Origin of the sequence: Pseudomonas sp. 57B-090624 (genome assembly GCF_003234055.1) — a bacterium.
Taxonomy (GTDB): domain Bacteria; phylum Pseudomonadota; class Gammaproteobacteria; order Pseudomonadales; family Pseudomonadaceae; genus Metapseudomonas; species Metapseudomonas tohonis.
Genome location: NZ_QKRU01000022.1, coordinates 1 through 95784, shown reverse-complemented (window position 1 = coordinate 95784; position 95784 = coordinate 1). Strand labels below are relative to the sequence as shown.

Here is a 95784-nt window from a genome sequence, read left to right as displayed (position 1 = left end):
AGTGAAACGATGCATCGCCGATGGTAGTGTGGAGTTTCTCCATGTGAGAGTAGGTCATCGTCAAGCACCTATACCAAACCCCCGATCTTCGACAGAAGGTCGGGGGTTTGACTTTGTGCCGCAGAAAAGTCAGGCGCGCGGTGTGGAGCACCTATAGCGCCGGGCACTGCTCGGAATGCGGGCATTGCGATCCATCCGGCGCGTCATTGCATCGCGCGTAGCGCCACGGCGATGTGTTCGGGCAGCGGCGGACCGCAGGGCCGCCATGCCGGTGCCTGCCGCGATCGCTTCATTGACCCGCTCTCCGCCCTGAAAGAGTTCACGGACCGAAGTCCGGGCCACGTGCGGGCTATGCAGGCAGTGTGATCGACAGGAACTGCGCGCAACAAAAAGGCCACCCTAGGGTGGCCTTTTGCATGGGGGCAGCAGAAGAATCAGTCGCCGCGATACTCGCAGCCACTGGTGCAAGTCTCGTGGATGCGCACCCGGCTCAGCTCCCCAAGTGTCGCCAGATCCACATGGCTCCAACCAAGGGATGTCTTCGGGCAGATGAGCAGCCAGTCTCCCCCAGGTCGCTTTTCCCAATCGCCCTATCCGCAAATTGGAAGAGTTCACTGGCGTCCCTCGACGTACCGCAACGCTCCGCGCCCATCAGCCCAGAAAACCAGACCTGTACCCATCGAGCCGCCAAAGAAAAAGCCACCCGCAGGTGGCTTCACTTCAGCAATCAATCATTGTGGCGGCAGCGGTACGGACTTGATCTTCAACTCCTTCTCCGCGCTGTTGATGCGTTCCGGCAGCGTGGGCACGCCCTTGGCGATGTCCTGGTCGGCATAACGCAGCTGGCGCTCCCGGATGAAGTTGTACTTGCCTTCGGTCAGTTGGTCGGCATGGTCGAAGTCATTGATGATGGTCGGCTTGATGAACACCATCAGGTTCTTCTTGTTCACTTCCTTGCGGTCACTGCGGAACAGCTGCCCGATGATCGGGATCTTGCCGAGGAAGGGCACCTTGTCGCCCGAGTCCCTCACCTCGTCCGAGATGAGGCCACCCAGCACCAGCGTCATGTTGTCCTTGATGAGGACCCGCGTTTCCACCGAACGCTTGTTCGTCACGATGTCCGCGGCACTGGTGTCGTTGGTGACGCTGGAGATCTCCTGATAGACGTTCAGGGTCACCGAGTCCCCTTCGTTGATCTGCGGCTTGATCTTCAGGGTGATACCCACGTCCTGGCGCTCGATGGTCTGGAACGGGTTGGTGGACGGGTTCGAGGCGCTGGTCGAGCTGCCGGTCACGAAGGGCACGTTCTGGCCGACCACGATCTTGCCCTCCTCGTTGTCGAGGGTGACCAGGTTCGGCGTCGAGAGGATATTCATCGAGTCATCGGTGGACAGCGTACGGATCAGCGCCCTGAGCGAGCCGTTGCTGTAGAAGCCCATGCTCAGCCCGGCATCCAGCTTGGCCGGGCTGCCCCCCGGGAAGGAATCGATGGCATTGCCCTTGAGCGACGACTTGAAGCCGCCATAGAAGCCGTCACCGCCGATGGCCCCGTCCGAGGTCTTCCACTGCACGCCCAGCTCGTTGACCTTGTTGTCCGAGACTTCGACGATCACCGCCTCCACCAGCACCTGCGCCCGGCGGATGTCCAGCCGCTGCACCACCCCTTCGACGGTCTTCATGATCGCCGGCGGCGCACTGATCACCAGCGCGTTGGTGGTGTCGTTGGCCTGGATGGAGATTTCCGCCCCGCTGATGCCCACGTCCTTGTCCTGCTTCTGCAGGCTGGTGGCCACGTTCTGCAGGATCTGCGCGACCTCCGACGCCTTCAGGTAATGCAGGTAGATCACCTGGGTGTCGCGGATGATGTTCCCCGGGCGGTCCAGGTTGGCCAGCACATCGCGCAACTGCTGGCGCTTGCTTGGGTCCCCGGAGATCAGAATGCTGTTGGTGCGCTCATCCACCGACACGCTCATCTTGCTCGCGCCCTCGGCACCGCCGCCCTGGGGCACCAGGTTGCCAAGCATGGCGGAGAGCTCCTTGGCATTGGCGAACTTCAGCGGGATCACATCGATCTCGAACTGCCCGGCCCGGTCGATCTCCGACACCAGCTTCAGCAGCTGGTTGATGTTGGAAGCCCGGTCGGAAATGATCAGCGCGTTGCTGTCCGGGTACGCCGCCAGGTGCCCCACCTGCGGGACCATCGGCCGCAGGATGTTCACCAGCTGCGTCGCCGGCACGTGCTGCGTGCGGATCACCCGCACCACCTGCTGGTCATCGTTCAGCGTGTCGTCGTCCACCAGCGGCACGCCGCTCTGCTTGGCGTTGGCGTCCGGGATGACCTTCACCGCGCTGTCCGACTCGATGGCGGAGAACCCGTGCACCTGCAGCACCGACAGGAAGACCCGGTACGCCTCTTCCGGCTTCATCGACTCGTTGGAAATCACCGTCACCTTGCCGGTCACCCGCGGGTCGATGATGAAGTTCTTGCCGGTCGCCTTGGCGATCCACTCGATGAAGGAGCGAATGTTGGTGTCCTGCATGTTGATCTTCACATCGCTGGCCGCCACGGGCGCCTCGGCCGCCACCGGTTTGTCCTCGGCGTGGGCGCTGGCGAAGGGGACGAGCAGGCACAGACTGAGCAGCAGGCACGACGGGGCTCTGGTGGACACTTCTCTCACTCGACTACTTGTTCTGCGCGAGCTTGCGCTGAATGTATTGCTGGTAAGCGGTGGGTACGCCCTGGCTCGCCACCGCCGGCTCCGGGGCGGCAGGCAATGAACTGGCCAGGGTGTCGGTCACCGGTTCGATGTTCTGGGCGACGGGCATGGGGCTTTCCGGGGCCGGGCTGCTACCCGGCATCTCGCCGAAGCCGCGGAAACTGATCTGCTCCAGCTTGCCATTGCGCTTGAGCGTGATCCGGTGGCTTTCGATGCGCTGCACGGCGATACCGGGGCGCACCTCTTCACCCGGTTTGAGAATGAGGGTGCGATCACCGTCTTCCAGGATCACCGTGCTCTGCTCGGCGGGCGCCATGAAGAAGATCGCCGACACCTGCAGGTCCAGGTTGCTCTCGGGCAGCTTCTCGAGCGCTTTGGCCGCCACCGATTCGGCTTCGGCGCTGGACCCGAACAAACCGAGCAGCCCCTTGCCGAGCGGCGTCGGCCCGTCCTGCGGGCCGGGCTCGTTCATCGCGCCGGGGGCGAGCACCGGCGGTTGCAGTGCAGCGCGCAGCTGCAGGCCGTGCCAGGTCAGGGCGGCGAGCATGAGAAGGGAGCACAGGGACAGCGCCGACAGCTTTATCGCGCGTGTGCCTGCGAGCCGGGTCAGCGTGTGGAGGATGGTGGCCATGGACTCTTCCCTGTGATGGCGCGGCAATACTATCCATTGCTCAATCGGGTGCAAAGCCGGGTCAGGACGGGTGGTGGCGGATGATGGCGATATTTGACGCCGATCACGTTCCCCACCGTTTATGCCCGTTCGGCATTTGTACCTATCTTGAAATAAGATTTTTCCGTGTATAGCATTCTGCCATTGGAAAGGCTAAGGCTATCGAAGTCCTACGCCTGAATGCGCAAAATAAATGGAACTTTTCCCCCAAGATGCTGCAAGGATGCCGCCATACAGGGTTTCGCCGGGTGCTCGCTGCGCTGATCGCGCTAGCGGCCCCTGAAACCTTTGCATCCGAAATAGACATCCGCACCGCCTCCGCCCTCGGCTCCACCGGCAACGCCGCCGACTACGTCCTCTCCCTCGATGATTGCCGCGACCTGGCCGAAGTCAGCATTCCCGCCAGCGGCAAGCGATTCCTGCCGACCGACGCCACGCGTGACACCGACTCCAGCGTCGCCTGCTCCTTCAGCTTCCGCCTCGAAGGCGACGACGTCCTGCAGCCGGCGGTCAAGCTGGTCTATGCCGACGGCCGGATCCAGGACTACAGCGAAACCTTCCAGCAGGAAGCCGTGGCCCCGCAGCTGGAACTCACCCAGCTGGCGATCGAGAGCCAGGATGGCGAGCAGTACCTGGTGGCCAGCTTCGACGCCCAGGACGACATCGACCTCAGCTACCTCAGCCTGTCCCTCACCGGCCTGCGCGCCTCCGACCTGCGCGCCGCCGGCGGCGTGGTCAGCCAGGCCGAGCGCAAGGCCTTCCTGCGCATGGCCGAAGCGCGCCGGGTCTTCCCCAAGGTCGACGGCCAGCAGCGCTACAGCCTGCGCCAGCGCCTGGACGCCCCCCTGAGTGCCGAGGAAGTGGCGCGCAACGCCCTGGTCATGGTCCAGGCGGTCGCCGTCGATGCTTCCGGCAACCAGAGCAGCTTCTCCGACATCCGCTTCATCGGCGAGAGCGTCGAGGAAGCCGCCCGCTCCATTGCCGTACACCCTGATCGGCTGGTCTTCAGCGACGCCCTGCAGTCGGCCCGCCTGGTTCCCGAGGTCGACTTCGAATTCCGCGGGCCGACCCCCCTGGCCGGGCTGGGCAACGGCATCAGCTACCGCTCCTCCAACCCGGACCTGGTCTGGGTCAGCGCCGAAGGCGTTGTCTATCCATTGCAAGAGACCGCCTCCGAGGCGGTCTTTGTTTATGTGAGCTACCCCGGCCTGCCCGAAGTCAGCCTGCCGGTGAAGGTCGACTACAGCCGCCGCCTCACCGCCCTGCGTTTCGAAGGCCAGGCCGCCGGCCAGCCCCTGGTCCTGCCGCGCCTCAACGACTTCCAGGCGCTGCCGGCGATCCTCGCGGTGTTCGACGACGGCAGCGAGTCGCCCCTGGCCGACAGCCTTGCCGTCGAACTGCAACTGCCCAACGGCAGCGAGGGCATCCTCGAGCGCAACGACCAGTTGCAACTGCGCGCCCGTGCCCAGGTGCCCGAGCAGAGCCCGATGCTGCTGCACGCCCGCCTGCAGCGTTACCCGGACATCGGCGTCGACCTCCCGGTCGCCGCCCAGGACGCCGCTCCCGCCGTCGACCTGCAGCCCGAAGCCAGCATCGCCGTCGGCTCGGTGCTCGAACTCCAGGCCAGCGCCAGCGATGACGTCGGCGTGAAAAGCGTCGAGTTCTGGCTCGACGGCAGCATGGTCGGGCGCCGCCTGTCCCCGCCCTACGCCCTCAGCCTGCCCATCGAACAGGAGCTGGAAGGTCGCACCCTGCGCGTGCGCGCCGTGGCCTTCGACGAAACCGGCAAGAGCCAGAGCAGCCCCGAGCGCGCCGTACAGGTCGTCGCCAAGAGCAATCCCAAGGCCCCCGAGTTCATCTTCGAATCCCCGGTGGACGCCCAGCGCGTCGTCGAGAACAGCCCGCTGCGCGCCGCCATCAGCGTCAACCTGGGCGTACTGCCGGACGTCGAATACCAGAGCGGCATCAGCCAGGTCGAATACTTCGTGGACGGCCGCAAGGTCGGTGAAACCCGCTTCCCCATCTTCGAACAGCGCCCCCTGGAGAGCGACCCGAGCAAGAAGCAACTGTTCGAGGTCTGGCAGGTCACCGTCCAGGTGCCCGAAATCTCCCTGCGGGAAACCAGCATGGCGCTCTCCGCCCGCGTGCACGCCCAGAACGGCGCCGTGGTCGACGCCCCGGCCCGCCTGCTGCGCGTGCTGGAGAACCAGCGGCCCACCGCCCGCATCACCCAGCCCGCGGCCGGCAGCATCGCCACCGTGGGGCAGACCGTGAACGTCACGGTCGAGGCCACCGACGACACCCTCGAAGGCGGCACCGACATCTTCCTGCTGGTCAACGGCGAGGAAGTGCAGTCCTACCGCCACCAGGACCGCGACTACGACGGCACCAAGCTCGGCCTGCGCAGCACCAGCCACAGCTTCCAGCTGCCGATCAAGCAGGACTGGCTCGGCCGCACCCTGGAACTGCGCGCCCGCGTGGTCGACCTGCACCAGCAGTCCAACCTCTCCGAACCGCTGACCCTGCCGGTCAAGGGCGACCAGACGCCGACCGTCTCCTTCAGCCACCCGGTGGAAGGCGCACACCTGGTCTCCGGCCAGCCGGTCGAGCTGCGCGCCAACGCCACCGACGACCTGGGCCTGCGCCAGGTGGACTTCTACGTCAACGGCAAGCTGGCGGGCACCGACCTCAAGGCCCCCTTCGCGGTGATCTACCAGGCGCCGGCCGGCGTGGACAAGGAAACCCCCCTGACCCTCCACGCCGAGGCCATCGACAGCGCCGGCCAGCTGACCCGCAGCGCGCCGGTCAACGTCACCCTGGGCAAGGACGAGGAAGACCCGGTCATCAACCTGGCCTCACCCTCCATCACCGTCAGCGACGCCGGCGACGACCTGGCCCCGGTGGTCGAGGACAGCACCTTCGTGCTCAAGGTCACCGGCTACGACAACGTCGGCGTCGAGCGCCTGGACCTCTACGGTGTGGCCAAGCAGGAAGGCGTCGGCTTCTACCTCACCGGCAACCCCAACGACCACCTGAGCAGCGCCGATGGCAGCCTCTCGGTGCAGGCCATCCCCGGCGCCCTCAAGGCCTTCTCCACCCTCAAGGTGGTGGCGGCGCCCAAGTTCAAGCACCTCGATGGCGTGCGCTACGACCGCTATCCGATCCGCGCCGTGGCCACCGATGGCGCCGGCAACGACAGCGAAGTGAAGGTGCTGATCGGCATCGCCGACGACGCCAAGCCCGAAGTCCGCGGCCTCAACCCGGTGCAGAGCCGCATCTACAGCCAGGACAGCCTGCAGGTGGACGTGGTCGCCCACGACGACCGCGCCGTGCACGCCCTCGAAGCCAGCCTCTGGGCCGATGGCGGCAGCGCCCCGCTGTGGCACAAGCGCATCGACCAGCAGGGTGGCCTCGTCATCGGCCCGGACACCGTCAACCGCCTGGTGATCGACCTCAAGCCCCTCAACCTGGGCAACCAGGACCGCGCCCTGCGCCTGAAGGTCGCCGCCATCGACGACGGCGGCCAGCAGGGCGACGAGCGCGAACTGCCCGTGCAGGTCATGGCCGACACCCTCGGCCCGCGCCTGGCCGTGGTCGCCCCGATCCAGGGCGCGCCGCTCTACGCCGGCAACCGCATCCAGGTCCGCCTGCGCGGCGTCGACGACACCCGCCTGGTGGCCCTCAGCGCCCTCAGCGGCAGCCGCACCCTGTATTCCAGGGCCCTCACCGGTGACCAGCAGCTGGCCAGCTTCGAAGACAGCTTCCAGATGGAGGTCCCCTCCGACCAGCAGGAACTGGTGATCGAATTGCGTGGCCGCGACCAGTACGGCAACGACGCCGACCCCACCCTGTGGCGCTTCCCCATCGGCAAGGACCTGCCGCCGAAGATCAGCGTCCGCGCCCCGGCTCCCGGTTCGCGCCTCTACGAAGGTGAAGCCTTCACCGCCCAGGCCCTGGTCACCGACGACCGCGAAGTGAACCGCGTCGAATTCATCCTGCGCCAGGGCGGCCAGGTGCAAGTGCTCAAGACCGTCAGCGGCGCCGACATAGCCAAGTCCCAGGAAGGCTACGTCGGTGCCGCCCTGCGCGTGCCCAACAAGGCCGGGGCCGATACCGATATCGCCGTGCGCGCCTACGACAGCGCCAACCAGGTCAGCGAGGCCTCGCTGGAGCTGGAGATCATCGACGACACCGAGCCGCCGACCCTGCAGCTGAGCAAGCCGGAAGGCGACTTCAGCCTGCCGCCGGGCACCAACTTCCAGATCCAGGGCAGCGCCGGGGACAACCAGTACGTCGACGCCCTCGACCCCCTGCTGATCGACCCGGACACCCGCGAAGAACACGCCGTGGCCTGGGAACTGTTCAGCCGCAAGGACCGCGTCGAGACCGTCAAGGTGCCCAACCCCGGCACCCTCGGCGCCATCCTCGTCGGCCAGCGCTTCTACGCCGACTTCGACGGCCGCCTGCGCCTCACCCCCGAGCTCGCCCGCCGCTACGCCGGCAAGGTGCTGCAACTGGTGCTGCGCGCCCGTGACCGCGGCATCAACGAAACCCGATCCCCGGCCATCAACATCAAGGTCCTCGGCGACGAGACCGGCCCGCAGATCAACATCCAGTCGCCCACCGAGCGCCTCTTCGAGCGGCAGAAGACCAAGCTGCAGGTCAGCCTGCAGGACGACACCGCCGTCGCCTCCTACGAAGTGCGCCTGCTCGACGACCAGGGCCGTGACGACCTAGTGGCCAAGGCCGAAGGCCTCAGCACGCCGCAGGTCAGCGTCCCCGCCGCCGGCGCCGACGACCTGCTCGACATCGAACGCTACCGGCCCCAGGCCGAGCCCATCGGCCTGACCCTGGTGGTCAAGGCCAAGGACCTGCTCGGCAACGAAAGCCAGGTCACCCGCCGCCTGCTGGTCCAGCGTGACCAGGCGCCGCTGCTCAGCTGGAAGGACAGCACCCCCTCCGCCCAGCAGCAGCGCGGCATGCCCCTGCGTGGCAGCCTGGTCGTGCAGGACGACTTCAATGACGGCGCGCCCGCCAGCACCGGCCGCTACCTGCTGCTGGCCAGCTCCCTGCGCGACCTCGGCGGTGCCCGCGACATCCGCGGCCTGACCAGGGTCGACGCCACCAGCCAGCAGAACAGCCCGCTGATCAGCATCGCCTACCCCGAGGCCCAGGGCTGGCAGGGCGACCTGCTGCTCAACGAGAAACCCTTCCTGCAGGTCAAGGACGGCCGCCTGGTCCTCGCCGGCAACGAGCAGCTCGGCACCCCGCGCCTGCTCAAGCTGGGCACGCAGACCAGCAACTGGCAGGTCGAGACCTTCTCCCGCAGCCTCTGCCAGGTGCGCCCCGCACTGCGCGACGTGCAGGCCGTCGGCGGCCTGCTCGACCTCGCCACCCTCGGCGGCCCCGACGTCACCCGCCTGGTGCTGCGCCCCCGTGCCGGCGCGCCGGCCTTCATCCGCGAGCTGCAGATCACCCAGCTGGAAACCACCCAGGCCAACGTCAGCACCGATGGCGGCACCCGCGTACCGGGGCGCAACGTCATCAACCTGCTGCTCCAGGACGGCCTCGACGGCAATGCCCAGACCGCCTTCCTGCAAGTGGGCGACAGCGGTACCCAGAGCCGCGCGGAAGACCGCTACAACCTGCTCCTGCCGGTGCCCGCCGAAGTGCAGAGCAGCAGCCTGAGCCTGATCGGCCATGCCACCGACCGCCTCTCCCACGAGCGCGGCGACCTGGTGCTCGGCACCCTGCTGCAACAGCCCCTGCGGGTCGACGAGCAGGCGCCCCAGGCGCGCATCGTCAGCCCGGTGGCCGGCTCCGTCGCCGTGCCCATGCAGCAGCTGGACCTCAAGACCACCTTCGGCGACGACAGCCTCGGCCTGAAGAGCCTGCGCCTGCTGGAGAACCGTAGCCGTGTCGTCCACGACCTCGGCACCTACCTCGGCCAGGGTGCCCAGCAGCTGCCCTACCAGGTGCCCCGCGAGTTCTCCAGCGGCGAACTGGAGCTCACCCTGGTGGCCGAGGACTGGAGCGGTCGCACCACCGAACACAGCCTGCGCTACCCGCTGGCCGCCAACGAGAAGCCGCAGCTCAGCCTCACCGGCTTCAACACCTACTGGGTGGACGGCAGGTACGAGAAGGCCCTCACCGACCCGGCGCGCATCAACTACGGCGAATTCTGGGTGCGGATCAACGAACGCTTCCGCCTCGACACCGACCTGCGTGACGACGCCGGCCTCGCCGCCTACCGCATCCTGCGCCTCAGGCGCGACGGCAGCGTCGCCGCCGTGGTCTACGAGCGCGGCTTCCAGGTCAACTGCCCCGCCGCGCCGCCGCTGCAGGCCGCCGACCAGGCCGAGGTCCTCTTCGACCAGAGCGAGCCCACCGAATACCGCATCGAACTGACCGACACCTACGGTCATGTCAGCGACCGCACCATCCTGGTCCACCCGCTGACCAACATGGTCCCCGAGGTGCGCATCACCGCCCCGGGCGATGACCAGGAGATCGCCGCCGGCACCTTCCGCATCCGCGTCGGCCTGGTGGCCGCGGACGACCGCAAGCTCACCGCCGGCCGCCTCAAGGTCTTCGCCAATGGCGTGCCGCTGCCGGTGATCGGCTCCAGCGACGGCGTCACCGGTGGCGACAAGGTGGTCGATGCCGCCTTCGCCAGCATCCACGACAGCATCCATGCCCGCTACGACAAGTCCATGGCCGACGACTTCGGCCGCAAGGACAGCCCCTACGCGATGCAGCGCACCTTCGTGCTGGAAGTGCCCCAGGGCCTGATCCGCCATAACGAAGAACTGAAGCTTACCGCCCAGGTCGAGGACTCCGACGGCGCGGTCGGCCTGTTCGAGCGCAAGATCAAGGTGATGGCCGATACCATCAGCCCGAAACTGCTGTTCAAGCGGCCCACCCTCGGCTTCGGCGCCATCGAGGACAGCGACTTCACCCTGGTCTACCAGGCCTTCGACAACGTCAAGGTCAACCGCCTGGTGCTCTCGCGCGGCTACTCGGTGCGCGTGCGTGGCGAAGCCCAGGACCGCGAGCAGCCCTTCACCGTGGTGCGTACCATCGACGGCATCCCCTCCGAGGACTACGAGCCGGTCACCACCGTCGACATCGACACCCCCGAATACAGCCAGCTGATCCACGTCGACCGCCTGGCCGAGATCGTCCGCGCCTTCGGCCTGAGCAGCGACCAGATCGAGCGGGTCAGCGTGCGCGTGCGCCTGGAAGGCTTCGACGCGGCCAACAACGCGGTGCTCACCAACAGCTACCCGATCAACATCGATGCCCGCCCGGTGATCGACGTCGTCGAGCCCGTGCCCGGCGCCAAGGTCGTGGAAGGCAACCCGCTGTACGTCAACGCCAAGGCCTTCGACGACGTCGGCGTGGAGTACGTGCACCTGCGTGCCACCTACGGCAACGGCCAGCCGCCCTACGAGATGCGCCTGCGCCAGTCGCCCTACAACTTCTCCGTGCCGATGCCCGCCTTCGACCCGGACAACCCCCAGGCCAACCAGGTGCAGCTCAGCCTGGAAGCGGTGGACACCTACGGCGTCGCCCATGGCGACCTCGACGCCCACCGCGCCGAGGAACACCTGACGGTGGAAGTCACCCGCGACCAGCTGCCCAGCGTGGTGGTCGGCGCGCCGCAGAACAACAGCGAGACCACCGAAGGCCAGCTGCTGCTGGTGGAAATCAACGCCGTGGACGACGTCGGCATCGACCGCGTGGTGCTCAACATCGGCGGCCTCAAGGGCGGCGACCGCAGCCTCACCGACATGGTCTTCCCCTACGAATTCCTCGTCGAAGTGCCCTACGGCCAGGCCGGCACCGACCTCAGCCTCACCGCCAGCGCCCTGGAGCGTCGCGCCGACGGCAAGGGCCGCAGCGTCAGCACGCCCCAGGCCGTGCGCGTGCGCGTACTGAAGGACGACAAGGCGCCGCAACTGCTGGTCAAGCAGCCGCTGGCCAGCGGCGCCAGCATCGCCGAGAAGCGCAACCTGCCGTACCAGCTGGAAGTCAGCGACAACGTCCGCGTCGGCTCGGTGAGCCTGGGCCTGTACGTCGATCGCAACGGCGACGGCACCTTCGCCCCCGAGGAGCGCGTCTCCGACCGCCTGCTGCTCACCGGCCCCTACATCGGCAGCCTGCCGGTGGCCAGCATCGCCGACTACCTGGGCCGCACCGACAAGCTGCCCGAATCCCTGCCGATGCAGCTGCAGATCACCGCCCGCGACCCGGCCGGCAACGAGGCCAAGGAGATCATCCCGGTCAACCTGCTGCGCAACCAGCCGCCGGAGGTCAACGCCATCAAGCTGCTGGACGCCCGCGGCTTCGCCATGGGCGAGGTCACCGAGCTGACCGAGGGCCGTGGCGTGGTGGTCCAGGTCCAGGCCAGCGACCCCGAGGTCGGCGTCGACAGCGCCGCGCTCTACTACGCCATCGGCCCGGCCGGCTCCACGCCCACCTACCAGGCCCTGGGCGAGGATTCCGCCGCGCCCTACCAGTTCCACTTCAAGGTGCCCACCGGCCGCGTCGACCAGGTACTGCGCTTCCGCGCCAAGGCCCGCGACCTCGACGGCTATGAGTCCGCCATGGTGGACCTGCCCGGCAGCATCCTGATCAAGGCTGACAAGCCGCCGCAGGCGCGCATCGTCAAGCCCGACAACGACAACGCCGTGGTGATCGACGGCCAGGACCTCGAAGTCTTCGTCGAGGCCTTCGACGACCTCGGCCCCGAGGGCATCGACCACGTCACCTTCTACGTCAACGGCGTACCGGTCATCACCACCGAGCAGAGCTACGGGCAGCAGGTCGGCAGCCACGCCCAGGACCACGTCTACCGTGCGCGCCTCGCCGCGCCGGCGGGCGTCCAGGGCTTCACCATCCAGGCCATCGCCTACGACGCGCTGGGCCAGGCGGGCGAGTCCCAGGTGGTGCGCGTCGGCAAGCTCGAAGACACCGTGGTGCCGCGCCTCGCCGTGCTCTACCCGATCGACAAGGACGTGCTGACCATGGGCGAAAGCCTGCGGGCGGTGGTGTCCGTCGAAGACATGGGCGGCGCCATCCAGGACGTCAACATGCTCTGGCGCCGCGAATACCAGAACGACGCCGGCGAATGGAAGGTGGCGGACGAGTACCCGCTGACCCTGTTCCGCGACGACCAGCGCCAGCCGGGCGACACCACCCCGGTCAGCGACCCGGACAAGCACTACTACATCTACTGGGCCGACTTCAGCCAGGGCAACGTGCTGCGCCGTACCGGCCTGCGCAACGAGCGCCTGCACCTGCTGACCAAGGTGGTCACGCCGAACCACACCGTCACCCGCGACACCTACCACGAGATGGGCTGGCCGCTAAGCGAGCGCCGCTTCATCGCGCCCCAGGCCGGTGCCCAGGCCCCCGCCAAGGGCGTGCACTACACCGCCATCGACCAGTACCGCGCCCTCGACCGCAGCGGCGCCATGATCGCCGCCTGGGCCAGCGTCGACCCGCTGCGCATCGAGCAGGGCCTCGGCCTGCTGAGCAAGGAAGACGCCCTGCGCGGCCTGCCCGAAGCGCGCACCGGCATCTACATCATGGATGCGGTGGACGAGACCCAGGGCAACCAGAAGGGCGACTACTTCGCCTACTCGCCGCTGCTCAACGGCGCCGCCGAGATCTTCAGCGGCACCATCGGCGAACTGGTCACCGACGAGAACATCGTGCTGGCCGGCAAGTCCGGCGTCACCGACGCCGGCAGCTGCCAGTCGGGGGACGCGGCCTGCCAGTTCGTCAACCAGTTCAGCGAAGAGATCCGCAAGGACTGGCACGGCGGCGACACCCCGAGCGAAGGCACCGGCGCCCTCTACCTGGACAACAAGGCCGGCGAGCTGCTGCTGTTCGGCCAGCGCAACGGCGACGGCCAGTTCGGCCTGCCCTACCTGATGATGGGCCGCGTCGACATGCCCTACCCGGATGTCTACGGCCTCACCCGCAGCGGCAACCTGGCCCTGGTGGCCAACGGTGCCGGCGGCGTGCAGGTCATCGACATCACCAACATGACCGCGCCCTACCACGTCGGCTACATCAAGCCCAACGGCTTCGCCCGCGACGTCAAGGTACGCGGCCACTACGCCTACATCGCCGCCTCCGAAGAGGGCGTGGTGGTGGCCGACCTGAGCACCCCGGCGATGCCCCAGGTGGCACGCATCGACACCCTGGGCGTGGCCAACCGCCTGCACCTGGTGGGCAACCAGCTCTACGTCACCGACATGGCCGGCAGCGGCGACAGCGCCCGCCTGACCCGCATCGACATCAGCGAGCCCGACCAGCCGCGCCTGGTGCAGGTGGTGGAAATCAAGCCGCACCGCCCCGACCAGGCCGCCGATGGCCTCTACGACGTGCACGTCTCCGGCAACCTCGCCTACGTCACCGAGCTGCTCTCCGACCAGGAAGACAAGCCGACCCAGAGCCTGGTGCAGATCCTCGACCTCGCGCGCATCGGCGAGAGCGGCCTGGACGCCAGCGTCCCGGTCATGGTCCAGCGCAACGCCACCCCCGACAACTTCGCCGTCCGTGGCGTGACCCTGGCCCGTGGCGCCATCCAGGTCGCCGCCGGCAAGGGCGGCATCGGTCGCATCGACCTGCCGGCCCTCACCGTGTTGCAGCACAACCCGCAGGTGGGCGAGAACGACGTCAGCACCCAGCTGCCGGCCATGCTCATCGAACTGTCGGCGGTGCTGCCGGAACAGACCCGCCTGGCCGACTTCGTCCAGGTGCTCGAAGGCGATGCCCAGGTGGGCCGCGACGTCACCGGCCTGTTCGACCTGTCCTTCGCCGCCCGTGGCAGCGACACCACCAAGCGCCGCATCCAGCTCACCCGCAAGGACGGCCAGAGCCTGCAGCCGCGCCAGCGCTACTACGTGCGCATCAAGCAGGGCCTGGCACCGGTCACCGGCCAGCCGCTGGCGTCCGACTACGTCTTCAGCTTCAGCACCGCGCCGGCCGACGCCGCCTACCCGGACATCCAGAGCATCTGCACCCGCGAAAGCGCCGAGCGCAGCGCCTGCGTCAACGTCGGCGACGTGCGCGGCGGCACCGAACTGATCGTCCGTGGCCTCAACTTCGGCGACCAGCCGCGCCTGCTGGTGGGGGGCGAGCCGCTGGTGATCGAGCGCCGCGCGGTCGACGCCGCCAGCGGCGTGATCAGCCTCTACGCCCGCACCGTGCCCAACTACCCGGGCCCGGCGGCGGTCAGCCTGTACACCGAGGCCGGCCTCTCCGACACCGTGCTCGGCGGCTTCGTGTTCGTCGACGAACTGTCCATCTCGCACCTGGCCCCGGCCGTGGTGCGCGTCGCCCAGAGCGGCAAGAACGACCGCGTCGACCTGGTCGGCAAGGGTTTCCACGCAGGCCTGACGCTCACCGCCTACAAGAGCGGCGAGCCGAACCCGGAGAAGAAGGTCATCAAGGTCGGCTCGGGCGATCTGCGCCTCTACAGCGCCGAGCGCATGAGCCTGCTGGTGCCGGACTTCCGCGACGAGAACGGCAAGGGCTACCGCGGCTTCATCGACCTGGAGCTGGACGACGAACTGGGCCGCCACTACGTCCAGCGCAACGCCCTGTTCTACGGTCGCCTGCAGCTCGATCGCGGCCTGGAGACCGAGAAGCCGATGTCCGCCGAGGTCATCGACAAGCGCCTGGAGAAGGGCGGCATCACCGACTACGTGCCGGACCCGCTCAAGCTGCCGCCGGGCCAGATCGTCGACCTCGCCGTCGACAGCGACCTGCACATGTTCTACGTGCTCGGCCGGGGCGAACTGGGCGAAGGCTCGCCCCGACCCAACCAGGTGTTCAGCCGCGAGCAGCTCGAGCACTACTACGCCCCGGGCTGGATCAGCCTGGTGAAATACGACCCGGCCAAGGTCGGCGAAGCCGCGCCGCGCCACGGTCTGGGCTACTACAACCTGCCGCAGGACATGAAGCCCAGCGCCATGGCCCTGGCCGACAAGCAGCTCTACGTGGTGGGCCGCGGCTACGACTTCCCCTACATCGACACCGAATACGAAGGCCGCAGCGTGCTGCTGGTCTACGACCGCGAGATCCGCGACCCCGACGACCTCACCGAACAGCCCCCGGGCAAGGACCGTGGCATCCGCTACAGCCTGCCGCTGCCCTTCACCCAGGCCGTGCCGGAGAAGGTCGTCGCCCACCAGGGCCTGCTGCTGATCGCCACCACCGGCGAAGGCATCGCCGTGGTCAGCGTCGCCGACCCGCTGCGTCCCACCGTGGTCCGCCGCATCACCCAGGCCAGCATCGACGGTCGCGTGCAGACCCTGGGCAACGTCCAGGACATCGCCGTCATCGGCGACAGCCTGCACGTGGTCAACGGTGGCGCCCGCGTGGTCTTCGACCTGTCGCGTCCGTCCCTGCCGCAGCTGGGCGAATCCCGCGTGGGTGGCTACATCGGCCTCACCGCCGACGGCAGCCGCTTCGCCACCGGCAACGGCCTGAACCTCTACGACGCCAGCCGCCCGGCCTTCATCCGCGAGCAGGGCCGCTACCTCTCCGGCGGCTTCAGCGTGCCGGGCGACAGCCGTGGCATCGCCGCCCAGGCCACCACCGGCCTCAACCTGACCTACACCGGCAGCGACGACCTCGCCGCCTGCGAGAAGGGCCTGCAGGCCTACCTGGGCTTCTACGACTTCAGCCGCCCCGCCGACATCGGCCTGCTGGACGCCCTCAGCCTGCCTTATTGCGTACGCCCCGCCGATTATCAGTACGAATACGACGGCCTGCTGAAGAAGCCCTGGCGCACCCAGCCGCTGGTCATCACCGACCAGGGCATCGCCGGCTTCGCCCTGCGCGCCGACGCCACGGCTGGCAGAGTCTCCCACCTCGGCCTGGTGGACCTGCTGACCCTGGAACTGGTGGGCTCCACGCCCCGCGACCAGGCCGACGGCGTGCCCCTGGACAGCCCCCTGGAGCTGCGCTTCACCCGTTCCCTCGCCGCCATGAGCGACGAGCAGCTGCGCCAGTTCCTGGTGCTGCAGCGCGACGCCCAGGGCGACCAGCCGGCCACCAGCCTGCCCTTCGCCCTGCAGCGCAGCGCCGACCCGCGCACCCTCACCCTGGTCCCCGAGCAGGCGCTGCTGGCCAATGCCAGCCACCAGTTGATCCTCAAGGGCGATTTGGCCAGCCGCCGCAGCCGTGGCCTGATGGAACACGCCATCCACTTCCGCAGCGGCCTGGCCGGCGGTGCCCAGGTGGCCATCCTCGACAGCCGGCCGTCGATGCTCGATGTCGGCGGTGGCGAGATCACCGTGCACCTGTCCGGCGTCACCGGCCAGCCGCAGTTCACCGTCTCCGGCCAGACCGCCACCGGCACCCTGGCCGAATCCCTGCCCGACGGCAGCGCCCGCTACCGTGTCCAGGCACCGGCCAGCCTGCCCGGCCCGGCCAGCCTGCAAGTGGTCGCCGGCAACGGCAGCAAGGCCACCCGCGTCGGCGCCGTGCAATTCGTCGAGCCGCTGCTGCTGCGCTCGCTGTCCCCGGCACAGGGTTCGCTGAACGGCGGCACCCGCGTGCTGATCAAGGGCCAGGGCTTCCGCAGCGAACTGGGCGCCATGACCGTCAGTTTCGGCGACATCCTCGCCGAGCAGTTCAAGGTGCTCGACGGCGAAACCCTGGAAGTCATCACCCCGCCCGGCCCCATCGGCACGGTGGATGTGCGCGTGCGCCTGGCCAACGGTCAGCAGGGCACCCTGGCGCAGTCCTTCACCTTCCAGCAGCCGCCGCAGTCGCAGATCCGCGACAAGGGCCGCGTCTACGACCTGGCGCTGGACCCCAGCGGCAGCTACCTGTTCTCCGCCCAGGGCAGCAACGGCGTGCTGGTCTACGACCTCAACGCCGGCAACTACACCGCCGACCCGCAGAAGCCGCTGAACCCGGACGACCTGCTGCGCCTGATCGACCGCAACCGCGATGGCCGCGACGACCGCGTCATCTCCTCCATCAGCCTGCCGTCCGGCTACATCGCCGTGGGCGTCGAACCCTACTTCGAGCGCGGCTCCGACCGCGTCTACGTCACCGCCGTGCACCTGGCCGGCGGCAAGCCCGACGCCGCGCAACTGTTCACCGTGGCCTTCGACAGCCTCGACCCCTCGCGCACCACCCTGATCGGCTCCCTGGAGCTGCCCTCCAGCGCCGTGCGCGGCCTGCGGGTGCGCAACGCCCGCGTGCTGCTGGCCATGGGCGAGGAAGGCCTGGGCGTGGTCGACGCCTTCCTGCCCAACAAGACCTACCTGGTGGAAAGCCTGGCCAGCGACCCGCGCCTGCCGATGCTCGACGTCGCCACCCGTGACGCCGCCGCCGGCGAGAGCGGCCTGCTGGTCACCGTGGGCGGCGCCTTCGACTTCCCCAGCAACCGCCTGCTGAGCAAGGAAGAGAACGGCAGCGGCGGCTTCCAGGTCTACGGCCAGAGCAGCGGCCAGGGCCTGCAGCGCCTCGGCCACCTCGACCTGCCGGGCACCCGCGTGGTGCTGCAGGGCCGCTATGCCTACGTGGCCGCCGGCGCCAGCGGCGTCGCCGTGGTCGACCTGCAGGACCCGAACCGTCCCCAGGTGGTCGCCCGCGTCAACGACATCGGCTACGTCTACGACCTGGACTACAACGGCAACACCCTCTATGTGGCCCGTGGCGACAAGGGCGTGCTCAGCATCGACGTCACCGACCCGCTGCGCCCGCAACCCAGCCGCAGCATGCAGGCCCCCGAGGGCGGCAGCGTGGAAAGCGTGGTGGCCAGCGAATACGCCGCCCACGCCGGGGGTGTCGACGCCAAGGGCAGCGTGCTGCAGGTGGTGCCGGACGTGGTGCTCAAGCTGCACACCGTCGACCCGCGCAACGGCATCCTCGACCGCCAGGTCGACGGCAGCCTGCAGGTCATCGCCCGCTTCAACAAGGCCATCGACCTCTACCCGTCGAACGCCGCCCTGTTCAGCCTGCTCGGGCCCCAGGGCGAGACCCTGCCGGCCACCGTGCAGATCCTCAACAACGACGCCCGCCTGACCCTGGCCGCCAGCGTCGCCGACACCCTCAAGGCCGGCGACCGCCTCACCCTGCTGGCCAAGGCCGGCATCGCCTCGGTCAAGCCGTTGTCCGCCACCGACACCGTGGTGCTCCAGCGCCTGGCCCAGGACCAGCGCGTCGGCCTCACCTACCGCGGCGCCCGCGACGACACCCTGAGCCTGGAAGCCGTGGTGCCGCGCCGTATCGCCCAGAACACCACCAGCCTGATCACCGTCAGCGCCCGCGGCATCCCGGCCAACCTGGCCCAGGTGCGCCTCTTCGCCGGTGACCGCGCCCTGCAGATCGAAGGCGTCACCCGCGACAGCGACACCGCCCCGGCCGTGCTCAAGGTCAGCGTCCCGGCCATGCCGCGTCCCGGCCAGTACAACCTGACCCTGTCCGTGCTGCGCGACGGGCTCTGGCAGCAGGCCGTGCTCGAAGGCGCGCTGCTGGTGGATGCACCGATCCGCTTCGACGCCCTGGCGCCGCTCTGGGGCCCGATCACAGGCGACACCAGCGTCACCCTCAGCGGCGACGGCTTCGAACCGGGCAACAGCGTCATGGACGGCCTCAAGGTGCGCTTCGGCGGCCTGCCGGTGGGCCGCATCCAGGTGCTTTCCACCAACCGCATGCGCGTCACCACCCCGCGTGGCGCCCCGGGCAAGGTGGAAGTGCTGGGTGAAGACCGCTACGGCAACCAGGCCCGCCTGAACGGCGAGCGCAGCTTCGGCTACGGCCTGCGCAAGCTGGCCGAGCTGCACCCCTCGCTGATCTTCCCCAGCGACCTGTGGATCGACCGCGACACCGGCGTCGCCGTGAGCAACGGCGGCCTCATGGTGGAAGGCTACGGCCAGCAGAAGCTCGCCGCCGGCGGCTGGCTGCCGGAGAACTACCGCGCCGCCACCTTCTCCGTGCAGGACCCCTCCAAGCCGCTGCTGGTGGGCGGCTCGCCGGCCCTGCCGAGCGACGCCCAGCGCCTGTCGCTGAAGACCCAGGCCATGGCCATTTCCAAGCGCCTGTCGGATGGCTTCCTCGCCAGTGGCGTCATGGAGCCCACCGAAGAGGAGCAGGACGTCCTCGACCGCCAGGCCGCCCAGGACTTCACCCTCGGCCTCGATTCCCTGCAGATCGCCCCGACCCGCGAGTGGGAAGGCAACACCTGGCGCAAACGCCTCTACATCGCCAGCGGCAATGGCGGCGTCGCCCGCCTGAACCTGGACGAACAGAACGGCCTGCAGGTGATCCAGGAAGAGAAGCTCGAAGGCCTCGTCAGCCGGCTGGTCAAGCAGGGCGACGGCCTGTTCGCCGCCACCGCCTCGGTGGATGTCGACCCGCCGAACAGCGACACCTGTGCCTTCAAGGTCGGCGGCTCCAGCGGCCTGGGCCTGGCCGCGCTGAACTACCAGGATGGCGAAGACCCGGTACGGGTCGCGGCACCGGACGGCCTGAAAGGTGCCGGCCTGCTCAAGCTCGACAACGGCTGGCTGCTCAGCGGCGGCCTGGTGCAGGGTGCCAAATGGGTCAACTGCCCGGGCTGGGACCAGACCCTGGCCAAGGCCGTCGACCTGGAGAAAGGCGAGATCCGCAGCCTGAACCTGTTCGACCCGAGCCAGACCCGCCTCTACAGCTTCACCGCCAACCCGCAGGACGCACTGGTCTATGGCCGCTACCTGGTGGTGGCCGTGGGCGGCCGTGGCGTCGAGATCGTCAACCGCGACGAGCCCGAAGAGCGCGTGCTGGTCACCCTCGACAAGCAGCTGCAGGCCGTCGCCGGTCGTGGCATCGCCCTGCGCATGGCCGGCAACCTGCTGTTCGTCTCGGCGGAAAGCGGCGTGGTGGTGCTGGACCTGGCCCAGCCGCTGCAACCGCGCGTGGTCTCCGCCGGCAACCAGGAGCGCATCGAAGCCCTGGACCTCTACAACAACCGCCTGGTGGCCGGCTCCGGCAAACAGGGCCTGACCGTGCTCGAGCTGCCCGGCGCCCTGGTGCTCGATGCCAGTGTCGCCCAGGGCGCCTTGATCCCGGCCAGCGAGCAGGCCCTGAGCCTGAGCTTCAACGAACCGGTGACCCTCGAATCCCTGCGTGCCCCGGGCGCCCTGCGCCTGCTGGACATCAGCAACGGCGAGCAGGAGCTGGCGGCCCCGAGCATCGAGGCCGTGGGCGGCGACGGCCAGTCCGCGACCCGCGTGACCCTGCGCTTCACCCCCGCCGCCGGCGCCAGCCTGCGCCTGCAGCTGGCCTCCGCGCGCAACCTGCGTGGCGGCGGCCTGTGGGCGCCCTACCAGGTGGACTTCAAGGTGGCCGCCGCCGGCGCCACCCAACCGCGCATCCGCAACCTGGAGAACGCCCGCTTCCACCGTGGTGCCCAGGACCGCGTGGTGATCAACGGCAGCGGCTTCTCCAGCACCGTCAAGGGCTACGTCAACCAGTACCCGGTGGCCCTGCAGTGGGTCAGCACCGAGCGCCTGGAAATCGCCCCGAACGCCCTCGACATGCTGCCCCTCGGCCCGGGCCAGTGGCACCTGCGCCTGGAAGACGGCGGCCTGCGCGAGGACTACCTGGGCGCCCTGGTGATCGGCGCCGAGCAGGCGCTGGACCAGGTCAAGTACCGCATCAGCCCGGATTCCGCGAGCAAGAAGGGCGGCACCCTCGTCAGCATCAAGGCGTCCGCCGACGTGCTGCTGCCGGGCACCCGCGTGGTCCTGCGTGCCCGCCATGGCGCCACCGAGATCTACACCGGCCGCAGCCCCATCGTCGAAGAGCCGGGCCGCGCCGCCATCGACCTGCAGGACGACGTCGAGACCCAGCGTGACTTCGACTTCATCCTGCCGGGCGTGATCGACCCGGACATCTACGACGTCTTCCTGCGCATCCCCAGCGGCGCCAGCACCCGCGAGGTCAAGGTCGGCGCGCTGTCCTACACCCTGCCGCAGGGCCTGGGCATCGTGCTGCCGAACTACCCGCCGATGCAGATCGGCGCCGCCCAGGTGGTGGGCGACACCCTGTTCGTCGGCGTCAAGGCGGGCTCCGCGCCCACCAGCTCCAACCGCTTCCTGATGCCGGCCGGCCTGGAGATCTACGACATCGGGCTGTGGGAACGGCCGATCCGCCTGTCCCAGCTGCGCCTCGACCAGCCGGTGCTGGGCCTGGAGACCCTCGGCAGCCTGGTGTACCTGGCCAACGACCGCGACGGCGTGCGCGTGGTGGACGTCAACGACCTCGGCCGCCCGCTGCTGGTCTCCAGCCTGACCCTGCCCAACCACCGCGCCCTCGACCTGGCCGTGGAGAGCGAGCATGGCGCCCTGGCCGTGGCCGCCGCCAACGACCTGGGCACCGGCTACGTGCGCTTCCTGCCCCTGGGCCGCAACGAACTGGGCGCCCAGGCGCCGCTGCCGAGCATTCCCTTCGACGGCAGCCTGCGCGCCGACCTGCTGGGCGCGCCGGTGGACCTGCAATGGCTCAACGGCCAGCTGTACGTGCTGTTCCTGCGCGACAAGCAGCTGCACCTGGCCACCTTCAAGGACTTCGGCGACAAGCTCGACTACCGCGTCCAGGCCATCGAGCGCGGCACCGTCTCCGGCGACTCCATCAGCGCGTCCCTCGGTCGCCCGACCCTGCAGGTCCAGCAGGGCCTGATCAGCGTCGGCACCGGCGACACCTACCTGCTGCTGGAAGCCAATGCCCAGGGCCAGTACGAAACCATCTACTGGCAGAACCAGAAGACCGGCGGCGAGCTGCTCAGCGTCGGCGGGCAGGTCATGCAGGGCAACGGCAAGGGCGTGCAGATCAACACCTCGCCCTACCTCGCCGTCGCTTCGGCCACCCCCGGCAACGGCGCCGTGCTGGGCAGCGGCGAATCGGTGCAGATCGCCTTCAACAACCTGATCAACACCGACCCGGCGCACCTGGCCCAGGCCATCCGCGTCCTGGGCGAGGGCGGCCAGGCGCTGCCGGCCGGCGCCTTCGAGATGACCGGCACCAACACCCTGCGTGGCGGCCAGGTGCAGATCGCCTTCAAGGGCGACTACCAGGGCGCGCTGCGCATCGAAGTGGGCACCGCGCTCACCGACCTGGCCGGCCACTCCCTGCGCCAGGCCTTCGTGCTGCAGCTGGAGCGCCTCACCGGCATCCGTCCGCAGGTCACCCAGGTCCAGCGCGAAGCCGCCGGCGTCGCGGGCCTGCACTACTTCCACGCCACCGGTGGCGAAGTCGCCGTGATCAAGGGCAGCGGCTTCGGCGTCGCCGCCGACCAGCTGGCCGTGTGGCTGGGCGAAACCCGCCTGCAGCCGCAGCAGATACTGGAACTCAGCGACACCCAGCTGCGCGTCGAGGTGCCGGACCTGCAGATGGCCGGCATCAGCGCCAGCCTGGCGGTGAAGGTCGAGCGCATCGACCAGCGCCTGTCCTACCTCCGCCAGGGCGCCATGACCGTGCTGCCGCAGATCGAGATCGACGACCTGCAGCCGCAGACCGGCCCGCCCCAGGGCGGCAACCTGGTGACCCTGCACGGCCGTGGCTTCAACCACTACATGCAGGTGCGCTTCGCCGGCGCCCTGGCCGGCGACCTGAAGATCCTCAGCAGCAACCGCGCCGAAGTGCGCGCGCCCGCCGGCAGCTTCGGCAAGGCCAGGGTCGCCGCCACCAGCCAGCTGTTCCCGGGCGAACAGACCGACTCGCCGGTGGACTACTTCTACACCGGCATCCCCACCGGCTCGGTCAACCTGCCGGCCGAGATGGCCAGCCCGGTCTCCGCCATCGCCCGCCTCGACGGCGCCGAGAGCCAACTGCTGTACGCCGTCACCGGTGGCAGCTTCGACAAGCTCGACAGCCAGGGCCGCGTCGCCACCCTGACCAGCAACGCCGCGCGCCTGCTGGTGGCCGACATCAGCGACCCGGTGCACCCGGTGATCGTCACCCGCGAGTTCGCCGGCCAGGCCAAGGCCTACCACTACGAAGCGCCCAACGGCCTGTCGCCCCGTGGCTTCGTCGACCTGACCATCAACGACCGCCAGCTGTTCGTCGCCGGCGGCCGCAAGCTGCTGCAGTTCGACCTGACCCTGCCGGCCGCGCCGGAGAAGCTCGCCGAACTGGACATGGCCGGCGAGATCAACGCCCTGGCCAGCCGCGACGACCTGCTCTACGTCGGCTACAAGGACGGCGTGCGCCAGTACCGCATCGGCCAGGACCTCAAGCTCACCGACCTCGGCCTGATCAGCGTGCAGCAACTGGGTGGCGTACCCGGTCGCCTGCGCCTCGCCGGCTCCAGCCTCTGGGCCACCCTGCCGCAGCAGCGCCAGCTGGTGGAAGTGGAACTGGCCAGCGGCGAATTCCGCGTGGTGCGCCGCGTCGCCACCCGCGACCAGGCCGGCAACCCCTTCGTCCCCGAAGACCTGCTGGTGGCGCCCGAGCGCCTGCTGGTCTCCAGCGGCAAGAACGCCACCGTGCAGCTGTTCAACCTGGACCGCAGCGACGACGCCACCCCGGTGGCCGACCTCAAGCTCACCTACCTGGTCAGCCGTGGCGACCTGTTCGCCGGCCAGTTGCAGCTCGCCGGCCAGACCCTCTACGTGGCCGGCGGCCAGGGCGACGTGCAGCTGTTCGACATCTCCCCGTGGCTCAACGGCGACGCCCGCGCCAGCATTGGCCTGCGCGACTACTTCAGCGTGCTCGGCAACGTCAACAGCCTGTCCCTGGGCAGCCAGGCCCTGTACGCCGGCAGCGCCTTCGTCTACCTGGACGGCGCCCCTGCGGAGAACCCGCTGCCGAGCCTGGATTCCGCCAACTACCTGGGCGGCAGCCTCAACACCCTGGCCTACCAGAACCTCGCCATCCTGTCCCAGCAGCCGCTGCCGTCCGGCCGCCTGCCGCGCGACGGCGCCATCGAGGTGCAGTTCAACCGCCTGCTGGACAACGCCCAGCTGCGCGACCAGGGCGCCCAGCTGGTGCAACTGCTGCTCGACGGCGCCCCGGTCCCGGCCCAGGTGGCCCAGGTCGGTGTCGGCCGCCTGGTGCTGCGCCCGGCCTCGCTGCAGGCCGGCAAGCAGTACCAGGTGCAACTGGGCGCCGCCCTGCGCGACCAGCAGGGCCGCACCCTGGGCCACGACTACCGCTTCGGCTTCGTCGCCGACGACCAGCAACAGCCGGCGCTCGACAGCGTCTCGCCGCGCCAGGCCAGCTGGCGTGGCGGTGCCGAAATCACCCTGCGTGGCCGCAACTTCGCCGAGGTCCTGGCGATCGAGGTGGGCGGCCAGCGCGTGCCGGCGGGCGATGTGCTCTACCGTGACGACAACCAGCTGCGCTTCCGCGTGCCGGGCCTGGTGGCCTCGCCGGACCGCAACCTGCCGGTGGGCCTGCGCCTGAAGCAGGGCGGCCAGGAAGCCTTCCGTGGCGCCGCGCTGACCTATGTGGCCGATCCGCGCATCGACCAGTCCGGCCTCTACGACCGCCTGGCCGGCACCCTCAATGCCCAGGCCAAGCGCTTCACCTACAACGCCGGCGAGATCATCGGCCTGCAGGGCCGTGGCTTCGGCGAATCCACCGTGGTCCGGGTCAACGGCCGGCAGATCGCCGAGACCCGCCTGGAACGCGCCGATCTCATCAGCTTCGCCGTGCCGGAGAACAGCCTCGGCCAGCTGCTGGTGGACGTAAGCAACCAGGGCTTCGCGGGCGATCTTTCCAGCGACGCCAGCCTGCGCATCGAACTGCCGGCCCGCCGCCAGCTGCAAGGCGTCCAGCAGTTCCGCCGCCAGGGCGACCTGCTGCTCACCGGCAACAACCGCGACGTGCAGCTCTACAGCCTGCGCGACGGCAGCACGCCGCAACTGCTGGCCAAGTGGCAGGCCGCCGCCGAGGTGGTCGACCTGGCCCTGGGCGATCGCTACGCCGCGGTGCTGGGCGACAAGACCCGCCTGCAGGTCTATGACCTGGCCAACCTCTATTCGCCCCAGGCGCTGCCGGCCCTGGCCAACAGCCGCCAGGTCGCCTACGACAAGGTGCGCATCGCCGGTGACCTGGTGCTGGCCAGGTCCGGCAACCGCGTGTTCCACGGCCAGGTCCAGGGCCCCGAGCTGAAGGAGCTGACCCTCGCCGCCGGCACGCTGGTCGACCTGGCGCTGGACGGTCGCGCCCTCTACCTGCTCTACGGCGACCGCCTGGAGGTGCGCAACGTCCGCGACCCGGCCCAGCTGCTGGCCACCCAGGTGCATGGCCTGGCCGGCGCCAGGTCCCTGTGGCTCGACGGCTCGCGTCTCTACCTGCAAGGCACCTCCGGGCTGCAGGTGCTGCAACGCGCCGCCCTGCTGCGCGGCCGTGGCGAGCCGGTGCTCGGCGAGCTGGAACTCCCCGCCCGCATCGGCAAGCTCACCAGCCAGGGCGAACTGCTGGCCTGGCTGGACAACGGCCGCCTGCAGGTGCTCGACCTCGACCTGGACGCCCAGCGCCGCCTGGTCGCCCGTGAAGTGGCCGCGATCACCGTCGGCAGCGCCGAGGTGGGTTCGCTGGGGCAACTGGAGCTGCACGGCGACCTGCTGGAATGGAGCAACGGCGGCAACTACTTCAACGCCGCCGTACCGCTGAACAACGCCTGGGGCCTGGCCCCGGAAAGCCTGGCCGCCGCCGACGAGCCGGTGGGCCTGCGCCTGTCCGGTGCCGAATACGCCTGGCGCGAGGCGCGCCTGGCGCTGTCCTCGGCCAGCGGCGAGAGCATCGCCAGCGACTCCCAGGTACTGGGCCGCGAGCTGCGCGCGCTGGTGCAACAGCCGAGCTTCCAGCCGGCCGGTCTCTATCGCCTGCAACTGAGCCAGGCACCGCTGGACTGGCTGCAGGGCGCCGAGGTGAACATCGACCTGCCGTGGCTGGTGGATGCCGTGGACTTCTTCGGCGCCGCCCAGGTGCGCCTGGACAGCCTGCAACCCAACCGCAGCATCAGCGGCGTACCGCGCGACTACGTGCTGCGTGGCCGCCAGCTGCACCTGATCGACGAACTCCAGGTGGGCGACCGCGTGCTCGGCCGCAACCAGCTGCAGGCCAACGCGACCGGCGACCAGCTGAGCTTCCGCCTGCAGATGGAACAGGCCGGCCTCTACAGCCTGCAGGCCCGCTACGGCGACGAACGCGCCACCCTGCCCACCGCCCTGGCCGTGGTCACCCCGCTGGCCATCGACGCGGTGCAGTCCGCCCATGCCGCCGGTGCGGTGGTCAGCGACGCCGGCGGCACCCAGGTGCACATCGCCGCCCAGGGCCTGTCCGAGGGCCTCAGCCTGCACTGGTACCCGGCCGGCCAGGGCATCCAGCCCACCGCCAGCAACCGCGTGGCCTTCACCCTGGCCGACGACGGCCTGAACTTCGTCACCCCGCCCAGCCAGCCGGGCTGGCAGTACCAGGTCTCGGTGGTGCGTGAATCCAGCGGCGAGCGCGTCGACAGCGTCCCGGCCCAGTGGCTCACCGCCGTCGACGACACCGCCCCGAGCGTGCGCCTGATCAGCGCCCTGGGCGCGTCGCAGTCGCTGGTGCTGGAGGCCGACGAGCCGCTGCAGGCCCAGGGCGTCAGCGTCATCAAGGTGTTCAAGGACTACGAGACCCACGCCCAGCCGAGCGAAGACGTCAGCGCCCGCTTCCAGCCCCTCATCGCCCAGGGCAAGCGCCTGGAGCTGCGCCTGCGCGCCGATGCCCAGCTGGAGGCCAACGCCCTCTACCAGATCGCCCTGAGCGGCATCCGCGACGCCGCCGGCAACCCGGCCCGCGACAACGCGCTGATCAAGGCCGGCGCCTACAACGGCGTGTTCCAGGCCGAAGACCGCCTGGCGCCGCGCTACGACTCCCTGCAGATCGCGTTGCAGGATGGCCGCCCGCTGAGCCCGGCGGTGCGCCTGAAGACCGGCAACCGCTACGGCTTCAAGGTCAGCGCCCAGGACAACCTGCTGGCCGCCGACAAGCTCGCCTTCGCCTATCGCCTGTCCGCCGATGGCGGCCAGACCTGGAAGACCGACTGGGTGCCGGTGCAGAAGGGCGAGTTCAGCCTCGACCTCAACGGCGAGTACCAGGGCTTCAGCCTGCTGCTGCGCGCCAGCGACGGCCGCAACAGCGTCGACCGCCGCTTCGACGCCGAGATCAGCGCCCCGGACCTGGGCCTGGCCTCGTTCAGCACCCTGCCGACCCCGGTGGAGGAGAGCACCCCGGCCGAGCTGCGCTTCGCCATCAGCGGCGACCTGGACCTGGTGCGCAGCACCGAGGTGCGCCTGCTGGACGGCCGCTACCAGGCCGCCAGCTTCGACCGCGCCAGCGGCCTGGCCAGCCTGAGCCTGCCGCACCCGCGCCTGCGCGATTTGCCGGGCGCGCCGACCACGGCCACCCCGATCACCGCCGAGCTGCGCGTGGGCTTCGGCCTGGCCGGCCAGGAAAGCTACCGCTACTTCCAGGTGGGCTACGACCTGCAGCCGGACCGCACCCCGCCGCAGCTGTCGATCATCGCCCCGCTGGACGGCGAATTCGTGCCCCGTGGCGAGGTGACCGAGGTCATCCTGCGCAGCTACGACCGCTACGGCATCGACCGCGTCGAAGCCTGCGTCGACAGCCGCAGCGCCGACCCCTTCGCCGACGCCCAGGCCTGCCAGCGCCTCGCCGACCCGGGCCGCCTGCGCCTGCCGGTCGCCGCCGACGCCACCCAGCCGATCCACGTGGTGGCCCGCGCCATCGACCTCAACGGCCTGGCCAGCGCCCCGGCCAGCGTCACCCTGCAGCCCTACGACAGCCGTGCCGGCGCGCCGGAGCTGAGCTTCCTGGTTCCGGCCGACGGCCTCGACGTCCAGGCCGGCGAAACCATCCCGGTGCGGGTGCGCATGCGCAAGCTGGAACAGGCCACCCTGAACCTGGATATCGCCGGCAACCCGCAACATGCCGGCAACCCGGCAGCCCGTACCCTGACCCGCGCCGCCGACGGCGACGAGGTGGTGGAACTGGCCGTGCCCATGCCCCAGGTCGCCGCCGACGGCGTGCTGGTGCTGCGCCTCGAAGCCACCTGGCAGGGCCAGACCCTGCGCAGCCAGCGCATCCTCAACCTGCATGCCGACAACGGCATCGACCAGGACGTGGCCCTGCTGCTGCAACCGGCCAGCACCCTGCTGGCGGGCACCCAGCTGTGGATCGACGCGCCGCCACCGGCGGGCATGACCGACTTCAGCCGTGATTCGAGCCTTGACCTGTTCGACCCGGCCGATGCCGGCAGCGCCGCCGCGCGCCTGGCCTTCGGCGACCAGCGCCAGGTCTGGAACAGCCGCTTCGACGGTGCCGGCCTGCGCCTGGCCGCCACCCTGCGTGACCGCTCCGGCCACGAGAAACAACTGGACCGCAGCCTGGCCAAGCTGGCCTACCTGCAGGCCGAAAACCGTCGCGAGCCCATCGAGACCGGCTACCAGGCCAGCCACCTGACCCGCCTGCCGGGCCTGGCGGACGGCGCTGCCTGGGCCGAAAACGCCCAGCGCGACGGCTACCGCATCCGCACCCTCGACGGCCAGGTGGAAAGCCGTGACAGCGGCCGCATCCGCCAGCTGGCCTTCACCGGCACCGGCCTGGTGGCCCAGGTCCGCCGCGACGGCCAGGACTACCTGCGCTTCTGGCGCTGGCAGGACGGCGCCTGGCTGGCCGCCGTGGAACAACCCATCGCCGGCACCCTGCTGGGTGGCAGTGGCGACCTGCTGTTCGTCCGCCATGGCCAGCAGCTGGGCGGCTACGCCGTCGACGGCGGCGCCATGGCCGAACTGGTGGGCCTGAGCCTCGCCGACGAAATCCGCCAGGTGCAGCTGGATGGCCAGCGCCTGCTGGTGCTGACCGACAAGGGTCTGGAATGGCTGCAGCTGGACGACAGCCGCCTGCCGCAACTGGTGCGTCGCGCCAGCCTGGCCCTGCCGGGCCGCCTGGGCTTCGCCCTCGACGGCGAGCGCCTGCTGGCCTGGACCGCCACCGAGGCCGCCCGCTACACGCCGGTGCTGGATGCCGACGGCTGGCGCCTGGGCGATGCCACCGTGCTGGCCGTGGACGGCCAGGTGCAACGTGCCCGCTTCGACGGCGAGCTGGCCTGGCTGCGGGTGAGCAACGACCTGCACGGCGACAGCTGGCAGGCCTGGCGTGACGGCGAGCGCCTGGGCGCCCTGGCGGGCGAGCGCCAGGACCTGGCCTTCGGCGCGGGCCGCCTGGTGTCCCTGCAACTGCGCGACGGCGTGCAGCAGCTGGTGGTCGAGCCCCTGAACGTGGCCGCCGCACCGGCTGCCGCACTGGCCGCCAAGGCCGTGCGCCTGCCCTTCGGCGTGCTGGTGGGCGGCCTGCCCGCTGCCGCCGAGGCCGCGCTCGGCCAGGCCGACCTGAGCCTGCGTGATGGCGCCGACAAGCCCCTGGCCGCCCAGGCCTTCTGGTACCAGGGCGAACTGGACACCTACCTCGGCGAGGCCTTCCCCCAAGGCCGCGCCTGGCTGCTGGCCAACCCGCCGGCCAGCCTGCGCCTGGTGCTGCAGGACCACGCCGGTGAGCAGAGCCTGGACCTGGCCGTACCCGCCGCCACCGTGGCCGCCGCCGACCTCGTGCCCGACCAGGGTGCGGTGCTCGCCGCCGGCGCCCGCCTGCCCCTGGCCGCCGCGTTCGCTGCCGGCAGCGACGGCGCGGGCGCCAGCCTGGCCCGTGAAGGCCAGGCGCAACCCGCCGTCAACGGCCTGCGCCAGCGCTTCAGCTGGATCGGCCTGCCCGCCAGCGGCGAAGCCCGCTACGCCTGGCAGGACGCGGCCGGCGCCCGCGAGATCGGCCTGTTCACCAAGGCCAACCCGTCCACCAGCGCCGTCACCCTGAGCGGCGCCGGCAACAACCAGGTGTTCGCCGAAGGCTCCAGCCTGTCCCTGGCCTACCAGGTGGGCGATGTCCCGGCCTGGGTGGAACTCGAACTGCTGAGCTTCAACGGCCAGTCCGTGCAGCGCATCCTCGACGCCGGCCAGCAGGGCCGCTTCAGCCTGCGCCTGCCCCAGGTGGCCGTGCAGGAAAGCTATGTGCTGCGCGCCCGCGCCTACTTCCCGGGCGACTTCCACTACAGCGAGCAGCAACTGAACCTGCGCGTCGCGCCGGCCCAGCAACTGCCCCAGCCGCAACTCGCCGGCCTGCCGAGCCTGCTGTATGCCGGCAGCCGCGTGGACCTGAGCCTTTCCGGCGTGGACGCCAGCCGCTTCCGCATGAGCCTGGAAGCCCTGGACCAGGACGACCGCCTGCTGGCCAGTGGTGCCGGCACGCTCGGCCTGCGCCTGCCGGCGGGCATCCGCGAACTGCGCGTGCGCGCCCTGATCGACGACGAGCTGGGCAACCGCCAGGAGCAGCGCTGGAGCGCGCCGGTGGTGGACGCCTGGAACCTGCAGAGCGAAAGCGCGCGGCTGCCCTTCGACCTGATGCTGCCGCAAGTCGGTGGCTACTGGCTGGCACGCGGCGCCGAACTGCACGACGCCCAGGGCCTGCGCCAGCGCCTGGACGGCCCGATCGCCGCCATGGACAACCTGCAGCGCTACCTGCTGCTGAGCATCAAGGGCTTCGGCCTGACCCTGCTGGACCCGCAGGACGGCCTGCGCAGCGCCGGCAGCCTGGCCGTGGCCGCGCCCCTCAACCACCTGGCGGTGCAGGGCGAGCGCGTCCTCGGCGCCAGCGGTCGCGACCTCTATTGGTTCGACGCCCTGGGCAGCCAGCTCAAGGCCAGCGGCACCCAGACCCTGGGCGCCGAGGTCCGCCAGTTGCTGGCCCGCGACGACGGCTTCCTGGTGCTCACCGCCGGCCAGGTCCTGCGCCTGTCCAGCAGCGGCCAGGTCATCGCCAGCTTCAGCGGCGAGAACCTGCTGGCCATGGCTCGCAGCGGCGACCAGCTGCAGGTGTCGGACGCCGCCGGCCGCCTGTGGCGCCTGGACGCCGCCCTGAAGGGCACCGCCGTACAGCTGGGCACCGCCGCCAAGCGCCTGTTCGCCCTGCCGGGCCAACTGCTGGCGCTGGCCGACGGCCGCCTGCAACTGATCGACCTGGCCACCCGCCAGCGCGTCGCCGACTGGAGCCTGGGCAACGCGCCCGTCGCCGCGGCCCAGTGGACCGGCGGCCGCCTCTGGCTGGGCGGCAGCGAAGGCCTGGTGCTGCGTCCGCAGGCCGGCAGCGCGGGCTTCCACCTGTTGCACGACAGCCGCAGCCTGGCCACCCCGACCCGTGGCAGCGTGGAAGACCTGGGCCTGCGTGACGGCCAGGTGCTGGTCGCCGCCGACAACTTCGGCGCCCAGTTGCTGCGCCAGGACGACGCCGGCACCTGGCAGTCCACCCTCTACCCGAGCCAGGCCTTCACCCAGGCCGCCAGCCAGGTGGCCAGCGCCGGTGACCTGTGGTTCCTCGCCCAGGATCAACAACAGCAGGTGGTGGCGCTGTCGCGTTCCACCCTGGCGGCGCAGACCGTCTTCGCCCAGACCCCGGTGAACGACCTGGCCATCGCCCGTGGCCAACTGCTGGTGGCCAGCGGTGGCAGCCTGCAGATCGCCCCCCTGGACAACCTGACCAACCCGGCCAGCCGCCGCAGCCTGCTGGTCACCGCCCAGGAAAGCCTGCGCCAGCTGTCGGCCCACGGCAGCCGTGTCGTCGCCCTCAGCGAGAGCGGCCGCGTATTCCTGGTGGACCTGCGCAGCGACGCCCGCCAGCCGGTCAGCGAACTGAGCGCCCAGCTCGGTGGCGAGGTCCGTCAACTGGCCTTCGATGGCGATGCGCTGTTCTACATCTCCGCCGAGCGCGCCTGGCGCTACGACCTGCGCAGCGGCCAGCGCAGCGAACTGCTGGCCGGCGCCAGCGCCAGCCAGCTGTACCTGGGTGGCAACCTGCTGTGGGTCGAACAACCCCAGGCCCAGGGCGTGCGCCTGCTGGCCCTGGACCCGTCCAGCGGCCAGGCCATGGCCAACGGCGAGCTGCTGCTCGCCCAGCGCATCAGCGCCCTGGCGGTGGAGAACAACCGCCTGGCCGTCGGCCTCGGCAGCCAGGGCGTGCTGGTCTACGAGCTGCCCTATGGCCTGGGCGCCAGCACCACCTCGCTGCTCGAGCCCCTGGCCGGCAGCCACCTGCAAGCGGCGCAGGCGCTGGCCCTCGGCCTGGCCGAAGACGGCCTGCGCGGCGTCGAATTCAGCATCAACGGCCAACCGGCCGGCACCCTCGGCCAGGGCCTTGGCGCGACCCAGCTGCGCCTGCCCGCCAGCCTGCCGGGTGGCCAGTCCGTGGCACTGGGCCTGCGCGTCGAGGACGCCTTCGGCGTGATCCGCCAGGGCAGCGCCCGCGACCTGTTCATGGAGCCGGGCGACGGCGTGGCCAACCCCTTCAGCATCGCCCTGGTGGCCGACGAACATTCCTGGCTGCCCCTGCCGCTGACCGTCAGCGCCCAGGTCAGCGGCAGCCAGCAGCCCCTGGCCCAGGTGGAATTCCTGGTCGCCGCCGGCAGCAACGGACCCTGGCAGCGCGTCGCCCTGCGCAGCGCCCAGCCCTACCAGGCCAGCCTGGCCCTGGACGGCAGCTTCAGCGGCCAGTACCTCAAGGCCCGCGCGGTGGACGTGTTCGGCAACAGCGCCGAGTCGGCGGCCAAGCGCTTCTACCGTCACCAGGACACCAAGGCGCCCACCGTGAGCCTCGGCTACCAGGGCAGCGCGGTGTTCAAGGACAACAACCGAGCCGTGCGCGGCTACCCCTTCACCGTCACCGCCCAGATGGCGGACGAGGAGGGCGCCCTCGACAAGGCCACGCTGCTACGCAACGGCCAGGTGGTGGCGGTGGCCTTCGGCCAGAACCAGCTGAGCTACCAGGACGCCGCCACCAGCCTTGGTGAGCAGGTCTACAACGTCGAGGTGCGTGACCGCGCCGGCAACGTGACCAGCGCCGAGCTGCGCGTCACCGTCATCGACGACGCCTTCCCCGAGGTCACCACCCTGAGCCTGCCGGCCGAGGTGATCGAACGTGGCCGCTTCGACGTCCAGCTGGCCGCCCGCGACGACGTCGGTCTGAAGGGCGTCGACCTGCTGTGGAACGGCTTCACCGACCACTACGATGTCAGCGGCACCACCCTGAACCGCAGCTTCAGCGTCCAGGACCGCCGCACCGAGCGTGTCGCCAGCAGCGTCAACCAGCCGTTCAAGGTGCGCCTGACCGACAGCCGCGGCCAGGTCAGCGAATCCCCGGCGCAGAACCTGCGCGTGGTCCGCGACCGCGCGCCGGACGCCGCCGCCCTGCAGGTGAGCCTGCCGGCCCGTGGCGTCTACGGTGGCCTGGTCACCCTGCAACTGAACAACCTCAACGCCCTGGACGACACCGGCGGCCTGGGCCTGCGCGTGCTGCAACTGGTGGGCAGCGAGCGCAAGGAGCTATTCAACTGCCTGCGCGAGGACACCGGCAACTTCCGTTGCGGCAACGGCGCCTACTGGAACGGCCACAGCCGCGACCTGCGCATGCCCGAGGCCGCGCTGCCGGGCGACGCCTTCCGCGTGCAGGTGGAACTCACCGACCGTATCGGCCAGCAGACCCTCAGCCGCGAATACGCCGTGGCCCTGACCCAGTCGCCGAACCAGCTGCGCTTCAAGGCCGTGCAGGGCAGCGACAACCCCACCCAGGCGCGGGTGCAGGAGCGCCCGGTCTACCGCGTGCAGGTGCTCGACGCCGCTGCGCGCCCGGTGCCGGAGCAGCCGGTGCAGTGGCGCCTGCGTCGCCTGGCCGACGGCTATGTGGAAAACCTCGGCACCAGCGCCAGCGACAGCGGCGGCTACGCCAGCCTGACCTTCAACGCCGACCGCAGCCTGGGCGACTACCAGCTGTGGGCGGACCTGCCGCAGTTCACCCAGGTGGCCCGCGCCGAGACGGCCATCGGCCTGCTCGCCGGCCCGACCCGCAACCTGCTGCTCAGCTACCTGCCGCCGGTGGCCGCGGGCGAGACCGTGGCGCTGGACATCCAGTCCCAGGACCTGGTGCTCAACCCGGTCACCGACGACCAGAGCAGCCTGCTGGTGGTGACCCTGCCGGCCGCCGACTACCACGCCCAGCCCGGCGCCGGCATCCAGATCGGCAGCACCACCCTCAACGGCCAGACCGTGGAGCGGGTGCAGGTGACCGTGAAGGACGGCCGCGCACGGCTGAACCTGCAGGTCGGCCAGAAGGCCGGCCAGTTCAGCCTGCCGCTGTCGAGCAACGGCAACAGCATCCGCTACACCTACGACGCCCGTGGCAACGTCAACTGCTGCTACAGCAACCTCGAGCTCACCGTGCTGCCGGCCGTGGCCAGCCACCTGCGCCTGCTCAACGACCAGGGCCGGGTGCAGGACGACGGCGCGGTGCTCACCCGTGGCATCAAGCAGGACGTGCGCCTGCAACTGATGCTGCAGGACCGCTTCGGCAACCCCATCACCCAGGTCGACGGCAAGCCCGCCAACCTCGCGGTCAACGTCCAGGCCAGCGGCGCCGCCCTGGTCGACGGCAAGGCCGGTGGCGCCACCGTGCAGCTGAACGCCGGGCTGGGCTGGATGGCCATCAGCGACGAAACCTTCGAGGAAGTCACCGTCAGCCTGGCCGGCCCGGTGCAGGCCCTGCCGAACCTGGACCTCTCCAGCCGCTTCCGCATCAGCTTCACCGTGCAGCCGCCTGAAGTCGTCCGCGCCCTGATCGAGGCCCGCCAGGGCACCGCGCTGCGCGCCTACTTCGACTTCGACGAGCCGGTGCGCCTGGCCAGCGGCGACGCCCTGAAGTTCTTCGAGGGCAACGCGGCCCGTGGCGGCAGCGCCACCCTCAGCAGCGACGGCCGCACCCTGAGCTTCGACGCGCAACCCGCGCTGGCCCTGGGCCGCTGCTACCGCTACGACACCACCGGCTCCGGCCTGCGCGGCGTCGCCCGCGACGACCAGGTCCGCGAGCAGGGCGCCGAGCTGTGCGCGCCCCATGCGCTGTTCAGCCTCGCCGGCCCGCTCAAGGTGCTGGCCGGCCAGAGCGTGCAGATCCCGCTGACCCTGGCCGACAACATCAGCTGGTACAACGTCGCCAACGGCCGCGCCGAACTGGGCGGCACCAGCCAGGGCTTCAACTGGTACTACGGTCCGACCCGCACCCTCACCGTTCCGGCCCTCTTCGGTGCGGCCAATGATCCGATCGCCGACGGCGCCCTGCTGCCGCTGACCCTGAGCGGCACCCTGCCGGGCACGCCGGTCAAGCCGGTGGTGCTGGGCAACGCCCTGAAACTGCAGGTCTTCGACCCGGCCGGTGACTTCGACGGCGACGGCCTCAGCAACAAGCTGGAAATGGACACCCAGGGCCTCGACCCGGCGCTGCGCGACTCCGACGGCAACGGCATCGACGACGGCGCCGAGGACCTCGACGGCGACGGCCTGAGCAACCTGGAAGAAGCCGCCCTGGGCACCAAGCTGCGGGTGGCCGACACCGACGGCGACGGCCTCTCCGACGGCGCCGAAGTGCGCACCCACCACACCGACCCGCTGAAGGCCGACACCGACGAGGACGGCCTGTCCGACGGTGCCGAGGTCAGCAACATCCCGGCGTCCTCGCCGCTGAAGAAGGACACCGACGGCGACGGCATCCCCGACCCGCTCGAACTGCAGATGGGCCTGAACCCCAGCGACCCGGCCGACGGCCAGGCCGACAAGGACAACGACGGCCTGAGCAACGCCCGTGAGGCGCAGCTGGGTACCCTGATCAACAACCCGGACAGCGACGGCGACACCCTGCTGGACGGCGTCGAGGTCAACCAGAAGGGCACCGACCCGCTGAAGGCCGACAGCGACGGCGACGGCCTGCGCGACGACGAGGACGCCGAGCCCCTGGTCAAGGACACCCAGGCGCCCCGCGTGGGCCTGGACACGCCGAAGGTCGGCCAGACCCTGATCAAGGGCCTGCGCATGACCCTGGTGCCGACCCTGCAGGACAACGGCCGGGTCACCAAGGTGGCGTTCCGCCTCAACGGCGCCCAGATCGCGCAGGTCAACGCCGCGCCCTTCACCTACAGCCTGAACCTGCCGAGCGACGCCGACAGCCTGCGCCTGGAAATCATCGCCACCGACACCAACAACAACGTCGGCAGCAGTGGCGAACACAGCTTCGCCCTGGTGCAGGACCCGCTGACCACCGTGATCGGCCGCGTGCTCGACAGCAACGGCCAGCCGGTGGTGGGCGCCCAGCTCGACGTCGGCGGCCAGACCGCGGTCAGCGGCGGCGACGGCAGCTTCGTCATCACCCGCGTGCCGGTGGCGCCGGGCGTGGTCTCGGTCATCGCCAGCGGCCTGCTGGGCAACCAGGCGGTCACCGCCGTCTCCGCGCCCACCGACCCGGTCTGGGGCGGCACCACGGACGTCGGCACCATCACCCTGCAGCAGCCGAAGGTACGGGTGGGCTACTTCAACGCCCGCTTCAACGCCGGCCAGCCCTCGCAGCGGCTGATCATCGAGCGTGCCGGCTACGAGCCGGTGCAGGTGAGCAACCTGGCCAGCTTCGACCTGTCGCAAGTCGACATGCTGATGGTGGACAGCTCGCGGGACTACTACGGCAACGGCAACTACTCCAGCAACCGCGCCAAGGTCTTCGCCTTCGTCCAGAACGGCGGCACGCTGCTGTTCAGCGAGAACTACAACACCAGCTCCAATGCCGTGCTGGCGGACGTGCCCGGCCAGCCCGCGGAGTCGGTGTGGACGGGCAACTGGGTCCGCCTGACGCCGGTGCAGCGCTGGTCCGATGCCAGTGAAGGCCGCGTCGGCTCCTGGTGGCCCTACCGCAACGGCAACTATGCCGGCCATGCCTACATGCCGATGGACAAGCTGGCGCCCGGCACCGTGCCGCTGATGTTCACCGACGCCCGCGCGGACAAGCGCGTGGTGGCCATCCGCTACGCCTATGGCGCCGGCCAGGTGTACTTCGGCTTCACCCCGACCGAGTCGGGCCGCCCGGCCGACAACGACCCGCTGTTCACCGTCTACCACCCGGGCATCCTGGTGATGATGCACGAGCTGACCCTCAAGGACAGCGACAACGACGGCCTCAAGGACGTCTACGAATATGGCAACGGCACCAGCGCCTTCATCGCCGATCGCGATGGTGACGGCCTGCTGGACGGCTTCGAGGTCAAGTACGGCTTCAACCCGCTGGTGGCCGGCGAGCAGGACCTGGACAGCGACGGCGACGGCCTGAGCAACCTGCGCGAGCAGGAGCTGGGCACCCACCCGCGTCAGGCCGACAGCGACGAGGACGGGCTGACCGATGGCGCCGAGGTCAACCAGCACAACAGCGACCCGCTGAGCGAGGACGGCGACTACGACCGCGTGCTCGACGCCCAGGAAGTCCAGTACAAGGCCAACCCGCGCAAGGCCGACAGCGACGACGACGGCATTCCGGACTACGACGAGATCAACAGCTACGGCACCCGCCCGGAGCTGGCGGACACCGATGGTGACGGCCTCTCCGACTTCATCGAACTGAAGGGCCCCTATGCCGACATCCTCAACCCGCGCAACGCCCAGGACGCCGGCCAGGACTACGACGCCGACGGCCTGAGCAACAAGCAGGAGCTGCTGGAGACCCTCACCAATCCGAAGGTGGCGGACACCGACGGCGACGGCCTGTCCGATGGCGTGGAAGTGGCCCGTGGCCTGAACCCGCTGGACGCGGACATGGACAAGGACGGCCTGCTCGACGGCGAGGACAGCGCGCCCACCGAGAAGGACACCCAGGCACCGAGCGTCAGCCTGGTATCGCCTGCGGCCGGCGCCAGCCTGGCCCACGGCCAGCAACTGCGCCTGCGCGCCGATGCCAGCGACGATGGCCGCGTGGCCAGCGTGACCTTCTATGTCAACGGCGTGGCCGTGGCCACCTATGACCGCGCGCCCTACCAGCATGTGATCCGCGTGCCGGCCGTGGGCGCGCAGCTGGATATCGAAGCCAGCGCCCGCGACACCAACGGCAACGAAAGCCGCAGCGGCGTGCGCCGCCTGAGCCTGGTGGACGACGCCGGCACCCAGGTCACCGGCCGCGTGCTGGACGGCAACGGCCGCGCCGTGGAAGGCGCCCAGGTCACCCTGATCGACGGCTACGAAGCCGCGCGCATCAAGCCGGCCTCCTACACCCTGGACCAGGGCCTGGACTGCTGGCACTACTGCTACGGCGACGAATACAACCGCCAACTGATCGATGGCCAGCTCGGCGCAGCCGGCTACGCGGCCAACCTGGGCGCCGGCAACGCCTACGAGTGGCTGGGCTGGAACGATCGCACCCTGAACGTCGACTTCGACTTCGGCCGCGTGGTCAGCCTCACCAGCCTGCAGGTCGGCACCACCCAGAACACCCTGTCGGAGTACGTGCTGCCGTCCTTCGACGTGCTGCAGAAAGTCGGCAACGACTGGGTCCCGGTCGGCACACTGAACACAGCCCCGAGCAATGCCAACAATCGTGACAGGCTGTCCCTCGACGCCCATGCCCAACTGACCCTGTCCGGCCTGAACATCAACAGCCGCTACGTTCGCGTCAGCTTCCGCGCCAACGGTCCCTGGACCCTGGTGGACGAAGTGGCCTTCAGCAATGGCACTGGCCCGATGCCGTCCTCGGCCACCGTGACCAGCGACGGCCAGGGCCGCTTCACCCTCTCCGCGTCCACCCTGGCGCTGGAGCCGCGGGTCAAGGCCGAGGCACGCTTCGGCAACCAACTGGTCTCCGCTGCCAGCGAGGTGTTCGAGCTGGCCCGGGGCGGCAGCTCGGATATCGGCGACCTGGTGCTGGCCGCCCATGGCCGCACGGCATTCGAGCCGATCGAAGAACGTCATGTGGCCGCCGCCGAGGAAAGCACCTCGTATAACCGCCAGGTGAACAACAACGTCCGTTGGGACTTCAACACCTACGGCGCCATCGACAACGGCACCTACGCCTCCAACTGGACCTTCAGCGGTGCCCAGTATCTGGTGGTCAATGGCACCAACTACAGCAGCAGCACCTATCGCACCCGCCTGGATGGGCGCGAGCTGATCTACCCGGCCAAGCAGCTCGGCAATGTCATGGTCAGCCGCAAGGCCTATGTGCCGGCGGACCAGAACTACGCCCGCTTCATCAGCGTGCTGGAGAACCCCAGCGACCAGCCGGTGACCGTGCCCTTCTATGTGTACGGCAACTTCTACGCGACCCGCCCGGTGGTGCAGACCTCGTCCGGCGACGCGGGCTTCGACCCGGAAGACAGCTACCTGCTGACCGACGACGCGGCGCCGGAAGGCGGCCTGTACGCCGCCGGCGTGGTGCTGGGCAGCCCGGATGCGCCCCTGCGCCCGGTGTCCACCTGGCGCAACGGCAACGAGTACCGCGCCAACTACCAGGTCACCCTGGCGCCGCGCAGCCGCCAGGTGCTGGTGCAGTACCTGGTGCAGGATGCCAGCCGCGAGCGCGTGCGCAGCACCCTGGAGCAACTGGCCAGCCGCGATGTGCAGGAACAGAACCTGACGCTCGAAGAACAGCGCGGCATCGTCAACTGGACCACCCAGGTGGACAGCGACGGTGACGGCCTGGCCGATGCCCTCGAATACCTGCTGGGCCTCGACCCGCTCAAGGCCGACAGCGACGCGGATGGCCTGCGCGATGGTTTCGAGCAGCGCTACGGCTTCGATGCCAAGCAGGCCAATGGCGAGGCGAGCGAGGACAGCGACGGCGATGGCCTGACCAACCTGCAGGAGCAGGAAGCCGGCAGCCATCCGCGCCTGGTCGATACCGACGGCGACGGGCTCACCGACGGCGCCGAGGTGCTGGTGCATCACTCCAGCCCGCTGACCCGCGACACCGACCTGGACCGCATCCTCGATCCGGACGAGATCGCCCGTGGCACCCGTCCGGACCTGGCCGACACCGATGGCGACGGCCTGAGCGACTATGCCGAGATCAACAACCACGGCACCGATCCGCTCAAGGCGGACAGCGACGACGACGGCCTGCCCGACAAGTACGAGGTGGACAACAACCTGCTCAACGTCGGCGCCCAGGACGACACCGACGGCGACGGCCTGAGCAACCTGGCCGAATTCCAGGCCGGCACCTCGCCGCGCAACGTCGACACCGATGGCGACGAGCTGCTGGACGGCTGGGAAGTGCTGGGCACGCCGCCGAGCGACCCGCTCAAGGCCGACGGCGACAACGGTGGCCGCCGCGACATCAACGAACGCTTCGTCGATGGCACCGATCCCAAGGTGGCCGCCGACGACCGCGCGAACATCAATGGCTATCGCACCGCCAAGGACGAGAACAACCGCGACTGGAACTTCTATTACAGTGGCGATCTGCGCTCCACCACCGGCGGCGCGGTGGACCCGAACTACTGGGCCAACCAGCTGTTCGTCAACGGCAACCAGTACGGCTACTCCTACAACCATGCCACCAGCAGCGCCAACGGCCGCGAGTACCACTACGAAGGGCGCCGCCTGGGCAACCTGGTGGTCAGCCGCCGCGTACTGGTGCCCAGCGTCGGCGGTGCCTACGCCCGCTACCTGGAGATCCTCGACAACCCGGGCAGCACCGAGCAGGTGGTCACCCTGCGCCTGCAGTCCTACTACGGTGCCAACGACGCCCAGACCGCCGTCGTCACCAGCAGCGGCGACGACCAGCTGACCATCGCCGACGACTACCTGGCGCTGCGCGACACCGCCACGCCGACCCGCCCGGTGCTGCTGCAGGTGCTGGGCGGCAACGCCAACCGTCGCCAGGGCACCAGCCTGGTCAGCCGCAACGGTCGCCAGTGGCAGGCGGAGTACCAGGTGCGCATCCCGGCGGGCGAACGCCGCGTGGTCATGCACTTCTCCACCCTGGAAGGCTCGGCCGATGCCGCCATGCAGACCGGCGCACGCCTGCGCAGCCTCAAGGGCCTGGGCCTGGACAACCTCGACCCGACCCTGGCCGGCAAGGTGGTGAACTTCTTCGCCTTCTACGACCAGGACGAGGACGGCCTGAGCGACGCCGACGAGGCGCGCCTGGGCACCGACCCGGCCAACCCCGACAGCGACCACGACGGCATCCCCGATGGCAAGGACAGCGAGCCGCTGGTGCCCGACGCCACCGCGCCGAACGTCACCTTCCAGCCCCTGGAACCGGCGCGTCGCTATGGCGGCGACTCCCTGGACCTGACCGCGCTGATCAGCGACAACGGCCTGGTGGCCAAGGTCGAGCTGCTGCAGGACGGCCTGCTGCGCGAGACCCGCACCAGCGGCGGCAGCCAGACCTTCACCGTGATCCTGCCGAACCAGGACAGCACCCTGCTGCAGGTCCGCGCGACCGACAGCAACGGCAACGTGCGCACCGCGGACCTGACCGTGGCGATCGCCACCGTGCCCGAGCTGCAGGTCTCCGGCCAGGTGCAGGACGTGCTGGGCAAAGGCATCGCCGGCGCGCGGGTACAGGTCAAGGGTGTCCAGGCCACCACCGACGAGACCGGTCATTACCAGTTGCAGGTGCTGACCATCGATACGGTCCTGCAGGTCGAGGCCAGCGCCCTGTTCGGCAAGCAGCCGATGACCGCCCTGGTGACCGCGCCGGTGCCGGTCGACTCGGAAGACGTGCACGTCGAGCCGCTGGTGCTCAAGGCCCAGGGCCGCCTGGTGCGCGACCCCATCGCCGAGTCGCAGCTGAGCTACGAGGGCAGCACCGGCTTCGGCTACAACCTCTTCGGCAATGGCTACCGCTGGGATATCCAGTCCGACGGCGGGATCAGCGACGGCACCAGCGACGCCTACGACGGCGGCCAGTCCCTGACCGTCAATGGGCAGGGCTTCTCCGGCGTCAACCAGGGGCTGCTGCGCCTGGCCGGCCGCGAAGTGACGCTGGCGCCCACGCAACTGGTGAACGGCATCTTCAAGGTCAGCCGCACCGTCTACGTGCCGGACAACGGCAACTACGCGCGCTTCATCGAACGGATCGAGAACACCAGCGACCAGGAAATGACCATTCCGGTACGGATCAGCGGCAACCTGGGCTCCGATGGCGGCACCTACACCATCGCCACGTCCAGCGGCGACCAGGCCTTCACCACCGCCGACAACTGGCTGCTGACCGACGACGGCAGCAACGGCGGCGGCGACCCGGCCGTGGGCCTGATGTTCGGCAGCGCCAATTCGCGGGTACGCCCGAGCTCGGTGAGCCTCAGCGGTGACGTCTACTCCGTGGCGTACGACCTGACGCTCAAGCCCCATAGCCGCCAGGTGCTGATGCACTACGCCGTGCAGCACTACAACCGCAGCGAAGCCGAACGCGTGCTGCGCGAGCTCGCCTCGGAAAGCTTCGTGGACGTCGGCCTGACCCGTGAAGAGGTGCGCGATCTGGTCAACCTCAGTGGCCTGGTGGACTCCGATGGCGACGGCATGCCGGACGCCGACGAAGTGCCGCTGGGCCTCGATCCGGAGAACCCGGACGTCGATGGCGACGGCATCCCCGATGGCCGCGACCCCGAGCCGAGCGTGGCCGACACCCAGGCGCCCAGCGTGAGCATCGCCCACAGCGAAGGCCCGTTCTATCCGGGCGACCCGATCACCCTGACCTTCGACGTGCAGGACGCCGGCATCGTCGGTGACGTCGAGCTGCTCATGGACGGCGAGCAGCAGGCCGTGTTCAACGGCGCCGGCCAGCATCAGCAGCAGCTGACCCTGCCGGGCGAGGGCACCGTGCGCTTCGAGGTCCGCGCGACCGACAGCAACCGCAACGTCGGTCGCCAGACCCTGGACATCGAGGTGGTGGCGGTACCGCCGAGCAGCATCGCCGGTCGCGTGGTCAACGAGCTGGGCGTGCCGCTGGCGGATGTCCAGGTCAGCCTGGCGCGCCACCAGGACCAGGGCGGCGAAGTGCCGTCGTTCATGGCGCGCCTGCTGGACGATTCCAGCACCGTGACCACGGGCGCCGATGGCCGCTACCTCTTCGAGGGCATCGACCGCCGCGACAATGCCCAGTGGCTGGTCAAGGTCGACAAGGAGGTGCTGGGTTACCCGGTGCATGCCGAACAGGCCGTGCAACTGAACATCGACGGGCCTCACGACGCCGGTGACCTGATGCTGGGTGGCGAGGACAACTACGTCGAGCCGCTGAGCGGCGATCTCGGCGCGCGTAACGACGAGCCCTACGTCAACCTGCAACTGCCGGCGGACTTCGCCTTCGCCGACAAGTCGCTGCTGATCAACGTGCTCGAACAGCAGGTCGAGATCGGTGGCGGCAACGGCATCCAGAACATCCCGCTGCAGCGCCTGGTGGAGAACGCCCAGGGCACCCAGGCCTTCTACCTGGCCACGCTGCCGGATCGCCTGGTACTGACCTGGAGCGATTGGGGCCGCGAAGGCGTGACCAGCGACGACCGGGTGGACGTGCAGACCGTGATCCACCGTGACGGCCGCATCGAGAACCGCTACTACAAGGTGCCGTTCGACGGCTGGCATTGCGGCCTGCGGGTCCGTACGCGCTTCGCCCATGGCTACTGGTATGGCGCGGTGGACTCGCAGCACCTGCCGGACGTCGACGGTCGCCTGGTCTACCCGGACTACGCCATCGAGCAGGGCGGCTACTGCAACTTCGACCTGCACGGCTACACCGTCACCTACGTGCCCACGGCCGAAGGCAACTACCGGATGGAGCTCGACCGCCTGCCGGGCCACCTGGACAGCGATGGCGATGGCCTCTCGGACATCCGCGAGACGCTGCTGGGCACCCGGACCGATGCGGTGGACAGCGATGGCGACGGCCTGAACGATCGCTTCGAGCTGAACTACGGCCCGGCCCCGCTGGAAGCCAACCCGGAAGCGGCTGGCGAAGACTGGGACGACGACGGCCTGAGCAACCTGGAAGAACAGGAGCACGGCACCGATCCCTACGGCGGCGACACCGATGGCGACGGGCTTACCGATGCCGACGAGGTACGCCTGCACCATACCGACCCGACCCGCAGGGACACCGATGGTGACTGGCTGAACGACGGCGAAGAACTGGACAACCAGGCTGACCCGAGCAAGGCGGACACCGACGGCGACGGCCTCACCGACTACCAGGAAGTGCGCCAGTACGGCACCCGGCCGGACAAGCGCGACAGCGACGACGACGGCATGGACGACCCCTTCGAGATCGAATTCGGCATGGACGGCACCAGCCCGGACGGCGACGAGGACGGCGACGGCCTGAGCAACGTCGAGGAGTTCCGCCTGGGCACCCACCCGCGCCAGCTGGACGGCGATGGCGACGGCCTGCCCGACAAGCTGGAAATCGACCTGGGCCTGTCGCCGGTCAAGTACGACAGCGATGGCGGTGGCCGTGGCGACGGTGACGAGCTGTTCGCGGATGGCACCGATCCCGAGAGCCGCGGCGACGACCGTATGCTGCTGGGCAGCAACGAAGCCCCCTCCATGGAAATGGAGGCCGGGCTGATCGCGACCCTCGAACAGAATGGCCGCGTGCGCCTGACGCGCACCGATAACTTCAGCAACGTCGGCGTGGAGTATGCCCTGGAGTTCGGTGGTCTCGGCAGCCCGCCCGCAGCGGCGGCGATGCGTGCGCCGGGTGCTCCGATCCAGACCCAGCCCCATGCCTACAGCCGCCTGAGCGACGAGCCGATCTGGCGCTCCCCGCTGAAGGCACTGGACGGCGGCCTGCTGCTCAGCCGCGAGTACTACGCACCGGCCACGGGGCGTGGATTCCTGCGGGTGCTGGACAGGTACTACAACGTCAGCGGCCAGGCCAGGACCATCACCCCAGTCCTCAGCTCGAGCCCGCTCTACTGGGGGCCGGGCAACCGTCAGCAGACCTCCAGCGGCGACGACCAGCTCACTGCCGAGGACAGCTGGCTCAGCATGCGCAAGCGGAGCTACGGAGGAGAGGAGGGCGACATCCTCGGCCCGATCTCCATGGTCCATGTCTTCGCCGACCAGGCCGGGCGTGCGTCGCTCAACAGCGACGAGCTCTACAGCGATGCCTACTACAGCTGGCGCATCGGCTATCGCTTCGAGATCCCCGCCAACGAGCACCGCGTGGTGATGTCGTTCCTGGCGGTGGAGAACGCCGAGGCAGGTGCCCAGGACATGGCCAGTGTGCTCCAGGGCCTGGGCGAGAATGCGCTCCGTGGCGTACCCGCCGCTGACCGTGAACGCATGGTCAACTTCACGCCCTGCCGCGACGATGACCTGGACCTGCTGTGCAACGCCGCCGAACTCCAGCACGGCTCCAGCGACAGCAACCCGGACAGCGATGGCGACGGTTTCGCCGATGCCCTGGAAGTGCACCTGGATAGCGACCCCAGCGACCCGGCCTCGATCCCGGAGTTCGAGGTCTACGGCCTGGAAGACGTCGATGGCGTGGAGACCAGCCGGGTCCTGAAGCAGACCGGCTTCAGCGGGCCGATGACGACGGCCGGCGACCTGAACGGCTGGTATGTCAGCCTGGACGTGAACAACGCCGGCGAACTGTGGGCGGCAAGCCCCGCCTCTTCGGAAGGGTTCGGCTACGACGCCTACGAGCTGCCGTCCCTGGGGAGGCTCGAGGAGGGCGCCTGGGCGAGCCGCAGCGGACAACTGCTCGACGACGCCCAGGGCAACCTGACCCACCTGCTCATGGCCGAGAACATCGATGACCAGGAAATGCTCGCGCTGCTCCAGCTGCGCCGCACCCCCTGGGGCCAGCCGGAGTTGCAGGACCTCATCCACCTTCCGGCGGACCTCGGTTGCGGCGCCGGCCTGGCCCACTGGCAGGGTGAACCCCTGCTGCTCAACGGCTGCAAGCTGAGCCGCCTGAGCCTGAACAACGGTTTGGCGGAGCTGGTCGAGCTGAGCTTCGGCGACGGCTTCGGCAGCGCCCCCAAAGTGCTCTCCATGGACGACATGCCCCAGGCGGGCGGCGTCATGGTGCTGGTTGAAGATGAAGTGGACGGCACGCTGCGCCGCAGCCTCGGCTTCGTCGACCTGAAGACCGGGCGGGTGAAGCGCCTGGGCGAGGTGCCGATCGGCGTGAAGTCGATCTCGGTGAAGTTCCGGGGCTTCCAGAATCAGCCGAAATGGCCAATTGATATCGTTCCTAGCTGATTTGTGAGTCGAGTCACACCCCTGTTTGTGGCCGACCTGTATATCGCACCCGCGATAAAAGGAATTTGACCTGATTAAGGTGGTGATCCATGAAGCAGTTCCCACGCCTCGCCTTGGCGTCCTCGATCCTGGCCCTGCTGCTGGCGGGCTGTGATTCCTCCAGCGATTCCATCGCCGAGGTGAACGGCAAGCCGGTCACCCAGGCGCAATTCGATGCCTTCCTCGCGTTCAAGCGGGTACCGGCGCAGAACACCCAGTGGGTCAGCCGCGAGCTGGACGAGTACCTGGAGCGCGAGGGCCTGGCCGGGCAGATCGAGGCCCAGGGCCTGCTGCCCGCCGACCAGGTGGAGACCGAGGTGGCCGAGTTCCGCAAGCAGATGCTGATCAGCCGCTATTTCGAGGAGTTCCTCCGCGAGCGGGTGACCGACGAGGCGGTGCGCAACTTCTACGCCACCAACCCCGACCAGTTCCAGGCGCGCAAGGTGCACGTCGCCCACATCCTCCTGCGCACCAACCCCGGCATGAGCGAGAACGAGCGCCAGGCCCTGCTGAGCAAGGCCCAGGAAGTGCAATCGCGCATCAACGCCGGCGAGGACTTCACCGCGCTGGCCGCCACCTTCTCCGAGGACCAGCTGTCCGCCAAGCAGGGCGGCGACCTGGGCTGGCTGCAGGAAGGCGCCATCGACCCGGCCTTCAGCGGCAAGGTATTCGCCATGAAGCCGGGCGAGGTGTCCGAGCCGGTGGTGACGCCCTTCGGCTTCCACGTGATCAAGGTGATCGAGGGGCCGCAGGTGGTGAAGCAGCCGTTCGAAGCGGTCAGCGGCGACATCCGTTATCGCCTGCGCCAGGAAGCCAAGCAGGCCGAGCTGGAGCGCCTCAAGGCAGCGGCTAAGATCGACCGCAAGACGCCGCCGGCCGCGGCCGAGGGCACCGCCGCCAAGGAAGGCGAAGACCGTGCCGCGGGTTGAGTGGACGCTGGGCTGCCTGCTGGCGGCGGCGCTGCTGGCCGGCTGCCGTGACGACGACGGCGCCGACGCCCTGGCGCAGGTGCCGGTCGAGCCTTCGGCGACCCTGGTCACGGTGGACGACAGCCCCATCACCCGGGCCCAGCTGGAACTGACCGTCGAGCGCACGCTGGGCGAGTCGGCGCCGCTGTTCGCCAACGACGAGGTGGAACGCAAGATCCTCGACAGCCTGGTGGCCAGTCGCGCCATGGCCCTGCTGGCCGAGCGCGAGCTGGACGCCGGCGAGCGCGCCCAGCTGGACCTCAAGGCCCAGGCCTACCGCGAGGAACTGCTGGTGCGCCACTACCTGGAGCAGCATGCCACGCCGGAACCGGTGACCAGCGAGCAGGTGGCCGACTACTACCAGCGCCACCCCGAGGAATTCGGCGGCGGCGTGGAGAAGAGCTTCGAGATCATCGCCAGCGACCAGGCGCTGGAAGAGCCCCAGCGTGCCGAGCTCATCGCACTGCTCAGCGGCGCCGAGGCCAAGGGTCGCGACTGGCAGAAGCAGGTGGCCGCCTGGCGCGCCGCCGGCAAGCCCCTGGAGTACCGCAGCAACCGCATCAAGCCCGAACTGCTGGAGCAGCCGCTGCGCGGTCTGGTGGAGTCCACCGAGGCGGGCAGCATCGCGCCGCTCTATGCGGACGGCCAGTTGCTGCTGGTGCGGGTGACGGGCGAGGAGCGCCTGCCGGCCAGGCCGCTTTCCGAAGTCAGTGGCGAGATACGCGAGAAGCTGGCGCCGCAGGCCCTCAAGCAGGCGGTGAAGAGCCTGAGCGAAGAGGCGACGCGCCAGGTGAAGGTGCAATACAGCTCGCGCTAGACGAGCCGATTGCAAAGGGCCGGCCGATAGGTGCCGGCAAAGGGAAACGGCAGGGCAGCCTGTACAACAGTGGACGGACGAACTATGGGGATGCTGGGGGGGCAGGGCAAGCGGTGCCGGTTGCTGGCGGGGCTGGCATGGCTCCTTTTGACCAGTGGCGGCCTGGCGCAGGCGGCCGAGTCCTGTCGCGCCCTGTTCACCGGCGGCCTGCAGACCCATGGCGCCGGTGGCGTCGTCTTCCAGTGGGGCGGCACGCTGCAGAACAACCCCAGCCCACTGATCGATACCCCCCGCGTGCAGAACCCCTGGGGCGCGCCCAGCTGCGGCAGCCGCGACTGCCAGGCCAGCGGCATGGCGGCCGCCGACTTCGCCGGCCTGACACTGCCCGAGATCAAGGGCGAGCATGACCTGAGCCTGGGTTACCTGGGCGTGGGCGAGGCGGGTGGCGGCGATCTCAACCGCTACCGCACCATCAGCGTCGATGGCGGCGCGACCCTGTCCTTCAACGCCCGCCACCAGGCCTACTACATCCAGCGCCTGAGCATCGGCTATGGCGCCAAGGTCACCCTGGCACCCGGGCGCTACTGGATCGGCCAACTGGACATGGCCTCCAGCAGCCAGCTGCTCATCGCCGGCGGCAACGCACGGGTGATGGTCGGCTCGTCGCTGAACCTGCCCTACCAGGCCAGCCTCAACGGCGAAGGCAGCGCCGAAGCGTTGCAGCTCTTCGTGCGCGGCAACCTGAGCCTCGAGTCGTCCGCCACCGTCGGCGCCCTGGCCTATGTGGAAGGGGATTACCGCGGGGCCTTCGCCTCGCGCCTGCGTGGCGGCCTCAACGCCCGCAATGCCGTGGTGGACACCGCCGCGCGCATCGAAACGCGCATGGACGCCATCGCCACCCTGGGCTGGAACACCCAATGCAGCGAGCGCCGTGACCTGGATGGCGACGGCGTGCTCGACCTGTTCGACGCGGACACCGATGGCGACGGCCATGACGACGAGACCGAGCGCCTGGCGGGCAGCGACCCGCGCAACGCCCAGAGCGTGCCCCAGGTGGCGCCGCCCACTCCCCAGCCGAGCCAGTGCACCGCGGCCTTCGCCAAGGGCCTGCAGAGCCACACCGCCGGCGGCCGCATCAGCTTCGGCCTCAACGCCCAGTTGCGTGACGGCGTCTCCGCCTACCTGCCGGCCAGCCGGGTCGATAGCAGCTTCGCCTCCCTCAGCCGCAGTTGCGGCACCCAGGATTGCCAGCCCAGCTACACGCCTGCGCCCGTTCCGCAACTGCCGGCCTTCCTCAAGACCGGCTCCAGCTTCAGCCAGGACCTGGGCTACGGCGCCACGCAGGTGATGGACGGCAGCCGCACCGAGTGGCGCCGGCTGAATGTCGCCGGCATGGCCACCGCGCGTTTCACCAAGCCGGGCGCCTACCGCCTGCGGGAAGTGGAAGTGGGCTACCGCGGCACCCTGGAACTGTCCGCCGGCGACTACTGGATCGAGAAGCTGACACTGGCCAGCGAGGCGCGCATCGTTCCGCGTGGCGCCGGCACCGTGCGACTGCACGTGGCGCAGAACCTCGAGCTGCCCTGGCAGGCGCGCTTCAACGCCGAGGCTTCCGGCCAGGCCCGCGACCCCTCGCAGCTGCTGGTGCTGGCCGAGGGCAACGTGGTGCTGGGCTCCAACACCACGGTGTCCGGCTTCGTCTACGCCCGGGGCAACCTGACCCAGCAGTACGCGTCCCAGCTCACCGGCGGTGCCGTGGCAGCGAACCTGAGTCTGGAAACCCAGGCCCAGGCGCGCCAGGACCTGGCCGCGCTGGGCAAGCTGGACTTCGGCCTGCTGTGCGACCTGGACGGCGACGGCATCGGCGACAACCTCGACCCGGATCGCGACGGCGACGGCATCTCCAACGATTACGAGATCCAGCTCGGCTACAACCCGGACGACAAGAACAGCACGCCGCCGGACCTGGACAAGGACGGCATCCCGGACGCCCTGGACGATGACCGTGACGGCGACGGCGTGGCCAATGCCCAGGACGCCTTCCCGGACGATCCCAAGGAAAGCCGCGACCTGGACGGCGACGGCATCGGCGACAACGCCGACACCGACCGCGACGGCGACGGCGTTTCCAACGACATCGAGATCCAGCTGGGCTTCGACCCCAACGACAAGGCCAGCACGCCGCCGGACCTGGACAAGGACGGCATCCCCGATGCGCTCGATGACGACCGCGACGGTGATGGCGTGCCCAACGCCCAGGACGCCTTCCCGGACGATCCCAAGGAGAACCGTGACCTGGACGGCGACGGCATCGGCGACAACGCCGACACCGATCGCGACGGCGACGGCATCTCCAACGACTACGAGACCCAGCTGGGCTTCGACCCCAACGACAAGGCCAGCACCCCGCCGGACAGCGACCGCGACGGCATCCCCGACGCGCTGGACTACGACCGCGATGGCGACGGCGTGGAGAACGACAAGGACGCCTTCCCGGACGACCCCAGGGAAAGCCGCGACCTCGATGGCGACGGCATCGGCGACAACGCCGACCCGGATCGCGACGGCGACGGGATTTCCAACGACTACGAGACCCAGCTGGGCTTCGACCCCAACGATAAGGCCAGTACCCCGCCGGACCTGGACAGCGACGGCATCCCGGATGCGCTGGACGACGACCGTGACGGCGACGGCGTGGTCAATGCCCAGGACGCGTTCCCGGACGATCCCAAGGAAAGCCGTGACCTCGACGGTGACGGCATCGGCGACAACGCCGACCCGGACCGCGATGGCGATGGCATCTCCAACGACTACGAAATCCAGGTCGGCACCGACCCGGACGACAAGGCCAGCGTGCCGCCGGACCTGGACAAGGACGGCATTCCCGATGCACTGGATGATGATCGTGACGGCGATGGGGTGTTGAACCCCGACGACGCCTTCCCGGACGATCCGAAGGAAAGCCGCGACCTCGACGGCGACGGCATCGGCGACAACGCCGACACCGACCGCGACGGCGACGGCATCTCCAACGACTACGAAATCCAGGTCGGCACCGACCCGGACGACAAGGCCAGCACGCCGCCGGACCTGGACAAGGACGGCATTCCGGACGCGCTGGACGATGACCGCGACGGTGACGGCGTACCCAACGCCGACGACGCCTTCCCGGACGACCCCAAGGAAAGCCGCGACCTGGACGGCGACGGCATCGGCGACAACGCCGACACCGATCGTGATGGCGACGGCATCTCCAACGACTATGAAACCCAGGTCGGTACCGACCCGGACGACAAGGCCAGCACGCCGCCGGACCTGGACAAGGACGGCATTCCGGACTCGCTGGACGATGACCGCGATGGTGACGGCGTGGCCAATGCCCAGGACGCCTTCCCGGACGACCCCAAGGAGAGCCGCGATCTGGACGGCGACGGCATCGGCGACAACGCCGACACCGATCGCGACGGCGACGGGATTTCCAACGACTACGAAACCCAGGTCGGCACCGACCCGGACGACAAGGCCAGCGTACCGCCGGACCTGGACCGCGACGGCATTCCCGATGCACTGGATGATGATCGTGACGGCGATGGGGTGTTGAACCCTGACGACGCTTTCCCGGACGACCCCAAGGAGAGCCGCGATCTGGACGGCGACGGCATCGGCGACAACGCCGACACCGATCGCGACGGCGACGGCATCTCCAACGACTACGAGACCCAGCTGGGCTTCGACCCCAACGATAAGGCCAGCGTGCCGCCGGACCTGGACAAGGACGGCATCCCGGACGCCCTGGACGACGACCGTGACGGCGATGGCGTGCCCAACGCCGATGACGCGCTGCCCGATGATCCGACCGAGACCCGTGACATGGACGGCGACGGCATCGGCGACAACGCCGACCCGGACCGTGACGGCGACGGCATCGCCAACGACATCGAGATCCAGCTGGGCTTCGACCCCAACGACAAGAACAGCACGCCGCCGGACCTGGACAAGGACGGCATCCCCGATGCGCTGGACGACGACCGCGATGGCGATGGCGTGCCCAACGCCCAGGACGCGTTCCCGGACGACCCCAAGGAAAGCCGTGACCTCGACGGCGACGGCATCGGTGACAACGCCGACACCGACCGCGACGGCGACGGCATTTCCAACGACTACGAAACCCAGGTCGGCACCGACCCGGACGACAAGGCCAGCGTGCCGCCGGACCTGGACAAGGACGGCATCCCCGACGCGCTGGACGACGACCGTGACGGTGATGGCGTGCCCAATGCCCAGGACGCCTTCCCGGACGATCCCAAGGAAAGCCGTGACCTGGACGGCGACGGCATCGGTGACAACGCCGACCCGGACCGCGACGGCGACGGGATTTCCAACGACTACGAGACCCAGGTCGGCACCGACCCGGACGACAAGGCCAGCACCCCGTCGGACCTCGACAAGGACGGCATCCCGGATGCGCTGGATGATGACCGCGACGGCGATGGCGTGCCCAACGCCCAGGACGTGTTCCCGGACGACCCCACGGAAAGCAGCGACCTCGACGGCGACAAGATCGGCGACAACGCGGATACCGACCGCGACGGCGACGGCATTTCCAACGACTACGAAACCCAACTGGGCTTCGACCCGAACGACAAGAACAGCACGCCGCCGGACCTGGACAAGGACGGCATCCCCGATGCGCTCGATGACGACCGCGACGGCGACGGCGTACCCAACGCCCAGGACGCCTTCCCGGACGATCCCAAGGAGAGCCGTGACCTCGACGGCGACGGCATCGGCGACAACGCCGACCCGGACCGCGACGGCGACGGCGTCAGTAACGACGACGAAGTGGCGGCCGGCACCAACCCGAACGACCCCACCAGCTTCCCGGATCGCCAGCCGCCGGTCGTGGCCATCGAAGGGCCCGAGGTCATCAGCGTCAACGAGGACAGCGTCACCCTGCGCGGCAGCGCCAGTGACAGCGCCTCGGGCATGGCGCGCCTGGAGTTCGCCTCCGACCGCTTCCCCGGCACCCGCTTCGCCGTCACCCTGCAAGGCAGCCAGTGGACCGCCAGCGTACCGGTGCTCGAAGGCACCAACCGGCTGACCCTGACCGCCTTCGACAAGGCCGGCAACCAGGCGAGCCTGGTACGGACGGTCGAACGCCAGCCGCTGGCCAGCGATATCGCCCTGACGGTGGATTACCCGCTGCCGGGCGCCACGGTGAAGGACGCCAGCCTGGTGGTGCGCGGCCAACTGCGCAGCGACAAGGCCGCCCAGCGCATGGAAGTCCTGGTCAATGGCCAGCCCGCCAGCCTGTCGGCCACCGGCCAGGTGACCCTGTTCGCCTTCCAGTCGGCCCCCATCACCCTGCAGGCGGGCCCCAATACCCTGACGCTCCAGGCGTGGGTGGACCAGCGCAGCATCCAGCGCAGCATCGTGGTGACCTACCAGCCGCCCCAGGCCAGCTTCAAGCCGCCGCGCTTCGACAACCTGTCGCCCGCCAACGGCAGCCTGCTGCCGGGCAATGGCTTCATGCTCGGCGGCCAGGTGTTCGCCGAGGCGGGCCTGGAACGCATCAGCGTCGCCGGGCGCAACCTGGTCCTGCGCGAGCCGGGCGCCCAGCTGTACGACCTGCGCGAGGCGCTGAACGTACCGGTGGGGCAGAACAGCTACTCCGTCGAGCTGCTGGCCCGCGATCGCAGCGGCCAGGAAACCCGCCAGACCCTCAGCTGGACGCTAGACCAGGAGCCGCCGCAGATCACCCTCGACCAGGCCCTGGTGGAGCTGCCGGCGAAGAACCGCGTCAGCGAGCAGCCCTATCCGCTCAAGGGCACCCTGCGCGAGGCCAACCTGTCGAGCTTCCAGATCAACGGCACCGACGTGACCCTGGAGCCTGGTGGCCAGGCGGGTGAGTTCCGCTTCGCCAGCCGTATCGCACTGCCCATCGGCCAGCCCGTGAGCGTGACCCTGGACGCCCGCGACCAGGCCGGCAACCAGCTGCGCCGCGAGTACAGCCTGGAGCTCTCGGCCCAGGCGGCGATCAGCTGGGTCATCCCCACCGAAGGCACCGAACTGCTCAACCTGGGCGAGCCGGTGTCCCTGCAGGTGGCTGCGCGCATCGAGGACCTCAGTGGCCTGCTGGCGCCTCGGGCCATGCTGCTGGCGGCCAATGGCGATGTGATCGCCGATGCCCCGCTGACCGGCGACACCACGCTCAAGAGCGCCACCCTGCAGATTCCGCCGCAGAGCGGCCAATACCAGTTGCTGGCGGTGCTCCAGGGCGGCAATGGCCAGGTGGTCGCGCAGAGCGCGCGGTCCATCTCCCTGGTCACCCCGCAGCAGGTGCCGGTGGCCCTGGAGCGTGTCGAGCCGGCGAACAACGCGCGCTTCGTCGAGCCCAACGGCTTCATCAGCCTCTACTTCAACCAGGCCATCGACCTGGCCAAGCTGGAGATCAAGGTCCACGAGACCGCCCACGGCATGTCCTACGTCGACCTCGACGGGCTGGGCACCAATGCGCTCAAGGCCCAGGGCTACCAGCTGGTGCGGGTCGACCGCGACCACCAGGCCGTGGTCGGCGCGCTCTCCGAGCTGCCGGGCAGCCAGGTGATCGCCTTCTATCCGGAGAAGGACCTGGCCTATGACGCCGAGGTGTCGGTTGAAGTGCGCTACGACGGCCAGGAGCTGGAGCGCCTGCGCTACCGCACCCGGCCGCTGCCGACCTTCATCTCCGGCGTGGTGCTGGACCAGCTGCAGGAGCCGGTGGCGAACATCGAAGTGCGCCTGGAAGAGCTGAACCGCAGCGTGCGCACCAACCGTGACGGCGCCTTCAACTTCGGCTTTGGCGACACTGCCGAGCAGACCATCCCCGGTGGCCAGTACCGGCTGCTGCTCAACCCGGGCTCGGGCAACCGTGGCTACGGCGCCGACAGCCGCAGCGTCACGGTCCAGGGTGGCCAGCGCAACGACTTCGGCCAGATGCAGCTGGCGCAGCTCAACACCACGCTGCCCTACGTGCCGGTGAAGGGCGGCAGCCAGCTGAGCCTGCTGGAGGGCGAGTTCAAGCTCGACCTCGGCGGCGCACGCCTGCTGTTCCCCGATGGCCGCCAGGAAGGCGACCTGCATGCGCAGATGCTGCAGTTCAGCGAGCTGCCGTACCCGGTCGAGCCGCTGGCCATGCCCTACTGGATGTACGCGCTGCAGCCCGCCGGGGTGAGCGTGCAAGGCACGCTCAGCGTCGACCTCGCTGCCCTGCGCCTGGGCAACACCCTCGACTACCTGCCGCCGGACGGCTCCTACGTGGTGATGGTGGGGCTGGACCGTGAGGCCGCGCGCATCGTCCCGGTGGGCGTCGGCGTGATCGGCAACGGCCGCATCCGCAGCCAGGGCGTGCTGGCCCAGGACAACCTCGATCTCTTCGGCTTCGCCCTGGCCGGCCTCGAAGCGCAACCCGCGCTCAAGGCATACGCCAACGGCGAGCTCAACCTGCGCCAGCTGCAGGCCGAACTCTATCGCTTGAACAAGGGCCGCTGAGGCGGCCAAGGGAATCTCTGACAGATGGATATGTTGGTCATGCCTTCCGAATCGAAACGCCGCAGCCGCGCATGGCTGGGCCTGGCGCTGGGTGCACTGCTGGCCGGCTGGACGGCCACGGCCCAGGCGTTCTTCGGCTTCGGGCTGATCCCCGGTATCTACATCCCCCAGACCTACTACAAGTTCGGGGCCGTCTACACCCGCGCCATCGTGCTCAGCCCCAACGGCAAGCCCATCTGGGTGGAATACGGCAGCGATGGCAAGGAAGCCCGCGAGATCGGCGAAGCCACCGGGCCGCTGGAGCAGGCCCAGGTGATGTCCGGCGATATCTATCGCGCCTACCTGCAGCGCCTCAAGGACGCCCGCGAACGTTATCCACAGAGCGAAGTGATGACCGCCGCCACCTATCGGGGCACGTCCTTCAAGACGGTGGATGGCAAGGCCATCGACAAGCCCAGCCTGAGCCCGAGCAGCCTGACCGTGCTGGTGCGGGGCGAGAAGGAACGCTTCAGCACCAAGGGCGATGAACTGCTGCTGTTGCAGATGCCCATCGACAGCAACGTCACGCCGTCTTCCAGCAGCAAGGCGCTGCTGCTGTCCAAGGAAGGGCAGATCCTCCACCAGGGCAGCAACAGCATCGGCTTTCGCGCGGGCTTCTTCGGCAAGGACGGCAAGGTCGACGACAAGAACACCCGCGACCGCGACGCCAAGATCTACGGCCCGCTACCGGGCGTGGGCGTCACCCTGGGCAGCCACGTCACCGGCGGCTATGCCCTGACGGACGACGACGGCAAGTACAGGATGAACTACTTCCTGCCGCCTTGCCCCGGGTTCTTCTTCGAGTACACCACCCCGGCCTACCTGGAGCTCTACTACAAGCGCTTCAACCCCCGGGGCAGCTCCAACATGCCCTACTACCTGACCCGGCCGGACTACGACACCTGCAACGGCATGGGCCTGTGGAGCCTGGACGCCGCGATGGTCGTCCTCACCGCCGCGACACCCATGAAGCAGGCGATGGACTTCCCCATCGACCTGATGGTGCTGGACGGTTCGGCGCAGTTCGGTGGCGGTGTGAAGCTTGGCGACAAGACCGCCTACAGCGACAAGACCGGCAAGCGTGACAACTATCTCCAGGAGAAGTACGACTTCGATGGCGATGGCAAACCAGACTGGGTGGTGCCCGGCAAGAAGGTGACCAAGGAGGTCGAGGGCAAGCAGAAGGAGGTCTTCGTCAAGACCTCTCTGAAAGAAGCCGAGCTACAGGGGATCTATATCTCCAGCCGCTTCGATGCGGTCCCGGAGAATACCGAGAAGACGGGCCCCGACTTCACTCGTTTGATCGACGTCGCCCCCGACATGGAGAACCGTGGCCTGCTGGAAAGCATCAGCAAGGACGACCTGAAGGACACGGACATCTACGTGTTCCGCGAATCCAACGGCCAGCTCGTGGCCGAGCGGCGCGGGCTGCACGAGGACGAGCTGTACAAGAACTACTCCGGCGTCGACGAGAAGTCCGGCAGCTTCCGCTACACCATCCAGCTGCGTGGCTCGAAGGAGAACAATTACGCGATCGTCGGCCGCACCGGCGAGGCGGCCTTCAGCAAGTGGCAGAGCGCCGGCGGCTTCAAGGAGGAATTCCAGAAGCGCGCGGCCAACCACCTCAAGGCTGGCGAGACGGTGCGCATCATCGCCATCAACCGGCCGACCGGATACATGGGCAGCACCAAGGTTCAGCTGCAGTCGGCTATAGCCAGTGGCAACCTGCTGAATTTCGCTAGTCAGCGCATCGAACTCTCTCCGCCAAACCTGAAGGTCTGGGCCGAGCGCAAGACCAAGATCGAAAAGGGCATTACCAAAGGGAAGGAACAGAAGAACCTGATCGGCAACGAGGGAGCGGGTCTGGGCAGCGACATCAGCATTGCCATTTATACCGATTGGCGAGATATCGATGGGGGTGCCCTGCCGGAAGAGTTGGCCGATTACGGTTTTACCGGGCGGATGGCCAAGATAGTCGCGGCGAACCAATTGGCGCCGGTTGGAGCCAACAACCTGTCCCAATTCAAGATCAAGCCTGGGCAACAGGTTCAAATCATCCAGCTACCGGAAAAGGTTCTGGCAAAACAACATCTCTATCTTCAGGTAACCGGGCAGCCGGAGAACCGTAATCCCGATTTCTCATCCAAGGGGCAAGCGAGCGGAATTCTCAAATACCGACCGACTCACTACGTACCGGTCCGTGTGCCGTTGCACGATGAGGAAGGCAGCGAGTTGTCTCGCCAAGCGTGGCGCAAGGCGAAGAAAGAACAGCCAGAAGCCGATCTGAAACAGCCGGAGCCCATTTACAACTGGAGCTACAGGCCGGAACTCCAGTTCAGCCTCTACGACCTCAACGTCGAATCGATCCGACGCCAGACCTACCAGAATGTCGAGGTAGATGTTCTGTCCAAGGAAAACCCCGTTATCACGAGCAGTGATAACTACGTGAAGATTCTGTATGACCTGCTGCAGTCCAATCTTGAGCAGTTGGGCACTTGGGAAACGGAGCGTGGCAGGGAGTTGGTACTCGCCTTCGGCGAACAAGAGATCAAAGCGAAGATTGGTGAGGATAAAACCATCACCTTCGACAACATCGCCCACTTGGGAAAACTTGATCCTGATGACTTCCTGAATTTGCGTCTTTTCGCGAACCACGACTCAGGGAACGTGTTGTGGAAATGGGCATTCGAGTATTTCAAGATCGATACCCAGATGGCAGATATCGATGCATCGGCAGCCGAGAAGATATTTGTCAGTGCGGATGACCCGCAAATCGATCTACAGGCGATTCTCGTGGGGTACGCGAATCGTGAGGAAGAAAAGAAAACACCATTGACCGCCAATTGGTCGGTTGAAGGAGATGGTTTCCTTTCTACCTATCGGGAAGGCGGAAACCTTACCGGCACCTTCTTCAACACACTGCGCATGTCCCCCGGAGCAGGAGCCAAGGCCGTGGTGAAAGCCCGCCTTGGTGATGATGAGGAAACGACTGCCCGACTCACGACCGTTGAGGTTGTGCCGGGAGCGCCCAAGACCGTATTCGTTGACCTGGAAGGAACGGTTTCGCAGCTGGGGATTGGCGCTCTGAACGTCAAGGTCACGGCTTATGACAAGAACTTCAACCGCGTGGGAGATGAGACGGGGGTCGACTTCTCGGTCGATGGTGACTCGACACTCACATCCAACAGCTCCTACACCCTGGGTGGGTCGGCGACAACTCAGATCAAGGGTGGCATAGAGCCTGGCACCTACAACCTGAAGGTAAGGGTCGGTGCGATAACGGTCGAAAAGACGTTCGAGGTTCATCCGCTGAAGCTCGAATTCGCCAATGTGCCTCCCAAGGCAACGTTGAACTCGACGGTCAATTTCTCGATCAAGGCCACTGATATCCAGAACGTACCCGCCACGGGTGTGGCGATCAGTGTTTTCACCAACGCGGGTTTTTTCAACAAGGCGAGCCTGATCACTGGAGGAGATGGTATCGCGCAGGCCCAGTTCTTTACCGGCTTTGATGCGACTACGGCGGAAATCTACGCCCGTACCGGTTTTACGCCTTCGCAGAAACAGATGATCGTGATCGCGCCACCGCCTCCCCAGCCGGGGGTAGGTGGCGGTGTCAATGTGAAGCGCAACCTGATCCTCGGGGAGGCAGTCGCTACCGATAAGGTGGAGATCGATCGGGGGGACGGCGTCGTACTGCGCATGCCTTATCGCAAGAGTGGGCAGATCGATTTGACCGGGACGAAAAACGAAACAGTCAGCGTGGAACTGGGCTCCATCACTGACCCGAACCGTCAGCCGCTCATTGCGCTCATGATGTTGGACATCGATACGGAGGCTGTCACGCAGCCGGATGGCGACATCATCTTCAAGCAATATGCCATCGATTCTCTGGGGCTTCGTCGTCCCGATGCAGAGAATATCGAGCTGAGTAGCGACGGCCCCTACGCCGGTGAAGGGGGCAGTTACTCCTTCAAAGAAGACAGCGTCATCAGGGCCCCTGGTGATCCGAAGCTGAACCCAGGGGCTATCGGTGTTCGGTTTGACGTTCGTCTGGAAAAACATGGCGTTCTGTTGCGGCACGGCCCGCTCGAGATCAGTTCTTCCAGTTCCGGGCTGCAGGCCCAGCTGACGATAGACGGACGAACCGAGGTAGTGACCGGCCCGGCGCTGGAGATCGGTGCGTGGAGCTCGGTCGGGGTGCAGTTCAAGGATGGGCAGCTCTCCCTGGCAGTCAACAATCAGTTGGCGGGCACTCGATTGATCAGTGGTGCTCCGGTCTATGGCATGAGCCGCCTGACCATCGGCGGCTTTGTGGGCCTGATGCGAGCTTTCAAGTGGTATGACAGTTCAAGCCGACCACTCCTGACGTTCGAGGACGGGCAGACGAAAGCGGATGTGCGAATGCCCGAGCAGGGTTCGTCGGTTCTGACCTATGTAAGTACCGACGAATTCAACAAGGCACAGTCTGGTTCGAATCAATCTATAAACCGGGTAGTCGTGCAGTTTGGGGCGCAGCTGCAGTACGTGAACGTCATGGGTGTGGAGGCCTATAAAGAGCTTTCACTCAACTACCTGAATACAGCCTATCAAGGTAGTGAGGTTCCGCCCATCGACTACGACGCGATGGCGATGAACCTCAATGGAACCTCTTCCGGGAATTTCTTCATCCCGGCGGCGTATGCATTCAGTCTGACGGATGTAGTGGACTCTGCTGTAGATGGGCTGATCTTCTTGGGCAATATGGCGTTTCCATTTGAGGATATAAAAATCGTCTATGACCAGATCAATTATTACATCGCCAAGGATTGGGCGAACTTCAGTGTCGAGACGCTTGCGTTTGCCAGCCTGAACGTCATTACGGGGCTTCCAATCGGCCCAACGAGACTGCTGAAACCTGTCGTCAAAGTGCTGCAGCTGTTCTACAAGTACTTGGGTAAGCGCCCCAAGGCGATCAAAGCAATGATCAGTGTCATGGAGGACCTCATTATCAAGGCCAAATCAGGAAAGTTTGATAGGGTCACCGCACTGGTGCCCTATTTCCTGACCGTGGCCGAGCTGATGAGGATGGATACGGATTCCATCACCTACATGGTCAATAGCATTGACGGCCTCGATGACATTCTTGCGTGGGTGGACTATCTCAGTTTGCCTGCAGAAGGTTGGGAGGGTACGGGTGCGCCTCCAGAAGTGGAACTATTTGGGTGGATGCCTCTGCCAGACAGCACCCAGCCTTATGCGCAGCTGATGCCTTATGAGCAGGTATCTCCTGTCAACATAAGTTTCTTCCAGATGGCTTACGCCGCGGCGCCAAAGATCAAGCCGAAGCGCTTGCCCGGCGAGGCGTTGTCACCCGTCATGAAGCAGATCAAGGAGGCGCTTGGCGACGATCCGAAGCCCTTGGTCGAAATGATGAAGACTGTCAGCAAGGTCATGCGTGAAGGCGGCGCTCCCGCATTGCGTAAATTTGTCTTCGACAAGCAATTCTTCATGGGGGCTCTGACTTTAGGGCAGCGTGGTAGTCAGAATGCCCTGCGCAATATTGTGAGGGGGTTCAAGGGCATGCGTGTGCACCCCATGTTGCTATTGGCATCCATCGCCTATATCGAGGAAGAGGCTGCCAAGGGGAAACTGGTCGGCAAGAAGGCGCTGGTGGAGAAGATTCGGGGCAAATACGTAATGAGCTTGGCCAGTTTGTCGGGTTATGAGTCTCTGATGGAGGAAAATCCTGCACTGGACGTAATGACGCCTATCGGCATGCATAACGGTGCTCAGGGCGCAACGTTCCAGATTCTGGTGACAGCCTACTATTTGGCAACGGATCAGCTAGTGGATATAGAAGTTCCGAGGATCGTCAGGCTGTTCACCAACAAGAAAAACCAGGATGCAAACAAGGAAGTATTCCGAGCGTTACGCTACGTTGACATCATGACCAAGGATGAGGGTTGGGTGGAGCTGAAGTCATTAAGGCGCTCTTACAAGGATCCGCGCGATCTGCTGTATACGAAAGCGTTGGATCTATGGAATATAACCAGCGATAAGTCCTATTCAGGAAATGGTGAGCTGACAGATCAAGAACTGAAGCCAACAACCAAGTACCATAAGCAGTTCAGTCTTGACCGTATTGCAAAGAACATTGGGGCCATCACCACCAAGGGCGACGGAGGGAAACGTGTCGATATTGGCTCGGTGAAGTGGTGGTTCCATGAGTTTGATGTTCCTACTCGTAAGTCGACCAGTGGTAGCCGGGAGCAGAGCCCTGAAATAGATAACGGGGCTGGTGGGATTCCTGACCGTTTGATGACCTACCCCATGCCAGGTGGCAATAAGGCCCTGAAGTATAGCTATGGCAAAAAATGGCAGCCGAGTACAAGCGGTGGTGTTGTAGCGTCTTTCGATGCCAAGAACCTTGTTTTTGATGCGCTCAAGCGTGCAGCTGCCTTACCCAAAGGCGTAAAAGATGCCGCAGAGTTCGATATAAAAGATGATTGAGAGTAGGACCACGTATGAACCGTGAAGAGCTTTGGGCCCGACTTGAACGTGCCGATTATTTTGATTGGTGCAGCGCAGGTGAAGTTGAGCGGCTGCGGGCGCTCTATTTCGACGGCGTTGTAGAGGAAGACGCGCCCGATTTTCTAAAAGTCAGAGAGCTTTTTTGGCATCCGGAGCAGAGTCAGGCTCGGTGGTTTTCGATCTTGGAGCAGCGCAAGCGGTTTCGAGATGATGATGGCAACGAGCATGTATCCGAATCGCTGGGCAAGGAGTACACGCAGGCGTGCCTCGATACCCTTTTGCTGACTGATTTCCTGTATGTGGGGTTGGCCATCGAGCAGCAGCTCGAGTTGCTTGAATTCTTGGAATTTGAAAAAAATTGCAGTCTTCGTGGTGCTTATTTCGAAGCATGGATTAGCGGCGTACTGGCGTGGTTGAAATCTCAAAACCGGGAAGCTTGGGATGCTGCCTGTTTTGATGAGAGTAAATTCGCCTCGTCTTGGGGCTTCTTCTATAGATTTATTGGAAAGTCTCCTTTGGTGCTGCAAGGCAAGCGAATAGGCTTTGCTGAGCAAGTGGGCGTGTGGAGCGGCTCTTTTTCGCAGCATTTTTTAAGCTCTATGAAAGAGCTGATGCTTATGGCTGACAAGGGGAAGTTCCCTCGCCGACCTGATATCAATATTGAAACCCGTGCCCGTTTCCTGAGTGACTTCAAGAACGATCTAGAAACAGGCAGCGCTCCTAAGTTGCTGCTCGACATCTGGGCCTTGGTCAAGAACTGAAATGGCTACTCCTTACTTCATAAGCATCAGTGGCAACGCAACGTCGGACCGTTATCCGATCATTCTTGCGCTACTGGAACAGGCGGCTGCAGGGATGGAGCTCCAGCAGCTGGAAAGTGCTTTCGCCGGGCTGGATGAATACGCCTTGGAATGCTTCCAGCCCCTTGCCAAGTACGCTCTCTTCTTCAGCTCCTTCAGGAGAGCTGCGGTTGCGGATGGACGTTTCACCTGGGCCTGGGAGATGGAGGCGCATGGCGACACCTTCCTGGAAGACATGCTCCAGTTGCTCGATGTGGTAGGGCTTGAGGATCTCGAGGGAGAATCACAGGGGGATGAAGAGGTCTATCGTTGCAATGTCACAGACGAGGCCATCGAGTGTGAGTATCACGAGCTGATCGAATAGGCTCCGCACACCCAGTCTTACAGTTGGCTTGTAGCCTGTGCAGGCGCGCCATTCGTCGCGCCATCTCCCGGCATCGGAACCACCCCACATTCCTCGCTTTCCCGCCCATTCCCGGGCACTTCATCTGTGATTTAATTGCACCGTGCCATCGCTCCCCGCCCGGGGGGCGGTGGCTCTCTAGGCTTTGGCAGGCCGGGACTCCGCCTGCTGTCCGTCGGCCTCCAACGCAATGGATTCTGCGATGCCCAGCGCCAGCCCTCTCGATCCCGTCGACTCCCCTGCCGAGGCCGTCAGCCTGCGTCGGTTGCCGTTCGCCTATGCCAAGCGCCACGGCGTGCTGGTCCAGGTCGGGGTGGATGGGGCGCGGCTGGTGTACCGACCGGGCACGGCCTTGGCGGCGGTGGGGGAGGCGTTGCGTTTCGTCGGGCGGCCCCTGGCGTTCCAGGAGCTGGACGCGGCGACATTCGATGCCGCGCTGAGCCTGGCCTACCAGCATGATTCCTCGGCCGCCATGCAGATGGTGGAGGGCCTGGGCGATGAGCTCGACCTCGCCAGCCTGGCCGAACGGGTGCCGGAAACCGAAGACCTGATGGAGCAGGAGGACGATGCGCCGATCATCCGCCTGATCAACGCCATCCTCGGCGAGGCCATCAAGGAGAACGCTTCCGACATCCATGTCGAGACCTTCGAGAAGCGCCTCGTGGTGCGCTTCCGCATCGACGGCATCCTCCGCGAGATGGTGCAGCCCCGGCGTGAGCTGGCGGCGCTGCTGGTGTCGCGGATCAAGGTCATGGCCAAGCTGGATATCGCCGAGAAGCGTGTGCCCCAGGACGGCCGAATCTCCCTGCGCGTGGCCGGGCGTGAAGTGGACATCCGCGTCTCCACGCTGCCGTCGGCCAACGGCGAGCGCGTGGTATTGCGCCTGCTGGACAAGCAGGCCGGGCGCCTGACCCTGCAGCATCTGGGCATGAGTGCGCGCGACCGCTCGCAGATGGAGGAGACCGTGCGCAAGCCCCACGGCATCCTGCTGGTCACCGGCCCCACCGGCTCGGGCAAGACCACCACCCTCTACGCCAGCCTGGTGACGCTGAACAACGGCACCCGCAACATCCTCACGGTGGAAGACCCCATCGAATACAACCTCGAAGGCATCGGCCAGACCCAGGTCAACGCCAAGGTCGACATGACCTTCGCCCGGGGCTTGCGCGCCATCCTGCGCCAGGACCCGGACGTGGTGATGGTCGGTGAGATCCGCGACCGCGAGACCGCCGAGATCGCCGTGCAGGCCTCCCTCACCGGTCACCTGGTGCTGTCCACCCTGCACACCAACAGTGCCATCGGCGCCATCACCCGCCTGGTGGACATGGGCGTCGAGCCCTTCCTGCTGTCGTCCTCCCTGCTCGGCGTGCTCGCCCAGCGCCTGGTGCGCGTGCTCTGTTCCCACTGCAAGGAGCCCTACCAGGCGGACGCCGCCGAGTGCGGCGTGCTGGGGCTCGACCCGGCGCAGCCGCCGACGCTCCACCGCGCGCGGGGCTGCGCCGAATGCAACCAGTCCGGCTACCGCAGCCGCACCGGCATCTACGAACTGGTGGTCTTCGACGACCACATGCGCACCCTGGTCCACAACGGCGCCTCCGAACAGGAGATGACCCGCCACGCCCGCACCAGCGGCCCCAGCATCCGCGATGACGGCCGGCGCAAGATCCTCGAAGGCGTGACCACGGTGGAAGAAGTGCTGCGCGTGACCCGGGAAGAATAAATGGCTGCCTTCGAATACATCGCCCTGGACAGCCGGGGCCAGCAGAAGAAGGGCGTGATGGAGGGCGACAGCGCCCGCCAGGTGCGCCAGCTGCTGCGCGACCGCCAGCTCGCCCCGCTGGATGTGAAACCCACCCGCACCCGCCAGGAATCGGTGGGCAGCCGTTGGAGTTTCCAGCGCGGGCTCTCGGCCATGGAACTGGCCCTGCTCACCCGGCAGATGGCCACCCTGGTGCAGGCCGCCATGCCCATCGAGGAGGCGCTCGGTGCCGTCGCCGCGCAGAGCGAGAGCGGCCGGGTCAAGGCCATGATGCTGGCGGTGCGTTCCAAGGTGCTCGAAGGCCACAGCCTGGCCGGTGCCCTCAAGGAATTCCCCAGTGCCTTCCCCGACCTGTACCGCGCCACGGTCGCGGCGGGGGAGCACGCCGGCCACCTCGGCCCGGTGCTGGAGCAGTTGGCCGACTACACCGAGCAACGCCAGCAATCGCGGCAGAAGGTCCAGCTCGCGCTGCTCTACCCGGTGATCCTGATGTGCGCTTCCCTCGGCATCGTCGGCTTCCTGCTGGGCTACGTGGTGCCCGACGTGGTCAAGGTCTTCGTCAACACCGGGCAGGAGCTGCCGGCCCTGACCCGTGGCCTGATCGCCGCCAGCGAGGTGGTCAAGCACTGGGGCTGGCTGATCCTGCTGCTGGCGGTGGCCGGCATCAGCGCGCTCAAGGCGTCGCTGCGCAGGGACGCTGCGCGCCTGCGCTTCCACGTCATCCTGCTGCGCATCCCGCTGGTGGGGCGCCTGGTGCGCGCCACCGACACCGCGCGCTTCGCCTCCACCCTGGCCATCCTCACCAAGAGCGGCGTGCCGCTGGTGGAGGCGCTGAGCATCGCCGCCCAGGTGGTGGCCAACCGCGCCATCCGCGCCAAGGTGGAAGTGGCGGCGCAGAAGGTGCGCGAAGGCAGCAGCCTGACCCGCGCCCTGGAGCAGACCGGCGAGTTCCCCGCGATGATGCTGCACATGATCGCCAGCGGCGAGAAGTCCGGCGAGCTGGACCAGATGATGGCCCGCACCGCGCGCAACCAGGAGAACGACCTGGCCGCCCGCATCGCCATGCTGGTGGGGCTGTTCGAGCCCTTCATGCTGGTGTTCATGGGCGCGGTGGTGCTGGTCATCGTCCTCGCCATCCTCCTGCCCATCCTTTCCCTCAACCAGCTCGTGGGGTAACCGCGTGAAAACAGGCCGTACGCAAGCAGGCTTCACCCTCATCGAAATCATGGTGGTGGTGGTCATCCTCGGCATCCTCGCCGCCCTGGTGGTGCCCCAGGTGATGAACCGCCCGGACCAGGCCAAGGTCACCGTCGCCAAAGGCGACATCAAGGCCATCGGTGCCTCGCTGGACATGTACAAGCTCGACAACTTCGCCTACCCCAGCACCCAGCAGGGCCTGGAGGCATTGGTGAAGAAGCCCAGCGGTAACCCGCAGCCGAAGAACTGGAACAAGGACGGCTACCTCAAGCGCCTGCCGGTGGATGCCTGGGGCAACCCGTACCAGTACCTGTCCCCGGGCACCAAGGGCGCCTACGACCTGTACTCCTTCGGCGCCGACGGCAAGGAAGGCGGCACCGACGCCGATGCCGACATCGGTAACTGGGACAACTGATGGAGCGCGAGCGCGGCTTCACCCTGATCGAGCTGCTGGTGGTCCTGGTGATCATCGGCTGCCTGGTCAGCGTGGCCGTGCTCGCCAACGGCAATGCCAGCAGCGGCCGCGAGCTGCGTGACGAAGCCGAGCGCCTGGCGGCGACGATCGCCATCCTCGCCGACGAAGCGGTGCTGGACGGCCGCGAGTACGGCTTGCTGGTGACGGCCGAAAGCTACCGCGTGCTGGCCTACGACAACGCCTCCGGCACCTGGGCCGACGACGCCACCCGCCCGGAGCGACGCCCCGCCGCCTGGATGCGCCTGAGCCTGGAGCTGGAAGGGGAGGCCCTCAAGCTGCCGGAGCCCAAGGCCAGGGAAGAGAGCCGCCCCGGCCTGGCCAAGGACGTGCCCGAGCAGGATACGCGCAAGGAAAAGCCCGTGCCCCAGGTGCTGATCCTCTCCAGCGGCGAGCTCACGCCCTTCAGCCTGCGCCTGGAAGAGCGCCGCGCCGACGGCAACGCCTATGCCCTGGCCAGCGACGGCTACCAGCTGCCCAGCGCCGAGCAGGCCAAGGAGCGATGAGCATGCGCCGCGCCCGTGGCTTCACCCTGCTGGAAGTGCTGATCGCCCTGGCCATCTTCGCCACGGTCGCCGCCTCGGTGCTGACCGCCGCCAGCCGCAGCCTGATCGTCGCCGGGCAGCTGGAAGACAAGACCCTGGCCGGCTGGATCGCCGACAACCGCATCACCGAATTGCAGATCAAGCTGCCCACCCCGGGCGAGGGGCGCGAGGACAAGGTGCTGGAATATGGCGGCCGCCAGTGGGAGACCCACAGCGAGATCGAGGCCACCAGCGACAAGGGTCTGCGCCGCGTCACCGTCTGGGTGGCACCCAAGCCCGAGCGCGGCGGCGGTGCGCCGGTCAAGGAACGCTCCGTGTTCAGCCTCACCGGCTTCCTGGCGGTGCGTGGATGAGCCGGCAACGCGGTTTCACTCTGCTGGAAGTGATGATCGCCATCGCCATCTTCGCCCTGCTCGGCCTCGGCACCTACCGCATGCTGGCGACGGTGATGAAGGCCGACGAGGTGACCCGCGAGCACGAGAAATCCCTACGCGAACTGGGCCGTGCCTTCGCCTCCATCGACCGTGACCTGGGCCAGGCGCTGCCCCGTGTGGTGCGCGACGCCTATGGCGACGAGCGCGGCGCCCTGGTCGGCGAGCTGGGCGCCACCGACGGCACCGCCGCCCTGGAATTCAGCCGTGCCGGCTGGCGCAACCCCCTGGGCAGCAGCCGCTCGCAGTTGCAGCGGGTGCGCTGGCGCCTGGCCGGCTCGACCCTGGAGCGCGTCTACTGGTCCGTGCTCGACCAGGCCGTGGACAGCCCGCCGAGGGTGCAGAAGGTGCTCGAAGGCGTCAGCTCCGTGGAGCTGCGCTACCTCGACGACAAGGGCCAGTGGCAGGAACAGTGGCCGCCGAGCCTGGGCGATTCCGACCCGGCCAAGGCACGCGGGCGCCTGCCCGTGGCGGTCGAACTCAAGCTGGAGCACCGCCACTACGGCGGGCTGACCCGGCTCTACCGGTTGCCGGAAATGGGCGTCGAAGAGCAGCCCAGCGACGGCGGTACCCCCCCCGACGACGACAGGAAACCGACCCCCGAACCCAAGCCGGACGCCGGCAAGGAGAAGGGCGCATGACCCGCCAGCGGGGCGTCGCCCTGGTCACCGTGCTGCTGGTGGTCTCCATCGTCACCGTCATCTGCGCGGGGCTCATCCTCCGTCAGCAGCTGTCGATCCGTGGCGCCGCCAACCGCATCGCCATCCAGCAGGCCTGGCACTACGCCCTGGGCGGCGAGGCCCTGGGCCAGTCGGTGCTGCTGCGTGACCTGAAGAAGCCGGGCAGCGACCCGCGCGCACCCATCGACCACCCCCTGGAGGACTGGGCCCGGCCGCTGCCGGTATTCCCCATCGACCAGGGCGAGATCGGCGTGCACATCGAAGACCTGGCCGGGCGCTTCAACCTCAACAGCCTGGTGCAGGGCGACAAGGTGGACAAGCTCTCCGTCGAGCGCTTCAACCGCCTGCTGCTGCGCCTGAAGATCGAAAAGCCCTACGCCGACCGCCTGGTGGACTGGCTGGACAAGGACCAGGAGCCCAGCGGCGAATACGGCGCCGAGGACAACCAGTACCTGCTCGCCCAACCCCCCTATCGCACCGCCGGCCGCGAGCTGCAGGACGTCTCCGAACTGCGCCTGCTGCTGGACATGAGCGAGGAGGATTACCGCCTGCTCGCCCCCTGGGTCTCCACGCTGCCGGCCAAGGTGCCGCTCAACGTCAACACCGCCAGCCCCCTGGTGCTCTCCTGCCTCGCCGACAACCTCGACCCGGCCGCCGCCCAGTCGCTGCTCAGCGGGCGTGGGCGTGAAGGCTACCCGGACATCCGCGCCTTCCTCGACCAGCCGGCCATGGCCGGCACCGGCGTGCGCGCGGCGGGCCTGGGGGTGGGCAGCGCCTATTTCCAGGTGCGCAGCGAAGTGCGCCTGGGCGAGCGCAAGGTGGTGTTGCTCAGCACCCTGCAGCGCGACCCGAAGGGCGTGGTCCGCGTGCTCAAGCGTGATCTCGGGCAGCCGGGCTACCTGGCCCAGGCGCCCCTCGAACCACAGGAAGAATGATCATGGATTGCCTGTTCATCCCGCCCTCCGGCGGGGCGGTCCTCGGCCCCGCGTGTCAGGTGCACTGGCAGGAGGCGACCGGAGAAGGCCACAGCCTGCCGCTGGCCGAATGCGCCGCGCTGCTGCAGGGGCGGCCGGTGGCGCTGGTGCTGCCCATGGAGGCGGCCAGTGCCTTCGTGGTGGGCCTGCCGACGCAGAAGGCGCGGCTGATGCACCAGGCGCTGCCCTATGCGGTGGAGGAAATGCTCGCCGAGGATGTCGAGCTGTTCCACCTGGCCCTGGGTGCCCAGTTGGCCGATGGCCGCTACCCGGTGCTGGTGCTGCGCCGTGCCCAGTTGGCCGCCTGGCTGGAGGAGCTGGAAGACTTCGGCGTGAAGGTCGCCGCCATCCATATGGACGCGGACCTGCTGCCCCGCGACGGCGAACAGCTGCTGGTGATCGGCGAGCGCGCCTTGCTGGGCGGCGCCTGCGAGACGCGCCTGGCCTTCCCCTTCGCGCACTGGCCGGCCCTCGGCGCCCTGTGCGCGGCGGATACCCAGCCACGTGAAGAGGCCGAGCCCTACCGCCTGCTGGCGGCCGGTCGCGCCGGCGCCATCGATCTCGCCCAGGGCGAGTTCGCGCCGCGCAGCGAGAACCGCGCCTGGACGGTGTGGCGCCCGTTCGCGGCCCTGGCCGGTGTCGCCGTGGTGCTGTTGCTCGCCTTCAACCTGTTGCAGGCCTGGTTGCTGGAGCGCAGTGGCGATGCCTATTTGGAATCCAGCCACGCGCTCTATCGCCAGCTGTTCCCCGAGGACAAGCGCATCGTCAACCTCAAGGCCCAGTTCGCCGAACACCTGAGCCAGGGCACCCGCGCGCAGGGCGGCTTCATCAGCCTGCTGGACCAGGCTTCCAGCGCCATCGCCGAGGCCCGGTCGGCGCTGACGGTGACCAACGTCGACTACAGCCAGACCCGGGGCGACCTGGCGCTGCAGGTCCGCGCCAAGGATTTCGCCGACCTGGAGAAGCTGCGCAAGCGCCTGGTCAAGGCTGGCCTCAGCGTGCAGCTGGGTTCGGCCAGCCGTGAGGAAGGGGGCGTGACCGCCCGCGTGGTACTGGGAGGTGGCGCATGAACGCCCTGACGGACATCCGCACGCGCCTGCGCGAAGGGCTGGAGCAATCCCCCCTGTGGCAGCGCTGGCAGCACCTGCCGCCGCGTGATCGCCTGGCCCTGCAACTGCTGGGTGGTTTCCTCGCCCTGGCGCTGTTCTACCTGGCGGTCTGGTCGCCGGTGGCCGCCCGGGTCGAGCGCGCCCGTACTTACCAGCAACAGCAGCAGGCGCTGTTCACCTACATCCAGGCCAACGCCGGGCAGGCCCGCCGCCAGGCCGCCAGCGCCCAGGTGGAGCTCGCCCCCGACCAGCTGCAGGGCCTGGTCACCAGCACCGCGCAGAAGCAGGGGCTGACCCTGGAACGCTTCGACAACGAAGGCAACGGCGGCCTGCTGGTCACCCTGACCCAGGCCTCGTTCGAATCGATGCTGAAGTGGCTGGCCGAGCTGGGCAAGCGCGGCGTCATCCTCACCGAGGCCAGCCTCGACAAGGTGGCCATCGGCAAGGTGGATGCGCGGCTCACGCTGATGGTGGCGGGGCAGGGTGGTTGAGGGTGGTGGCCGGGCGGAGCGTTCAGCGACGCGGCTCCCACCGGGTAGGGAGCGGAACATCGGCAAGCATGCCCAAACCATCCTTGCTGATGGAGAGCTGGCTGAAGAGGCAGTTGCAAACCAGACGCTTACAACGGCCTTCGATGGCAAGGGCTACCTTCGAGAGGGCGTTGTGGGTTGTCGGGTCGTCGTACTGCCATTGCCGCGTAGCTGAGCATTCATAGCCGCTGACGGTCTTCCTGCCACCCCACTCGGTGTTGCGCACACAACTGCGGTGATGAGGTTGCAAGTGCGTCCCGAGCGCTGTGTTGTCGTGGCTATGCTCGTGGCGCCCACCAGTCAGTTCCCCGCCGACACCCCACGGTCGATCGCCATATCGGCCCCGGTGATCGAGGCGGCGGCCGGCTGGCAGAGGAAGTAGGCCAGCTCGGCCACTTCGGCCGGTTGTATGAAGCGCGCGTCGGCGCCTTGCGGGTACTTGGCCAGCAGTTCGCGGTAGTAGCCCTGTGGATCGCCGTTGCCGTAGCGCTGCGCCTGGAACTTCAGCATCGGCGTCTCGATGTCGCCCGGGGAGACCGCATTGCAGCGCACGCCATCGGGCGCGAGGTCCAGCGCCAGGGTCTTGGTCAGCAGCGTGACGCCGCCCTTGCTCGCGCAGTAGGCGGCGGCGTTGCGGTTGCCCTGGCGCCCGGCGTCGCTGGAGATGTTGACGATGCTGCCCCGGCTCTGGCGCAGCGCCGGGATGGCCGCTGCGCACATGAAGAAGGTGCCTTTCAGGTTGACGTCCAGGACCAGGTCGAAATCCTCTTCCGAGCAGGTTTCGACCGGCCCTTCGCGCCACACGCCTGCTGCATTTATCAGTCCGTCCAGCTGGCCGGTCGCCGCGATGACGGCCTCGACGACCTCGCGGCAGGCGCTGGGTTGGCGGATGTCCACGGCCAGGTGGCCGGCCAGGGGCTGCTCGCTGGCCAGGGCCTGGAGTGAGGGAGCGTTCTGGTCAGTGGCGAACACACGCCAGCCGCCCTGGATGAATCGTTCCACCAACGCGCGGCCGACGCCGCCGGCGGCACCGGTGATCAGGACTACAGGATTCATGGGCTGTTCTCTCGCATGGCTAAGGGCTGCGCTCAGGGCGCCTTGTTTTCCACGAGGCAGTTGCCGCCGTCGACCACCAGCACTTCGCCGGTGATGTAGCTGGCCTCGGGCGAGGCGAGAAAGGCCACGGCTGCGGCGATTTCCTCGGGGCGGCCGGCCCGGCCGATGGGGACGAACTGCGCCGCATGCTGCTCTTCGGGCGTGCTCGAGGCGGTGGCGATCCACCCCGGGGCCACCGAGTTGACGGTGATGCCCTCCCGCGCGACTTCCAGCGCCAGCCCCATGTTCATCCCCAGCATCCCGGCCTTGGCCGCGCTGTAGGCGGCCTCGCCCGGGTTGCTGCCGCGGGTCCCGGTGGTGGAGCTGATGTTGACGATGCGGCCGTAGCGACGGGCGCGCATGCCCGGCAGCACGCCCCGGGTCAGCAGGAAGGCGGTGGTGAGGTTGCGCGCGAGCGACAGGTTCCACATCTCCAGGCTCATGCCCGCCACCTCGGCGAAGGGTTCCGGGCTGCCCTGCATCGCCATGCCGGCGTTGTTCACCAGGATGTCGATGCGTCCCCATTGCGCCTGCGCCCAGGCGAGAAGTTCGTGCACGGCGGCTTCGTCGGTGAGGTCCGCTGCCTGCCCCTGCGCGTCGAACCCTTCCGCGCGCAACTCGGTCACCCGCTCGGCGATGCGCGCGCTGCTGGCGGTGACGATCAGCTTCGCGCCGGCACGCCCCAGGCGCCGCGCGATGGCCATGCCGATCCCCGATTCGCTGCCGGCCCCGCTGACCAGGGCTACCTGGCCCATCAATACTGGTTCGGACATGGTTTTTCTCCCGCATGGCTGTCTTGAGCTGGAAGCTAAAGGCGTTTAGCTGATAGAAAAAGACAACCGTTATCAGCAGAACTGACAACCCTATGGCCTTCACCAGCGAATCCCTGAAAGTCTTCCTCGCCGTGCTGGATGCCGGCTCGTTCTCGGCGGCTGCCAGGGCCCTGGGGCGTGTGCCGTCGGCGGTGAACATGGCGATTTCCCAGCTGGAGGCGGAGCTGGACCTGGAGCTGTTCGACCGCTCCTCCCGCCGGGCGCTGCCGACGGCTGCGGCCAGGGCGCTGGAGCCCCAGGCGCGGCAGGTGGCGGGCCAGCTCAACCTGCTGGACGCGCACGCCCTGCAGCTGCATGCCGGGCTCGAGCCGCGGCTGGTGCTGGCCATGGCGCCGGAGCTGCAGAGCGGCGCCTGGAGCCAGCCGCTGTCGACGCTGGCGCGTGAGTTCCCGACGCTGGAGATCGAAGTCCGCTCCGCTGCCCAGGCCGATGCCACGCGCATGCTGCATGAGGGCAGCGTGCAGCTGGCGCTGGTGTTCGAACGCCCGGGGATCGACGAGCGCGAGGCCTTCGTCGAGGCGGGGAGCCAGTTGCTGGCCGCCGTCGCGGCGCCCGGCTACAGCCAGGCGGCGCTGAGCGAATCCGGCCTGGCCGAACGCCGGCAGATCGTCGTCGCGCTTGGCGACCCCAAGGCGTCGGACCCGCAGATCGTGCTGTCCCACAGGGTCTGGCTGACCGACAGCTACCTGGCCACGCTGGGCCTGGTGCAGGCGGGGATCGGCTGGGCCTACCTGCCCCAGCCGCTGGTGCAGCCGCTGATCGCATCCGGTGCGCTGGAGCACGTCGCGTTCGCCGACATGGCCAACCAGATGCGGCTGTGGGTCGATGTCGTCTGGCTGAAGAGCCGCCCGCTCGGGCTGGCAGCCAGGCGCTACCTCGAACTGCTGCGCGAGCAGACCCGCACCGAGCCGGGCCGGGCGTGAGCGCCGCGATGTGATGCGATGCGCACGCCGAACGGCGGAAACGAAAAAGCCCGCGCGAGGCGGGCTTTCCGGGGTGCCGCGACCGTCATGGGACGGTCGGGACATCGATCTGGCGCATCCGGCGGGATTCGAACCCACGACCCCTCCTTCGGAGACTAATGCGGTACAGGAATCTTGGTTGGCGGCAAGCGTCCAAAAATGCCTCTAAGTGCCGTACTGCAAGGGTTTCGTCTTTAACTGCGTCTTGCAGTTTAAGGCGAATAGCGACATCTGAGGGCAGTTACTCTTGGCACAAAAAACGAAATCCGGAATATCGATTTTTGACCACTAGCCAGACCCTGGCGCGTCCTAACGTCGTTTCATTGAGCCTGAGTTCGGCTCGCGACATGCAGCGAGCATCGTGGCTCAGTGGAGGTTAACAGATCGCTGGTACCTGGCACCGCTCCGGCTCCATCGGCGCGTGGAATGCTCGACTACAGTCGTGCTGCGCCTGAATTCGCACAAACCTGCTTTTGTCCTGTGCTGTTACATATGCGCAACCCAGGACTTTGGTTGACCAAAAGCTATCGGCACGTGTCTATGCATTAAGGACTCTGCTCCTGCAGGAGGCAATGGCAGAGCGACAAGCACCGGGATTCGCGGGTAGGAGGCTGGGTAGTCAGCTCACTCGTCCTTGGCGTTTATCTCGGCAGAGGCGTTGCCAAACGACTCCCAGTGGCCAACCAGCTCATCCACGCGATCAGGAATGCGCGGTGACTTACTGAGCACTAGGCAGCGGGTCGTGCCCACATACTCCTCAAGGAGGTAGAGCGTATCTCCGACCCGCCGCGTCAGGATAGTTGTCGTGTGAGTTGATTCGATGAGTCTTGGTCGGTGGGCGTAAGTGAGAGCCGTGTGGCGCGTTATTCGATAGAGCATCGGGAGTGGGTGGTGCGGCAGATGATGCCGCCCTTGAACCGGACGGTGCCGGAGCTGGTGGAAGCGACAGGCATTACTGATGCCACCCTGTATGCTTGGCGCAAACAGGCCAGAGCAGCGGGAGCAGTGGTGCCGGGAGATGGACAGCAGGCCGACCAGTGGTCGAGCCAGGACAAGTTTCGGGTGGTGCTGGAAAGCGCCAGCCTCAATGCGGCTGAGCTGGCGGAGTACTGCCGGCGCAAAGGCCTGTATGTCGAGCAGATCAACGCCTGGCGCGAAGCCTGCGAGCAGGCCAACAGCCTGGCTCAGCCGAGCAAGACCCGGCGCGAACGCGAAGAGGAAAAGGCCGCGAAGAAGCGCATCAAGCAGCTGGAGCGTGAACTGCGGCGCAAGGATGCGGCGCTGGCAGAAACCGCGGCTCTGCTGGTGTTGCGAAAAAAAGCCGAGGCGCTCTCTGGACCACTTCCAGTGGATCGTCGCGCTGACCCGGATCATGTCCGCGGTGTTCCGCAAGGGCGGCGACTGCACCTTCCTGGTGGAGGAACTGAAGGCGGTATTCGACCCGCGTGGCGGCTACCTGAAGAAGGGCGGCGTCTACATGCCGTCGATCGTCGCCGAGATCGGCGCAGTGCTGGAGCGCCATCTGATCGCCATCGGCATGCTCGAAGGCCATGCGCTGGACGAGACCCAGCTCAAGTACCTGGCCGAGAAGCGTGCCGCCTACGAGGCGAGCCAGGGTGCGGTGGCGGTCGAGCCGGGCGAGGGTTTCCCGGCCGGCGCGCAGCTGTGCAACAAGTGCAACACCCAGGCGGTGGTGCAGATGGACGGCTGCGCGACCTGCCTCAATTGCGGCAACTCCAAGTGTGGTTGATCCGGTTTCGCTGATTCGCGAGCCGGCTTCGTCAGGCCCCCCTTTACCAGGGCAATCGCATGAAGAGAACCGTTCTCGTTCATACGATCAAAACACAGGCTTTTGTGAAGGGAGAACCCCTCGTCGTTAGCGTTACCACTCTCATGGAAGCTATCCAGCGTCTGGTATTGGATACGGAGGCGCGGGCTGGCACCCCTCACTCCTGCCGGCGCAGCGCTCAGACCGCCACCAGATGATCCTCGCCGACCGCGTCGAAGCGCTGCGGCGGCGCCCGGAAGCCCTGCGGCTTGATCGGATCGGGCGCCTCGAAGGCCTCGAGCAGCGCCTTGAAGTCGCGCCGGCGGTCGACGTCGGGCATGGGCACCGCCTCTAGCAGGCGCCGCGTGTAGGGATGCCGCGGATTGTGCAGCACCTGGTCGCGGCGACCGATCTCGACGATCTTCCCTCCATACATCACCGCCACCCGGTGACAGATGCGCTCGACCACCGCCAGGTCGTGAGAGATGAACAGGTAGCTCAGACCATGCGTCTCGCGCAGCCGCTCGAGCAGTTCCAGCACCTGCGCCTGCACCGAGACGTCCAGCGCCGAGACCGATTCGTCGGCGATGATCAGCTTCGGGTTGAGCGACAGCGCGCGGGCGATGCAGAGGCGCTGGCGCTGGCCGCCGGAGAACTGGTGCGGGTAACGGGTCATGGCGTCGGCGGCCAGGCCGACGTCCTCGAGCAGCGCGGCGACCCGCTCGCGGCGTTCGACCAGCGGCAGGCGGTCGTGAATCAGCAGCGGCTCGCCGACCAGTTCCAGCACCGTCTTGCGCGGGTTGAGCGCAGCGTAGGGGTCCTGGAAGATCATCTGCACGTCGCGCCGCACGGCCTGTAGCGCCTCGCCCTGCAGGCCGTTGAGCTCGCGGCCGTCGAGCTTCACGCTGCCCTGGTAGGCGAGCATGTTCATCAGCGCCTTGCCGGTGGTGGACTTGCCGCAGCCGCTCTCTCCCACCAGCCCGAGGGTTTCGCCCTGGCGCAGGGTGAAGCTGACGTGCTCCACCGCGTGAACGTTGCGCACCGGTTCGAGCCAGCCGCCACGCACCGGAAAGCGCACGCACAGGTCGTTCACCTCCAGCAGCGGTGGGCGTTCACCGAGCGCCTCGGGCTCGCCGGCGCTGCCCAGCACCGGCACCGCGGCGAGCAACTTGCGCGTATAGGCCGCGGCGGGCGCGGCGAACAGCTGGCGCACCGGCGCCCGCTCCTCCATCCGCCCCTGGTTCATCACCACCACTTCGTCGGCCATCTCGGCGACCACGCCCATGTCGTGGGTGATCAGCAGCAGGCCGGTGCCGAAGCTCTGCTGCAGCTCGCGCATGAGTTCGAGGATCTGCGCCTGGATGGTCACGTCCAGCGCGGTGGTGGGCTCGTCGGCGATCAGCACGTCCGGTCGGCAGAGCATCGCCATGGCGATCATCACCCGCTGGCGCATGCCGCCAGACAGCTCGTGCGGGTACTGCGCCAGGCGCTTCTCGGCGTGCGGCATGCGCACCGCGTCGAGCATCTCGCGGGCGCGCCGGGCGATCTCGCGGCGCCCCAGCGGCTCGTGCCGGCGCAACGTTTCCTCGAGCTGCTGGCCGACCGTCATCAGCGGGTTCAGCGAGGTCATCGGCTCCTGGAAGATCATCCCCAGGCGCTTGCCGCGCAGCGGCTGCAGCTGCCGCTCGGGCAGGCCGAGCAGGTCGCGGCCCTCGAAGATGATCGCCCCGCCGGGCACGCTGGCGGCGCGCGGCAGCAGGCCCATGATCGCCAGCGAGGTGAGCGACTTGCCGCTGCCCGATTCGCCGGCGATGCACAGCGTGCGGCCGCGTTGCAGGGCGAAGCTCAGCTCGTCGACCACCCGCCTGGGGCCAAAGTCGATGGTCAGGCGTTCGACGGAGAGCACGGGGCGGTCGGGGGATGTCGAGGTGTTCACGGCGGTTCTCTGTAGATGTTCTGGCAGGAGCGAGGGACGCCAGCGCCTTTCACGAGCAAGCTCGCTCCTGCGAGGAAGGGCGTCGCCGTCAGGCGAACACCACCTTCGGCACGTAGAAGGACACCACCCAGTTGGGCAGGTCGACGATCTCGCTGATGCGCAGGTCGCCGCACACCGAGCAGAGCATGTAGGCCTGTTCGGCCGGCATCCTGTGCTCGCGGCAGAGCCAGTCGATGGCGCTGCTGACCGCGCCGCGGGCGGCCTGCATCAGGTCCGGGCCAATCCCGGTGAAGGCTTCGTAGCCGGTGCCGTCGAGGTGCCGGGTGACCGGCCCGGGAGTGCTGAAGCGCGGCGCGGCGAGCTTCTCGCCCTTGATCAGGTCGAGCGTGACCACGGCGTTCATCCGGCTTTCGATGGCCGTGCCGCAGACCTCGCCGTCGCCCTGGGCGGCGTGGGTGTCGCCGATGGAGAGCAGCGCACCTTCGACCTCCACCGGCAGGTACAGGGTGGTGCCGGCGGCCAGGTCGCGGATGTCCAGGTTGCCGCCGACGCGCCGCGGCGGCACCACCGAGTGCAGGCCGGATTCGGCCGGGGCGACGCCGATGGTGCCGGCGAAGGGCTTGAGCGGTATCCGCGCGAAGTCGCCGAAGGCGGCCGGCGCCAGGCTCTCGGTGTCGTACTGCCAGAGCGCCAGGGCCGGTTCGAGGAACTGGTCGGCGAGCAGGCCGAAGCCGGGGATGTTGGCGGTCCAGCCGAAGCCGGACGGCTTGAAGCTGTCGATGGTGACCTTGAGCACGTCGCCGGGCATGGCGCCTTCGACGAACACCGGGCCGCTGACCGGGTTGATCCGGTCGAACGGCATGCTGGTGACGTCGGCGACGACGGAGTCCTTGGTGAAATGGCCGTTGGACGAGTCGTGGCATTCGAACTCGAGGGTAGTGCCGGGCGCCACCCGCTCCACCGGGGTGAAGCTGTTGTCCCAGCCGAAGTGGCTGTGGACGCTGTGAATCGTCTTGACCAAGCAGTTCTGACACATGGGGCGAGGCCCTCCTAGCAGGTCCGCGGCAGCGGGACGGCGAGCGCCCGCTGCCCGGCGGTTATTTCACCGAGATGTAGTCGTAGTTGACCGGCACGTGCACCGGGTCGACGTAGAGCGCGTCGTCGCCGGCCATGCGCGCCGAGCGCACGGTGAAGCGCTGCTCGTTGAAGATCGGTACCCAGGGCGCGTCGGCCATCGCCTCGAGGAACACCTCCTTCCACAGCGCGATGCGCTCGGCTTCCTGCGCCGGGTCGGCCATGGCATCAGCCTGCGCGGCCTTGGCATCGAGCGCCTTGTTGCAGTACAGCGCCCAGTTCCAGCCGCCATCGACCGCCCCGGCGCAACCGAGAATCGGCCCATAGAAATTCGACGGATCCGGGAAGTCGGCGATCCACCCCATACCGCCGGACCAGACCATCGGCGCCTGGTTCGGCTCGCTGCCGGCGGCGATCACGTTGGCCTGCGCCAGCGACTTGATCTGCGCGCGGATGCCGACCTTGGCCAGGTCCTGCTGGATCGACTGGGCGATGCGCGGCTGCGGGTCGGTGTTCATTACGAACAGCTCGGTGTCGAAGCCGTCGGCGAAGCCGGCCTCGGCGAGCAGCTTCTTCGCGTCCTCGACATCGTAGGCGTAGCCCTGGTAGTCCTCGGCGTAGCCGGGCATGGCCGGCGGCAGCGGCTGGTTGGCCGGGGTGGCGCGGCCGTTGATGATGCGCACGATGCGGTCCTTACTGATGGCCATGTTCACCGCCTGGCGCACCTTGAGGTTGTCGAACGGCGGCAGCGTGGTCTTCAGCGTCAGGTAGCCGGTGTGCAGCTGGTCGCCGACCACCAGCAGGTCCTTGTACTTCGGGTCCTTGCGGAACTGCAGGAACTTGGCCGGCGGCACGCCGTCGCCGGCGATGTCGACCTCGCCCTTCTCCAGGCGCAGCAGGGCGACCATGGGCTCCTGGCCGACCTCGAAGGTGATGCCGTCCAGACGCGGGATGCCGGCCTTGTAGTAGTCCGGATTCTTCTTGAACACCAGCTTCTGGCCCAGCTGCCAGTCGGCCAGGGTGAAGGCGCCGGTGCCGACCGGGTGCTTGCCGAAGTCGGCGCCCCATTTCTCGGCCTCTTCCCTGGGCACCACCGAGGCGAAGTTGATCGCCATCACGTGTAGGAAGGTGGCGTTGGGCGCGCTCAGGGTGATCTTCACGGTGTAGTCGTCGAGCACCTCAATGCCGCTCAGGGTCTCGGCCTTGCCCTCGGCCATGGCGTCGAAGCCGGCGATGGAGTTGAAGAAGCCGGCGCCCGGGCTCTGGGTCTTCGGGTTGACGGTGCGCTCGAGCGAGTACTTGACGTCCGCGGCCTTCATCTCGCGGCCGTTGTGGAACTTTACGCCCTTCTTCAGGGTGAAGGTGTAGACGGTGCCGTCCTCGGAGATGTCGTAGTCCTCGGCGAGGTCCTTCTCCAGCTCGGTGGTGCCCGGCTTGTAGTCCATCAGGCCGTCGAACAGGCTCTTGATCATCGACCAGTTCTGCCAGTCGTAGCCGATCGCCGGGTCTAGCGTGGCCACGTCGTTCTGGTAGGTCACCACGATGTCGCCACCGGCCTTGGGCTCGGCGGCCAGCAGCGGGCCGGCGAACAGGGTGGCCGCGATGGCCAGGGAAATTGCCTTGCGCTTCATGCTCCTTGCCTCTTTCTGGTTAGTGTTTCTTGACGTCGATGCGCGGATCGACCAGTGGAACGGTGAGGTCCGCGATCAGGTTGCCGAGGACGATGGCCAGTGCCGACACGGTGGTCACGCCGACGATCACCGGGATGTCCACCTGCTGGATGGCCTGCCAGGCGAGCTGGCCGATGCCCGGCCAGCCGAACACCGACTCGACCACCACCAGCCCGCCCATGAAAATGCCGATATCGATGCCGATCATCGGGATCACCGGGACGATGGCGTTGGGCAGCACGTGGCGGGCGATCACCCGCAGCCGGCTCAGGCCCTTGGCGCGGGCGGTGCGGATGAAGTCCTGGTGCAGCACCTCGATCATCGAGGAGCGGGTCATGCGCGCGTACCAGCCGCTGCCGAGCACGCCAAGGGTCAGCGCCGGCAGCAGCAGGTGCTCAACGCCGCCGTAGCCACCGAGCGGGAACCAGCCGAGCTTCACCGCGAAGAAGTAGAGCGCGAGCATGGCGGCGATGAACTGCGGCGCCGACACGCCGACGAAGGAGAAGGCCATCAGCAGCTTGTCGGCGAAGCCGCCGCGGCGCAGCGCGGCGATCACCCCGAGGCCGATGCCGATCAGCAGCTCGAAGCCGATGCCGGCGGCCATCAGCTGCAGCGAAGGCTTCAGCCGTGCGCCGATCAGCTCGGCCACCTCGCTGCGCTGGATGTACGAGCGGCCCAGGTCGCCCTGTACCAGGCCGGCCAGGTAGCGCCCGTACTGCACGTAGAACGGCTGGTCGAGCCCGAGCTGGGCGCGGATGCTGGCCACCACCTCAGGGGTCGCGCTGCGCCCGGCGATTTGCCGCGCCGGGTCGGCCGGCAGCATGAACAGCAGCAGGTAGGTGATCAGGGTGACGCCGAGCAGGATCAGCAGCGAGTAGCCGAGGCGGCGCAGGATGAAAGGAGCCATCAGCGTCTCCCCGACAGGGTCGGGTCGAGCTCGTCGCGCAATGCGTCGCCCACCAGGTTGAAGGCCAGCGACAGCAGCACGATGGCCGCCCCGGGAAAGAACACCAGCCAGGGCGCCTCGGTGAAGTAGGTCTGGCTCTCGAAGATGATGTTGCCCCAGCTCGGCGTCGGCGGCTGTACGCCCACGCCGAGGAACGACAGGGTCGCCTCCAGCAGCACGGTTGTGGAGATGCCCAGCGTGGCCCAGACCAGAATGGTAGGCAGCAGGTGCGGCAGCAGGTGGCTGAACAGGATGCGCCGGGCGCTGGCGCCGAGGGTGCGCTCCACCGCGACGAAGTCGCGCGCGGCCAGGGCCACCGTCTCCGAGTAGATCACCCGGGCGATCTGCACCCAGTTCACCATGGCGATCACCAGCGCGACGATCCACACGCTCGGCTGGAAGATCGCCGCCAGCGCGATCGCCAGCAGCAGCGCCGGGAAGGCCATCATCAGGTCGGTAAAGCGCATCAGCACGCTGCCCAGCCAGCCGCGCACGAAGCCGGCGGTGAGCCCGACCAGGGTGCCGATCAGCACCGCCAGGCCGTTGGCAACCAGGCCGATGAAGAGCGAGGTGCGCGCGCCGTAGACCAGCCGCGAGAACAGGTCGCGGCCGAGCAGGTCGGTGCCCAGCCAGTAGGTCGAATCCGGCGGCAGCGGCGCGCCTTCCAGCGACAGGCCCTCGATGTACTGCTCGGAGGGGTCGTAGGGGCTGAGCCAGGGAGCCAGCACGGCGAAGGTCACCACGGTCAGCACGAACAGCAGCGACAGCGCCACCGAGGGGCGCCGCAGCAGCGCCAGCAGGATGTTCATCGCTGCCGCTCCTGCCGCGGATCGGCGCCCAGGCGGTCGACCTCGAATTCGGCACAGAGCGCCTCGACGCTGCGGTTGAGGCGCATCGACAGCTCGCGCAGTTGCTCGTAGGCCTGCTGCTCGGTCAGCGTCCGCTCCACCATCAGCCGCGCCAGGGTGCGCGCCAGCAAGGGCCCGGCCTCGACCCGCCGGGCCAGCGCCGCCTGCTGCCGGTTCGCCTCGGCCAGCCGCGCGCGCAGCCCGATGGCCATCATCAGCGTAGTGTACACCGAGCCCTGGGTGATCGGCTTGTTCAGTAGTGCGGTGACGCCGAGCTCGATGGCGCGCTGGATCTGCGACAGCGTCTCGTGGGCGGTGAGCGCGATCAGCGGCACGCCGGCGGCCTCGAGTCGGGCCAGGGTCGCCGGGCTGGCGAAATGCTCCAGTTCGACGATGGCGGCGAAGCAGCCATCGAGCGCCGGCAACGTGTCGGCGGCCACCGCCTCGGCGGTGATGCCCAGGCGCCGCAGGCTCTTATGCAGGCTGGCCAGGGTGCGCTCGTCGCAGTCGACCAGCAGCAGCCGGCCGTTCTCGAAATCGGGACGCGACAGGGACTTCATTTGACGATCCTCAGGTGCTTCCGGGGGACCTCGTGACGCAGCGCCTGGAAGGCGCCGAGGTCGGTGGCGGTGAGGTAGGGGTCGGCGGGCAGCGCTGCGGCCTCGCTGTGCAGCAGCTCGAAGCGGCCGGCGCGCAGCTCGGCGATGTGGCAGGGCAGGCTCGAATGGTTGTTGCGCGACGACACCCGCAGCTCGCCGAGCACGCCGGGCAGCGGATGCCGGTAGAGGTAGTCGCAGATCACCTCGGGCGCGTCGCTGCCGGTGTGCTGCAGGGCCTCGGCGAAGGCGTGCACCGCCACGTAGGCGCCGGTGTAGTAGTGCGAGCAGCGGTCGAGCCCGTGCACCAGTTGCTGGCACCGGCTGAATTCGGCATGCACGCTCTCGAAGAACGGACCGCAGGACAGCAGGCGCAGGTTCGGCCGCTCGCCGACCTCGCCCAGCTCCGCCTCGGTGAGGTTGCAGCTGAGCACCGGCAGGCGGATGCCGGCCTGCGCGCAGGCGGCGTCCAGCTCGCGCAGGAAGGCGTAGGAGGACTCGCCCACCAGGTTGTTCAGCACGAACGAGGGCGCCTGGCCCATGAGCGTGGGAATCGCCTCGGCGAAGCCGGTGCCGCCCAGGTGCACGTACTTCTCGCCGAGCACCCGGCCGCCGGCCAGCTCCAGCACCTCGCGGGCGATCCGGTTGCTCTCCCAGCCCCACACGTAGTTCGAGCCGATCAGGTAGCCGCGCGCGCCGAAGGTGGCCAGCGCGTAGCGCAGCAGCGGCACCAGCGTCTGGTTCGGGCAGGCGCCGAGGTAGAGCACGCTCTCGCTGCTCTCGAAGCCCTCGTAGGGGCAGCCATACCAGAGCAGCCCGCCCTGCTGTTCCAGGTCGGGAATGATTTCCTTGCGGCTGGCCGAGGTGATGGTGCCGAACAGGTGCCGCACGCCCTGCTGCATCAGCGCGGCGGTTGCCTCGCCGTAGCGGCTCAGCTCGCCACGCGGGTTGCAGTGGGTGGCGGCCAGCTGGAAGTCCAGCTGCGGGTCGGCATTGATCTCGGCCAAGGCATCGCGGGCGCCAGCCAACGCATGGCGGGCCATCCGGCGGTAGGTGCCGTCGGTGGAGAGCAGCAGGCCGATGGGCAGTGTTCGACGCATTTTTCCGTGTTCCCAGAAACGAAAAAAGCCCGATCGACCAGCAGGCTGGTGGATCGGGCTTCATTACCCGGCGCCCGGGGGCGCGAATGGTCACAAGGCTTACGAGGCAGAGCCCGGCTTGCAGTGGATGCGCTTGCCCATGAAAAAAGGATGCCAGATCGCCAACAACGGCCCTGGGCAGGCGGTGGGGCGACGCCCAGCCGCCCAGCCCGCACCACAACAGGTCGCACAATCGCTGTCACGCGCCAGCCTGGTGCGAAATGCATGCAGCCGCTCAAGCCTCGCCGGGCCCGCAGGGTGCGCCGTGCGCACCGCGTATCCATCAGCGCATCACGAAACGCCACTTCTCGCTGTCGAGCGACGACGAATGCCGTGAGGCGATCCTCGCAAGCGTTGCGTTGTTCGCATCGCAGTGCCGTGCAGCCCGCAGAAACTGCAATCTTCCAGGGCACCGACGCAGGGCAATCGCTTGAAGGCTGGCCAAGCCCGAGAAGTGCAGCGCGATAGGTATCGGAGGTGGATGCAACCAGGCGGCGGGTCTTGATACCTCCCTTCTTGCCAGTGGGGTCGAGCCGAAACAGGTTGAGGACATTCAGCTAATCCACCGGCAGTTCATTGATAGGTCATCGAGACTTCGCTCCGTAGCCACCGTGGCTGCACTCGTCTACCGCAAAATGTCGGTGGCAGTCCTGCAAAAACCACTGACCCGCCACAAGCGCTCACTGGGGCACCTCCGCCGAACTAGCCAAATACACCCTCGTGACGACAGAACTCTCCGCCAAATCGCCCATATCCAGCGTGCGCCTCCGGAATAGATCACTAGACCTCGACTGGTCTAGTCTTTCACTCACTCTATTCGAATGACATTGCAAGCTATATAACGAATAGCCGGCCAGAGATTGGCACCGATTGCCTAGGGAGAGAGGCGAATGATTGAGTCAATACGGATAGTGGGGGTGGCTTCGTATGGACAAGAGGTACAAGCGCTTGATGGGCTGACGAAGTTCAACTTTATCTACGGTGCCAATGGGTGTGGCAAAACCACAATTTCCAGGGTGATCGACAACCCCACTCGTTATCCGAGTTGCCATGTTGGCTGGAAGAGCGGCGTGCCCCTTCAGGCTATGGTCTACAACCGCGACTTCGTTGCACGTAATTTCGGCCCTTCCGCAGAGCTCAAAGGCATCTTCACCCTCGGTGAAAAGAACGTCGAGAATGTTGCCAAGATCGCGGCACTCAAACAGGAGTCCGGTAGCTGTAGTGGACGCATCAGCAGTCTGAGGGAGACTCTAGAAGGGCTGGATGGTCTGGGAGGAAAACGCAAAGAACTCGCCGATCTCGAGGCTTGGTTTCAGGAGACATGCTGGGCCCAGAAAAAAAAGCACGATAGTGCATTCGCTTTGGCATTCCAGGGCGTACGCAACAATGCCGAGAACTTCAAGGTCCGTGTGCTGCAGGAGCATGCTGGGAATTCTGCAGCATTGGTTTCGTTGGCCGATCTCCAGGAGAAAGCCAAGACCATTTTTGGCCCCTCACCTATGTTGGAGCCCCGCGTCGTATTGCCTTCGTTCGATGCGCTGTTGTCCCACGAATCGAATCCGATCCTGAGCAAGCGCGTTCTGGGCCGGGAAGATGTCGATATCGCGGCAATGATCAAGGCGCTGGGCAACAGCGATTGGGTGCGGCAGGGCCGGGCTTACTTCGATGAGGCGACAGGAGTCTGCCCTTTCTGCCAGCAAGCCACAGAAGCCTCGTTCGCGGCCAGTCTGGAGGCCTATTTCGACGAAACGTTTCTGGATGACAGTCGTGCCATTGATGAACTGGCTAAGACCTATGCCGCGGCGGCCGATCACCTTTTGGCGCAATTGTCCGAGATCCTTAATGCGCCTTCCCGATTCCTCGATGCGGAAACACTGAAGACAGAAGTGGCGCTGCTGGCTTCTCGGATTGCCCTCAATCGTCAGCATCTTGCCGATAAGCAACGCGAGCCAAGCCAGCTCATTGCACTGGAACCTCTTGCTGACGCTCTGGGCGCGATCTCCCAGGCACTGGCGCTTGCCAACGAGCAGATCGAGTCACACAACGCTACGGTAGCTAATCTGGGCAAAGAAAAGCAGCAATTGGCAAGCCAGGTGTGGAAACACATCGTCGCCATCGAGCTGGCGCCCGCATTGCAGGATTGCTCGACGAAGAAGCGAGGGTTGGTGGGCGCGATCACTGCCTTGAACGGAAAGATCGAAGCGGCGGAAGCAGACCGGCGTCAGGTGGAGAAAGAAATAGCTGAGCTGGAGCGTGCGACCACCAGCATCCAGCCGACCATCGATGCAATAAATACCTTGCTAGCCTCGTTCGGTTTTCATGGTTTCTCCCTAGCCAAGGCAGATAGCGGTACCGCCTATGTGCTGCGGCGACCGGATGGTATGGATGCGAAGGAAACCTTGAGCGAAGGCGAACGTACCTTCGTCACCTTCCTCTATTTTTACCATCTGCTCAAAGGCAGCGATTCGGAAAGCGGCGTGACGACTGACCGTATAGTGGTCTTCGACGATCCTGTGTCGAGTCTGGATAGCGACATCCTCTTCATCGTTAGCAGCCTGATCAAGGCGCTGTTCGATGAGGTGCGCCAAGGAACCGGTCACATCAAACAGGTTTTCGTACTGACCCATAACGTCTACTTCCACAAGGAAGTGAGCTTCAACGCCCGGCGCACTGATAGAAACGCGATGCGCAGCGAGGAAACCTTCTGGGTCGTCCGAAAATCCCACCACTCTTCAAGAGTAGAGGCCCACACAAGCAACCCGATAGTCACCTCATACGAAATGCTGTGGGCGGAGGTACGACGGGCCGACCGATCCAACCTTTCAATCCAGAACACCCTCAGACGCATTCTTGAAAACTACTTCAAGATCCTCGGTGGAACCGATACCGACGACATCTGCAACCTGTTCGAGGGGCGTGAGAAGGTCATATGCCGATCGCTTTTTTCATGGGTCAACGATGGTTCCCACTTCGCACACGATGACCTGTATGTCGCTGTCGACGATGCAATGGTGGAAAGCTACCTGAATATCTTCAAGGCGATCTTCGTCAAATCCGGGCATTTGGCTCACTACAAGATGATGATGCGAGAAGCATACTCAGACGATTCTGAGATCGCGGCCAAAACTCAGGAACAGCAGGCCGATGCACAGGGGGCCGTCCATGCCTGAACAATATGAGGCTTGGATACATTCATACTGCGTAGCAGAGAAGCCTACTCAGCGCTTATGACAGCATCCGATCCGAATCGCCTTATCGCCTCGCTGGTACGGGATCAGGTCAATCTTGACCTGAAAACAGCGGATGTCTGCTTTCTCGCAGGTCTGTACCTGCGAGCGGACAAGGCTGGGCTTGCGTCGTTCGAGGAAGATCTGCTGATCGACCTGTTTGAACAGGTCTGCGATGTCGTCGAACCCGCTGCCGAAAATCCGCGCAAGCGCGCGACGCACGCCATTCAACGATTACGCGAGCAGCGCATGCTGGCCCGAGTTGATGGCGCCGGCATCGTTCGGGCGGGCGAGTATGCGCTGACACGACTTGCTGCTGCGGTTATCGAATACTTTCTGGCGGACGAGGCCCTGACTCGGGAAAGCCTCAGCCTACTGACCGGTACCTTGCGCGCTCAACTTGCCGACATCCTGGCGACAGCCAGGAAGGCCCATAACGATGAGGATTGGCGTCAGCGCGTGGTCGCCCCCCTGAGGATCACGGTCGGTGACATGGTGGCGGGTATCGAACGTCGGCAGCGGGGGCTTGATGCCCAGCAGGAGGAAATCCAGGCGGAAATCGCTAGCCTGCTGTCGAACGACTGGTTTAGCGCAATCGATCGATGCCAGAGCCTGCTCGACGCAACGACCCACACATTGCGCGAGCTCAATGAAATCCTGCTGCGAGACACACACCATTTCGTTGCGTTGCTCCAGGACATCCAGGCGCTGGCCGTTTCAGCAGAAAATGTCGAAGCCGAGGGAGCCGCACAGCGGGTCATCGAACATGTAGACCGGATCGGAGCCTGGGGCGGTGCACGCCAAAAGGCATGGTCCGAATACTACCAGTATGTACACCGCTACCTGCGCGACGTGGTCAGACTGGATCCTGATCGGGCGCTGAGCCAGCGCTTGCGCGATCAGATTGCGGAGTGGGGAAACAGGCCTTTCCATCTACTAGCTGCGCATGCAGGCTCTATCTGCCTGCTACGTACACTTGAAGCACGCGTCGAGCGTCCGGTGGTGGCCAGGCCAAAGACTGATCGTGAGGCCGAACCAGCCTGGGTGGAAGCTGAAAATGCGCTGGCAGATATCGAAGTGTTGGTGAGTCGGGCGCTCGACGAGGGCGTAGATACCTTGGCGGGGCTAACGGTGCAGGTACTCGCCACGCTGACCGACGATAGCCAATACGTGGCTGCGGGTCGCATCGCTGACGCAGCTGCAAGGCTAGCCCGATTGCGTTCAAGCCGCGAGCGGCTATGGCTAGAAGTGGGCGAACAGCTCGAAGTCGAGGAATGGACTGTCCAGGGCCGGAGGAAAGTGGAGTGAGCGATGCCGTATTCGATTCTCTGGAAGAGGTGATTGTCGACGAGCGATTCCCCGAGGTGGATCTGATGCTGCGACGTGGACGCCATATCGGTCGAGATGATGGCTGCCCCTATGATTACCTGGTGGAGGCACAGGCGCTGCTCGAACCTTTTTATCGGCGTTTCGGTTGTGAGCTGATCCAGCAGAGCGATGGCTATTTCTATTTGCTGCCCAGCGGCGAGCGGCTGGGGCGACGTCAGCTATCCGTCGGCGAAATGCTTATCGGGCAGGTGCTGGCGCTGATGTATCTCGATCCCGCGACTTTGCAGCATGGCGGCATGGCGACACGTGAAGCGCTATTGCAGCGGCTGTCCGGATTACTGGGCACCGATGTGCTGGTGCGTACGCTAAATCCGCGTAGACGCAAGTATGACGAACGCATTGCCGCTGAAACTGTGCGAGGGAAAGCGGACGAGGCGCTGCGTAAGTTAGCTGAGCTGGGTTTCATCGATGTGGTTGATGCGGCCAGATTGCGCCTGCGTCCGGCACTCATGCGCTTTGCCGAGCCAGTTCGCGGGCTCACAGATCCCAGCGACGCCCTAGAGCGGCTGGTTGCGCGTGGAGAGGTATTACTGGGTGATGCTAACGACATGGATGACGATAGCGGCGACGCGGAGGGGGAGGAAATGTTGTCATGAGTCGAACGCGTGCCGATGCTTTAGCCCTGGTCAATTGGAAAGGTGTCTTCTACGAGCGTTATCTACTCGATCGGCATGTCACTGCGCTGGAGGGCAGCAACGGTGCCGGCAAGACCACGGTGATGATTGCCGCCTATGTCGCTCTGCTGCCCGACATGTCCCGCCTGCGCTTCACCAATCTCGGCGAGACTGGAGCGACTGGCGGCGACAAGGGTATTTGGGGACGTCTCGGTGATCCCGGACGCCCTTCCTACGTGGTGGTAGATTTTGCCCTTGCGGGTGCACAGAGGCTACTGGCTGGGGTACATCTGGAACGCAAAGGTGAACCCTCCGTGGAGCCCACCCCATTTATAGTCTGGGGCCTCGAACCTGCGGTTCGCTTGCAGGATCTGCTGCTGGTTGCACAGGGGGGCGTCGAGTCCGTGCCGGAGTTACAGGAGTTGCGCGACAACGCGGCGCGGCTCGGTGGGCGATTACAATCTTATCCATCCGCCCGGGAGTACTTCGCCGCGCTATTCGATCAGGGAGTCATGCCCCTGCGCCTTGGTACCGATGAGGAGCGCAATAAGTTCAACGATATGTTGCGTACCAGCATGACCGGCGGCATCTCAAGGGTGCTCACTTCGGAGCTACGCTCGTTCCTGCTCAGGGAGCAAAGTGGCCTCGCTGATACCTTGCAGAGGATGCGATCGAATCTGGATTCCTGCCGGCGCACGCGGGTAGAAGTGCAAGAGTCGCGCCGCCTGGAGCAAGAAATCGGCAGTATCTTCGAAGCCGGCCAGGCCATGTTCGCAGCAGCTTTCCTTGCCACCCGTGAACGGGCCGATGAGCTGGCACGCCGGGTAGCCGAGGCGCAGAGCGCACGCGATCAAGCCTTCCAGGCGCAAGAGGGAGCGCGCAGAGTACTCGACGAAACCTTGGCCGAGCTGAATACGCTCGATACTTGCAAAGATGAACTCGACCGCGTACTTGGAACCGCCCGCGACTGGCACGGCAGACTGAAGGACTCCTTAGCGGCGCTACGCAACCTGCAACAATGTGTCTCCCTGCTCGCGGAAGCTGAGACAGCGGCACAACAAGCGGGCAGGCTACGAAGCGAATCTGAAACGTTGCGGACTCGCAATCGCGAGGAACTCAAGCGTGCCCGGGAGGGCTACAAACGCGCTGCCAAGGGGCTCGCCGATCTGCAGCAGGGCATCGAAGAGTTGCATCGCCGGGCTGCTGCTTATCGTCAGGCAATTCGACGGCTACGGGAAGCCGAGGCGCATTTGCAGACCGTACCTTTGCTTCCTGCGCAGTTCGCCGATCAGCTTATGTCGGTACGCCACATGCTCGAATGCGTCGATCAGGAACGTCGGGAGGCAAGGACGCGCCTGTCCGATGCGCTGGAGCATCGTGCGCGTCATGAGCAGCTCATGGAGGCTGTGTGGCGGCTAGCGGGACGGGATGTCGAAATCACCGCTGCGTACGATGTGGCCACCGAAGCGGTGCACCGTCATCGGACACTGAGCGTACTTGCCGAGCAGCTTCCCGACATTGAGGCGAAACTGGCCGAAGCGCAACAGCTGCAGGCCCGGCAGGCCCGGGTGTGTGCAACGGCGAGGGAGCTGGGCGTGGTTCTCACCCAGGCGCCTGCCATTGAAGTCGTCGACGCGTTGCTGAGTGATACTGAAGTCGAGCAATCCACACATGAACAGGCACAACGGGCGGCCAATGAAGAACTTGCTGAGCTACGGCGCCGGCGTGAGGAGCTGCAGCAACAGCATCGGCAGTTAATGGCACGCGAGCCGCAATGGCAGACTTTGGCGGAGTGCGCCGTCCGCATTTCCGATCACCTCGATACCCATGTGACGGACCGGGCCAGTCTGGATGCAGCTCGTGCCTGTTTGAGCACAGAGCACGCCGAGGCAGCCCGGGTCGAACAGGGGGCACGGCATGTACAGGAGCAGCTGCTCCGGGACGCACGTGACCTGCTGTCGGCCGGCGGGCCGTTCTCGCCCGCGTTGCTGCAGCTCAAGGACAGGCTCGGCGCCGAGCTGCTGGCTGGCAGCTACGAAGAAGTGGCGATCGAGGAAGCGGCTGTGCTGGAGGCCCGACTTGGCCCCCTGGCACAGGCACTGGTCGTCGATGATCCCGCTGCGGCAGCTCGTGCCTCTGTCGACCGGCCAGAGGAACTGACAGACGTGCTACTGGTGTCACGTGATGCCGATCTCTACCGTCTGGCCGATTCCTCCGACACTACGATGGCTAACGAAGGTGATTTGCTCGTCCAGGAAGGGATTGCCCTGCGTATGTCGCGTATTCCTGCCAAGCCGCGGCTGGGACGGCGTGCGCGCGAGAGACGGGCGGCCGAGCTGCAGGCGCAGGCCGAAGAGAAAACGTTCGAACTAGAGAATGCGAGGAGCCAGCGCCGCACGCTGGAACGGTTGCAGGAGAATGGCGACACGCTGCTCGCCGGGCTGGAGGTCTGGCTGGCAGGTGACCCCGCGGACGCCATCATCGAGGTGCAGCAGGCGATCGCCTTGGTCGGTGAACAGATCGAGCGACAGAGCGACATGGCTGATCGCCATGCTGCGGCTGCACAGGCACTGCAACCCCGTATTGGCAGGCTGCGTTCGCTGTTGGCCGAGGCGATTCTGCTTGATCCTCCTGACCACGGCGAGCGGGCGCAGATACTCAGTGAAAGGGCATCGCAGGCAGGCGAGGCCAGGGACTGGGTTACCGCCAACCAAGAGGATGTTCTGTATGTGGAGAACGGACTTGGTGATTTGCGCCAGCTTCCGTTGTCGGACACGGACATAGAGGATCTGACGCGCCACGCCGACACTCTGGAAGGCCGGCGCCGGCAACTCGATGCAGGGATCGAAGCCCTCGAATACCTGTGCGACAACGCTGAGGCGCTCGCCTGGGAGGAAGCGCCGCGCCGGCTCGAAGACTCGCAGGAATTAATACCGGCCCTGAAGGAGCAACTGAGCGAAGCGGAAGGCTTGCAAGAGGCAGCCGAGGAAAGGGTGAGCCAAGCTGAGGCACGATATGACCAAATTACCGAGCACTTCCAAGAAGTGGAAGGCCGACGTCAAATCGCCAGTCAGGAGCATGCGGCTGCTACGACTCGATTCAACGGGATAGGTATCCCTGCTCCGACGGAAGAAGCGGTAGTGGATGCAGCTAAAGAGGTCGTACGGCAGGAAGAATCGCTGCGTGCTCTGGAGCACCGACGACAGGAATTGAATAGAACCGTCGGTACGCAGCAGGAAGCCCAGCGAGCAGCGCAGGAACGCCTGATCGCAGCCGATGAGAAACTCGCCAGCGAGCGCCGTGAGGCCGAGCCTGCAACGAGGCGGTGGAGTGAACTACATGATCGGGCACAGCGCCACGGCCTCATAGGCAATCTACTCGGCAATGATCCCGACGGGCCAGGCAGTATCCGCGGCCATGTCAATCTCGTACAGATCGCGACAGCGCGGCGTGACGTCTTGCTCGAACGGTTACACAACGCACGAGGCGGGGACGCTCTGCTCGCTGAGCTTGAACTGGTACGAAATCCATCGGCAGACGCCGCTTTCGCTGATCCTATTCTTGAACTCTGGCTGGCTGTGCGCGACTGGCTGCGCCACCGCCTGCCGGCACAGGTAGCCGAGGTCGATGACCCGCGCGAAGCACTCATCCGGCTGCGCGACCAACTATCTGACCTCGAAGAGCGTCTCGCCCGTCAGGAAAGCGACCTGCGTGGAGCTAGCGAAGACGTAGCACGAGGCATTGACGTACAGATCCGCAAGGCGCGTGGCCAAGTCACTCGCTTGACCAAGAATCTAGAAAAGGTCAGCTTCGGCAGCATTCAGGGCATCCGTGTGCGCATGCAGGCTGTCGAACGTATGGAGCAGATCCTTCGCGCCCTGCGTGAAGGTGCGGCCCAGGAGCTGCTGTTCCAGGCGGACATGCCGATCGAGGAGGCGCTCGACGAAATCTTTCGTCGCTACGGCGGTGGGCGCTCAGCAGGGCAGCGTCTGCTCGATTATCGGGAATACGTGCATCTGCAGGTGGAGATCCGTCGCAAGTCCGGCACCGAGTGGGAAGTCGCCAACCCGACACGTTTGTCGACCGGCGAGGCGATCGGTGTCGGTGCTGCGTTGATGATGGTAGTTCTCACCGAGTGGGAGCGCGATGCGACCTTGCTGCGCGGTAAGCGCGCTCACGGTTCGCTGCGTTTCCTGTTCTTGGACGAAGCCAACCGCCTGTCGCCAGACAATCTCGGCGTCTTGTTCGATTTGTGTCAGACATTGGATCTGCAGTTGATGATCGCGGCTCCCGAAGTGGCGCGTGCCGAAGGTAATACGACGTATCGCTTGGTGCGCCAGGTGACGCCCGAGGGGCGCGAGGAAGTTCTGGTGTTCGGTCGTCGCACTAGGAGCGTAGGCTAATGTGGCAGACGCCGCAGCAGCGCATCGCTCTGCTCGAGTTGCTGGTGCAGGGGACGCTCAAGCGCCGCGCCTCACAGGTGAAAGCGTATGACACTCTGGCAGAACTATCCTGGATCCGCTCGACCGGCCGGCGTGATCAGATTGCCTTGGTAGAGGCTCGCCGCACTGAACTCGTTGCGCTGCTTGAGCGGGTATGGCCGGACTGGCAGGAAGCGCTGGCGGCACTTACAGCGGGAGGGTTTTCTCCCACGCCTGATGGTTGGACTCGCTTGGAAGATGCGCGCCGCGCAGGGCGGCTTCCGGCGCTGCCAGGACGTCTCAATCGCCGGACTGCAGCCGCGCTAACCGCGCCCCACTCCAAAGCGGTACTGACGCCGCGCCGGCTAGCCGCGCTTGCCGGCACCGAGGCGACCCACGACGGATTGTTACGCTTGCGGCCACCGCGTGGATTGGTGGCACAGACCGAGCAGGGTGTCCTGGATCTATGGAAGCTTGCCCGTTTTCTTGGTGAAGCACCGATCCCGGAGCGGGCCTTCCTTGATGGCCTCACCTTGGAAGGTCCCTTGCGAGCGGTCTTGCTGGTGGAAAACTCTGGCGCTTGGCGTGACCTGCCGATGCTGGACGGATGGCTTTTGGCTCATGTCCCTGGCTGGGACATAGCCACTGTTGTGCATCTACTCGCTCAGGTGCAGCCCGAGGTTCCTGTCGTTCACTTTGGTGATCTCGACCCGAACGGCGTACGAATCTTCCTGAAACTACGAGAGCTTCGGTCGGATCTGTGCTGGTTCGTTCCATCCTTCTGGACCGAGTGCGTCGAGCCTAGGAAGTTGAAAAAGCCATGGCCTGCTGGGCTTGATCTTCGTCATGCGCCCAAGCTGGTGCATGATCTCGTGGACAGAGGTCTTTGGTTGGAGCAGGAGCCTTTGGTGGTCGACTCTAGGATGAGAAGTGCTCTTGAGTCGATCATTCAACTAGTCGCCGATTGAGGGGCTCGAAGGACACCGGTGCTCAGGGATGCGCAACGAGTTGTTCCACCTCGTCGACGATCTCAGCTGCGGTGCAGCCCAGGGGGTTAGCTAGCTTGATCAGGGTGGTGATCGTTGGCTGGTTGATGCCCCGTTCCATCAGGCTGACGTAGTTACGCTGCAATTCCGCCTCATGGGCCAATTGCTCCTGGGTGAATCCTGCTTCGACACGCCGTCTGCGCAGGACCTTTCCGAACGCCAATCCGACTTCCACAGATGACTCCCCAAAAGGGAGGACTATCTGGGCGGCGTCATCTCTGGTCTTCACAGTATATTGTGAATTTGGTAAAACGTGACCTCATGGCATGACGTCACCCCAGCGAATTACAGGGCTGCCTTCCTACATGCCGTCTTCGTAATCGGCTGTAATTCAGTGCAAACGATTAATTTCCGATAAATAAGCAGTTAAATAGAAGGATGTTAAAAGTATATGAGGATTATTGGCATAGCTGCTTATGTGTCATTTGCATTTTTTTTGCAATCAGGAGCCTTCGCTGGCGAAACTGGAGTTCAGCAACTTGTTAAAAGATGCGAGGCTGCTTCCAAGGCTCGCGGGTCCTCACCTGCGCTCTGTTCGTGCACGTTGGAAAGAATGCAGGAGTATGGGTTCACTGATTCGGAGATTGTTAATTTTTCTCGACGAGACTTTAAGCCAAAGGATTTACATGAAACTGAACGCCATATGGACTACAGCATTAAGATTCGATTAATAGCAGGACAATGCGGCTGATTAGCTTTTCCACAGTCGTCAGTCTAGTCGTACGTCATTGATTATGTGATTTGCCGTAAAGGATTTTATGCGGGGCGGTTGCAGGAGCTGAGTGCAACACGGTTATTGAATTGAAGCCGGAGCATCATGCCGCATCGCCATGGCATTTTGCATGACCTCTCCCATCACCTCGATGGGGCATTTGAAGTCGAAGCGCTTGC

34 protein-coding genes and 4 pseudogenes are annotated in these 95784 nt (G+C 66.8%); 24 read left to right on the top strand and 14 right to left on the bottom strand.

What is annotated here, in order from left to right; translation table 11 throughout:
* Nucleotides 1–434: 434 nt before the first annotated feature.
* The 3 genes and pseudogenes from DMX10_RS33600 to DMX10_RS12635 all read right to left on the bottom strand — a co-directional run.
* Nucleotides 435–503 (bottom strand): annotated as a pseudogene (locus DMX10_RS33600) (6-carboxytetrahydropterin synthase QueD); the annotation flags it as partial.
* A gap of 228 nt (nt 504–731) precedes the next feature.
* Complete coding sequence (gspD, locus tag DMX10_RS12640; protein WP_111261385.1) at nt 732–2669, bottom strand: type II secretion system secretin GspD; 1938 nt, start codon at nt 2667–2669, stop codon at nt 732–734.
* Between the two features lie 13 nt (nt 2670–2682).
* A complete protein-coding gene (locus DMX10_RS12635; RefSeq protein WP_111261384.1) occupies nt 2683–3348 on the bottom strand; it encodes a type II secretion system protein N in 666 nt (221 codons plus the stop codon).
* Between the two features lie 287 nt (nt 3349–3635).
* Here DMX10_RS12635 and DMX10_RS12630 point away from each other — a divergent pair, with 287 nt between their 5' ends.
* The 16 genes from DMX10_RS12630 (at nt 3636) to DMX10_RS12555 (ending at nt 71290) form a co-directional block, all read left to right on the top strand.
* The gene (locus tag DMX10_RS12630; RefSeq protein WP_111261383.1) at nt 3636–46523 is read left to right on the top strand and encodes an Ig-like domain-containing protein; all 42888 of its coding nucleotides are present in this window, start codon (nt 3636–3638) and stop codon (nt 46521–46523) included.
* A gap of 89 nt (nt 46524–46612) precedes the next feature.
* Nucleotides 46613–47491, top strand: a complete 879-nt coding sequence (locus tag DMX10_RS12625; protein ID WP_111261382.1) for a peptidylprolyl isomerase — start codon at nt 46613–46615, stop codon at nt 47489–47491.
* Entirely contained in the window at nt 47478–48347 is an 870-nt protein-coding gene (locus tag DMX10_RS12620; RefSeq protein WP_111261381.1) for a peptidyl-prolyl cis-trans isomerase, read from the top strand. Before DMX10_RS12625 ends, DMX10_RS12620 begins: the two co-directional genes overlap by 14 nt.
* A 147-nt stretch (nt 48348–48494) precedes the next feature.
* Nucleotides 48495–55877: a thrombospondin type 3 repeat-containing protein gene (locus DMX10_RS12615; protein ID WP_111261380.1), complete on the top strand. Its 7383-nt coding sequence runs from the start codon at nt 48495–48497 to the stop codon at nt 55875–55877.
* A 24-nt stretch (nt 55878–55901) separates the two neighbouring features.
* The gene (locus DMX10_RS12610) at nt 55902–62408 is read left to right on the top strand and encodes a hypothetical protein (protein WP_111261379.1); all 6507 of its coding nucleotides are present in this window, start codon (nt 55902–55904) and stop codon (nt 62406–62408) included.
* Between the two features lie 14 nt (nt 62409–62422).
* Nucleotides 62423–63190, top strand: coding sequence for a hypothetical protein (locus tag DMX10_RS12605; RefSeq protein WP_111261378.1), 768 nt, complete (start codon nt 62423–62425; stop codon nt 63188–63190).
* Between the two features lies 1 nt (nt 63191).
* The gene (locus DMX10_RS12600) at nt 63192–63593 is read left to right on the top strand and encodes a hypothetical protein (protein ID WP_111261377.1); all 402 of its coding nucleotides are present in this window, start codon (nt 63192–63194) and stop codon (nt 63591–63593) included.
* A gap of 241 nt (nt 63594–63834) precedes the next feature.
* Nucleotides 63835–65352 (top strand): type II secretion system ATPase GspE, encoded by a 1518-nt coding sequence (gene gspE / locus DMX10_RS12595; RefSeq protein ID WP_111261376.1) that lies wholly within the window; start codon nt 63835–63837, stop codon nt 65350–65352.
* Entirely contained in the window at nt 65353–66567 is a 1215-nt protein-coding gene (xcpS, locus tag DMX10_RS12590; RefSeq protein ID WP_111261375.1) for a GspF family T2SS innner membrane protein variant XcpS, read from the top strand.
* Nucleotides 66568–66571: 4 nt separating this feature from the next.
* Nucleotides 66572–67003, top strand: a complete 432-nt coding sequence (gene gspG / locus DMX10_RS12585; RefSeq protein ID WP_111261374.1) for a type II secretion system major pseudopilin GspG — start codon at nt 66572–66574, stop codon at nt 67001–67003.
* The gene (gspH, locus tag DMX10_RS12580; protein ID WP_111261373.1) at nt 67000–67566 is read left to right on the top strand and encodes a type II secretion system minor pseudopilin GspH; all 567 of its coding nucleotides are present in this window, start codon (nt 67000–67002) and stop codon (nt 67564–67566) included. Before gspG ends, gspH begins: the two co-directional genes overlap by 4 nt.
* 2 nt (nt 67567–67568) lie before the next feature.
* Nucleotides 67569–67958: a type II secretion system minor pseudopilin GspI gene (gene gspI, locus DMX10_RS12575; protein WP_158545599.1), complete on the top strand. Its 390-nt coding sequence runs from the start codon at nt 67569–67571 to the stop codon at nt 67956–67958.
* Nucleotides 67955–68677 carry a type II secretion system minor pseudopilin GspJ gene (gspJ, locus tag DMX10_RS12570; protein ID WP_111261371.1) on the top strand — a complete coding sequence of 241 codons (723 nt, stop codon included), beginning with the start codon at nt 67955–67957 and terminating at the stop codon, nt 68675–68677. The genes gspI and gspJ overlap by 4 nt, the downstream gene beginning before the upstream one ends.
* Nucleotides 68674–69651: a type II secretion system minor pseudopilin GspK gene (gene gspK / locus DMX10_RS12565; RefSeq protein ID WP_111261370.1), complete on the top strand. Its 978-nt coding sequence runs from the start codon at nt 68674–68676 to the stop codon at nt 69649–69651. Before gspJ ends, gspK begins: the two co-directional genes overlap by 4 nt.
* Before the next feature lie 2 nt (nt 69652–69653).
* A complete protein-coding gene (gene gspL / locus DMX10_RS12560) occupies nt 69654–70760 on the top strand; it encodes a type II secretion system protein GspL (protein WP_111261369.1) in 1107 nt (368 codons plus the stop codon).
* The gene (locus tag DMX10_RS12555) at nt 70757–71290 is read left to right on the top strand and encodes a type II secretion system protein M (protein WP_111261368.1); all 534 of its coding nucleotides are present in this window, start codon (nt 70757–70759) and stop codon (nt 71288–71290) included. Before gspL ends, DMX10_RS12555 begins: the two co-directional genes overlap by 4 nt.
* A 339-nt stretch (nt 71291–71629) precedes the next feature.
* On the opposite strand, the gene DMX10_RS12545 is transcribed toward DMX10_RS12555, so the two are convergent.
* Together DMX10_RS12545 and DMX10_RS12540 are read right to left on the bottom strand one after the other, a co-directional pair.
* Nucleotides 71630–72385 (bottom strand): SDR family NAD(P)-dependent oxidoreductase, encoded by a 756-nt coding sequence (locus tag DMX10_RS12545; protein WP_111261367.1) that lies wholly within the window; start codon nt 72383–72385, stop codon nt 71630–71632.
* A gap of 32 nt (nt 72386–72417) precedes the next feature.
* On the bottom strand, nt 72418–73197 hold the full coding sequence (locus DMX10_RS12540) for an SDR family NAD(P)-dependent oxidoreductase (RefSeq protein WP_178082945.1): 780 nt from the start codon (nt 73195–73197) through the stop codon (nt 72418–72420).
* Between the two features lie 92 nt (nt 73198–73289).
* Between DMX10_RS12540 and DMX10_RS12535 the strand changes: the two genes are divergently transcribed.
* A complete protein-coding gene (locus tag DMX10_RS12535) occupies nt 73290–74180 on the top strand; it encodes a LysR family transcriptional regulator (protein ID WP_111261365.1) in 891 nt (296 codons plus the stop codon).
* Between the two features lie 663 nt (nt 74181–74843).
* Here DMX10_RS12535 and DMX10_RS12530 read toward each other — a convergent pair.
* Nucleotides 74844–75002, bottom strand: a pseudogene (locus DMX10_RS12530) (AbrB/MazE/SpoVT family DNA-binding domain-containing protein); the annotation flags it as partial.
* A gap of 72 nt (nt 75003–75074) precedes the next feature.
* On the opposite strand from DMX10_RS12530, the pseudogene DMX10_RS33170 reads away from it, so the two are divergent.
* Nucleotides 75075–75539: pseudogene (locus DMX10_RS33170) on the top strand (transposase); the annotation flags it as partial.
* 7 nt (nt 75540–75546) lie between these two features.
* A pseudogene (locus DMX10_RS12520) lies at nt 75547–75969 on the top strand (NrdJb); the annotation flags it as partial.
* Nucleotides 75970–76186: 217 nt separating this feature from the next.
* Here the strand turns inward: DMX10_RS12520 and DMX10_RS12515 are convergent.
* The 7 genes from DMX10_RS12515 to DMX10_RS12485 all read right to left on the bottom strand — a co-directional run bounded on the left by DMX10_RS12515 (nt 76187) and on the right by DMX10_RS12485 (nt 84157).
* Entirely contained in the window at nt 76187–77923 is a 1737-nt protein-coding gene (locus DMX10_RS12515) for an ABC transporter ATP-binding protein (protein ID WP_058131192.1), read from the bottom strand.
* 88 nt (nt 77924–78011) lie between these two features.
* Nucleotides 78012–78959, bottom strand: a complete 948-nt coding sequence (locus tag DMX10_RS12510; RefSeq protein ID WP_058131193.1) for an acetamidase/formamidase family protein — start codon at nt 78957–78959, stop codon at nt 78012–78014.
* A 61-nt stretch (nt 78960–79020) separates the two neighbouring features.
* Complete coding sequence (locus DMX10_RS12505) at nt 79021–80628, bottom strand: ABC transporter substrate-binding protein (RefSeq protein WP_003160983.1); 1608 nt, start codon at nt 80626–80628, stop codon at nt 79021–79023.
* Nucleotides 80629–80647: 19 nt separating this feature from the next.
* Nucleotides 80648–81574, bottom strand: coding sequence for an ABC transporter permease (locus tag DMX10_RS12500; protein WP_003160982.1), 927 nt, complete (start codon nt 81572–81574; stop codon nt 80648–80650).
* Complete coding sequence (locus DMX10_RS12495) at nt 81574–82422, bottom strand: ABC transporter permease (RefSeq protein WP_003160981.1); 849 nt, start codon at nt 82420–82422, stop codon at nt 81574–81576. Before DMX10_RS12495 ends, DMX10_RS12500 begins: the two co-directional genes overlap by 1 nt.
* Complete coding sequence (locus DMX10_RS12490; protein ID WP_003160980.1) at nt 82419–83021, bottom strand: ANTAR domain-containing response regulator; 603 nt, start codon at nt 83019–83021, stop codon at nt 82419–82421. The genes DMX10_RS12495 and DMX10_RS12490 overlap by 4 nt, the downstream gene beginning before the upstream one ends.
* Complete coding sequence (locus tag DMX10_RS12485; protein WP_111261364.1) at nt 83018–84157, bottom strand: transporter substrate-binding protein; 1140 nt, start codon at nt 84155–84157, stop codon at nt 83018–83020. The genes DMX10_RS12490 and DMX10_RS12485 overlap by 4 nt, the downstream gene beginning before the upstream one ends.
* 929 nt (nt 84158–85086) lie before the next feature.
* Between DMX10_RS12485 and DMX10_RS12480 the strand changes: the two genes are divergently transcribed.
* The 5 genes from DMX10_RS12480 to DMX10_RS12460 are packed head-to-tail and all read left to right on the top strand — an operon-like array spanning nt 85087 to nt 94815.
* Nucleotides 85087–87366, top strand: a complete 2280-nt coding sequence (locus tag DMX10_RS12480) for an AAA family ATPase (RefSeq protein WP_058131194.1) — start codon at nt 85087–85089, stop codon at nt 87364–87366.
* A gap of 57 nt (nt 87367–87423) precedes the next feature.
* Entirely contained in the window at nt 87424–88731 is a 1308-nt protein-coding gene (locus DMX10_RS12475) for a condensin subunit F (protein ID WP_003288359.1), read from the top strand.
* Nucleotides 88728–89408 (top strand): chromosome partition protein MukE, encoded by a 681-nt coding sequence (locus tag DMX10_RS12470; protein ID WP_003160975.1) that lies wholly within the window; start codon nt 88728–88730, stop codon nt 89406–89408. Before DMX10_RS12475 ends, DMX10_RS12470 begins: the two co-directional genes overlap by 4 nt.
* A complete protein-coding gene (gene mukB, locus DMX10_RS12465) occupies nt 89405–93829 on the top strand; it encodes a chromosome partition protein MukB (RefSeq protein WP_042929883.1) in 4425 nt (1474 codons plus the stop codon). The genes DMX10_RS12470 and mukB overlap by 4 nt, the downstream gene beginning before the upstream one ends.
* Nucleotides 93829–94815 carry a Wadjet anti-phage system protein JetD domain-containing protein gene (locus tag DMX10_RS12460; protein WP_003302600.1) on the top strand — a complete coding sequence of 329 codons (987 nt, stop codon included), beginning with the start codon at nt 93829–93831 and terminating at the stop codon, nt 94813–94815. The genes mukB and DMX10_RS12460 overlap by 1 nt, the downstream gene beginning before the upstream one ends.
* Before the next feature lie 22 nt (nt 94816–94837).
* Here DMX10_RS12460 and DMX10_RS12455 read toward each other — a convergent pair whose 3' ends face one another.
* Entirely contained in the window at nt 94838–95068 is a 231-nt protein-coding gene (locus tag DMX10_RS12455) for a helix-turn-helix domain-containing protein (RefSeq protein WP_003302599.1), read from the bottom strand.
* Between the last annotated feature and the right edge of the window lie 716 nt (nt 95069–95784).

Bases quoted from the DNA above. Each gene is read 5' to 3' on its own strand.
- gspJ (WP_111261371.1), top strand. From the start codon at position 67,955: ATGAGCCGGCAACGCGGTTTCACTCTGCTGGAAGTGATGATCGCCATC.
- gspL (WP_111261369.1), top strand. From the start codon at position 69,654: ATGGATTGCCTGTTCATCCCGCCCTCCGGCGGGGCGGTCCTCGGCCCC.
- gspK (WP_111261370.1), top strand. From the start codon at position 68,674: ATGACCCGCCAGCGGGGCGTCGCCCTGGTCACCGTGCTGCTGGTGGTC.
- DMX10_RS12495 (WP_003160981.1), bottom strand. From the start codon at position 82,422: ATGAACATCCTGCTGGCGCTGCTGCGGCGCCCCTCGGTGGCGCTGTCG.
- DMX10_RS12480 (WP_058131194.1), top strand. From the start codon at position 85,087: ATGATTGAGTCAATACGGATAGTGGGGGTGGCTTCGTATGGACAAGAG.
- DMX10_RS12460 (WP_003302600.1), top strand. From the start codon at position 93,829: ATGTGGCAGACGCCGCAGCAGCGCATCGCTCTGCTCGAGTTGCTGGTG.
- DMX10_RS12635 (WP_111261384.1), bottom strand. From the start codon at position 3,348: ATGGCCACCATCCTCCACACGCTGACCCGGCTCGCAGGCACACGCGCG.
- DMX10_RS12505 (WP_003160983.1), bottom strand. From the start codon at position 80,628: ATGAAGCGCAAGGCAATTTCCCTGGCCATCGCGGCCACCCTGTTCGCC.
- gspE (WP_111261376.1), top strand. From the start codon at position 63,835: ATGCCCAGCGCCAGCCCTCTCGATCCCGTCGACTCCCCTGCCGAGGCC.
- DMX10_RS12490 (WP_003160980.1), bottom strand. From the start codon at position 83,021: ATGAAGTCCCTGTCGCGTCCCGATTTCGAGAACGGCCGGCTGCTGCTG.
- DMX10_RS12625 (WP_111261382.1), top strand. From the start codon at position 46,613: ATGAAGCAGTTCCCACGCCTCGCCTTGGCGTCCTCGATCCTGGCCCTG.
- xcpS (WP_111261375.1), top strand. From the start codon at position 65,353: ATGGCTGCCTTCGAATACATCGCCCTGGACAGCCGGGGCCAGCAGAAG.
- gspI (WP_158545599.1), top strand. From the start codon at position 67,569: ATGCGCCGCGCCCGTGGCTTCACCCTGCTGGAAGTGCTGATCGCCCTG.
- DMX10_RS12545 (WP_111261367.1), bottom strand. From the start codon at position 72,385: ATGAATCCTGTAGTCCTGATCACCGGTGCCGCCGGCGGCGTCGGCCGC.
- DMX10_RS12605 (WP_111261378.1), top strand. From the start codon at position 62,423: ATGAACCGTGAAGAGCTTTGGGCCCGACTTGAACGTGCCGATTATTTT.
- DMX10_RS12500 (WP_003160982.1), bottom strand. From the start codon at position 81,574: ATGGCTCCTTTCATCCTGCGCCGCCTCGGCTACTCGCTGCTGATCCTG.
- DMX10_RS12610 (WP_111261379.1), top strand. From the start codon at position 55,902: ATGGATATGTTGGTCATGCCTTCCGAATCGAAACGCCGCAGCCGCGCA.
- DMX10_RS12600 (WP_111261377.1), top strand. From the start codon at position 63,192: ATGGCTACTCCTTACTTCATAAGCATCAGTGGCAACGCAACGTCGGAC.
- DMX10_RS12535 (WP_111261365.1), top strand. From the start codon at position 73,290: ATGGCCTTCACCAGCGAATCCCTGAAAGTCTTCCTCGCCGTGCTGGAT.
- DMX10_RS12475 (WP_003288359.1), top strand. From the start codon at position 87,424: ATGACAGCATCCGATCCGAATCGCCTTATCGCCTCGCTGGTACGGGAT.
- DMX10_RS12555 (WP_111261368.1), top strand. From the start codon at position 70,757: ATGAACGCCCTGACGGACATCCGCACGCGCCTGCGCGAAGGGCTGGAG.
- DMX10_RS12540 (WP_178082945.1), bottom strand. From the start codon at position 73,197: ATGTCCGAACCAGTATTGATGGGCCAGGTAGCCCTGGTCAGCGGGGCC.
- DMX10_RS12485 (WP_111261364.1), bottom strand. From the start codon at position 84,157: ATGCGTCGAACACTGCCCATCGGCCTGCTGCTCTCCACCGACGGCACC.
- mukB (WP_042929883.1), top strand. From the start codon at position 89,405: ATGAGTCGAACGCGTGCCGATGCTTTAGCCCTGGTCAATTGGAAAGGT.
- DMX10_RS12510 (WP_058131193.1), bottom strand. From the start codon at position 78,959: ATGTGTCAGAACTGCTTGGTCAAGACGATTCACAGCGTCCACAGCCAC.